We start from the raw sequence: 115343 nt of genomic DNA, 5'->3' as shown, positions 1-115343 counted from the left end.
CTACAACGACCATGACATCGGCTTCTAAAGCGGAAACTAATGACTGGTTTTCTTCAGGGCGTAATGACTTTGGCTGGAACACGGGAATATCATGAGCCAGAGCCAGCGTTTTTACCGGGCTTGCAGTCAGCTTATTACCACGGCCGGCCGGGCGGTCGGGTTGGGTGAATACACCCACAACCTGATGTTCTGATGACAACAGCGCGTCAAGATGACGCGCTGCGAAGTCTGGGGTACCGGCAAATATGATCCGCAAAGCAGTGTCCTGTGTGACTCGAATATTAGTCAGGCCGTGCGTTCAGCTTGGCCATTTTTTCCATTTTCTGGCGAATACGCTGACGTTTAAGTGGCGACAAGTAATCCACGAACAATTTACCCACAAGATGATCCATTTCATGTTGGATGCAAATCGCCAGTAAGTCATCAGCTTCCAGTTCGAAGGTTTTACCCTCACGATCCAGAGCGCGGACTTTCACTTTCTCAGCACGTGGCACCAGTGCCCGTTGGTCTGGGATCGACAGACAGCCTTCTTCAATACCGGTTTCGCCGCTTTTTTCCAGCAGTTCCGGATTGATGAGCACCAGGCGTTCGTCGCGATTTTCAGAGACATCGATAACGATAATACGTTGATGAATGTCTACCTGAGTTGCAGCCAGGCCAATGCCTTCTTCTGCATACATGGTTTCAAACATATCATCCACGATCTGCTGAATTTCGGCGTTAACTTCTTTGACCGGTTTTGCAGTAATGCGAAGCCGCTCGTCTGGGAAATGTAATATCTGTAATACGGACATATTTTTCTGGATCTTTATTCAATTGATTGAAGATATATAGAGTCTATTCTAGACATTTCCTGCTCCGATTGACAGCATCCTCTGCCAATTGAATCCTTCGTCGAAAGGTATTGAACAGGGGCAGTATAATGACATTACAGGAAGTATGGATACGTTTATCGGCCGTAAGACGCCTTGATGCTGGCCGCGCCGAAGGCATTATTCGGACACTATTCTGCCACGGGCAATATCGCCCTTCAGAACTATCCTCGTGCGGACTCACCGCTGAGCAAATAGAAGATTTCAGGAATATCAATCAGCAATGGTTATCCGCGTCACTGAACTGGCTGGAAGGGGATAACAGGCATCTGGTTACATTTGACAGCGTACTTTACCCGCCTTTGTTAGCGCAGATTCCGTCGCCGCCTTTGATTTTGTTCGTTGAGGGAACCCCGGATTTACTGTTATCTCCTCAAATAGCGATGGTGGGAAGCCGTCATTACACCCATTACGGTGAGCAATATGCACAGGTTTTTGCCGCAGGGTTAGTGCACAGTGGCTTTACAGTCACCAGCGGGCTTGCGATGGGAATCGATGGAATAAGCCATAAAGCCACTCTGGAGGCTCATGGCAAAACTATCGCTGTTCTCGGCAGCGGACTGATGAAGCGTTATCCATCCCGTCATTCGATGTTAGCTGACAGTATTATTGAACACGGCGGGGCTCTGGTTTCAGAGCATCTGGTGACTGCGCCTCCAATTGCGGCGAATTTCCCGCGACGGAACCGGATTATCAGTGGGCTCAGCGCGGGAGTGGTGGTGGTTGAGGCAACATTGCGCAGCGGTTCGTTGATAACCGCCCGTTACGCACTGGAACAGGGAAGAGAGGTTTTCGCTCTGCCCGGGCCGCTTGGCAGCCAGACGTCAGAAGGTACCCACTGGCTTATCCAGCAAGGTGCTTATCTGGTCACTGAGCCTAACGATATTGCCGAGCATATTGGCAGCGGATTGACCTGGTTTCCTAATATACGCGTCTCAGAATCGCTAAAAGTCCCCCGTGGTAAGCCACTAAAGGCGTCAGAGGCGATTATTTGTGCACAAGAATGCGAAGTTGAATTGCCATTTGCTGATGTGTTGGCTAACGTAGAATATGAGGTGACATCTGTTGACGTCGTCGCCGAACGTGCCGGCCAACCTGTGCCAGAAGTGGTAGGTAAACTACTCGAGCTGGAGTTAGCAGGATGGATCGCAGCTGTATCCGGCGGCTATGTCCGAATTAAGAGGGCAAGCCATGTTCGACGTACTAATGTACTTATTTGAAACTTACATTCACAACGAAGCGGAGATGAATGTTGACGAGGATAGGTTAACGGATGACTTGACCGAGGCTGGTTTTCACCGGGCCGATATTCACAATGCGCTGAATTGGCTTGAAAAACTTGCGGATATGCAAGAGGGTGGAACCCCATCTTATATGCTGGACTCAGATCCTTCAGCATTACGTGTTTACACCGACGAGGAAACGAGCCGGTTAGATAGCAGTTGTCGTGGCTTTTTGTTGTTTCTGGAACAGATTAAGGTTTTAAACTTCGATACCCGGGAAATGGTTATCGATCGTGTTATGGCTCTGGACACTGAAGAATTCGATCTTGAGGATCTGAAGTGGGTAGTGCTGATGGTTCTCTTTAATATTCCCGGATATGAAAGTGCATATCAGCAAATGGAAGAGCTGTTGTTTGAAGTTAATGAAGGTTATCTGCATTAAGAGATAACAGGTAAAACGTAACATATGACAAAAGCAGCACTTTTTGCTGAGAAGCAAAATGAATCCTGTCCGGAATGCGGGGCCGATCTGGTGATCCGTAGTGGTCGCCACGGCCCTTTTCTCAGTTGTTCATCTTATCCACAGTGCGAATATATTCGGCCTCTGAAAGCGCAGGCCGATGGTCATATTGTGAAAATTCTGGATGGGCAGTTATGCCCTAAATGTGGTGCCACGCTCGTGCTGCGTCAGGGGCGTTATGGAATGTTCATCGGATGCAGCGATTATCCGGAATGTGACCATATTGAGGTCATCGATAAACCAGAAGAAACTAACCTCGGCTGCCCGCAGTGCGGTAAAGGCCATCTGCTGCAGCGTAAGTCTCGTTTTGGTAAAGTTTTTCACGCCTGTGATCGTTACCCTGATTGTCAGTTTGCCATCAATAATAAGCCCGTCGCTGGCGAGTGTGTGAACTGCCATTATCCTCTATTGATGGAAAAGAAAACGGTGCAAGGTATGAAACTATTCTGTGCCAGTAAACTGTGCGGCAAAGCCGTAGAAATAAAAGATAACGAAGAAAATGAATAAAGAAGCAGAAAACTCACTTCCAAAAGTACTTGAAGCGTTACATCAACAGCAGGTTATCGCTTATCCGACAGAGGCCGTATTCGGGCTAGGTTGTGATCCTGACAGCGAGCAGGCCGTTGAGTCTCTTCTGGTGCTTAAAAAACGCCCGAAAGATAAGGGGCTGATTTTAATCGCCGATAATTATCAGCAACTTCTCCCTTATATTGATGATTCATCGTTAACCCGGCAGCAGCTCGAGCATATCTTGTCTTTTTGGCCTGGGCCGGTGACATGGGTGATGCCCGCAAAACTATCGACGCCTCACTGGCTAACCGGACGGTTCTCGTCGCTGGCGGTTCGAGTTACTGACCACCCGCTGGTCAAAGAACTCTGCCAGCAATTCGGAAAACCGTTGGTTTCTACCAGCGCCAATCTGAATGGTCAGGAACCTTGTCGCTTTGCTGATGAAGTCCGGCTCCAGTTTGGTGAAGATTTCCCTGTGCTCAATGGCAAGGTCGGGGGAAGAGAAAACCCATCTGAAATCCGGGATGCCCTCACCGGCGATCTCATCCGTCAAGGTTAAGGAACGAAAGCCATGCCATCTTTCGCGGTATTTGGTAATCCAATCAGTCACAGCAAATCCCCCCGTATTCACGCACTGTTTGCTCGCCAGACAGGGATTGAACACAGTTATGGAACGGTGCTGGCACCGAATGAAGAGTTTGAAGAAACGCTGCGATCCTTTTTTGAAGAAGGTGCTCGTGGGGCAAACATTACCGTGCCTTTCAAAGAGCGGGCATTTGCTGAGTCGGATGAACTGACCGACCGCGCGGCGATGTCAGGCGCTGTGAATACCCTCAAAAAGCTTGAAGACGGAAGATTGCTCGGGGATAACACCGACGGCATAGGGATGTTGAGTGATCTGGAACGCCTGGCGCTTATCCAGCCCGGCGATCGGGTTTTGCTGGTGGGTGCTGGCGGAGCTGCGCGGGGAGTTATTCTTCCGCTTTTATCCTATGGGTGTTCTGTTGTCGTCACCAACCGTACTTTTGAACGTGCACAACATCTCAGTCATATATTCGAGAGCAAAGGCGATATCCGGGCTCTTGCGTTCAGCGATCTGGCCAGCGAGAAATTCGATCTGATCATCAATGCTACGGCATCAGGTATTAATGGTGAAATCCCGGCTATATCTGAGCAGGTTTTCACTGCACAGACGCGGGTTTACGATATGTATTATCAGGCCGGAGTGACACCTTTTCTTTGCTGGGCCAAAGGTAACGGTGTGACGCATTATGCTGATGGGTTGGGAATGTTGGTGGGACAGGCCGCTCACGCCTTCTATTTATGGCACGGTGTCATGCCGGAAATAGAACCCGTGTTGGTGCAGTTAAAACAAGATTTATTGGGCTAACTGAAAGAGCCTGAACAGCCTTGTTGCATACGCTGTCCAGGCTCGTTAACTATTTACTCGTCAGATAGATATCTTTCCATGTGACATAGTTATTTGCAGAGTAGGTCAGCCCGGTGAGTTCGTCGGATGTCAGTTCGCGGATTTGCTTAACCGGACTTCCTAAATAGAGATAGCCACTTTCGAGCCGCTTTCCGGGAGGAACCAGACTTCCGGCGCCAATCATCACATCATCTTCTATGATTGCCCCATCCAGCAGTATTGATCCCATTCCGACCAAAACCCGGTTTCCGATCGTACAACCATGCAGCATTGCTTTATGCCCGACCGTGACATCTTCTCCAATAATAAGAGGATGCCCTTCAGGATTCTGGCGCGACTGATGAGTCACATGTAGCACGCTGCCATCCTGCACATTCGTTCTGCAGCCCACCGAGACACTATTTACATCACCCCGAATGATAACCAGCGGCCAGATACTGACATCATCCGCGAGATCGACATCACCAATCACAACGCTGGAAGGATCCACCATCACCCTTTCGCCCAATGTTGGCGTTAATCCCTGATAAGACCGCAAAGCCTGAGACATAGGTAAGTACCTCATAATTGAGTTTTAACCTTGGCAATATAGTCCTGGCTGGCGGAAATACCAATTCAGGGGGGATAAGATCGGTGTCAAAACCAGCGGATCGGACGAGATCTCCGCGAAAGGGTCGAAAAATACGCAGTCGATCCTTTTATTCGAAAAAAGGCTTGTGCAAAAAATTCGGATCCCTATAATGCCGCTCCATCGACAGGGAACAACGTGAACAACATCACGAAGTGACCGGGTCGGAAAAGATTTAAAGCAGCGGCAACCGGATGAAATAAACGGTTGACACTGAACGAGGAAAGCGTAATATACGCCACCTCGAGTTAGCAAGCGAAAGCGCGTAACTCACTGCTCTTTAACAATTTATCAGACAATCTGTGTGGGCACTCACAAGACGATATCAGCCACCTCGGTGGCAAAAAATATCAAGTCTTAAAGAGTGACCAAGCAGTAATTCATTTAGTGAATTATTACGAAAGTTAATTTTTGAGCACCGCTTAACTTGTTTAAGCAAATCGAACTTTTAATTGAAGAGTTTGATCATGGCTCAGATTGAACGCTGGCGGCAGGCCTAACACATGCAAGTCGAGCGGTAGCACAGGAGAGCTTGCTCTCTGGGTGACGAGCGGCGGACGGGTGAGTAATGTCTGGGAAACTGCCTGATGGAGGGGATAACTACTGGAAACGGTAGCTAATACCGCATGACGTCGCAAGACCAAAGTGGGGGACCTTCGGGCCTCACGCCATCGGATGTGCCCAGATGGGATTAGCTAGTAGGTGAGGTAATGGCTCACCTAGGCGACGATCCCTAGCTGGTCTGAGAGGATGACCAGCCACACTGGAACTGAGACACGGTCCAGACTCCTACGGGAGGCAGCAGTGGGGAATATTGCACAATGGGCGCAAGCCTGATGCAGCCATGCCGCGTGTGTGAAGAAGGCCTTAGGGTTGTAAAGCACTTTCAGCGAGGAGGAAGGGTAATGTGTTAATAGCACATTGCATTGACGTTACTCGCAGAAGAAGCACCGGCTAACTCCGTGCCAGCAGCCGCGGTAATACGGAGGGTGCAAGCGTTAATCGGAATTACTGGGCGTAAAGCGCACGCAGGCGGTTTGTTAAGTCAGATGTGAAATCCCCGAGCTTAACTTGGGAACTGCATTTGAAACTGGCAAGCTAGAGTCTTGTAGAGGGGGTAGAATTCCAGGTGTAGCGGTGAAATGCGTAGAGATCTGGAGGAATACCGGTGGCGAAGGCGGCCCCCTGGACAAAGACTGACGCTCAGGTGCGAAAGCGTGGGGAGCAAACAGGATTAGATACCCTGGTAGTCCACGCTGTAAACGATGTCGACTTGGAGGTTGTGCCCTTGAGGCGTGGCTTCCGGAGCTAACGCGTTAAGTCGACCGCCTGGGGAGTACGGCCGCAAGGTTAAAACTCAAATGAATTGACGGGGGCCCGCACAAGCGGTGGAGCATGTGGTTTAATTCGATGCAACGCGAAGAACCTTACCTACTCTTGACATCCAGAGAATTCGCTAGAGATAGCTTAGTGCCTTCGGGAACTCTGAGACAGGTGCTGCATGGCTGTCGTCAGCTCGTGTTGTGAAATGTTGGGTTAAGTCCCGCAACGAGCGCAACCCTTATCCTTTGTTGCCAGCGAGTAATGTCGGGAACTCAAAGGAGACTGCCGGTGATAAACCGGAGGAAGGTGGGGATGACGTCAAGTCATCATGGCCCTTACGAGTAGGGCTACACACGTGCTACAATGGCATATACAAAGAGAAGCGAACTCGCGAGAGCAAGCGGACCTCATAAAGTATGTCGTAGTCCGGATTGGAGTCTGCAACTCGACTCCATGAAGTCGGAATCGCTAGTAATCGTAGATCAGAATGCTACGGTGAATACGTTCCCGGGCCTTGTACACACCGCCCGTCACACCATGGGAGTGGGTTGCAAAAGAAGTAGGTAGCTTAACCTTCGGGAGGGCGCTTACCACTTTGTGATTCATGACTGGGGTGAAGTCGTAACAAGGTAACCGTAGGGGAACCTGCGGTTGGATCACCTCCTTACCTCAAGATACGCATTGTGCAGTGTCCACACAGATTGTCTGATAGAAATTAATGAGCAAGAGCACCTGTTGATGCCGTAAGGGAGACCTTACGCTGATGCGAAAAGTGCCATACCGTTATACGGTCTGGTACGGATTTTTCGTGTCCCCATCGTCTAGAGGCCTAGGACACTGCCCTTTCACGGCTGTAACAGGGGTTCGAATCCCCTTGGGGACGCCAATCCGATAATGTGTGAAAGACATTATCAACCGTTCTTAATGAACGATAAAAAATCTTAAAGATGACTTTAACGAGTCGTGTTTAAGATATTGCTCTTTAACAATCTGGAACAAGCTGAAAATTGAAAGTTTACAGCTGAACATCACTCTCCGTAGAAGTACTGAGTGGTGATTAGTCTGTAACAGAGTCTCTCAAATAATCGCAATGCGATGGTGGAAACACCTTCGGGTTGTGAGGTTAAGCGACTAAGCGTACACGGTGGATGCCTAGGCAGTCAGAGGCGATGAAGGGCGTGCTAATCTGCGAAAAGCGTCGGTAAGGTGATATGAACCGTAATAACCGACGATACCCGAATGGGGAAACCCAGTGTGTTTCGACACATTATCATTACATGAATACATAGTGTAATGAGGCGAACCGGGGGAACTGAAACATCTAAGTACCCCGAGGAAAAGAAATCAACCGAGATTCCCCCAGTAGCGGCGAGCGAACGGGGAAGAGCCCAGAACCAGCATCAGTTTGTGTGTTAGTGGAAGCGTCTGGAAAGTCGCACAGTATAGGGTGATAGTCCCGTACACAAAAATGCACAGATTGTGAGTTCGATGAGTAGGGCGGGACACGTGACATCCTGTCTGAATATGGGGGACCATCCTCCAAGGCTAAATACTCCTGACTGACCGATAGTGAACCAGTACCGTGAGGGAAAGGCGAAAAGAACCCCGGCGAGGGGAGTGAAATAGAACCTGAAACCGTGTACGTACAAGCAGTGGGAGCCTCTTTTATGGGGTGACTGCGTACCTTTTGTATAATGGGTCAGCGACTTATATTTTGTAGCAAGGTTAACCGTATAGGGGAGCCGTAGGGAAACCGAGTCTTAACTGGGCGTCAAGTTGCAAGGTATAGACCCGAAACCCGGTGATCTAGCCATGGGCAGGTTGAAGGTTGGGTAACACTAACTGGAGGACCGAACCGACTAATGTTGAAAAATTAGCGGATGACTTGTGGCTGGGGGTGAAAGGCCAATCAAACCGGGAGATAGCTGGTTCTCCCCGAAAGCTATTTAGGTAGCGCCTCGTGAACTCATCTTCGGGGTAGAGCACTGTTTCGACTAGGGGGCCATCCCGGCTTACCAACTCGATGCAAACTACGAATACCGAAGAATGTTATCACGGGAGACACACGGCGGGTGCTAACGTCCGTCGTGAAGAGGGAAACAACCCAGACCGCCAGCTAAGGTCCCAAAGTCATGGTTAAGTGGGAAACGATGTGGGAAGGCATAGACAGCCAGGATGTTGGCTTAGAAGCAGCCATCATTTAAAGAAAGCGTAATAGCTCACTGGTCGAGTCGGCCTGCGCGGAAGATGTAACGGGGCTAAACCATGCACCGAAGCTGCGGCAGCGACGCTTATGCGTTGTTGGGTAGGGGAGCGTTCTGTAAGCCGTCGAAGGTGAACTGTGAGGTTTGCTGGAGGTATCAGAAGTGCGAATGCTGACATAAGTAACGATAATGCGGGTGAAAAACCCGCACGCCGGAAGACCAAGGGTTCCTGTCCAACGTTAATCGGGGCAGGGTGAGTCGACCCCTAAGGCGAGGCTGAAAAGCGTAGTCGATGGGAAGCTGGTTAATATTCCAGCACTTGGTGTTACTGCGAAGGGGGACGGAGAAGGCTAGGCTAGCCGGGCGACGGTTGTCCCGGTTCAAGCGTGTAGGGGGAAGAGTTGGTAAATCCGCTCTTTTGTATAACCCTGAGGCGTGATAACGAGCCACTACGGTGGTAAAGTAGTTGATGCCATGCTTCCAGGAAAAGCCTCTAAGCTCCAGGTAACACGAAATCGTACCCCAAACCGACACAGGTGGTCAGGTAGAGAATACTCAGGCGCTTGAGAGAACTCGGGTGAAGGAACTAGGCAAAATGGTGCCGTAACTTCGGGAGAAGGCACGCTGGCGCGTAGGTGAAGGGACTTGCTCCCGGAGCTGAATCCAGTCGAAGATACCAGCTGGCTGCAACTGTTTAATAAAAACACAGCACTGTGCAAACACGAAAGTGGACGTATACGGTGTGACGCCTGCCCGGTGCCGGAAGGTTAATTGATGGGGTTAGCAGCAATGCGAAGCTCTTGATCGAAGCCCCGGTAAACGGCGGCCGTAACTATAACGGTCCTAAGGTAGCGAAATTCCTTGTCGGGTAAGTTCCGACCTGCACGAATGGCGTAATGATGGCCAGGCTGTCTCCACCCGAGACTCAGTGAAATTGAACTCGCTGTGAAGATGCAGTGTACCCGCGGCAAGACGGAAAGACCCCGTGAACCTTTACTATAGCTTGACACTGAACATTGAGCCTTGATGTGTAGGATAGGTGGGAGGCTTTGAAGCGAGGACGCCAGTTCTTGTGGAGCCAACCTTGAAATACCACCCTTTAATGTTTGATGTTCTAACTCGGCCCCGTAATCCGGGGTGAGGACAGTGTCTGGTGGGTAGTTTGACTGGGGCGGTCTCCTCCTAAAGAGTAACGGAGGAGCACGAAGGTTAGCTAATCACGGTCGGACATCGTGAGGTTAGTGCAATGGCATAAGCTAGCTTGACTGCGAGAGTGACGGCTCGAGCAGGTACGAAAGTAGGTCATAGTGATCCGGTGGTTCTGAATGGAAGGGCCATCGCTCAACGGATAAAAGGTACTCCGGGGATAACAGGCTGATACCGCCCAAGAGTTCATATCGACGGCGGTGTTTGGCACCTCGATGTCGGCTCATCACATCCTGGGGCTGAAGTAGGTCCCAAGGGTACGGCTGTTCGCCGTTTAAAGTGGTACGCGAGCTGGGTTTAGAACGTCGTGAGACAGTTCGGTCCCTATCTGCCGTGGGCGTTGGAAGATTGAGAGGGGCTGCTCCTAGTACGAGAGGACCGGAGTGGACGCATCACTGGTGTTCGGGTTGTCATGCCAATGGCATTGCCCGGTAGCTAAATGCGGAAAAGATAAGCGCTGAAAGCATCTAAGCGCGAAACTTGCCTCGAGATGAGTCTTCCCTGTGGCTTTAAGCCACCTGAAGGGACGTTTAAGACTAAGACGTTGATAGGCTGGGTGTGTAAGTGCAGCGATGCATTGAGCTAACCAGTACTAATGACCCGAGAGGCTTAACCTTACAACACCAAAGGTGTTTTTAGAGATTCTGTGCAGATACTTTGATTTTCAGCTGATGTTCCGAGATTGGTTCGTAGTGCAAGCCTGAGACAGGGTAAGCGTTATGGATGAAACAGAATTTGCCTGGCGGCAGTAGCGCGGTGGTCCCACCTGACCCCATGCCGAACTCAGAAGTGAAACGCCGTAGCGCCGATGGTAGTGTGGGGTCTCCCCATGCGAGAGTAGGGAACTGCCAGGCATTAAATTAGTAAAGTTTGCTATTAAGCAGGCTGTTATAAGAATAAGCGTGCTGATATGGCTCAGTTGGTAGAGCGCACCCTTGGTAAGGGTGAGGTCCCCAGTTCGACTCTGGGTATCAGCACCAGTAATAAGCGTAGAGTTCGGTAAATTACAGAATTTGCCTGGCGGCAACAGCGCGGTGGTCCCACCTGACCCCATGCCGAACTCAGAAGTGAAACGCCGTAGCGCCGATGGTAGTGTGGGGTCTCCCCATGCGAGAGTAGGGAACTGCCAGGCATCAAACAAGTGGAAAGCCCTGTACTGACGTACAGGGCTTTTTGCTATGCAGAATTTGAGAGGCAAATAGGTCAAAAACTGGCTTACTGCTCTGATTTTCCGGTTATTAAACATAAGGCCAACTTCCCGGATGGCCTTATTTGCTTTTGTTTACGTAAAAACTCAGTGATTTGAACTCTGCGATATCCCAATCCCGGTTTGAGAGCGAACAAACTGAGGATAAAAACGCTCTCTCTCTTTTTGCCCTTCAACCGAGTTGTCTGTAACTGAGAAGAACCAGGTTCCCGCAAAGGCAACAATCATCGAGAATAGCGCCGGATACTCGTAAGGATAGATCGGCTTGGCGTGCCCTAAAATCTGTACCCATATTGTTGGGCCCAGAATCATCAGTATGACTGCCGTCAGTAACCCCAGCCATCCACCGATCATCGCACCGCGTGTCGTCAATTTAGCCCAATACATCGACAAAATAATAATCGGGAAATTACAGCTTGCCGCGATGGAGAATGCCAGTCCAACCATGAATGCAATATTCTGCTTGTCAAACAAAATACCCAACGCGATAGCCACGATACCGAGAATGATGACAGTAATTTTTGAGACCCTAAGTTCATCGCGTTCTGTTGCCTTACCGTCTTTAATGACGCTTGCGTACAGGTCATGAGATACCGCCGAGGCTCCAGCCAGAGTTAATCCGGCAACGACGGCTAATATAGTGGCGAAGGCCACAGCAGAGATGAAACCAAGGAAGAAGCTCCCGCCTACCGCATCGGCCAGATGTACCGCTGCCATATTATTGCCGCCGAGTAAAACGCCGCTGGCATCTTTAAATGCAGGGTTAGAACTGACCAGCACGATAGCGCCGAATCCGATAATGAACGTCAGTATATAGAAGTACCCAATGAAACCGGTGGCGTAAAATACGCTTTTACGGGCTTCCTTGGCATCGTTAACGGTGAAGAAGCGCATAAGAATATGCGGCAAACCTGCGGTGCCAAACATCAACGCGAGCCCGAGCGATAGTGCAGATATCGGGTCGGAAACCAATCCTCCAGGGCTCATGATCGCGATACCTTTTGAATGTACGGCAACAGCCTGAGCAAAGAGGGTATTGAAGTTGAAACCGACGGATTTCATGACCATTATTGCCATGAACGTTGCACCTGCGAGCAACAGGACGGCCTTGATGATTTGTACCCACGTTGTTGCCAGCATGCCGCCGAACAACACGTAAAGCACCATCAGGATCCCAACGAGAATGACTGCGACGTGATAGTTCAGGCCGAAAAGCAGTTGGATTAACTTACCGGCACCCACCATCTGTGCAATAAGATAAAGCGCGACAACCACCAGCGAACCACAGGCCGAAAGCACACGGATTGGTTTTTGTTTCAACCGATATGAGGCGACGTCGGCGAAGGTGTATTTCCCCAGATTGCGCAGACGTTCTGCTATAAGGAACAGTATGATCGGCCAGCCAATAAGAAAGCCGATTGAATAGATCAGGCCATCGTAACCTGACGTATACACCAGCGCGGAGATCCCAAGGAAAGACGCCGCTGACATGAAATCACCGGCAATGGCCATCCCGTTTTGCAGCCCGGTAATTCGGCCACCCGCCGTGTAATAATCCTGACGGGAGCGTGTCCGCTTGGCGGCCCAGTAGGTGATGTAAAGTGTCGCGCCGACAAACAAAACGAACATCACGATCGCTTCGATATTAAGAGGCTGACGTTTTACCTCGCCTGCAATCCCTTCTGCTGCAAAAATGCTGAAAGGGAAAGTCAGAGATAACATCAGGAAGAGAAGGGAGCTGCGGCGCGCAATCATGGCTGCACCTCACGGATAATATCAGCCGTCAACTGATCAAACTCACTGTTTGCGCGTATCACATAGATGCCGGTGAGCAAGAAAGAAATCACGATTAGACCGACGCCTACCGGAATGCCCCGCGTGATTGTGGCACCTTCATACAGCGGTGTTCCCAGCCATTTTGGGTCGAACGCAATCAGTAATATAAAAGCGACATACAATACCAGCGTAATGCCCGACAAAAGCCAGGCAAAACGGCTGCGTTTTTGCACCAGTTCCCTGAAGCGCGGATTACTTACAACTCTCTGATAAATGAGATCATTCATCTCAGTGACTCCTGTGAGGCATTGATAGAGTTCACCGCGCCAGGGCGGTGAAAATTATGACGGCACTTTCATTGATTGTTTTTCTTCCAACAATTTTTCGACTACGCCCGGATCCGCAAGCGTTGAGGTATCTCCCAAATTACTGGTGTCACCGGCAGCAATTTTGCGCAGAATGCGGCGCATAATTTTGCCTGAACGGGTTTTGGGTAATGAATCGGTCCAGTGAAGAACATCCGGTGTGGCAATGGACCCTATCTCTTTACGCACCCAGTTGCGCACTTCGGTATAGAGCTCCGGCGACGGTTCTTCGCCATGATTCAGAGTGATGTAAGCATAAATAGCCTGACCTTTAATGTTATGCGGAATCCCAACAACGGCGGCTTCTGCAATTTTCGGATGTGATACCAGTGCGGATTCAATTTCAGCTGTTCCCAGACGGTGGCCGGAGATATTCAGGACATCATCCACGCGGCCAGTGATCCAGTAATAGCCATCTTCGTCACGGCGCGCGCCGTCACCGCTGAAGTACATATTTTTGAAGGTGGAGAAATAGGTTTGCTCAAAGCGGTCATGGTCCCCAAACAATGTACGCGCCTGTCCCGGCCATGAGTCGGTGATGACAAGATTGCCTTCACAGGCGCCTTCCTGCGGAACGCCCTCATTATCGACCAGTGCGGGTTGCACGCCGAAGAAAGGGCGTGTCGCAGAACCGGCTTTCAGCTCTGTTGCGCCCGGCAACGGTGTGATCATGAAACCACCGGTTTCGGTCTGCCACCAGGTATCGACGATCGGGCACTGGCTGTTACCGATCGTTTTGAAGTACCACTCCCAGGCTTCGGGGTTAATCGGTTCACCGACGGAACCCATGATCCGCAGCGAGGCACGGCTGGTACCCTCGACCGCCTTATCCCCTTCCGCCATCAATGCACGAATAGCGGTAGGCGCCGTATAAAGAATATTTACTTTATGCTTATCAATAACCTGAGCCATACGTGCTGGTGTTGGATAATTGGGTACACCTTCGAACATCAGGCTGATTGCGCCACAAGCCAGCGGGCCGTAAAGCAGATAGCTGTGGCCAGTTACCCAGCCGACGTCAGCTGTACACCAGTAGATATCCCCGTCATGGTAATCAAAGGTGTATTTGAAGGTCAGCGCTGCATAAACCAGATATCCGCCAGTGGTATGCAAAACGCCTTTAGGTTTACCGGTGGAGCCGGAGGTATAGAGGATAAACAACGGATCTTCCGCTTTCATTTCTTCGGGCGGGCAATCCGTCGACACGTCTTTTATTGCGTCATGCCACCAGATATCGCGGCCTTCTTTCCATTCACCCTGTTTCCCGGTGCGTTTGAAGATAATAGAGTGCGTAACGCTGGTGACTGCCGGATTTTTCAGTGCATCGTCCACATTCTGTTTAAGCGGGATGCTGCGACCTGCGCGCAAACCTTCATCGGCGGTGATCACGACCTTGGCGTTGCAATCAATGATTCGGCCGGAAACGGCTTCCGGTGAGAAACCGGCAAAAATGACGGAGTGTACTGCGCCGATACGGGCACACGCCAGCATCGCCACGGCGGCTTCGGGCACCATGGGCATATAAATGGCGACAACATCGCCTTTCTTAACGCCGAGTCCTTTTAATACGTTAGAGAATTGGCAGACATCGTGGTGAAGCTGTTTATAAGTGACATGCTTATTTTCGGCATGCGGGTCATCGCCCTCCCAAATAAGCGCAGTCTGATCGCCTTTCTCTGCTAAATGCCGGTCAAGGCAGTTAGCGGCCAGATTGAGCGTACCATCCTCAAACCAGCGGATATTGATATTTCCCGGCGCAAATGAGGTGTTCTTCACCTTTGTGAACGGCTTAATCCAGTCGAGTACCTTCGCCTGTTCTCCCCAAAATGCATCGGGGTCTTCCACAGATTGCTGATAATACTGCTGATATTTTTCAGGTGTGATCAGGGCGCGTTCTGCCACGGAGGCAGGAATAGAATGCTTATGAATTTGGCTCATGTTTTTTCTCCTTTATTTTGTTAAATATATGTCAATCAAAAGTTAAGTGTAGTTTGCGTTAGGGCTTTGTTTGCTTTCTGGGGGGCAGATCACGCAAGCGGAGAAAAAACAGCAAGATATCTGCAACAGTGGTGCGGGACAGGCCACTAAAGCCAGGATGCAGTCAGAAGTTATGAATGCACGAGCCAAAAAAGATACGGAATCTGTCCTTTCTCAATGAACGCACGTCGGTTTGAGAAAAAGGAAGCACTGAAAATGATCTGAAGGCAGATCCGGGCGGGCTGCACGCGGTAGGATCTTTTGATCTGAATGCAGAGTTTTATCGCTGCTGTCAGAGAAAATGTATCTATAACCCTGAAAACGTAAATTTTAGTTAAACAAAAAGTAAATTATTAGTTAATTAAAGCTTAGCTTTCAACTTAACAAGAATGATTTTTATTCAGGCAGGAACATATAATGTTAAATATTTTAACCTTTAAGTTAATTTCCTTTCATAAAGGTGATGTTTAAAGATTAATCTGAGATTAAAACTCTTAATATTTGCAATTGGCAATTTATTATAACGTTAAATTAAAAATATCAGTATATTGATCTGGCAAGAGAGGGGTGCTCTCTTCGGTACAGCGAAAAATATCGCCCGTGTGCGTATTGATCACTTAATAGCTACCGTTAAATCTCAAGGACTTACTATGTTTAACGCTAAGAAAAAGACACTGGTTATTGCTTTATCCGTTTTAATTTCCGCTTCAGCGTTTGCTGACGACACGACACCTCCGACCGGAGCTGATCAGGGTTCAGGCCGTATTCATTTCACCGGTACCGTTATTAATGCGCCTTGCTCTATTGCAGCCGGCGATGAAGACATTAATGTCGACATGGGTCAGGTGGCGAATAAGGTGCTGGCAACCGGCAATAAATATTCTCAAAACGTTAACTACACCATCCATCTGCAAGACTGCGATTTGACCGCGCAAACTGCGGGCACCGTTGAATATCCGGCGATGTCTAAAGTTGCCGTATCCTTCGCGGGTACGCCGGACAGCAGCGCCACTGAATTGCTGGCGAACACCGGTAGCGCAAAAGGTGCAGGCATCCGTCTCATTGACGCTAACGGTGATTTGCTGAAAGTTGGCGATACATCAAAAGACATTAATCTGGTGACAGGTAATAACGAGCTGGTATTTGCTGCGCGCGTAGAAGCCAACACTCAGCCAGTGTCCACCGGTACTATCGTTTCTCAGGCGACTTACGCCCTGAACTACAAATAAATATTGCTGTTATTTAGGGGAGTTATCTCCCCTTTATTTTCCGGATGCACCGGTATTCCGTGCTGGATTTATAAAAATAAAAAAGTGATTTTATTATGTTATTTGCGATGGACAGAACATCGACAAGGATGAGAATAACAACAGGGGTTATTATTTTCTTGTCGGGATGCTTTATTTCATTCAAAAGTCTGGCTGTAGAGTTTAACGTTAACTTTATAGATTCTGCCGATCGCAATAATGTAGACCTTTCACGTTTTCAGGTGGCGAATTACATCGCGCCCGGTGAATATCTGCTGGATATCGTGCTCAATGGCCGCACACTGGGCGATCAGAGCCTGATTAAATATATTCCGACTGAGAATAATAAAAACAGTCGCTTGTGCGTGCCGCCTTCACTGGTGGATAAATTCGATCTGACCAAAGCCGCGCAGGAGCAACTTACGCTTTGGCATCACGGAGAATGTACTTCTCTGGATCGTCAGAAAGAAGTCACCGCCCGTTACGATCAGGAAAAGCAGACGCTGAATATCAGTATCCCGCAGGCCTGGCTGACGTTTCACGATGAAAACTGGGTGCCACCGTCACAGTGGGATAATGGCGTTAATGGCGCATTGCTTGATTACAACCTGCTGGGCAGTCAATACATGCCGCAGCACGGCGACAGCTCCACCAGCTTCAGCAGCTACGGTACCACCGGATTTAATCTGGGGCGTGGCGTGCCCGTGCGGATTATCAGTATTCCGCCGCCCGGACGTCAGGATCGCCGGCGAACGATAAATTTACCTGGACGCAAACCTATCTGTTTCGTGCATTACCTTCCATCGGCGCGCGTCTGACCGGCGGACAAACCTATTTCAGTTCAGACATTTTTGATTCTTTCCGCTTTGTCGGCGTTTCCGTCAACAGTGATCAGAGGATGTTGCCACCTTCGCTGCGCGGTTATGCGCCTCAGGTGACGGGTATCGCCAAAACCAACGCCAGAGTGAGTATCAGCCAGAACGGCCGCGTGATTTATCAGACTAACGTTTCCCCCGGGCCGTTCGTCGTTCAGGATCTGACGGAAGCCGTACAGGGGGCGCTGGACGTGAAAATTGAAGAAGAAAACGGCAGCGTAACAACCTATCAGGTGACCACAGCGACGATCCCCTTTCTGACCCGTAAAGGGCAGGTGCGTTTCAAAACAGCGATGGGGAAACCGACCACTGGCAGCAGCAATCGTGTCTTGCAACCGGGTTTTTACAGTGGAGAAATGTCGTGGGGCGCGCTGAACGACTTCTCATTATATGGCGGGCTGATTGCCACCACCGGGAACTATCAGGCTCAGGCGCTCGGTGTCGGGCAGAACTTACAGAAACTGGGCGCCGTATCTTTTGATGTCACGCGTTCTTCCGCGACGGTCCCTGTGGCGGGTAAACAAACGGGTTTCAGCTATCGCGGCAACTATTCCAAACGGTTTGATTCCACTGGAAGCCAGATCACTTTTGCCGGTTATCGTTTCTCGGAAAAAACCTTTATGTCGTTCAACCAGTATCTCGACAAGGTGAACGGAGACGGGTATTCCCGCGACGATAAACAAACTTATACCGTAACGGCAAACCAGTTTCTGCCGTGGCCGGCGATCACGTTATACCTCTCGGCGACGCACAAGGTGTACTGGAATGAAAACCCCAGCAATAACTACAGCGTTTCCGTCAGCAAGATATTTGATATCGGGCGGTTCACCGGGATTTCCGGAACGTTATCTGCCAGCAAACTGAGATATCGCGATACCGATGAAAACCAGATGTTCCTGTCATTCAGTTTGCCGCTTTCTTCCGGGCAGCAAATCAGCTATGACGCGCAGCAGGATTCCCAGAGCGGCTTTTCGCAAACCGCGTCTTACTACAACAGCCAGGATCCGAATAACAGCTGGCGCGTGGGCGCAGGCGGAAGCAGCCCGGATCTGCAAAAAGGCGACGGTGTTTTCCGCGCTAACTACCAGCATATGTCGCCGTACGGTCAGTTAGGTGTGAATGGCAGCGTGAAAAATAACGATTACCGCTCGGTGAACGCCAACTGGTACGGCTCGTTTACGGCGACCGCCACTGGAGCCGCATTGCACCAGAGCAGCTCGGGCAGCGAACCGCGCATGATGGTGTCAGCCGGTGTGAAGGGCATTCCGATCAGCGAGGGCGCGTCGGTAACGAATGATTACGGCATCGCCGTCGTGAACGGCGTCTCCAGCTATCAGACTTCTGATATCCGTGTTGACGTCAATCATCTGCCTGATGATGTGGAAGTCTACAGCTCGGTTGTCAGCAAAACCCTGACGGAGGGAGCAATAGGATTCCGTAAAATCCGCGCGATTAAAGGCGAGCGCCTGATGGCAGTGATTCGTCTCGCTGACGGCAGTTTTCCGCCATTAGGTTCGTCGGTGACGGACAACAGTTCCGGGTTTGAAGCTGGTCTCATTGGGGATGGCGGTCTGGCGTATCTGGCGGGCGTCTCCGGCGAGAAATCGCTGACTGTCCGCTGGGGCGATGGCCAGCAATGCCGGGTTCAGGTGCCTTCGCAGCCCGTGACCAATACAGGTCAGGTGTTATTACCGTGCAGCTGAAAATTAACAAAGTGAATCAGGAAAGGAAGAGTCCGATGAAGAAGCAGATTTTACAGACTGGCATGGTGTTACTGATGATGGCCGGCGTCGCCTGCCCGGCCATTGCGGCGATTAACCTTGACCGGACGCGCATTATTTTTAATGCCAATGACAAATCAGTCAGCGTCATGCTGGAGAACCAGAGTAAGGGGTTGCCTTATCTGGCACAGGTCTGGCTGGAGAACGCACAGGGTGAAAAAATTACATCTCCGCTGGTGGCACTACCGCCTATGCAGCGAATTGACGCGGGCCAGAAAAGCCAGATCCGCGTACTTCAGTTACCGGAAACCGCCGCGCTGCCGAAGGATCGCGAATCCTTATTTTATTTCAATGTGCGGGAAGTGCCGCCAAAAAGTGACATAGCCAACGTCATGCAGGTTGCAATACAGAGCCGCGTGAAACTCTTCTTCCGTCCGGCCGAACTGCGCAAGTTGTTGAAGGGAAACTGGCAGGAACAGCTTCAGGTCGGCCGCCTTCAGGACGGATTGAAACTGACAAATCCGACGCCCTTCTATATCACCGTGGGTTATCTGGGTAAAGACCACAAAGGCAACGTGCCGGGTTTTGACAGCGTCATGCTGGCACCGTTTATGACGGAATCCCTGACCGGTAGCCAGTACGTCAGCGACCGGTACAGTCTGGGATATATGGATGACTACGGTGGTTTGCAGGTGAATGAGTACCAGTGCCAGGCGACCGAGTGTCAGCGCATCAGCAAAGAAGGTAAGCGCTAACGTCTGTGTAAACGCCCGTATTTGAACCTGTTTATCTCATCGATAAGGGATTGTTATGCCTGATTTTTACCGGTTATCCGCTGGCAGGATGATACTGATTGTTTTGTTGTTCTGTTTTTCCCGCAGCGCGCTGGCGCTCGACTGTGTGGAAAAAGGGACGGGGATCGTAGATAAACCTGCGATCCCGGTCGGGCAACTGGCTATACCGTCGAATGTGCCGGCGGGTACCAAAGTCTGGGAATCCAATGACATCAACGTGACGGCATACTGCGATAACGTTTTGGGGTCGATCATTGATGTGGTGCATTTTTACTTCAACCCAAAATCACAATCGATTGGCGAGGGTTTACTGCTGGGCGTGAGCTATAACGGGCAGGATCTTGAGCAGAATGAGCAGCGGTTGAGCACCAACAGTTCGCCCATCAAAAAGGGTCAAAACGTCACGGTCAACGTCACTTTCCGTCTGTATATCAAAGTCAGCGGGAATGCGCCTTCCAGCGGCAATTATCAGGGGGCAGATCAGTTCACGGTATTCCAGCTGGATGGCAGCCGGGGCATCAACAAGTCTCCGGGTGCCAAAAACCTGAAGTACAACCTGTCGGGCTTACAGGGGATTCGCTTCCTGGCCTGTGGCTCCGATTTGAAAGTCTATCCGGAATCTCAGATTGTCGATTTTGGCCCGATTCAGAGCGCCATTCTGTCACGTTCTTCCGGCATTTCCCTGCCGTTTGCCATTAAAGCCGTGAAACAGGGGTGTCTGGACAATTTCTCCCTGCAGGCCGAGTTTTCCACCGCCAGTCCGTTGCTGGATAACACGGCTATCGACCTCTCCAATGGCGCCAAATTAATGCTCTACAACGATAAAGATCAGGCGATTACGTTCAATCGTTACGATGATTTTGCTGAACTCAACAACGTGAATGAAGTGACGAAAAACTTCACGGCGAAAGTGAGTGCGATCCCGGGGAGAGCACTTTCTCTCGGGCAATTTGATGCGTCAGTGATCGTCAAGATTAACTACTACTGACCGCGTCTGAAAGAGAGGGAGAACGACATGCTAAGAACGGCTAAATTACGGGCTCAGGCACTTGAAGAACCGGTTTATTCTGCGCAGGCTCCGGAGCGCATTGCTGAGACAGAAATTCATGCGTTGCTGCAAACTTTACGCGAAGATGCCGGATTGAATAAAACCGAACTGGCCCGGCGCCTTGGGATCACACCACCGGCCATCACCCGTCTGGAAAAGCGCCCTGCACAAGCCAGTTTCAGCACGCTGGCCCGTTACGCACAAGCCTGCGGATTTCAGTTGTATCTGTATTATAAATAGATAAAAGAAGTCACTGTCGGGGCCGGGTCTCACAAGCTCGTATTGAAGACGCACAACGTAAACGGTGACTGATTGTTTCCGATGAGCAGGGCGTTATCGCCAAATTTCTTTAAGACCAGCGTATCTGTGTGGCCCGTCAGGAAAAAACTGTTCATCAGTAAAAGGGAGGAAATACGCCAGTCAAAATCATCTACGCTGTCGATATTGATCTGACTGCTGGTCAGCGAGTAGGTCTCCGTCGCTTTACTTTCCTGGACAGAGTCATAATAGATATTCCGCAGCAGCGTCTTTTTCTCAATGACGACATTTTTGTTGTTATACAAATATCCTGTCCCGCTCAGAGAAATCAAAATTTTATTCTTCCCCAGAAAACTAAAGTAAAGTGATGTCACCATTCTGGCTCTTTCATTATCATATTGTGCTTCAATGATCATGTTTCCCCGGCAGGGGATGTTAACCGGAAATGCCTCTTTATTTTTTCTTAAAAAAATCTCGCAAGAAATAATTATCAGCAAAACGATAATTGGAAGTAAGGATAAAAAAAGTATTTTCTTAACTGAGGGTAAGTTTTTATTATAATTTGTCATGCGTGGTCCTGTCATTTGTATAATAGCTTATGCAAATGTTCATTTTGTGATTGTCATCTGTATTACATTGCGTCATGAAGTCTCGCACGGAACCCGTATTTATCGGGAGAGAAAAATGCTCACTTTGAAATATTAAAATCCCCCCGGCTTGCAGGAAATATTGTTTTTTCGCTGGTATATTTCGGCCAGACGTGTGAACTCCTCTTTCCGTGATGGCGTAACGGGGGCAGTTGAATACAAATCGCAGGTACCTATTTTCGTAATCTGCAAATGTGCCTTCGGGTCACTCAGGTTATGATAAAGGATGAACCCCCCCAGGAGGGTGAACGCGGTGGTGACTAAAATACTCATAAAAATAGAGTGTTTAGCTTCCCAATGGCGGCGCAGTTGAGGAACAGGTTCAGGTTTAACCGGAACAGCCATAACCTCTGCAGAAGGTTTTTCTTCACTGACGGGCTGAATTATCTCTGGGATTTCGATGACAGTATTACGCGCTTCGTTACTTTCTTTTGGAAGCGCGATTTGTTCGAAGCTCACTTCAATGGAGATCTCTTTTTTGATGAAGAAACCGACCTTAGGAACGGTGACAATGAATTCATCGGAATAACCCAGCAGTGAAATCACCTTGCGTAATTTGCTGATGCAGTGATTAAGGTTATTATTGCTGGCAGTCAGGCCATAGTCATCCCATACTTTTTTAAAAAATGTTTCACGATGAACAACAACGCCATGCTGTTCAATCAGTAATAATAAAATCCTCCGTGCAGGATTGGATACAGCGACCTTACTCTCAGCATCGCTCAGCAAAGAAAGTGAGTTATCCTCTGGATTGAACACTATGTCATTTTCAATCAGATAAATCATTTGCATCCTTCCTCTCCCTGTTAAAAATATCCTGTTGCACATTCATTTTCAGATAACGAGTACACTGTTACCCTATCAGAATTTTACTTTTAAATACTGTCGTAAAAGAGCAGTCAGTATAAACCGTACTATTTAAAAGTCAGATTGTTGTCAGAAATATTTACAGGATGGCGATGTGCCGCCTTATCAGGGAATGAAGAAGGGATTTCAGAGGGAAGCGATATAAATCACGTACGGAATTTTAGTAGTACGTGATTTATACGGTGGTCATAACAGGTACTGGCCGGTAATGTGAACCTGCTGACGGTCAAAATCGACAGCGATATCAACCCCCAGCGGCAGGGTGAGCATCGGGTGGGTATGGCAGCAATCAAAACCGTCGACCAGCGGTATATCCTGGCCGTTAAGGACTTCCAGAAGCACATCAACAGGTTGCCTTCCGGTTCCGGCATCATCGAACAATTCATGTTTTCCGAGCAAGATTGCGCTCACGCGATCGAAAACGCCGTTGAGTTTCAACATGGAAAAAGAACGCTCGACGGTGGCGATATTCAGCAGGCTATCCTCGATAAATAAAATGTCGCCCTGGCGGATTTCAGGCATATAAGGACTCCCCAGATACCCGAAAGGGTATTCAAATTGCCCCCAATGACGCGCCCTTCAATACGCCCTTTGCCCAGAAAACGACAGCTATTGGCATACAAATGCTTGGCCCGCACTGGTGTGAAATCATTCCAGTTAAGCCTTTCGTCCGTCCAGTGTGAGGGCAGGGAATAACGATACGGTGCGTCGTGGCGGGTCATCAGAACGTCAGCGAAAGAGGCAAATGTCTCTTCAACCAGCGGAGGGAATTCACCGAAAGAGGCGACCAGCGCAGGGCCGTAAAAGGTGACCAGCCCGGTTTGCGCGTAAATCCCTGCCAGCAGCGCCGTAGTGTCTGAATAACCGATAATAACTTTCGGGTCAGCGCGCAGCGCGTCGTAATCCAGATAAGGCAGCAGCGAGTTGGTGTTATTGCCCCCGATAGTGGACATCACACAGCGCACCTGCGGATCTCGAAACAGCTGATTTAATTCTTCTGCACGCCGGGCAACAGATCCTGAACGGTAATGGTCTGATTCACCGGTCAGCAATCCCGGTTTGAGCCTAAAACCTTTCTCCCGCAGGAATTCCTTCCCGCGCGCAAAGCGGTTTGGTGCTGTTGCGGTAACCGGTGAAGAGGCGGAGAAGAAACCAATAGTGTCACCGGTTTTCAATGCCGGCGGGAATAGCGGAGTTCCGGACGAAGGCATTTCTATATCCTATAAATTTGCTCAATGTTCAACCTGCAATGTATCAGCTCAGTTACAGGTTGAACACGGAAAATCAAAGGATTAATGTCCATAATGAAGCCTTCTGGCCTAACGTTTAAACAATATTGAACGGGAGTTTTGTGCAAATGAATCAAGGGATGAGAAGTCAGTCACGAAAGGAGAGTATGAAAAATTTTTGGAATAGCAGAAAGCAAAAAACCAGCCGTTAGGCTGGTTTCTTTAAAGTTGGTGCCCGGACTCGGAATCGAACCAAGGACACAGGGATTTTCAATCCCTTGCTCTACCGACTGAGCTATCCGGGCAACGGGGCGCATTAAACCGTATTGGGCATGTGCCGTCAACGGCTTTGTCATCTAAAACACATAAAAGACGTTCGTTTGCTGTCTTTTCATTCAAAAATGACGATTTGGTCTGTCTGGCATCAGGGAAACTCAGGAAAGCGCGCCATGCTCGCGGCAGCGGGCGATATTCAGCACATCCTCCGCCAGACGCCGAGCCACTTCCACATCGATGAGCTGACGTTTCACCAGCAACTTACTCAGGCAACCTTCAAGGATGAGTTCCATCTGCTGCGCCACCATTTCTGCGTCATCGGAACCCATTTCCTGGAGCAAAGACAGCGTGTAGTCGTAGGACGCCCGTTTCTGATTTTCAGCCAGTTGGTGAATGGGTGCGTCGCTCTCAGGGAAAAACGAACAGGCTGCAATAAAGAGGCAACCCGGATAACGCTGCTGGCGCACCTGCTCATCGAGCACTTTATACCGTGCCAGCAATTTCTGCGGCGGGGTGAGCGTGTCATCCAGCATCAGCTGACGCCGCCAGATTTCAATTTGCTCGCCGTGATAGCGCAGGCTGTCGTAGAGCAGCGCTTCGGCGTCGGGCCAGAAACGGCGCAGTTCATTAAGCGGAACGTCGACGAGTTCTGCGACTTTTTCCAGTGACAATGTTGCAAGGCCACGTTGTTCCAAGAGATTAAGGGTTTGATCGAGAACCTGTTCACGTAGCACGTTTGCCTCCTCACAATTCGCGTACTTCAAAATGTAGTGTCGGTTAAGGGCGGGTTTTCTGCAAATGCGCACTGAACTCTGTGGCATCCATAAAACCGGTCACCCGCGACTGCGGCAATTCATGGCCGTCGGGGCCGAAGAATAAAATCGTGGGCAAGCCCAGCACTTCAAGACGCTTTAACAACGCCTTCTGCTCCGGTGAGTTTTGCGTGACATCGGCCTGAAGCAACAAGGCGTCCGCCAGTTCATTCTGCACCTCTGGCGCGGAAAACGTATATTTTTCGAACTCTTTACACGCTACACACCAGTCTGCGTACAAATCCAGCATGACGCGTTTGCCCTGCGCGCCCTGCAAGGCGGTGTTCAGTTCATCAACATTATGGATTTTCTGGAAGTTCAGCGCGTGCTGTGGTGCAGATTCGCTGCTGGCGGGCGCAAAGGCCCAATCCTGCAACGGACGGCTGACGATAAGCGCAGCGGCCAGGAAAATCAGTTGCAGAACACGCACGATACCACGCTGGCTTCTGAGACTCAGCACTAACGCCCAGCCGAAAAATGCAATACCCAGCAGGCTCCACAGGCGTAATCCCCAGGTATCGCCAATCACGCGTTCAAGCAGAAAAACCGGCAGCGCCAGAATGACAAAACCAAATCCTTCTTTGACGTATTGCATCCACGGGCCGCTGCGTGGCAGGAGTTTATTCCCGAACATCGTGACGATAATCAGCGGGATCCCCATCCCCAGGGCATACAGATAAAGCGTGCCGGCACCGGCAAGCAGATTTCCGCTCTGGGCGATGTAGAGCAAAATGGCGCTCAGCGGGGCGGTGGTGCAGGGCGAGCAAATCAGGCCAGCCAGTGCGCCCATAATAAAGACGCCCGGCAGCGAACCGCCTTTTTGTTCATTGCTCCACAACGCCAGCCGGGTCTGAACGGAGGACGGAAGTTGCAGACTGAAAGCCCCAAACATCGATAACGCCAGCGCGATAAACATCACGGATAAAACGATCAGCACCCACGGGCTTTGTAATGCGGCCTGGAACTGCAAGCCCGCGGCGGCGACCACCATGCCCAGCAGCGTATACGTCAGGGCCATTCCCTGCACGTAGACCAGCGACAGCAGGAAGATTCGCTTCATGCTGTGCGGACGCTGACGCCCGAGAATAATGCCGGAAATCAGCGGATACATGGGCAGCACGCACGGCGTGAACGCGATGCCGATACCAATCAGCAACGCCCAAAGCGGCGAGAAAGGCAGCGGCGCGGATCCCTTCGCAGGTGTGGCTTCGACCGGCTGAGAAGCGGATTCAGTGATGACTGCGCTGGCTATGACGGGCTCTGAAACCACGCTGACCGGCACGTCGCGGGTTTCCGGCGGGTAGCAGAAACCGGCGGCGGCGCATCCCTGATAAGTCACACGGACGGTCGCATCGGCGCTGGCCTGCCGTATCGGCACCGTGAGGCGGAGCGCATTTTCGAAGACTTCACTGTCACCGAAAAACTCATCGTGATGTTCGCGTCCTTTCGGCAGGATAAACGCTGCCAGCCGGGCATTCTTCGGTTCAATCTCAATTTTGCTGCGATATAAATAGTAACCGTCGCGGATCTGCCAGTTCAGTTTGAGGTCATGACCTTGTTGCTGAAAATCAAAGCTGAAAGCCTGATCAACAGGGACAAACTGCCGGGTGGCCGGTTTATCAAACAATGAGGCGTGAGCCTGCAAAGGCAACATAAACAGGCTGCACAGCAGGAAGAGAATTCGAAGAGTGCGGTGATCCATGCGGAGTAAAGTTCTCTTTGTCGCGGCAAATGAACGGCCACTGGGTGATTCGACAGAAGATGCGGACGGCTTCATGCCGCAGCGCGTTAATGAGATGTGAGTATACCCCGTGCGAACGCGACGCAGAAAGCCTTGCAGGTACTTTACAAAAGAGTGAAGCGGGAGAACGCAGAAAAGGCGGGGGCCGCAGCCCCCGGAAAAACTGTCAGAGAATAATACTGCCGACGGCGAAGCCGAAAAGAACCGACAAAAATACGCCGATCGTGCCCGGTATAAAGAACGGATGGTTAAAGACGAACCGGCCAATTCGGGTGGTGCCGGTGTCATCCATCTGCACGGCGGCCACCAGCGTCGGATACGTCGGCAAAATGAACAGCCCGGAAACTGCCGCGAAAGAGCCCACCGCCGTCAGCGGGGAAACGCTCAACGCCAGCGCCATAGGCAACAGGGCTTTCGTCGTCGCGGCCTGCGAATACAACAGAGCCGAACTGAAGAAGAAAATCACGGCCAGCAGCCACGGATGCGCCTGAATAATGGTGCCTGCCGTTTCCTTAATCCAGCCCAGATTCGCCTGTACAAACGTGTCACCGAGCCAGGCAACGCCGAGGATACAAATGCAGGCGCTCATGCCAGATTTGAACGTGCTGGATGTCAGAATCGAGTCGGTCTCAATGCGGCACAACAGGGTGATTAACGTCGCAACGCTGAGCATGATAATCAGAATCGCGCTGTTGGTGGTCATCACTGGTTGAGCGACCCAGCCAAGGCTCGGGCTGTTAATCACGGCGTAGCCAACCACCGAAAAAACGCCCAGCAGGAACAGCAAAACGGAGAGTTTCGCGCCCCGTTTGATTTCCACTTTCTTATCGCCACGCAGCTCAATCAGGCCTTCTTCATAACGCTTGAGGTAAACCGGATCGTTGGAGAGCTTCGAGTCAAAGCACCAGCTGATAATCAGCGACATCAAAATCACTGCCGCCAGCGTCGAAGGAATCATCACCATCAGCAGATGCAAATAACTGACGCCGTGGTTTTCCATTGTCGACGCCATATAGACCACCGCGGCGGAAATTGGCGAGGCGGTAATGGCAATTTGCGCGGCAACGACAGCCGTCGAAAGCGGACGGCAGGGTTTAATCCCTTGCTCTTTTGCCACTTCAGAAATCACTGGCAGCGCTGAAAGCGAAATGTTGCCCGTTCCTGCGAGGATAGTCAGGAAGTACGTCACGATGGGCGCGAGAATAGTGATGTGTTTCGGGTTGCGGCGCAGTAGTTTCTCGGTTTGCTGCACCAGATAATCCATCCCGCCTGCGACCTGCATGGTCGAGATGGCGGCAATCACGGCCATGATGATGGAGATGACGTCAAAAGGAATAGAGCCTGGTTTCACGCCGATTAAAGCAAGTACCAGAACGCCCAATCCGCCAGCGAAACCAATTCCGATGCCGCCTAAGCGGGCACCCAGAAAAATCGCGGCCAGTACAATAATAAGTTCGATGATTAACATGGCTGTCCGTCCATATATCCAGCAATCCTTAAGGAATTGAAAAATAATTGTTATGTAATTGTTTTTTGATACAAAGTAAAAAGGCCCGCTGTTCCGCAGAACAACGAGCCTTTAAAAGGTCAATAATACAGTCTGTTACTGTTCATTTTCATCGGTATAGCGTTTCGCTTTGTAGGCCGGGTGCTTCAGGTTCTCGATAGAGAAAATGTCGTCCAGTTCAGCTTCCGTCAGCAGACCGCGCTCAAGCACGACTTCACGGACGCTCTTGCCGGTTTCCGCACAAATCTTCCCGACGATATCGCCATTATGGTGGCCGATGAACGGGTTCAGATAGGTCACGATACCAATGGAGTTGAAGACGTAGAACTCGCACACTTCTTTGTTAGCCGTAATGCCGTTGATACATTTTTCCAGCAGGTTATAGCAGGCGTTGGTCAGGATATGCACGGATTCAAACATGGCCTGGCCGATCACCGGTTCCATGACGTTCAGTTGTAACTGACCCGCTTCGGCGGCCATCGTGACGCACACGTCGTTGCCGATGACTTTAAAGCAAACCTGATTCACCACTTCCGGGATCACCGGGTTAACTTTGGCTGGCATGATGGAAGAACCGGCCTGCAATTCTGGCAGGTTGATCTCATTGAGCCCGGCGCGCGGGCCGGAAGAGAGCAGGCGCAGGTCGTTACAGATTTTGGAAAGCTTAACCGCCAGGCGTTTCAGGGAGCTGTGAACCATCACGTAAGCGCCACAGTCTGACGTCGCTTCAATCAGGTCTTCCGCCGGAACGCAGGCCAGATTGCTCACTTCCGCCAGTTTCTGTACGGCCAGTTGCTGATAGCCTTCCGGCGTATTCAGACGCGTACCGATTGCCGTTGCCCCAAGGTTCACCTCCAGCAGCAATTCGCCGGTGCGGATCAGGTTGCGGGTTTCTTCTTTGAGCAGCACGTTGAATGCGTGGAATTCCTGGCCCAGCGTCATCGGTACCGCGTCCTGCAACTGCGTGCGGCCCATTTTGATGATGTTTTCGAACTCAACGGCTTTACGCTCGAAGCCATCACCCAACTGAGAAATCGCATCAACCAGTTTCAGCAGAGAGGCATAGACCGCGATACGAAAACCGGTCGGGTAGGCGTCATTGGTGGACTGGCATTTGTTGAGGTGATCGTTAGGATTCAGGAACTGGTAATCGCCTTTCTGGTGGCCCATCAGCTCAAGGCCGATGTTCGCCAGCACTTCATTCGTGTTCATATTTACCGAGGTTCCCGCGCCGCCCTGATAGACGTCGATGGGGAACTGGTCCATGCATTTACCGTTATCAAGCACTTCGTCGCACGCCTGAATGATGATGTCCGCAATATGGCGTGGAATGGTGCGCAACTCTTTGTTAGCCAGAGCCGCTGCTTTCTTCACCATCACCATGCCACGAACAAACTCAGGCACATCGCTGATCTTGGTGTTGCTGATATAGAAGTTTTCAATCGCCCGCAGGGTATGAATGCCGTAATAAGCTTCTGCCGGTACTTCGCGCGTGCCCAGCAGGTCTTCCTCGATACGAATGGTGTTTGACATGAGAACCTTCTCTTCGGTACTGAATGTGTTATGCGATGTTTAAAATTATGTTACTAGCCGTAGTAAATTTAAAACGATCAACCGTTGTTGCCACAACGAAGGCGATCATATGCTGCTTCAGGCGAATTGCACGTACTAAGATCACTATCCTGCCCTATGATTGTGCAAGATTTTAGTATCTGTGAGAATTCTCACAATTCATTTACCTGCTCAATTAAATCAGGTCTGGCGCTTGAAATCTCCGGAACACAGCACCATTTCAGTGTAGTAAGCCTGCATTTCTTTGATGGCAAAGATCTGAAGCAGGCACTTATTCAAGGTTTCGAACGTTTCTGAAGAAGAATTTCGGGGCCAAATCACAAGGAGAATGCGGTGCGCTGGATACCGTTACTACTGTTATTTCTGCTGGCTTACATTGAAATCACCTTATTTATCAAGGTGGCTGCGGTCGTTGGCGTCGCCACGACGTTATTGCTGGTGGTATTCACCTCCTGCGTGGGCGTTTCTCTGGTCAAAAATCAGGGAATGAAAACCTTCATGCAGCTTCAGCAGAAGTTGGCGGTCGGTGAAAGCCCGGCGGCTGAGATGGTCAAGAGTGTTTCACTGGTAATTGCCGGTTTCCTGCTGCTGGTGCCGGGCTTCTTTACCGATTTCCTCGGGTTGCTGCTCTTGCTGCCACCGGTTCAGAAGAGACTGACGCTTAAGCTTATGCCGCATCTGAATATTGTCCGGTCTGGCGGAAACTGGGGTAACAGCGCACCTACCGGGAATACCTTTGATGGTGAGTTCCAGCGGACAGATGAAACGCATGAACGCCTGGTGTCACCGAAAAAAGATGACGACACAGAGCACCGCGATCGCTAATCTCTGTGGCCTTGATTGTTAATACATTGTTGGGAAGCCTGTTTCAGGTCGATTTTGGGATCCCCTGAAAGTTGAAAGAAAAAGCGAAATTTTTTCTGTTCTTCCCCTTGAAGGGCTGTGTATCGCCCCCATTAAACAAACCACGAGGCCGGGCAGCATTTGTCAGGCATTCAACCCTAAAAATAGATATGGACCCGCTCACAGGAGAGTTATCAATGAAAATTCGTCCATTGCATGACCGCGTTATCGTCAAGCGTAAAGAAGTAGAATCTAAATCCGCTGGCGGCATCGTTCTGACTGGCTCAGCTGCTGGTAAATCTACCCGCGGTGAAATCCTGGCTGTCGGCCATGGTCGCATTCTGGAAAACGGTGAAGTTAAAGCGCTGGACGTGAAAGTTGGCGACATCGTCATCTTCAACGACGGCTACGGCGTGAAAGCTGAAAAAATCGACAATGAAGAAGTGTTGATTATGTCTGAGAGCGACATCCTGGCAATCGTAGAAGCCTGATCGTCCTCCGACCCACTTTTTTCTGAACTGAATGAATTGAAGGGAAATGAACAATGGCAGCTAAAGAAGTAAAATTCGGTAACGACGCCCGTGTGAAAATGCTGCGTGGCGTAAACATCCTTGCTGATGCAGTAAAAGTGACCCTGGGCCCTAAAGGCCGCAACGTGGTTTTGGACAAATCTTTCGGTGCTCCAACCATCACTAAAGACGGCGTGTCCGTTGCGCGTGAAATCGAACTGGAAGACAAGTTCGAAAACATGGGCGCACAGATGGTGAAAGAAGTGGCGTCCAAAGCGAACGATGCAGCGGGTGACGGTACCACTACCGCAACCGTTCTGGCACAAGCCATCATCACTGAAGGCCTGAAAGCCGTTGCCGCTGGCATGAACCCAATGGATCTGAAACGCGGGATCGACAAAGCGGTCATCCACGCTGTTGAAGAGCTGAAAAAACTGTCTGTCCCTTGCTCTGATTCTAAAGCGATTGCGCAGGTAGGGACCATCTCTGCTAACTCCGATGAAACCGTCGGTAAACTCATCGCTGAAGCGATGGAAAAAGTGGGCAAAGAAGGCGTCATCACCGTTGAAGAAGGCACCGGTCTGCAAGACGAGCTGGACGTTGTTGAAGGTATGCAGTTCGATCGCGGTTACCTGTCTCCATACTTCATCAACAAACCAGAAACCGGTTCAATCGAACTGGAAAGCCCGTTCATTCTGCTGGCTGACAAAAAGATTTCTAACATCCGTGAAATGCTGCCAGTACTGGAAGCCGTTGCGAAAGCCGGTAAACCACTGCTGATTATTGCTGAAGACGTTGAAGGCGAAGCCCTGGCGACTCTGGTTGTGAACACCATGCGTGGCATCGTGAAAGTGGCTGCAGTTAAAGCTCCTGGCTTCGGCGACCGTCGTAAAGCCATGTTGCAAGACATCGCAACCCTGACTGGCGGTACCGTAATCTCTGAAGAGATCGGTCTGGAGTTGGAAAAAGCGACGCTGGAAGATATGGGTCAGGCTAAACGTGTTGTTATCAACAAAGACACCACCATCATCATCGATGGCGTTGGCGAAGAAGCGACTATTCAGGGCCGTGTTTCTCAGATCCGTCAACAGATCGAAGAAGCGACGTCTGATTACGACCGCGAAAAACTGCAAGAGCGTGTCGCTAAACTGGCAGGCGGCGTAGCCGTTCTGAAAGTTGGCGCAGCGACTGAAGTTGAAATGAAAGAGAAAAAAGCCCGTGTTGAAGATGCCCTGCACGCAACACGTGCTGCGGTTGAAGAAGGCGTGGTTGCCGGTGGTGGTGTTGCGCTGATCCGCGTTGCTCACACTCTGGCTGGCCTGAAAGGTGACAACGAAGACCAGAACGTCGGTATCCGCGTTGCTCTGCGTGCGATGGAATCTCCACTGCGTCAGATCGTGGTTAACGCAGGTGAAGAAGCTTCTGTTATCGCGAACAAAGTGAAAGCAGGCGAAGGCAGCTTCGGCTACAACGCTTACACTGAAGAATACGGCGACATGATCGCAATGGGTATCCTGGATCCAACTAAAGTGACCCGTTCTGCTCTGCAGTATGCGTCTTCTGTCGCTGGCCTGATGATCACCACTGAGTGCATGATCACTGACCTGCCTAAAGATGATAAAGGCGATATGGGCGGTGCTGGCGGTATGGGTGGCATGGGCGGTATGGGCGGCATGATGTAATCATCATCCCCCTGCGTTCATCCGCAGGTACGGCAAATCAGCGGCAGTTCTGTCGCCTGAGTTAACGTACTGAAGAAACCCGGTCTGAAAAGGCCGGTTTTTTTTATTTGACCATTTTTTATCGTGTTCAGTAAGATAAGTCTCAATGTCTTCCAGGTTTACCGTGTAGACTCATTTCTGCGTGGTTTTCGGGTATGCGCCCATCACGCGGAACCTTGGGTATGCGTGGCAACGGATGCCTAAGAGAGCCAGGTGTTTTCTGATAGGCTTTATGTGATTACAAAAACAAATGGGGAAAGTGATGCGGATTAAAATGTTACTGGGCCTGTCAGCTATCGCGCTGCTTGCCGGGTGCAGTACCACTCATCAACTGGATACAGCGGGCCAGCAGGTGAAATTCACGGACGACAAACCAGGCGCAAATTGTCAGCTCCTCGGTGCCGTCACTGGTGCCCAAAGCAACTGGCTCTCAGGTACCGGCGGCGACGGCAGCTCAATGCGTGGTGCGGCCAACGACCTGCGTAACAAGGCAGCAGCGATGGGCGGCAATACCATTTATGGTGCCAACAGCCCGTCTCAAAATTTCCTGTCCAGCTTTGCACCGGTTGACAGCAAAATGGTCGGCCAGGTTTATAAGTGCCCATAATCGGGCTGTTCACGCTTTAGCCGCGTGAACCTGCATAGACCTTCATAGAAATACTAAAGGGATGCCCGTTGGCATCCCTTTTTGCATTTCAAATTTTCATTTTGCAATTCACGGCTACGACTGCTTAAGCCGCAAATCCAAAATAGTTTTACTCGGCTCGCCGCCAATCTCGCGGGTCAGCTTCGGCACCATATAACCGGAAACTTTGCTCATCAGCCCTTTCATAATGATGCGCGCTTCATCGTCGCTCACCATGAAATGCGCCGCGCCCTGAACTTTATCCAGTACGTGGATGTAGTAAGGCAAAATTCCTGTATCAAACAGCGCATTACTGAGCGCGGCCAGGACATCCGCAGAATCATTCACGTCACGCAACAGGACGCTCTGGTTAAGCAACGTGACGCCATGACGTTTCAGTTTGGCCATGCTGGCGCGTAAAGCATCATCGATTTCATTCGCGTGATTGATGTGCGTCACCATCAGCACCTGCAAACGCGACTGTTCAAGGCGCTGGCAGAGCGTATCCGTGATACGCGCTGGGATCACCACCGGTAAACGGGTATGGATACGCAGGCGTTTGATGTGCGCGATCCCTTCCAGTTCACCGATCAACCAGTCGAGTTCGTGATCTTTCGCCATCAGCGGATCACCGCCGGAGAAAATAATTTCATCGAGTTCGGGCTGTGTACGGATATAATCCAGCGCCTGAACCCAGTTGGTCTTATTTCCCTGGTTGTCCTGATACGGAAAATGGCGGCGGAAGCAGTAACGGCAATTCACTGCACAGCCGCCTTTCACCAGCAGCAGGGCACGATTGCTATACTTGTGTAACAGGCCGGGAACAATGCTGCGTTGTTCATCAAGCGGGTCAGTAGTAAAGCCCGGCGCGGCGATAAATTCTTCGCGTGCGGTCAGTACCTGGAGCAACAAAGGATCCCGCGGATCGCCGTGCTGCATACGTGCTACAAAAGCGCGGGGCACGCGAAGCGGGAACAAACGACGGGCTTCATGGCCACTTTGCAGATCTGCATTGTCGTTAAGTGCCAGAAGAGTAAGCAGTTCATTCGGGTCAGTGATAACATCGCCGAGTTGATACAACCAATCTTCTCTAAATGGCGTGTTTAGGGTTACAATGTTTGCCATTTTTTTGGCTAATACCAGTTTAAAATTAGAGGGCCATCATGGCGACTTATTCTAGCAACGATTTCCGTCCGGGTCTTAAAATCATGTTCGAGGGCGAGCCTTTCGCAATCGAAGACAGCGTGTTCGTAAAACCAGGCAAAGGTCAGGCTTTCGCACGTGTGAAAATGCGCCGTCTGCTGACCGGCTCACGTGTAGAGAAAACCTTCAAATCTACTGACTCTTGCGAAGGCGCAGACGTTGTAGATACCAACATGACTTACCTGTACAACGACGGTGAGTTCTACCACTTCATGCACCCTGAGACTTTCGAGCAGCACGGTGTTGAAGCTAAAACTGTGTCTGAAGCCTCTAAATGGCTGCAAGATAACGCTGAATGTATCGTGACTCTGTGGGACGGTCGTCCTATCGCTGTCCAGCCACCGAACTTCATCGAAGCAGAAGTTGTTGAAACCGACCCAGGCCTGAAAGGTGATACCGCAGGTACCGGCGGCAAACCAGCAACGCTGAGCACCGGCGCTGTGGTTAAAGTGCCATTATTCGTGCAGATTGGCGAAATCGTCCGTTGTGACACCCGCTCTGGCGAATACGTTTCCCGCGTTAAATAAGCGACTTATTACGTTGGATGAAAGCTGCCACAGGGTAATGCCTGTCGCAGCTTTCCGGCTCAACCTGTTGAATGGGATTGTGTTTACCATGTTGAAGAAGATGATGTTTATCGTGGTTTCAGTCATGTTGCTGGCTTCGTTAACCGGTTGCAACACGGTTCATGGTTTCGGTGAAGACATCCAGCACCTGGGTGGCGCGATTTCCAAAGCAGGCTGATCCCTTCAGCCTTGTTTTACCCACTTTCCTAAAATCCTTCCTGTTTCCCGTCACATCCGGAAAATTAGCTACACTTAGTGTGTCGTACTTTACATTCTCTTATAGGAAGGAATTTTATATGTTGAAGAAAAGTATCCTCGCAATTCTGTCTGTTCTTATCTTGTCTTCTGCGTTAACTGCCTGCAATACCACGCGTGGCGTGGGTGAGGACGTCTCTGCAGGTGGTCAGGCGATTCAGAAAAGCGCTCAGTAACGGGCGTGCGAGTTGAAGTAAGCTGAAGTCTGCCTGCACATTGATGCAGGCAGTGTTGTTTTTGTGGGGCAGAAAATTAAGGCTGTTTCACCCATACCAGTTTGCTGGTATCAAAGCCGTAGCCTTGCGCGGTTTTCAGCAGTTGCTGTTTTACGCCATCCTCCAGCGCGGGTGTCCGCGAGAGGATCCACAGATAGCTTTTATCCGGCCCGCAGACCAGCGCATAGCGGTAATCCTTATCCAGCTCGATGACGTTATAGCCGCCATAGAACGGGCCAAAGAAAGAGACTTTAAGCGCAGCCCGCGACGTTGGGCCGGTGAAATACCCTTTGCCTTCACTTTCCTGCCATTTGTTTTTCTCAGGATTAAAGCCACGGTTAATGACTTTCACGCCGCCATCATCGCGCAGGCTGTAATTGGCCGTTACGCGTTCAAGACCGCTTTCAAAGCTGTGATCCAGCCTGGCCACTTCATACCAGGTTCCCAGATAGCGATTAAGCTCGAAATTACTGACGACTTTGACGTCTTTGGGCGGTGTCACGCTACAGGCGACCGATAAAAGTGCCGTGGCAATTACACCCAGTTTTGACCAGATACGCATAAATGTTCCTTCCTTAGGTAATCCACTAAGTTTAGGTAACAATTGAGGAAAAGAGAAAAGGTAAATGCAGGAGGAAAATCAGCGGCCACAGGAATGACCGCTGAAGAGAGGATCTTCTCAGATCAGAGGCGGATCAACACGATAAGTGTCACCACACTCAAGATCATCGCCAGACCGTAGAACACCCATTTCCCGGCAGGCACGTGGATCTTCAGGTCATGCATAGCGTGGTGGATCCTGTGCAGACCGCACCACAACGGCAGGATGATCATCAGCAGCAGAAACAGGCGGCCAATCCAGCTTTGTGCGAACGCCAGTACGCGCGGATAGCTCAGTGCGTCACCGGGGAAGAACCCGAGCGGCAGCAGGAAGCACACCAGCAGGATCATCACCGGTGCAAAAATTGCACTCCACATACCGCCCGCGCCAAACAGCCCCAGAACACCGGTTCGTCTGAACGTTTAGGAAGAGTATTTTTCATATCGCCTCCTTAAAGAAACAGCGCGATGGCAAGGATCACCAGCGTCACAACGGCTGTCACGCACCAGAAACCAGTAATTATCGGTTCAGGCCCCATTTTCTTGCCTTTCACAATCACGATGGAAGCTTTCGGTGCCAGTTCAAACCAGGTTTTGGTATGAAGCAGGGCCGCAAGCAGTGCGATCAGGTTGATCAACATCACCACCGGGTTTTGCAGGAAGTGAACATATCCCGCCCAGCTTTCCGTACCGTTGCGTAAGGCGAAAATACCGGCCAGCAGCAAAATACTGAACCAGACTGCCGGAACGGATGTGCCCTCGCGCAGCATATAGAAACGATAGAAAGGTGAACGTTGCCACCAGCTTGCGGGCATTTCGCGCACGTAAGGTTTACGTTTGCTGCCCGGGGTCTGAGTTCGAGTCGTCATATTTTCCTCCCTCATTGCGGTCTCAGCCTCGCTATCATGAAGTCTTTCGAGCTTTCGACTTTGCCCTGCTGAATGGCAGCGGCCGGATCGACGTGTTTCGGACAAACTTCAGAACAGTAGCCGACAAACGTACAGCTCCAGACGCCGTTCTGGCCGTTAAGCTGCGGCATACGCTGTGCTTTGCCGTGATCCCGGTTGTCCAGGTTGTAACGGTGCGCCAGCGTAATGGCGGCCGGGCCGATGAATTCGGGATTCAGGCCGAATTGCGGGCAGGCGGCGTAACACAAACCGCAGTTGATACAACCGGAGAACTGATGATATTTCTCCATTTGTGCGGGCGTTTGTTTGCCAGGGCCTTCCGCGAGCGTCCGGGTATTGCCAATGATGTACGGCTTAACGGCCTCAAGGCTTTCGATAAAGTGCGTCATATCGACCACTAAATCGCGCTCGACCGGGAAGTTAGCCAGCGCTTCGATCCGCATCCCTTCGGGATATTCACGCAGGAACGTTTTGCAGGCCAGCTTTGGCACACGGTTAACCATCATGCCGCAGGAGCCACAAATGGCCATACGGCATGACCAGCGGTAGGAAAGATCGGCGGCGAGATAGTCTTTGATATAGCCCAGCGCGTCGAGCAGCGACGTTGTTTCGTCGAAAGGTACGTCATACACCACCGGATGCGGCGCGTTGTCCGTCTCCGGGTTATAGCGCATGATTTCAACCTTCAGGCTTCGCATTTTAGCCACGTGATTGCTCCTTATTTTTTTTATCGTGATTCTCAGCTTCCCCGCCATACATACGTTTTGCCGGTGGCAATGTGGTGATTTTTACATCGCCATATTCAAGACGTGGCGCGGAATCTGGCTGATAAAAGGCCAGCGTATGCTTAAGGAAATTGACGTCATCGCGTTCGGTACAGCCTTCATCCAGACGCTGGTGTGCGCCGCGAGATTCCCGGCGATGCAAGGCGGAATGCGCCATACATTCGGCGACTTCCAGCCCGTGGCCCAGCTCGATGGTATAAAGCAAATCAGTGTTGAAAACGCTGGAGGTATCTTTGATCTTGACGCGTTTGAAGCGCTCTTTCAGCTCAGTGAGCTTGTCGATGGTTTTTTGCATCAGCTCGGTGGTGCGGTAAATCCCGCAGCCTTCTTCCATCGCCAGCCCCATTTCGTCGCGGATGGCCGCCCAGCTTTCATCGCCTTCCTGCTTCATCAGCGCGTTAACGCGGTTTTCGATATCACGAACCTGCGCGTCGAGAGCTTCAGTATTGCCGTAGTCTTTGGCTTGCGCGGCGCGTTCTGCCGCTTTTTCACCGGCCATGCGGCCAAACACCACCAGCTCTGCCAGTGAGTTGGATCCCAGACGGTTTGCGCCGTGCAGGCCAACCGATGAACACTCACCGACGGCAAACAGGCCTTTGATGCGGGTTTCGCACTGCGCGTCCGTTTCGATACCGCCCATGGTGTAGTGCGCGGTAGGGCGTACGGGGATCGGATCGGTGATCGGATCGACGCCGACGTAGGCTTTGGCCAGTTCACAGATAAACGGTAAACGCTCACGCAATTTTTTCTCGCCGAGGTGACGTAAATCCAGATACACCACATCGCCACGCGGGGTGGAAATGGTGCGTCCGGCGCGCCATTCGTGCCAGAACGCCTGCGACACTTTGTCGCGCGGGCCGAGTTCCATGTACTTGTTTTTCGGTTCGCCAAGCGGGGTTTCCGGCCCCATGCCGTAATCCTGCAAATAACGGTAACCGTCTTTATTGACCAGAATACCGCCTTCACCACGGCAACCTTCAGTCATCAGAATACCGGAGCCGGGCAGGCCGGTCGGGTGATATTGCACGAACTCCATATCACGCAGCGGAATGCCATGACGGAACGCCATGCCCATGCCGTCGCCGGTGACAATCCCGCCGTTGGTGTTGTAACGGTAAACACGGCCCGCGCCGCCGGTCGCCATCACCACGGCGTTCGCCCGGATTTGTACGCGGGTGCCTTCCATCATATTGATGGCGACGACGCCGCGAACCTGGCCGTCATCGACCAGAATATCGAGAACGAAATGCTCGTCGAATCGTTTGATTTGCGGGTATTTCAGCGAGGTCTGGAACAGGGTATGCAGCATATGGAAGCCGGTTTTATCTGCGGCAAACCAGGTGCGTTCGATCTTCATCCCGCCAAAACGACGGACGTTGACTGAACCATCCTCTTTACGGCTCCACGGACAACCCCACAGCTCAAGCTGTGCCATTTCAGTCGGGCATTGATGAACGAAATGGTCCACTACGTCCTGCTCACACAGCCAGTCGCCCCCGGAAACGGTATCCTGGAAGTGAAAATCAAAGCTGTCGTGATCTTGCGTCACTGCGGCAGACCCGCCTTCGGCGGCCACCGTGTGACTGCGCATAGGGTACACTTTCGAAATCAACGCGATATTCAGGTTGGGATTGGCTTCCGCTGCGGCTATTGCTGCGCGTAAACCCGCCCCACCTGCACCTATAATTGCAATGTCGGCGTTAAAGGTTTGCACTGCATTCCTCCACTATCATCAATGAGATCGGGTTTGAAACACCCGCGAAAAAGGTTTTTGAATCTGAGGCTTAACCACCGCTGATGACAGTCAGGCGCTGTCTCAGTGGCTAATATTCTTATTATTTGTAAGGGAATTATTATACCTAATGAGGAGTAGTGGTAATTTGATGTGAATGCAGGTTTAGGCTTTCTCTGTATTTTGCTTCGCAAAATGAGATATTTGTTTGCCCTGAGGGTTGCAGGTAGACTGCATGACTTTTCTGAATTTGGAGTAAATCACCATGAGCGAAACGGCAAGCTGGCAACCCAGTGCTCCTGTCGCCAATTTGTTGAAGCGTGCGGCTATTCTCGCTGAGATTCGACGTTTCTTTGCCGATCGCGGCGTGCTGGAAGTGGAAACGCCGGCGATGAGCCAGGCCACGGTGACCGACATCCATCTGGTACCTTTTGAAACGCGTTTTGTCGGGCCAGGTGCGGCTGACGGCATGACGTTGTATCTGATGACCAGCCCGGAATATCACATGAAACGCCTGCTGGCGGCGGGCAGCGGGCCGATTTATCAGATGGGCCGCAGTTTCCGTAATGAAGAAGCGGGTATTCATCACAATCCTGAATTCACCATGCTGGAATGGTATCGTCCACGTTATGACATGTACCGTCTGATGAATGAAGTGGACGATTTACTGCAACAGGTGCTCGATTGCGATACGGCAGAAACCCTGTCTTATCAGCAGGCGTTTACGCGCCATCTGGGCGTAGATCCGTTATCTGCGGATAAAACCGAATTGCGTGAAGTTGCCGCGAAGCTGGATTTATCGAACATTGCCGATACCGAAGAAGACCGCGACACCTTATTGCAGTTGCTGTTTACGATGGGCGTTGAGCCGCACATTGGCCGCGACAAGCCGACTTTCGTGTATCACTTCCCGGCGACGCAGGCGTCTCTGGCCGAAATCAGCACTGAAGATCACCGCGTTGCTGAGCGTTTTGAGGTGTATTACAAAGGCATCGAACTGGCAAACGGTTTCCGTGAGCTGACCGATGGTCGCGAACAGCGCCAGCGTTTCGAACAGGATAACCGCAAACGTGCTGCACGCGGTTTAACTCAGCATCCTATCGATAACAATTTGCTGGATGCCTTAGAGCACGGTATGCCGGAGTGCTCCGGTGTAGCGCTGGGCGTTGATCGTCTGATTATGATTGCGCTGCGCGCAACCAGTCTGAGCCAGGTGCTGGCCTTCCCGGTCACTCGCGCCTGATTTCTGCCCCGTCGGTCAGGGTTTTCTTTCTCTTCCTCCCGCCGGAGGGGTTAAAAGTCACTGATTACCGATTTGGGGCAGAGAAAATCTGCCCCGATTCTTTTAATAAAAAGCCGTTGTTACAAATCACCCGGCGAACGCGAACTGTTACCGCTGCGGCCACTGCCGCTGCTGCTGGTAAACGTCGCATTACTGCCATTCTGCGCCCGGTGCAGCGTTTCCATACGCACCTGGAACGGCGGGAACGGCAGCGTAATGCCGTGCTCGCGGAATCCGGCCAGAATCAGCTGATGGATTTCGTGGCGAAGCGGCATACGGTGCGCCATTTCAGCGGCATGCATACGCAGCTCGAAGATCTGAATCCCCTGTTGTAAATCCACCAGATACGCTTCCGGCGCAGGCATATCCAGCACCAGCGAACAGCGGTGCGCGGCGTTAAGCAGGATTTGCGTCACTTCTTCACTGTTGGCTTCCGATGGCGCCGGAACCGTCAGCACAACACGCGTGACCGAATCGGAAAGCGACCAGTTAATAAACTGCTCGGTGATAAAGGCTTTGTTCGGAACAATAATTTCTTTGCGGTCCCAGTCGGCAATCGTCGTGGCGCGCGTATTGATTTTCGTGATGCTGCCGGTCAGGTTGCGGATGGTGACGGTATCACCGATACGGATCGGTTTTTCGAACAAAATGATCAGGCCGGAAATAAAGTTGGCGAATATTTCCTGCAACCCAAAGCCCAGTCCGACGCCCAGTGCGGCGACCAGCCATTGCAGTTTTGCCCATTCGATCCCGATAAGCGAAAAGCCCACCAGCCCGCCAATCAGCAGCAAAACGTATTTGGTGATGGTCAGCACGGCGTAACCGGTGCCCGGCGTCAGATCCAGATGCTGCAGTAGCGCCAGTTCCAGCAGGGCCGGCAAATTGCGTACCAGCTGCGTGGTAATGATCAGCACCAGAATGGCGATCAACACCGATCCCAGCGTGATCGGCTGCATACTTTCCACGCCCTGAACGGTCGAGGAAACCTGCCACAGATGAATATTTTCCAGGAAGGAAAATGCCGAATGGATTTCCGACCAGAGGAAGATCACCGAGATCAGCGCGATCAACGTCAGCAGGGATCGTACCAGCCGCAATGACTGCGCGGAGATCGCATCCAGATCGACCACCGGCTCTTCGATTTCCACCGTGCCTTCGTTACTGCTGCTGGTGTGATGTCCGTCTTCTTCGCCGCGTGCGCGCTGGTTCAGCATTTCAGCACGGCGCTGTTTAGCACGTTCGAAGGCGATACGGCGGCGCTGAATTAACATCCAGCGGCGGATAATGTGGTAAATCACCAGCAGTACAAACCAGATAGCGACCGAGGTTTCCAGACGCGCCAGCAGCGCCTGTGATGTGGCGAGGAAGCCCATCAGCGAAGCCAGTGCAGCCACGAGCGGTGCGCCCAGCAGCATCCACCACAGCGTGTTATTGAGGACGTTCTCGCTGTTGCCGTGTTTATCGTGGTAAAGCGGAATGCCCGCGCGTTTCAGGCTGTGTGTGACCAGCGCGACCACCAGACAGAGAATGACGAAACACAGGCGGCCAAGCGTATTGGAGAATTCGCGGTCATTCAGATTATCGAAAGTAATCAGCGCCATAATCAGCGGCACCATCACCCAGATGGACAGGGCGTAATAGCGCAACGCCCGCGAGACGGCACGCTGCGGCCACCCAAAGTGCGCCACAAACAGCCCCTGAGGATTAGCCAGCGCGGCGCTGACCATAAACGCCCAGAGAATTGGCAGCGTTGCGGTTACACCATCGCCTATGGCGACGGCAATCGGATAAGGCCATGCACTTTGCAGCCCGAAACCCAGCGCCGCCCAAAGCACCGGCAACGGCATGGCCACCAGAATTGACCAGAAAACCGTGCGCATCGTCAGTGAAAAATGGTCTTGTGTGACTTTGCCGACCTTGCTGCTGGCACGCGCCAGAAAGGCGTAATAGTGTTTGCGGGAACTGATGCTGATAATCACCAGAATCAGTGCACCAAACAGCGGTAACAACGTTTCTTTGCTGGTGACCATCATCATGGATGCGCCGCCCAGTTGGCTCAGTGAATCGAGCGACACCAGACGTTTCAGATCATGCGCGACCTGCACCGGATAGGAGAAACCAATCGGGCTGACGTCGGCGACCCAGAACAGATAGCGGTGCGCGGCGTCATGCACGTCATTCAGCGCTTCCACCAACTGGCTGTTGGCGACTTTCAGTTTGGTCAGTTCAAGAATTTGCGTATCGCAGCCGGAGAGCAGCGAATTGAGTAAATCACGCTGAGTCCGCAACTGAGCATCCAGAATTTTCTGCTGCGCTGCCGTCAGCGGTTGGCCGTCGTCCTGACGCCCCTGACGGTAAATCGCCTGCTTATCGAGTAAATCTTCATAGTGCAGACGCTGGACGCGTAACTGCGCCATATCGCGGTCAAGCTGTTGCGGTTTCGGCATGTCGGGCAGACGTGCAACCTGCGCCCTGAGCGTTTCGCCCAGCAGATTTGATGCACCCAGCCACTGCGCCTGTTCGCGGATTGTGTTGATCGCCTGACGAACCTGCTGTGTCTGCGCGGCGGCCTGACGCTGCTGCGAGGAAATCAGATCCATGCGCTGCGCCTGCTGATTCAGGGCCAGCGATAACTCACGGTTCGACTGCAACTGCTGGCTGATGGAATGCGGAAGTTCACCACTTTGCTCGGCTAACAGCTCGGTTTTTTCCAGTGCCTGTTCCGCTTCACGCTGGCGCTGGTTATTGAGCATGTTGCGTAAAGCCTGCAACTGCTGATCCAGAAAATCGGCGCGCTTTTTGTAGAGATCGGCACGAAGTCGTGAAAGTTCCTGCCGGTTATTGGCAGAAAGCTGCGCCAGCTCCAGTTCATCGACCTTGGCTTTGCGCGCCGCCGATTCTGCCTGAAGCGCACTGAGCTGCGCCTGCGCCAGCGGGGAAGATGCCGCCGCTGCCATGGCCGCCTGCATGCGCTGCTCAATATCGCTGAGCGCATTCCGGGCTTCGGTTTGTTGTTGGGGGATCTGGCTGACCGAATCGCTGATATCGCGGAAGCGATCTTGTTCCTGACGCAGCTGGCGGGTTTCTTCCAGTTGTTGGCTGCTGACCTGCAAAATCTGCTGCTCAAGCTGCGCGGCCGGAATACTGTCATCAACGGCTGGCGGCTTCTCAGGCTGGTTTTGCAGCTCAAGGCGCAATGCCTGCGTAAGTTTTGGAAAATCATCAATGACCGTCTGGTATTGCGCTGTGCGCCCGGCCGACACATTCATCTCATTCAGCCAGTTGAGCGCACTTTGCAACGCCTCAACCACCTGCGTCTGATTGGCCATTTCTTTATTGGCTTCCGCCTGTTTCAGCTCTTGCTTAAGCTGATCTTCGGTCGGGGTTGCTGTCGCCGCCAGAGGCAGGGCCAGCAAGAAACTCATCAGCAGGGCGGGGATCAGGCGCACTTGGTCACATCCTTTTCTTTATGTCAGTTCAGTCTGAACTCAATAGTCTTTGGGTGCTTGTGGTTCAGATGTGGCCACACCTGCCGGCGTTTCTTTGATGACGGGTGCTTCTGGAGTGACAAGTGCTTCTGGTACCGCAGGTTCTGCCGCTGCAGTTGCCGGTGTGCGCAGCGCTTCGGCGAACGGTTCGCCCATACGGGTGACGGTGCCGTTGCTCAGTTGTGGCATGAAGCGGATCTGGTTTGCAGCAAACAGGTTGATCACGGTTGAGCCCAGTTTGAAACGTCCCATTTCCTGGCCTTTTTCCAGCGCAATCGCGCCTTCTTCGCCAGCGGCCGGGTACGTCCAGCGTTTGATGATTCCTTCGCGTGGCGGCGTGACGCAGCCTGCCCACACGGTTTCGATGCTGCCGACGATGGTCGCGCCGACCAGAATCTGTACCATCGGGCCAAATTCAGTATCAAATACGCAGATGACGCGCTCGTTACGGGCAAACAGGTTCGGGACGTTGGCCGCCGTCAGCGGATTCACGGAAAACAAATCGCCGGGGACATAAATCATTTCGCGCAGCATACCGCCGCACGGCATATGCACGCGGTGGTAGTCGCGTGGTGCCAGATAAATCGTGGCGAACTGGCCTTCTTTGAATTTTTCAGCCAGCAGATAATTCCCGGCCAGCAACGCTTCGAGGCTATAGAAATGGCCTTTTGCCTGGAACAGTTTGCCGTCGGTAATCGCGCCTAACTGGCTGACAGCGCCATCGGCGGGCAGGCAAAGCATGTCCAGACCACTGACCACCGGACGCGCGCCATCACGCAGAGGGCGGACGAAGAATTCATTGAAGGTCGCGTATGACTTGAGATCCGGGTTCTGCGCTTCTCTCATGTCCACGCTGTAAAAACGGGCGAAAGCTTTGATGACCCAATGCGTCAGCGTGGCCGCGCGCTTATCTGCGCCCCAGCCTGCCAGACGGGTTAATCCTTGTTTAGGAAGTAAATATTGGAGTTTGATTTTGATACTGTCCAGCACGGGGAAACCTCTTGGATGGTATGAATGACCGGTTTGAACCGGCCATTTTGCAGGAGGCCGTCTTTATGACGGCCCCACAGTGTTTTTAGGCGGGGGATTGTAACGGGGTGAAATCATCGGTTCAACTTCCGTTAACTTCACCCGTTTGTCCTTAACCTTTTAGCTCAATGGCTTAACATTAAAGCGCGTCGAAGTTTTTACGCGTTTTTACGTCTTCCATACTTTCCAGAATGCGGTGGTAGTTGTCGAAACGCTCTTCGGCGATTTCACCACGGTTTACGGCATCGCGGATTGCACAGCCCGGATCGCTGCCGTGTTTGCAGTCACGGAATTTGCAATAGCCGAGGAAAGGACGGAATTCGACAAAGCCTTGTGTGATTTGCTCTGGCGCGAGATGCCACAGGCCAAATTCACGCACCCCAGGGGAATCGATAACATCGCCGCCGTGCTGGAAGTGATAAAGACGCGCCGCTGTGGTGGTGTGCTGGCCCAGACCTGAGTTGTCTGAGACTTGGTTCACCACGATCTGTTTTTCATCCGGTGGCAGCAGGGCATTCAGCAGGCTGGATTTCCCTACGCCAGACTGGCCGGCAAATATACTGATGCGGTCCGTCAGCGCTGTTTCAAACGCCGGCATGCCTTCGCCGGTCTGGCTCGAAACTTCAAGCACGCGGTAATTAATCTTGCGGTAGATGTCCATCATGCCTTCGACGAATTTACGGCCTTCGTCGTCGAGCAGGTCAATTTTGTTGAGCACAATCAGCGGCTCAACTTCGACGGTTTCGCAGGCCACCAGATAGCGGTCGATAATGTTCAGGGACAGCTCCGGCAGGATGGCGGAAACAATCACGATCTGGTCGATATTGGCGGCGATAGGTTTCACGCCGTCGTAGAAATCAGGACGCGTCAGGACGGACGTGCGTTCATGTACCGCCTCAACGATACCTTTAACGCTTTCGTTTTCGCCTTTGCGCCAGACGACGCGGTCACCGGTGACCAGTGAACGGATGGTACGGCGGATGTTGCAACGGTGCTGGCTGCCGTCGGCCGCTTCAACGTCCGCATGCATCCCGAAACGGCTGATGACGACGCCGTCTTGCGGTTCGCCGTGCAGAGAATCGTCCAGCTCTTTCCGTTTGTCGGTCTGTGTCAGACGACGCTGGTGGTTAGTCTGAACGCGACGTTGTTGCCCTTTAGACAGTTTTGACTTAGTCACTGCGCCTCACTTGACTGGCTTTAATCGCTCGGTGCGACCAAAACGTCTATGATACCAGCTATATCTCTTTCATTGTAATAGGACACATCATGGCTGCAAATGACTCGAATTTGATTTGGATCGACCTGGAGATGACCGGTCTGGATCCTGAGCGCGATCGCATTATTGAGATTGCGACGCTGGTGACTGACGCGCACCTGAATATTCTGGCGGAAGGTCCGGTCATGGCCGTTCATCAGTCTGACGCGCAACTGGCGCTGATGGACGACTGGAATGTCCGCACGCATACCGGCAGTGGTCTGGTTGATCGTGTGAAAGCCAGCCCGTTTGACGATAATGCTGCGCAGCAAAAAACGATTGAGTTCCTGCGCGAGTGGGTGCCGGAAGGCAAATCGCCAATCTGCGGCAACAGCGTCGGACAGGATCGCCGTTTCCTGTTTAAATACATGCCGGAGCTCGAGACGTACTTCCATTACCGTTATCTGGATGTCAGCACCCTGAAAGAACTGGCGCGTCGCTGGAAGCCGGAAGTGCTGAGCGGATTCAAGAAACAAAATACCCATCAGGCGCTGGACGATATTCGTGAATCCGTCGCCGAACTGGCGTATTACCGCGAGCATTTTATTAATCTCTAATCTCCCTCATCCTTCAAGTTGCAGATGCGTTGGCTGCACTCCCTCACCCGAATCACTGACCGATGTCAGCTCATCGGGATTCGAGAATTTGCCGCCTTCCTGCAACTCGAATGATTTAGGCGATTTATTTAAAAAATCTTTATAAAAGCGCGCGGAACACGAAATCACCGTGTTTCGCTGCTTAAATCGCCGCTTTGCTGTTTTAATCGGCACTTGAACAAAAAAATCATTTTTTTGCTTTCAGGGGCTTGCGGCTAAAAGGATTTCTCGTATAATGCGCACCCCGTACCGATGAAGAATTTCGTTGAGTGCGCAGAGCGGGAATAGCTCAGTTGGTAGAGCACGACCTTGCCAAGGTCGGGGTCGCGAGTTCGAGTCTCGTTTCCCGCTCCAAATTTTTAAGTGTTTGTTTTAAGTGTTTTAGATTTACAATGTAAAACATGCAGTACCATGCGACGCGGGAATAGCTCAGTTGGTAGAGCACGACCTTGCCAAGGTCGGGGTCGCGAGTTCGAGTCTCGTTTCCCGCTCCAAAATTTCAAAGGCTGTAAATTTACAGCGGATGCAATCAGCATCTCAATGCGGGAATAGCTCAGTTGGTAGAGCACGACCTTGCCAAGGTCGGGGTCGCGAGTTCGAGTCTCGTTTCCCGCTCCAATTTTCTTCTTCGGTTTACTTTCATATCTCAGCAGCGTTTTCATGCATATTTCGTGCGTGATTCAAACGATCATTACACGATTTGTAGTAATTTCTTAAACAGACTTATCCACAGGTTTAGCTGTTTTTTTAGACTGCACGTTTTTTGACCTCTCCATATTGCCAATTTATAATTATCTGATTTTATTATAAATAAATTAATAACAAAACGTTATGACGATCACTTGCTCTTTTTTTTGCAATTGATTGGCAAAGCATTTTTATTTTTATGCACAGAAAATATCGCATTTCTAATAATGTGCTTTGGGATGGGTTATGCGTCTCTCGGCAGACCTTTTTCAACAGCGCGAATCAGCCGTTTCTGCTGCGAAGTTTGCACTTCAATACGATGTTCATTTCTTCTTTCGGTTTGTTGCCGGATTGCCCATTCAATATGTTCATCCAGCAGCGGATGTTCGCCTGCACGCGAATTCAGCGCGTCCAGCACCTCTTGCGACCAGGGCGCATTGCCCAGCGCCACCGAAATATTCCGCAACCAGCGCAGATGGCCGATGCGGCGTATTGGCGAACCTTCGGTGATGCGCAGAAACTTCTCTTCCGTCCAGCCAAACAACGCGATCAGCTCCGGTGAATGTAACGCGGCGCGCGGGCTGAAATCCTCTTCATCCGTCAGTTGCGAATAACGGTTCCACGGGCAAATCAGCTGGCAATCGTCACAGCCATAAATGCGGTTACCCATCATTGGCCGGAATTCTTCCGGTATCGCGCCTTCCAGTTCAATCGTCAGGTAAGAAATGCAGCGACGCGCATCAACGGTATAGGGTGCGACAATCGCGCCGGTCGGGCAGGTGGTGATGCAGGCCACGCATTTGCCGCATTTTTCTTCCTGTGGCTGATCGACCGGCAACGGCAGATCAATCAACAGTTCGCCAAGAAAGAACCAGGAACCGGATTCACGGTTAAGAATAAGTGAGTGTTTACCAACCCAGCCAAGTCCGGCTTTCGCTGCCAGAGGGCGTTCCATAACCGGAGCCGAATCGACAAATGGCCGGAACGTGACGTTTTGGTCGGGCTGCTGTTCGGTGCAATACGCCTGAATCATATCGCCGAGCTTTTTCAGCCGCTGACGCAACACTTTGTGATAGTCGCGCCCGAGCGCATACCGGCTGACATACCCGAGCTGTGGATTATTCAGGGTTTTGGCAAAGGCGGCTTTGGCGGGCAGGTAGTTCATGCGAACGCTGATCACCCGCAATGTGCCGGGCAAAAGCTCGTGAGGGCGTGCGCGTAACATGCCGTGGCGCGCCATCCATTCCATCTCGCCATGATATTGTTTATCAAGCCAGTCCTGGAGTCTGGGCTCTTCAGCAGATAAGTCTGTATCGCAGATACCGACCTGCTGGAAGCCTAGCGATTGGCCCCATTGCTTGATATGTTGAGCCAGTTGAACGAGATCGAGAGGGAGTGTCATGACGAACCAACGTGAAAAACGAAACGAGGCGAGTTTACCACATTCCGTGTTTTCTGCAGACTGGCTGCGACAAGCTGAGCGTCAGGCGGCGCAGGAAACAGGGGTTTCTCTGTTTACCCTGATGCAGCGCGCGGCCAAAGCGGCTTTTCTGCTGGCCCAACGTCAGTTTCCTGACGCGCGTCACTGGCTGATATTTTGCGGGCACGGCAATAACGGCGGCGATGGTTATGAAGTTGCCCGACTGGCGAAACTGGCCGGGATCCGTGTGACATTGCTGGCGGTCTGCAGCGACAAACCGCTGCCCGATGAAGCGGAGTCCGCGTGTCTGGGCTGGCAGAAAGCGGGCGGAGAAATCGGCGCGGCTGATGCGGCATGGCCGCAGGATGCTGATCTTATTATCGATGGTTTGCTGGGCACTGGCCTGACGTCCGCGCCGCGCGCGCCTTACGACGCATTGATCGGCAAAATTAACGCAACGCCGGTGCCTGTTCTCTCTTTAGATATTCCCTCCGGTCTGGATGCTCAAACCGGGCAGGCTGCCGGACTGGCGGTTCATGCCACGCACACGCTCACCTTTATTGCCCTGAAACCCGGTCTGCTGACCGGGCAGGCTCGTGATTATGTCGGGAAATTGCATTGTGATCCGCTCGGGCTGCAAAGCTGGCTGGGCGGGCATCTGCCGCATCTGCAACGGCTGGACGCCACACAGCTCGCGCAATGGCTGCATCCGCGCCGCCCTTGTTCGCACAAAGGCGATCACGGGCGTTTGCTGGTGGTTGGCGGCGATACGGGTTTTGCCGGGGCGATCCGTATGGCGTCGGAAGCCGCGTTGCGCAGCGGTGCTGGGTTGGTGCGAGTGCTCACTCACATTGAGAATGCCGGGCCATTGCTCACGGCAAGACCTGAGCTGATGGTGCAGGCACTCACGGCGGAAGCCCTGGAAGAAGGGCTGAAATGGGCGGACGTTCTGGTCATCGGTCCGGGACTCGGACAACGTGACTGGGGCAAACAGGCCGTAGAACAGGCTGAAAAATCCGATAAACCGGCGTTATGGGACGCGGATGCGCTTAACCTGCTGGCAATCAATCCCGGGAAACGGCAAAATCGCGTACTGACACCGCACCCCGGCGAAGCCGCCCGTTTACTCGGCTGCAGTGTGAGGGACATTGAGAGTGATCGCTTACTTTCAGCCAGGAAACTCACTGAACGCTACGGCGGTGTGGTCGTCCTCAAAGGCGCAGGCACGCTGATTGCCAGTGAATGCGGCGAGCTCGCTGTTGCCGACGTCGGTAATGCCGGAATGGCATCGGGCGGCATGGGCGACGTACTTTCTGGTATTATCGGCGGATTACTGGCTCAAAAACTTGATGTATATGATGCGGCCTGCGCGGGCACAGTGGTTCATGGCGCAGCTGCGGACGAAATCGCCCACCGGCAGGGAACGCGCGGTATGCTGGCGACCGATCTTTTAGCGGTGATTCCCCCGTTAGTTAATCCAGACCTGAAGAAATAGATATCTGAATGAATCAACTTAATATCTCTTTACCCGACGAAGCAGCGACGCTGCAATTAGGTGCTTCACTGGCGAAAGCCTGTGAAGGCTCTGCGGTTATCCATCTTTATGGTGATCTGGGTGCCGGTAAAACCACCTTTAGCCGGGGTTTTCTTCAGGCATTAGGGCATCAGGGCAATGTAAAAAGCCCGACTTATACGCTGGTTGAACCCTATCAGCTGGGTAATATTGCTGTGTATCATTTTGATTTATATCGCCTTGCCGATCCTGAAGAACTGGAATTTATGGGGATCCGCGATTATTTTGCGCAGGATTCCATTTGTCTGGTGGAATGGCCGCAAAAAGGCGCAGGGTTTTTACCCGAACCGGATATTGAACTGACACTGGATTATGCCTCGCAGGCGCAGCCTCTGGCGCGCACGGCGAAGCTGATCGCAGTGTCTGAAGCCGGAATTCAGTTGTTGCATCGTGTTCAACAGCAAGGATGACTGCGCGATGAACTCACGCTTTAGCTCTCTTTTCCATTCCGCGGCGACATTTCTGTTGGCGCTGATGCTTTTAGTTGTTTTGATTCCTTCCGCAGCGTTTGCGGCAGGCATGAAAAACATCAATGTTTCCAATGGCGCAACGCAGTCGACGGTGACCATTACCTTTGACGGATCACCGGATTATTCTTTTTTCCCGCTGCATAACCCTGAACGCGTCGTCATGGATATCCGTCAGGACGGTCTGATGAAAGGGCTGCCGCTGACGTTTAATGGCCAGAATCTGGTGACCCGCGTGCGCGCCAGTACGCCGCCGAATGCGCAAAGTCAGCGTCTGGTTTTTGAACTGAATCAGAAAGTCAGAACCAACGCGACGAAACAAAAAGACGGCAGCCAGTACACCGTGGTGCTGACCATGAATGCGTCTGCTGCGCCGCGCCGGAATACGCCGGTTTCCACGGTAACGAATACGCCGTCGCCGAACGCCGTCGCCACGCCTGCCGCATCGGAAAAATCGAATCCATTTACCAACGACCAGACGAAAGTTGTCTCCACGTCCGTGGCACCGGACAACTCACGATCTTCCACCATTTCCACCAGCGACAGTCAAATTATTGTCGCGATCGACGCCGGTCATGGCGGGCAGGATCCGGGTGCCATTGGTGGCGGTGGTTTAAAAGAAAAAAATGTCACGATTGCCATCGCCCGTAAGCTTCAGACGTTGCTCAACGCCGACCCGATGTTTAAACCGGTGCTCACGCGCGATGGCGACTATTTTATTTCCGTCATGGGGCGTTCTGACGTCGCCCGCAAGAAGAATGCGAATGTGCTGGTTTCTATTCACGCCGATGCCGCGCCAAGCCGCAGCGCGCGCGGGGCGTCAGTCTGGGTTCTGTCAAACCGTCGCGCCAACAGTGAAATGGGTAACTGGCTGGAGCAGCACGAGAAACAATCCGAATTGCTCGGCGGCGCAGGCGATGTGCTGGCGAATACCGCGTCTGACCCTTATCTGAGTCAGGCGGTGCTGGATTTACAGTTCGGCCATTCCCAGCGCGTAGGTTATGACGTGGCGACCCGCGTCTTACGCGAACTTCGCTCGGTCGGCTCGCTGCACAAAGCTAAACCGGAGCACGCCAGCTTAGGCGTGCTCCGTTCGCCGGACATTCCGTCTTTGCTGGTAGAAACGGGCTTCATCAGTAACTCAACCGAGGAGCGGCTGCTGGGCAGCAGCGCGTACCAGGATAAAATTGCACGAGCCATTCACGTTGGCCTGCGTAATTATTTCCAGTCGCATCCGATACAAAACGGCCCAAAGGTCGAAAACCGTCCGCTGCTGGCATCAGCATCGGCGGCAAGCGATAGTGCAACGGCAAGTGCATCTGCCCGTTCTTCCGTCAGCCAGCCCGGCCCGATTGAAGCCACAGCCGCTTCCGGCGGGGCGACGCAGATCCACAAAGTCACCCGTGGCGAAACGCTGACAGGTATTGCCAACAGTTACGGAACGACCAATGCGGCGTTGCGTGACCTCAATAAATTGAAAAAAGAGGGCGTCTGGGTCGGCCAGAGATTGAAAGTTCCTGCCGGCACCCGCACTTCTACTTCATCTGCATCGCGCGCTGCCGCCACAGCGGCGAAGAAACCGGCGAAACATACGGTGAAGCGCGGCGATACGCTTTCCGCGATTGCGAGCAAATACGGTGTCAGTATGAATGACATCAAAACGGCGAATCACATGAAGTCTGGCGAGGTACAGCTCGGCCAAACCTTAACGATTCCACAGTCATAACGGCGGTCTGCAGCCGCCAGCCACAGGAGCCGATATGCCGATCAAGGTATTGCCGCCGCAGCTTGCTAATCAGATAGCGGCCGGTGAAGTTGTCGAAAGACCGGCTTCCGTGGTGAAAGAATTGGTGGAAAACAGCCTGGACGCTGGCGCGACGCGCATCGATATCGATATCGATCGCGGGGGTGCCAAGCTTATCCGTATACGTGACAACGGTTGCGGGATTAGCAAAGACGATCTGGCCCTTGCGCTGGCACGTCACGCCACTAGTAAAATCACCTGCCTCGACGATCTGGAGGCGATTCTCAGCCTCGGTTTTCGAGGCGAAGCGCTGGCCAGTATCAGTTCCGTATCGCGTCTGATTCTGACGTCGCGCACCGCAGAACAAAATGAAGCCTGGCAGGCATACGCCGAAGGCCGCGACATGGCGGTGACCGTCAAACCGGCCGCGCACCCGCAGGGTTCTACCGTTGAAGTGCTGGATCTGTTTTACAATACGCCAGCCCGGCGCAAATTTATGCGCACCGAAAAGACAGAATTTACCCATATTGATGAAGTCGTCCGTCGCATTGCGCTGGCGCGTTTTGACGTTTCCGTCAATCTCAGCCACAACGGCAAACTGATCCGGCAATACCGTGCGGTAAAAGATCCGTCTCAGGCTTCCCGCCGTCTGGCCAGTATTTGCAGCCCGACGTTCGTTGAACATGCGCTGGAAGTTGAGTGGAGTCATGGCGACCTGGGGATCCGCGGTTGGGTTGCGGACCCGGCGGGTTCGCGCAGCCTGACTGACATGCAATATTGCTATGTGAACAACCGCATGATGAAGGATCGTCTGATTAATCATGCGATCCGTCAGGCATATCAGGATCAGTTGAAAGACGATCAGCAGCCCGCGTATGTGTTGTATCTGGACGTGGATCCGCATCAGGTGGATGTCAATGTGCATCCGGCCAAACACGAAGTGCGTTTCCACCAGTCGCGGCTGGTTCATGATTTCATCTATCAGGCCGTGATGTCTGTTTTGCAACAGGCGCGTAATCCGGTGCTTGAAGAACCACAGTTGCAGGAAGAAACGCCGCGCTGGCAGCCGGAAAACCGGCAGGCGGCGGGGGGGAATCATTTCTCACGGCCCGCTGATAAAAAACCGGCTCAGCCCGCACGGGAAAATGTATTTCCTGAAACGTCCCGAAGCAGCGCGCCGCGCGAACCGGTATTTCGCAGTGCTGAACCGGCGTACAACCGCAGTGAAGCGAAGCCCTATCAGCAGCTTTTACAGCCTGCCGCCGGGGATTTCTCATTGCAGGAATCGCCCCCTGTCGTGGCACAGGCCGCTAAACCTGCTACATCCGCGGCCCGTACACTGGCTGAACCGGCACTCGAAGCGCACAGTCAAAGTTTCGGGCGCGTACTGACGGTCTGTGCGGCGGAATACGCGTTGCTGGAGCGCGGAAAACAACTGGTACTTTTATCTTTACCGGTGGCCGATCGCTGGCTGAAATGGGCGCAACTGACGCCGCCGGAAGAAGGGCTCCGTCCGCAGCCTTTGCTTATCCCGCTAAAACTGACATTAAGCAAAGAAGAAGCCGCCGTGTTGGCGAAAAACGCCTTGTTATTACAGCATTTTGGTTTAGAAATGCTCAGCGAGTCACAACGTGTGACGGTTCGCGCAGTACCTTTACCATTACGCCAACAAAATTTACAAAAGTTGATACCCGATCTGTTAGGTTACCTTGCTGTTCAGCAGGAGGTGACTTCTGATGCGGTAGCTATGTGGTTTGCCCGCCACTGCGGCTGCGAGCACGAGGTCTGGACGATTTCACAAGCCATACAATTACTCACGGACGTTGAGCGACTTTGCCCACATCTGGTTAAAGCGCCTCCCTCCGGACTTCTGCAACCTCTTGATTTACAGTCCGCGCTGGCGGCTTTTAAGCATGACTGATTCTGAAAAAAACGCCGCTCCCCCGGCAATCTTTATCATGGGGCCGACCGCATCCGGTAAAACGGCACTGGCGATGTCGCTGATGAAACATCTTCCCGTTGAGTTAATCAGTGTGGATTCCGCACTGATCTACCGTGGAATGGATATCGGCACCGCGAAACCGACGGCAGAAGAACTGGCGCAAGCACCACATCGTCTGATTGATATTCTGGACCCGACCCGCGCTTATTCTGCCGCAGACTTTCGCGCTGACGCATTACGCGAGATGGCAGAAATAACCTCACGCAATAAGATCCCGTTATTGGTGGGTGGGACTATGCTTTATTTCAAGGCATTGCTCGAAGGTCTTTCACCGTTGCCCCCGGCCGATCCGGCTGTGCGTGAGCGCATTGAAAAACAGGCCGCAGAGCAGGGTTGGGAAGCACTTCATGGCCAGTTGAACGAGATAGATCCCGTCGCGGCTATGCGAATTCATCCGAATGATCCGCAGAGACTGTCCAGAGCACTGGAAGTTTTTTATATTTCGGGTAAAACTTTAACGGAACTGACTAAAATTTCGGGTGAAACGCTGCCTTATCACGTTCATCAGTTTGCGATTGCCCCGACCCGTCGTGAAACATTACATGCGCGGATCGAGGAACGTTTTAGTCAGATGTTGTCCAATGGTTTTGAAGACGAAGTCAGAACGCTGATAGCTCGGGGCGATTTGCATACGGATTTGCCTTCCATTCGTTGCGTCGGATACCGCCAGATGTGGTCATATTTATCGGGTGAATTCGATTACGATGAAATGGTTTTTCGTGGTGTTTGCGCGACACGACAACTGGCCAAGCGTCAGATGACCTGGTTGCGGGGTTGGGAGGGTGTCCAATGGCTTGATTCTGAGAAGCCGGAAGAGGCCTTAAACCGTGTAATTCAGGTTCTTAGTGCATAGGTTGGATGATTGTGTACAATTGATCAGTACTCAGCGCGCAAATTTTTTATGTGATTTATTTTCGAGCCGATAGGCTCAAAGTTACAAACAACAAACTAATAAGGAAAAGATAGAATGGCTAAGGGGCAATCTTTGCAAGATCCGTTCCTGAACGCATTGCGTCGTGAACGTGTTCCGGTTTCTATTTACTTGGTGAATGGTATTAAGCTGCAAGGCCAGATTGAGTCTTTTGACCAGTTTGTCATTCTGTTAAAAAATACGGTAAGCCAGATGGTGTATAAACACGCTATCTCCACCGTAGTGCCTTCCCGCCCGGTGTCACATCATAGCAATAATCCAGGTACGGGCAGCACCAGCAACTATCATCAAGGCAGTACTCCGTCTGCGCAGCAACAGCCGCAGCAGGAAAACGATGACGCTGAATAAAGCGCAACGTTGGTCAACCACGAAGGGGTTCATAAGTATTCCGATTATGCTTATGTACCCCCGGCTGGCGAATTTTTCCCAAATGAGAGGTCGCAAGCTTGTTTGACCGTTATGAAGGCGGCGAACAGGCCGTTCTGGTTCATATCTATTTCTCGAGAGACAAAGACACGGAAGACCTGAGCGAATTCGAATCGCTGGTTTCTTCTGCCGGTGTAGAGGCGCTGCAAGTCGTCACCGGGAGCCGCAAGGCACCGCACCCGAAATACTTTGTCGGCGAAGGCAAAGCCCAGGAAATTGCAGACGCCGTCAAAGCAACGGGCGCTTCTGTCATCCTGTTTGATCACTCGCTTTCTCCTGCTCAGGAACGAAACCTGGAAGCCTTGTGCGAGTGTCGCGTTGTCGATCGCACAGGATTAATTTTAGATATCTTTGCCCAGCGGGCACGAACACACGAAGGTAAGCTACAAGTAGAACTGGCGCAATTACGCCACATTGCTACCCGACTGGTTCGTGGCTGGACACACCTTGAGCGTCAGGGCGGCGGCATTGGTGCGCGTGGTCCGGGCGAAACCCAGCTCGAAACGGACCGCCGTTTACTGCGGGACAGAATTACGCTAATCCTCAGCCGTCTTGAAAAAGTAGCTAAGCAGCGCGAAACAGGTCGTCGTTCGCGCGTCCGTGCGGATATTCCAACGGTGTCTTTGGTCGGTTATACCAACGCCGGAAAATCCACACTCTTTAACCGTATCACTCAGGCCGATGTTTACGTGGCCAATCAGTTGTTTGCTACGCTGGATCCTACACTGCGACGCATTATGGTTGCGGATGTCGGGGAGACAGTTTTGGCGGACACCGTAGGGTTTATTCGTCACCTGCCCCATGATTTAGTTGCCGCCTTTAAAGCAACACTGCAGGAAACCCAACAGGCATCTCTGTTACTCCATGTTATTGATGCAGCGGACATCCGTGTTGAAGAAAACATTGACGCGGTGAATACGGTGCTGGCAGAGATTGAAGCAGATGAAATTCCTGCGCTGTTAGTGATGAACAAAATAGACATGCTGGATGATTTTGTCCCGCGTATCGATCGCAACGAGGAGAATTTGCCGGTCAGGGTCTGGCTCTCAGCCGTGACAGGTGAAGGTATTCCGTTGCTCTTTCAGGCGTTATCGGAGCGGTTATCTGGCGAAATTGCGCAGCATGAATTGTGCCTGCCGCCGGAAGCAGGCCGCCTTCGTAGCCGTTTTTACCAGCTTCAGGCCATTGAAAAAGAATGGATTGAAGAGGATGGCAGTATTGGTCTGATGGTGCGAATGCCCATTGTTGACTGGCGCCGCCTCTGCAAACAAGAGCAGGAACTGGCCAGCTATGTCCGCAACCAGAGCCTGTCTGATTTGGCCTGAAGAACACCAATCATAGAATAATGGAGCTATAACATGGCGTGGAATCAGCCCGGTAATAACGGACAGGACCGCGACCCCTGGGGCAGCAGCAATAATAATAGCGGCAACTCTGGTGGAAATTCTGGTGGTAATAATGACAACAAGGGCGGCCGCAATCAGGGGCCACCTGACCTGGATGATATCTTCCGTAAACTTAGCAAGAAGCTGGGTGGATTCGGCGGAAAAGGTTCAGGCAACAACAATAACAACGGTACGCCAACCGGTTCTGGTCATGGAATGAGTGGCACCCGAATTGCGGGCATCGCGGTTGCCGCGGTGGTTGTGATTTGGGCGGCGACGGGCTTCTATACCATTAAAGAAGCGGAGCGTGGCGTGGTCACCCGTTTTGGTAAGTTCAGCCACCTGGTTGAGCCGGGCCTGAACTGGAAACCGACCTTCATCGATCAGGTTCGCGCAGTGAACGTCGAAGCCGTACGTGAACTGGCAGCGTCTGGTGTGATGCTGACATCTGATGAGAACGTGGTACGCGTTGAAATGAACGTGCAGTACCGTGTGACCAACCCTGAAGCGTACCTGTTCAGCGTCGCCAACCCTGACGACAGCCTGAGTCAGGCGACGGACAGCGCACTACGTGGCGTTATCGGCAAATACACGATGGATAAAATCCTGACGGAAGGCCGTACCACCGTGCGTAGTGATACTCAGCGTGTACTGGAAGAAACTATCCGTCCGTACAAAATGGGTATTACCATTCAGGACGTCAACTTCCAGACCGCGCGTCCGCCGGAAGAAGTGAAAGCTTCCTTCGATAACGCGATTGCCGCCCGTGAAAGAGAGCAACAGTCTATTCGTGAAGCAGAAGCTTACGCGAACCAGATCCAGCCTCTGGCAAACGGTGAAGCACAACGCTTACTGGAAGACGCGAAAGCGTATAAAGACCGTACCGTTCTGGAAGCGCAGGGTGAAGTGGCCCGGTTCTCCAAACTGTTACCGGAATATAAAGCAGCACCGGAAATTACCCGTGAGCGTCTTTATATCGAAACCATGGAAAAAGTCCTCAGTCACACCCGTAAAGTTTTGGTGAGTGATAAAGGAAATAACCTGATGGTATTGCCTCTGGATCAGATGCTGCGCGGTAATAACGCCGCAGCGAACGACACCAGCAAAAATGATGAAGCAGGTTTGTTGCCTTCTGTACCGGGTTTAACCAGCAGTAATGGCAAAAGCAATGCCGATAACAGCAGTTCCCGTTCGTCTGGCAGTGTCATGGACCAGCGCCGTGCTAATGCACAGCGTGACGATACACTTCGCGTAGGGAGAGAATAACAATGCGTAAGTCATTTTTACTTATCGTCGTTGTGGTGCTGGTGGCGCTTTATGCTTCACTGTTTGTGGTTCAGGAAGGTCAGCGCGGTATTGTGCTGCGTTTCGGCAAAGTTCTGCGCGACAGCGATAACAAGCCTCTGGTGTATGCGCCGGGTCTGCATTTTAAGGTTCCGTTTGTGGAATCGATCAAAATGCTCGACGCGCGTATCCAGACGATGGATAACCAGGCTGACCGTTTCGTGACCAGCGAGAAGAAAGACTTAATCGTCGATTCTTACCTGAAATGGCGTATCAGCGATTTCAGCCGCTATTATCTGGCCACGGGCGGCGGTGACGTCTCTCAGGCTGAGATCCTGCTGAAACGTAAATTCAGTGACCGTCTGCGTTCTGAAATTGGTCGTCTGGATGTGAAAGACATCGTGACCGATTCCCGTGGTCGTCTGACATTGGACGTACGTGATGCGCTCAATACCGGCAGCGTAGGTGATGAGCCTGAAGCAACGACCGAAGCGGATGATGCAATTGCGTCTGCGGCTAAACGTGTTGAGCAGGAAACCAAAGGCAAACAGCCTGCAGTGAACCCGAACAGCATGGCAGCGCTGGGTATTGAAGTGGTTGACGTTCGTCTGAAACAAATCAACTTGCCGGAAGAAGTGTCCAGCGCGATTTACGACCGTATGCGCGCTGAGCGTAATGCGGTGGCATTGCGTCACATTTCTCAGGGTAAAGAAGAGGCGACTAAAATTCAGGCCGCAGCAGATTACGAAAGAACCCGTACTGTCGCTGAAGCAGAACGTACCGCCCGTATTACGCGCGGTGAAGGCGATGCAGAAGCGGCGAAACTGTTTGCTGATGCCTTCAGCCAGGATCCTGACTTCTACGCATTCATCCGCAGCCTGCGTGCTTATGAGGCCAGCTTCAAGAGCGGTAACGACGTCATGGTGTTAAGCCCTGACAGCGATTTCTTCCGCTTCATGAAGTCACCTGAAAAAAATAAATAATTGCTGATGCAATTTCTAAAAGGCCCTTTGTGGGCCTTTTGTCATTTCTGAAACACCCTTTTCTATTTGAAGGGAATCACTGAGACGCATTCACCATGAATTCGACAATCTGGCTGGCGCTGGCATTAGTTTTGGTTCTGGAAGGCCTGGGGCCGATGCTTTATCCAAAATCCTGGAGAAAAATGATCCTCACGCTGGCGAATCTTCCCGATCACATTTTGCGCCGTTTTGGTGGGGGTCTTGTGGTTGCGGGCTTCGTAATTTACTACATGTTGCGTGGTCGTCTGGGTGGTTGAGGTTTTGTTACGTTCAGCGTGTCACGTCCTGTTGAGACCGGTAGCACGCAATTAAAATTTTTCCCGCAAACGTGTGCTAAAAGTACTGGAAAGCACAGAATGAGATGTTAGAATCCTTTTTTAAGCAACCTGGTGATTCTTGAGATGGGTAAGAACGTCGTCGTACTCGGCACACAATGGGGTGATGAAGGGAAAGGCAAGGTCGTAGACCTGCTTACTGAACGGGCTAAATATGTTGTGCGCTATCAGGGCGGTCACAACGCCGGTCACACTCTGGTTATCAACGGTGAAAAAACCGTTCTTCATTTAATTCCGTCTGGCATTTTGCGTGAGAACGTGATCAGCATCATCGGCAACGGTGTTGTTCTGGCACCTGACGCTTTAATGAAAGAAATGGGTGAACTTGAAGCTCGTGGCATCCCTGTACGCGAACGTCTGTTACTCTCTGAAGCTTGCCCGCTGATCCTGCCATACCATGTTGCACTGGACATGGCGCGCGAAAAAGCGCGTGGCGATAAAGCAATCGGCACCACCGGTCGCGGCATCGGCCCGGCTTATGAAGATAAAGTTGCCCGTCGCGGTCTGCGCGTTGGCGATCTCTTCAACAAAGAAACTTTCGCTATCAAGCTGAAAGAAATCATCGATTATCATAACTTCCAGCTGGTTAACTACTACAAAGTAGAAGCCGTTGATTTCCAGAAAACGTTGGATGATGTCATGGCTATTGCCGACATCCTGACCGCTATGGTTGTTGACGTGTCTGAGCTGCTGGATGGCGCGCGTAAGCGCGGCGATCTGATCATGTTCGAAGGCGCACAAGGTACGCTTCTGGACATCGACCACGGGACTTATCCGTACGTAACGTCTTCCAACACCACAGCAGGCGGCGTCGCTACCGGTTCGGGTATTGGTCCACGTTATGTTGATTACGTTCTGGGTATCGTAAAAGCCTATTCCACCCGCGTAGGTGCAGGTCCGTTCCCGACTGAACTGTTCGACGAAACCGGTGAATTCCTGCGTAAGCAAGGTAACGAGTTTGGTGCGACTACCGGTCGTAGCCGTCGTTGCGGCTGGCTGGACATCGTAGCTGTTCGTCGTTCTGTGCAGATCAACTCGCTGTCTGGTTTCTGTCTGACCAAACTGGACGTGCTGGACGGTCTGAAAGAAGTGAAACTGTGTATTGGCTACCGCATGCCTGATGGCCGCGAAATGACGACGACCCCGCTGGCAGCAGAAGGCTGGGAAGGCATCGAGCCAATCTACGAAATCATGCCAGGCTGGAGTGAAACCACCTTTGGTGTGAAAGAAGTCGAAAATCTGCCACAGGCAGCACTGAACTACATCAAGCGTATCGAAGAGCTGACTGAAGTTCCGATTGATATCATTTCGACTGGCCCGGATCGTAGCGAAACCATGATCCTGCGCGACCCGTTTGACGCTTAACAGCCTGAGCTGATTGCGTAAAACGTCATAACCGGGCAAATTTGCCCGGTTTATTTTTTTCTGACCGTCCACGCTTGTTTACTTCCCGCGAAGCATCCACTATCTAAATGATTAGCTGCAAAGTTCGCGGCTGGTTTATCATCAAAGTGTCATAATAAACAATCATCTTCACCCTGTTGCCATTGCTGACGTGGAAAGACCGGGTAAACAACTACCCAGAGGTATGTGTGCAGTTAACGAGTTTTACTGATTATGGTTTGAGAGCGTTGATTTATATGGCATCGCTGCCAGGCGATCAGATGACCAACATTTCACAGGTCACCGAAGTTTATGGTGTATCGCGAAATCACATGGTGAAAATCATTAATCAGTTGAGCCGCGCGGGCCTGGTCACCGCTGTCCGTGGCAAAAACGGGGGCATTAAACTGGGGAAACCCGCGGAGACAATCCGCATTGGCGATGTGGTTCGCGAACTCGAACCGCTGTCACTGGTCAATTGCGACAGTGATTTTTGCCATATCACGCCCGCTTGCCGGCTAAAACTCGTCCTGCACACTGCTGTAGAACATTTTCTTGATGAGCTGAATCAGTACACTCTGGCCGATATGGTCAAAGACAATTCACCGCTCTACAAATTATTGCTTGTTGAATGAAAGACTTTCAACAAACTGCTGATGACAACGGAGGAATCGCTATGTCACAAGATCCATTCCTGGAACGAGAAGCAGAAAAATACGAATCACCTATTCCCAGCCGTGAATTTATTCTGGAACATCTCGGCAAACGTGAAACGCCCGCCAGCCGGGAAGAGATTGGGAATGAGCTGAATATTTCCGGAGAAGACGCGCTGGAAGCCCTGCGCCGTCGTCTGCGTGCGATGGAGCGTGACGGGCAACTGGTCTTCACCCGCCGTCAGTGCTACGCGCTGCCGGAGCGTCTGGACTTACTGAAAGGCACCGTCATTGGCCATCGCGATGGCTATGGTTTCCTGCGCCTTGAAGGCGTAAAAAAAGACGACGTGTATCTTTCTGCTGAACAAATGAAAATGTGCATCCACGGCGACGTGGTGCTTGCACAACCGGTCGGCACCGACCGTAAAGGCCGCCGTGAAGCGCGTATCGTGCGTGTCCTGGTGCCAAAAACCAGCCAGATTGTCGGTCGTTACTTTACCGATGCCGGTGCAGGTTTTGTGGTGCCAGACGACAGCCGCCTGAGCTTTGATATCCTGATCCCGGCCGATGCCATTAACGGCGCGCGCATGGGGTACATGGTGGTGGTTGAGCTGACACAGCGTCCGACCCGCCGTACCAAAGCTGTCGGTAAAATCGTTGAAGTGCTGGGCGATAAAATGGGCACCAACATGGCGGTGGATATCGCACTGCGTACGCACGAAATCCCACACGTCTGGCCGCCACAGGTTCTGAAACAGGTCGAAGACCTGAGCGAACAGGTGCCGGAAGAAGCCAAAAAAGGCCGTGTTGATTTACGCAGTCTGCCGTTAGTCACCATCGATGGTGAAGACGCACGGGACTTCGATGACGCCGTATATTGCGAGAAAAAACGCGGTGGTGGCTGGCGCTTGTGGGTGGCTATCGCTGACGTCAGTTATTACGTCCGTCATGGCACCGCGCTGGACGACGAAGCACGCAGCCGCGCGACATCCGTTTACTTCCCGTCGCAAGTTGTCCCGATGCTGCCGGAAGTGCTGTCGAATGGCCTGTGCTCCCTGAACCCTCAGGTTGACCGTCTCTGTATGGTCTGTGAGATGACTATCTCCGCGCAGGGCAAGCTGACCAGTTCTAAATTCTACGAAGCGGTGATGAGCTCCCACGCCCGTCTGACCTACAATAAAGTCTGGCGCGTCATCGAAGGTGACCCGGAGCTGCGCGAACAGTACAGCCCGCTGGTTAAGCATCTGCTTGAACTGCACACCATGTACAAAGTGTTGGATCAGGCGCGTGCAGAACGCGGCGGTATCGCGTTTGAAACGGAAGAAGCGAAATTCATCTTCAACGCCGAGCGCCGTATCGAACGCGTCGAACCGACCGTCCGTAACGATGCGCACAAACTGATTGAAGAGTGCATGATCCTCGCGAACATCGCGGCGGCGCGTTTTGTTGAAAAACATAATGAACCGGCGCTGTTCCGTGTTCACGACCGTCCAAGCGACGACCATATCTCCGCGCTGCGCAGCGTGCTGGGTGAGTTGGGTTTGGTCATGGGCGGCGGTCTGAAACCTGAGCCGAAAGATTATGCTCAGATTATGGATGAACTGGCGGATCGCCCTGACCGCGAAATGCTGCAAACGATGTTGCTGCGTTCGATGAAACAGGCGATTTATGACCCGGAAAACCGTGGCCACTTTGGTCTGGCGTTGCAGTCCTACGGGCACTTCACGTCCCCAATCCGTCGTTATCCGGATCTGGCATTGCACCGCGCCATCAAATATCTTCTGGCGAAAGAGCACGGCACGCTGAAAGACCGCTGGACGCCAACCGGTGGCTGGCACAGCGATTATGAAGATATGTTGCAGCTTGGCGAGCATTGTTCCATGGCTGAACGTCGTGCGGACGAAGCCACCCGGAACGTAGCTGACTGGCTGAAATGCGACTTCATGCAGGATCACGTCGGCGAAGTCTTTACCGGTATTATCGCCAGCGTCACCGGCTTCGGTTTCTTCGTTCGCCTGAACGATTTGTTCATAGACGGCTTAGTGCATGTGTCCTCGCTGGACAACGATTACTACCGTTACGACAACATCGGGCAGCGCCTGGTGGGTGAATCTTCAGGCGCGGTTTACCGCCTGGGTGATACGGTAGAAATCCGCGTTGAAGCTGTACATATGGACGAGCGTAAAATCGACTTCGCTCTGGTTTCCAGCACCCGTAAAGCACGCGGTGAAGGTAAAACAGCACGCGATCGTGCCAAAAAAGGCGGCGAACGTTCCATGCGTTCCACCGCGCCTGCCAATGCAGGGCGTCGCCGTACTGGCAAGAAAAACGTGAACTTTGAGCCGGACAGCACCTTCCGTAAAGACGACGCAAAACCGGCTAAACCGAAGAAAGAGAAAACGGTTGGCGAAGTGGGTAAAGACGGTAAACCGAAGAAAGCTAAAAAGCCTTCTGACAAAACGACGAAAATTGCATCGGCCACCAAAGCCAAGCGCGCGAAGAAAAAGTCGACCGACAGCTAACCCTTCCCGGCGATTCGTCTATGGTAGAATCGCCCGTAACCTTATTAAATTGCGGACAGCATGCTGTCCGCAATTCTATTTTAAAGAGCATCATGAGCGAAATTATCTACGGTATTCATTCCGTTAAAGCCTTACTCGACAACGATCCGCAGCGCTTTCTGGAAGTCTTCATCCTGAAAGGCCGTGACGACAAACGTCTGAAACCATTGATCGACGAGCTGGAAGCGGGCGGCATTGTTATCCAGGTGGCGAGCCGACAGTGGCTGGATGAGAAATCCGAAGGTGCCGTGCATCAGGGGATTATTGCCCGCGTGCGTGAAGGCCGCCAGTATCAGGAAAACGATCTGCCTGCGCTGCTTGAAAGCCTCGATTGCCCGTTCCTGCTGGTGCTGGACGGCGTAACCGACCCGCACAATCTGGGCGCATGTTTGCGTACTGCTGATGCGGCGGGTGTTCATGCCGTTATCGTTCCGCGTGACCGTTCTGCAAAACTGAACGCGACAGCCAAAAAAGTCGCCAGCGGCGCGGCAGAAAACGTACCGTTGATTAACGTGACCAATCTGGCGCGTACTTTACGCGTATTGCAGGAACATAATGTCTGGATCGTCGGCACGGCAGGCGAAGCGGATCATGATCTGTTCCAGAGCAAGATGACCGGCCCGATGGCGCTGGTGATGGGCGCAGAAGGCGAAGGTATGCGCCGTCTGACCCGCGAACATTGCGACGAACTGATCAGCATCCCGATGTCAGGCAGCGTGTCTTCCCTCAACGTCTCTGTCGCGACCGGCGTTTGCCTGTTCGAGGCGGTACGTCAGCGTGGTCTGAAGAAAAGCTGATTTCAGATTTCTGACGTCATGCCATAAAACGGGAGCCTTCGGGCTCCCGTTTGCATTTCTGCCTTTGTGATCTGCGCGCCTGTTAATTCTCCGATTTTTACCATACTGATACCTCATCCTTATGAAAGGGAGCAGGCGATGAACTGGGAAACACATCGGGTTTTCAATCAGCCCAAGCCGCTGAGTAACAGCAATTTATTCCTCTCTGATACGCCGCTGCGCGAAGCCGTTGCCCGCCAGCAGGCGGGCTGGGACAGTGACGTGCTGGCTTCTTTAGGACAACAGCTGGGCTCTGCCGAATCGCTGGAACTCGGACGGCTGGCGAATGCGAATCCGCCCGATCTTCTGCGCTATGACACCACCGGTGAACGGCTCGACGATGTCCGGTTTCACCCGGCCTGGCATTTGCTGATGCAGGGGCTGATTGCTAATCGGGTGCATAATTTGCCGTGGCAGGAAGATGCGCGTATTGGTTCTGCCGTGGCGCGTGCCGCGCGCTTTATTCTGCATGCTCAGGTTGAAGCCGGAACACTTTGCCCTGTAACGATGACTTTCGGCTCGATTCCTCTTTTACAACATTATCTGCCTGCGGAATTTCGCAGCTGGCTCAGACCGCTGCTTTCTGACCGTTACGATCCGCATTTGCAGCCCGGCGATCAGAAGAAAGGTGTGCTGATTGGTATGGGCATGACCGAAAAGCAGGGTGGTTCTGACGTGCTCAGCAACACCACGCGGGCGGTTGCGCTGGAAGGCCGTGGCAGCGGAAAACCGTATCATCTGACCGGCCACAAATGGTTTTTCTCGGTACCGCAAAGCGATGCGCATCTGGTGCTGGCGCAGGCCGACGGCGGGCTGTCCTGCTTCTTTTTGCCCAGGGTTCTGCCGGACGGCTCGCGAAATGCCATCCGTATTGAACGCCTGAAAGATAAACTCGGTAACCGCTCGAACGCCAGCAGTGAAGTGGAGTTTCAGGATGCGACGGGCTGGCTGCTGGGCGAAGAGGGAGAAGGGATCCGCCATATCCTGAAAATGGGCGGACATACGCGTTTTGACTGCGCGCTGGGCAGCCACGCCATGATGCGCCGGGCTTTATCCGTGGCCTTGTATCACGCCTTCCAGCGGCAGGTGTTCGGCAAACCGCTGATTGAACAGCCACTGATGCGCCAGACGCTGAGCCGGATGGCCCTGCATCTGGAAGGGCAAACGATGCTGCTGATGCGCCTGGGCGCGGCGACCGGCGCATGCGATAACCCGGATGAACAGATTTTGTGCCGCCTGCTGACGCCCGCCGCGAAGTTTGAAGTCTGCCGTCAGGGCATGCCTTTTGTGGCGGAAGCGATGGAGGCATTAGGCGGGATCGGGTACTGCGAAGACAGCGAGTTGCCGCGTTTGTATCGTGAAATGCCGGTGAACAGTATCTGGGAAGGCTCGGGGAATGTGATGTGTCTCGATGTGCTGAGAACACTCAAAAAGCTGCCCGCCAGCGGAGAAATGCTGCAACACCTGTTGCATCAGTCGCGCGGGCAAAACCGGATTTTTGACCGCGCTTCACGCCAGTTCCAGCAACGTCTGCATGCACCGGAAGAAGCGCAGGGGCGCTGGCTGACCGGACAACTGTTTAACCTGCTGGCGGCCACGCAGATGCTGGAATTTGCTTCGCCGCCCATGGCCGACGCGTGGTGCAGGATGGTACTGGATCCGCGCGGAGAAACGCTGTTGCCTGAACGCCTGTGTCAGTTGCTGATCAACCGCGCAATCGGAGCCGAATGATCAGCGGTAAAGCGTGGCCTGAGAGTACCAGCGACCGGGGATAATGGTTTCGCTGTTAAACATGATGACGTAATAACGTGCGCCCGCTGCATTGGCTTTGCGCTGGATTTCCGCTTCGACGTCCATCGGGCTGCCAAGGGCTTCGGCGGTAATACTGCCGATTTTGGTCAGCGTTGATGTCTGGGCGCGAGTAATTTCCTGCGCTTTTGCCGTCGGTGCGGGCGGTGGAACGGGCGTAGTCTGCATGACATTGCTGCAACCGCTGAGCGCAGCCAGTAACAGCAGCGCGGCGGAGATTTGGAGGGTTTTCATCGTGATATCCGGAAAAAGGGCGATACTCTGAGTGTAGCCCTTTCACCGCTAAGCTGGCGAGTCTGCGCGGTGTTTATTACCGCGCGACTCACGTCTTATCTTTCGGAAATTTTAAATACGCTCACCAGTTGAGAAAGGTGACGCCCCTGTTCGCTAAGCGCCGCCGCAGTTTGTCTTGAATTTTCCACCAGCGTGGCGTTCTCGTGCGTCGCTTTACCAATCTGCATGATGGCAATATTGACTTGCGAAATCCCCGAAGACTGCTCATGTGAAGCCACATCGATGTCGCTCATCAGCACTTTCACCTGACGGATCCCGCTAAGAATACCGCTCATATTCGCCTGCGTTTTGGCCGCGCTCTGATGACCGTCTTCGACTTTGCTCAGGGAGTCGGCGACCAGATTTTCAATCTCTTTCACCGCATTTGAACTGCGTTGCGCCAGCGCCCGGACTTCGGCAGCCACCACTGCAAATCCGCGACCGTGTTCACCGGCTCTGGCGGCTTCCACCGCGGCGTTCAGCGCCAGAATATTGGTCTGGAAGGCGATGCCTTCGATGACCGTGGTGATATCTGCGATGCGCGTCGAGGCATGTTTGATGGCTTCCATGCTTTCGACGGACTGATTCACCGCGTCCGCGCCCACCGTGGCGGCCTTATCGGTTTGCAGCACCAGTTGCGTTGCCTGCGTGGCGTTGTCCGCCGTGTTCTGCACGGTGGCAGTGATTTGCTCCATGCTGGCCGAGGTTTCTTCCAGACTGCTCGCCTGCGTGCCAATCTGCTGATTGATTTGATCGCTGTCGTGCGCCAGCCCGTGCGTATTGGTCATAATTTCAGAAGACACCTGACGCACTTCGCCGACAATTTTCTCCAGCCCGTGGCCGATGCCGTCAATGGCGTGCATCAGGGAACCAATCTCATCGACGCGCTGCGTCTGCGCGCGGGCACGCAAATCCCCGCTGGCGTATTGCTGGGCAATCAGCACCACGTCGCTGAGCGGGCGGCTGACCAGTTTTCGCGTCAGCCCGATAAACAGCGCCGCGAACAACGCCAGTGCCATAAGGCTGATCATCAGGAAGCGGTTACGCGTGTTGTTAACCTGTTCCATCAGACTGTCTTTGTCGGTACTGCCCACGACGACCCAATGCCACGCCGGGACATTGGCATAGACAATAAATTGCTGATGCTGGCTGGCAGGGTCGGTGTACTCGCGCTCTCCGTGCGATTGTGACATCACCTGCTGCAACTCACCGTCTGGCCACGCCGGGGTTTTGCCTTCATGCGTGGAATGCACCAGATACTTGCCGAGACCTTTCCCCGGTGCGCTGTTGAGCACAAAGAAATAGCCTTTCTCACCAATGCGTTTGGACAAAATTTTTGAGCGCATATCCGCGTATTCCTGCGTGATATCGACCCCGACAAACAGAATGCCGATCACGCTGCCCTGTGCGTCGCGCACCGGCTGATATTTAGTGATGTATTTTTTGCCGAATAACGTCGCGAGACCGCTAAAGGATTGTCCGGCCATAATTTGTGCATATGCCGGGCTGGCGCTGTCGAGCAACGTCCCGATAGCGCGCGTGCCATCCTGCTTTTTCAGTGAAGTGGTCACACGGATAAAGTCGTCGCCACGGCGTGCGAAAACGGTAGAAATGGCACCGGTGCGTGCCAGAAAATCATCGGGGATCCGCGTATCAAGATTCAGGGGATTACCGCCGGCTTTAATAACAGGCGCAGACTCACTGCCGACCATCACCGGGCTGGCGGTATCCAGCTCGAAATTCTCTGGCAGGAAGTTGCTGAATAAACGCGTGTAGCTGTCAACTTCCGCATTCAGGCTGGCGTTATACATCTCAATCATGTCAACGACGCCGGTCACCTGTTCTGAAATGGCGTTAATGGCCAGCTCATTAACCTGTCTGCCGGCAGAATGCGTCAGAGACAAAGTGAAAATAATAAACAGGGTGCCGACCAGCAGAGATGCAATACTGGCCAGTTTTGCGCCTATGCTCCAGCGGCGAAATGCACGTTTTGATGCCGTTTTCATGGGTTTTTTCCGTTTGCTTATGTAAGCGCACTAACGGCGGCAAACGGGAAAGGATTAATGATCAACTGTAACCAGTTATTTCATTAAAAATTGATTTGAATCAATGAAATTATTCTAAATGTGTGAATTTGAATTAGGCAAAAATCACTGATTTTACTTTCACTTCAATAAATGGTTATAAATCATGCGAAAAAGGTTGTGGCCGGCCGGCGTCGGGCCGGTAAACTGAAAAACAGACTGAAGCCAAACTCGTTTGCCAAAAGGCGTAAAGGGAGTATCAGATGGTTGAGATGTATGAAGAAAATATTGAAGGGATCCAGGTGATCCACGCCGTTCCTGCCGGACAATATCCGCAGCAGCTCCCGACGATATTTTTCTATCACGGCTTTACGTCGTCGAAGGAAATTTACTCCTATTTTGGCTACACACTGGCGAAAGCCGGTTTTCGCGTTATTTTGCCTGATGCCCGGCTCCATGGTGCGCGTGCTGATGGCGACGAAGCCCGGTTGCTGGCCAATTTTTGGGGCATTTTGCAGGGCAATATAGAAGAGTTAGCGGTGCTGAAAGATCACTTTGTCGGCAACGGCCTGGCCAGTTCGGAGAGATTAGGCGTCGGCGGTGTGTCTATGGGTGGCATGACGACGATGGCGGCGCTGGTCAAATTCCCCTGGGTGAAAGTGGCGGCAAATCTGATGGGCTCCGGCTATTTTTCACATTTATCGCACCGTCTTTTTCCGGCTTACGATGTGGAAGACTCCGCGCAACGCAACGCGTTTGAACGTGAATTTGCACCGTTATTGAGCCTGGATATCAGCGGGAAAACGGCCTTAATCGCCGGTAAACCGTTGTTTGTCTGGCACGGTGAACAGGATGATGTCGTCCCGTTCGGCGAAAGTCAGCGCCTGAGGCAGGAGCTTGCGGAAAATGGCGCGGATGCCAATCTGACGTTCATTTCTGAAGCCGATGCGAAGCATAAAGTGTCGGTAAACGCGCTGGCGGCAAGCACCGAATTTTTCGCCGCCAGGCTGTAGAGAAATTAATCTACCTTTCTCCTTGAGTTTCCCACAGGCTGTACATATAATTGCGCGTCATTTTTTCGACCGCACAACAAACACGTTCCTTGCTTCCATGGGCCGCGGTTGACCCTGACAGGAGGCTGAATAATCCGTAAGGAGCAATTCTATGCGTCATTACGAAATCGTATTTATGGTTCACCCTGACCAAAGCGAACAGGTTCCGGGCATGATCGAGCGTTACAGTGCAGTAATCACTAACGCTGCTGGTCAGATTCACCGTCTGGAAGACTGGGGCCGCCGTCAACTGGCTTACCCGATCAACAAACTGCACAAAGCTCACTACGTTCTGCTGAACGTTGAAGCTCCGCAGGAAGCGATCGATGAGCTGGAAACAAACTTCCGCTTCAACGACGCCGTTATCCGTAGCATGGTTATGCGTACTAAACACGCGGTAACTGAAGCATCTCCAATGGTTAAAGCAAAAGACGAACGTCGTGATCGCCGTGAAGACTTTGCTGAAGCTAATGATGATGCCGAAGCTGGGGATTCTGAAGAGTAATTGCCGTGATGGCGAATCGTCTGGTGTTGTCAGGCACTGTGTGCAAGACCCCCATTCGTAAAGTCAGTCCTTCGGGTATTCCTCACTGCCAGTTTGTGCTTGAGCACCGCTCGCAGCAGCAGGAAGCCGGATTTAGCCGACAAGCGTGGTGCAGAATGCCCATCGTTGTCAGCGGACAAGCGTCACAAGCATTAACTCACAGTATAACGGTCGGCACGCAACTCACTGTTACCGGATTCATTAGTTGCCATCAAGGGCGCAATGGACTGAATAAAGTGGTGTTACATGCCGAGCAGATTGATTTGATAGATTCTGGAGACTAGCCTAATGGCACGTTATTTCCGTCGTCGCAAGTTCTGCCGTTTCACCGCGGAAGGCGTTGTAGAGATTGATTATAAAGATATCGCTACGCTGAAAAACTACGTTACCGAAAGTGGTAAAATTGTCCCGAGCCGTATTACCGGTACTCGTGCAAAATACCAGCGTCAGCTCGCTCGTTGTATCAAGCGCGCACGCTATCTTTCTCTGTTGCCATACACTGATCGTCATCAGTAATCGGCAACTGTCAATTAACGACTCTGAGAGGATTAGGTAATGCAAGTTATTCTGCTTGATAAAGTAGCAAACCTGGGCAGCCTGGGTGATCAAGTTAACGTTAAAGCGGGCTACGCTCGTAACTTCCTGGTACCACAGGGCAAAGCTGTTCCTGCTACCAAGAAAAACGTTGAATTTTTCGAAGCACGCCGTGCAGAACTGGAAGCTAAATTGGCTGACGTTCTGTCCGCTGCTGAAGCTCGCGCAACTAAAATCAACGAACTGGGTTCAGTAACCATCGCGTCTAAATCAGGCGACGAAGGCAAACTGTTCGGCTCTATCGGTACTCGCGATATCGCTGATGCAGTAACTGCTGCTGGTGTTGAAGTTGCTAAAAGCGAAGTTCGTTTGCCGAACGGCGTCCTGCGTACTACGGGTGACCACGAAGTGGAATTCCAGGTACACAGCGATGTGTTCGCTAAACTGAACGTGATCGTGGTTGCTGAAGCGTAATAACGCTGAAGTTAACCTGTAAAACGCCGGCCTTGTGCCGGCGTTTTGCTTTTCTGCGTCCGGGAATTTTCATCCCGGGAGAAATAAGAACGAGTGGCTTTTTTTGACGATTAGTTTCCGCGCTGGAAGCTGCCATCCGGCTGACGTGTAAACGTCACCGTCACATTTTGCTCCGTGGTCACCTGTAACGCCGTGACTATACCCTGCGCATCCCGCTGAATTTTCACCTGCTGACCCGTTTTGAGCGTGCTCAGGGGCTTATCTGCGCCCTCAACGCGCGCCATCGCGAACACATCATTCACAGCCATATTATTGTCGCGGAATAGCTGCGCCAGTGTCTGACCCGACTGAACCTGATAATTGCGCCAGGTGCCGGCACTGTCATTTACCTGCGGCTGTACCGGATCCGCCATCTGCGTGGTCCGGCCCTGATCGTTACGTAAATCGGCCTGCATCGGGATACTGGCCGGTTGTTGTGGCTGTGAAGGCGCGTAGGTATTTTCCGGCGTGTAAGGCCAAAGCAGTGCCAGAAGGATCACCAGCACACTAATAATGATGCCACGACGGTGCGTGTAAGGCAGGGGCGACATCCAGTGGAAATCGTCGCTCATATGCCAGATTTTGCTCAGCAGCGTTTTGCTTTTCGTCACTGCAGAAGAAGTGCGACCGGTTTGTGCGGCAATCTCTTCCTCTTCGTTTTCATTTTGCGCTGTCGTGTCTTGCATTGGCCTTTTCATAATCGCAATCCAGGATCTCAACATCGGTTGATAAATACGGACGGCTTTCCTTCTCCTGGGCGGGATTCTGCCCATGACAACCTCTCTTTTTCACTGTCACAATTTCGACTGCCTGTTGCTGCCTAGTATAGCCGCTTAACTGCTTGATGCGGAAAGGGGCAAAGCATAAATATCACCCAAACGATGTGTTAAATAGCGGCAAATACGAAAAATTCATCGAAAAGTGGAAGGAACTGCGTCAGCCGTCAAGTTGCCTCACAGAGAATTTTACCCAAAAGCGTTGCGCTGCTATGCTGCGCGTTCGACATTTTTAAGAGCTAAGGAAAATTCATGACTACCCCTTCATTTGACAGCGTAGAAGCGCAGGCAAGTTACGGTATCGGCCTGCAGGTCGGTCAACAGTTGCAGGAATCAGGTTTGGAGGGCTTAGAGCCTGACGCACTGCTGGCAGGCTTACGTGATGCGCTGGAAGGGAATACGCCAGCCGTTCCTGTTGATGTGGTTCACCGCGCACTGCGTGAAGTCCACGAACGTGCTGATGCTGTTCGTCGTGAACGTCAGGAAGCACTGGCCGTTCAGGGCCAGGAATTCCTGGCTGCAAATGCACAGCGCGAAGGCGTAAGCAGCACCGAATCCGGTCTGCAATTCTCTGTGATTACTCAGGGCGAAGGCACTATCCCGGGCCGTCAGGACCGCGTACGTGTTCACTACACCGGTAAACTGATCGACGGTACGGTGTTCGACAGTTCCGTACAGCGTGGCGAGCCAGCTGAATTCCCGGTTAACGGCGTGATTGCGGGCTGGATTGAGGCACTGACTCTGATGCCAGTCGGTTCGAAGTGGGAACTGTACATCCCTCACAACCTGGCTTACGGCGAACGTGGTGCGGGTGCTTCCATCCCTCCTTACAGCGCGCTGGTCTTCGAAGTTGAGCTGTTAGAAATTCTGTAATTCCTCACGGATATCAGCAACGAAAGGGCGCATTTGCGCCCTTTTTTCATCTTTGTCATTTATAGACAATCGCTGCGGACAGCGGAATTACTCGCCGCGTAATGCCCGCGGGAACAGCAAGTTATTTTCCAGATGGATATGTTCCATCAGGTCGGTGATGAATTCGTTAATCCCGGCATACAGCGCACGCCAGGTCACACAGGCACCTTCCGGCGGCGTCACGTTATTGGTCAGCCGTTTGATCTCTTCCAGAATATCGCCCGCATCATCATGCTCACGTTCCATCACTGAAATCGGCCCGGCGGCCTGACGGCCCATTCCGCCACGGATCATCGGGAACAGGATCTGTTCTTCTTTCATCATATGCTGGGTCAGTTCGTCGAGGATCAGTTGCAGCTGAACCGCCAGACCGTGCGGGCAGGGCAGTTTGTCACCGTGAACGCGTTCAACTTTATCCGCCATCAGCACCAGCTCAGGCAATTCCTGACGGTGACGATCGTGGTAGCGCGGAATAATGAAATCGATGATCTCCGCCAGCGGCGCGGTTTTCCAGTCGGTGGAAGAATTCGGTTGCTGCGCAATTTCAGCCAGTTGCTGTTCGATGAGATCGATATCCAGATCTTTTTTCGTTACGGCGCGCAACAGGGTTTGTTTGCCCCCGCAGCAGAAATCCAGATCGTACTGACGAAACAGGCGGGTTGCGCGCGGAATGGCAACAGCCAGAGCGCCAAGGGGTTGGTCGCGATAGTCCATGATGAAGCCTCGTTAAATGAAGGTGTTTATAACATGCATTGTAAATGCATCTTTAAGGCAGGGCTATAGCTCAAAGGAAGTACAGAAAGAAAAAACGCTCCCGGAGGAGCGTTGAGTGGGGGGCTATTTCTGCAAATCGACCTGATAAACCTCAAAGCCAATATCATCCGCGCCTTTGGCGGTGATCGGATATTGCGCGTGAGATTTTATGAAGGCAGCGGCTTTGTCGCCCGGTGACGTCTCGAAGCGGATATCCAGCGGCTGCGGCGCTTTAATCGTCGCCAGCTTCCAGTTATTGTCCGCCGTTGGCGTTACCGCACCGTGCTTTTTGGTTTCTGCGCTGATGTATGCGGCAACCACAGAACGGTTTTCATCCGGTGACGCGAAGGCAATATGCGTATCGCCGGTGCCCGCAAATTTTCCGCCGTATGCACGGTAATTGTTTGTGGCGACCAGGAACGTTGCTTTCAGATCGATAGGCTTACCGTTAAACGTCAGATTTTTAATACGTTCTGCATCTTTGTTGATGACCGTACATTCGCCGTCATATTTTGCCGGCTGGCTGACATCAATCTGATAATTCACGCCATCGATCACGTCGAAGTTGTAGGTACGGAAACCCTCCCAGTTAATCAGCGACTGCGGTTTGGTGCTGTTCACGTCAATCTGATTAAACTGCCCGGCGGAGCATTCCAGCCAGTCTTTCACTTCCTGCCCGGTGACTTTCATCACCACCAGCGTATTCGGATAAAGATACAAATCCGCTGCATTACGGAAAGTCAGTTCGCCTTTTTCCACTTCGACATAACTGGCCGGATCGTTTTTACGTCCGCCCACTTTGAACGGTGCGGCAGCGGATAATACCGGCAGATTGGCTAAATCAGGATCGCCCTGAATGAAGTGTTCGGTATAGGCTTTCTGCGCATTGTTGACGATTTGCACCGTCGGATCGTCCTGCACCAGCGCCAGATAGCTGTACATATTGTCGTTCGATTTACCGATGGGCTTGCTGACAAATTCGCGTGTTGCATCATGCGAAGACGCGAGGACTTTCACCAGACCCTGGTCTTCGGCGGCGAGCGATTTCTTCTGGGCTTTATCATAAATCGGACGTGCTTCGGCTTTCGCGGTTTCGACTTTCCAGCCGTTGCCGTCGTTGTTTAACACCATATCGACCACGCCCAGATGGTCGCCCCACATGCCCGGCATTACCGCTGGAATGCCATTGAGCGTCCCCTGTTTGATATCTGCGCCTTTGATATTGGCAAATTCTTCGCTAGGGAATACGGCATGCGCGTGGCCGAACATAATGGCGTCGATGCCTTTCACTTGGCTGAGGTAATACACCGAGTTTTCGGCCAGAGTTTTGTACGGATCGCCGGACAGGCCGGAGTGAGGGATGGCGACAATAATGTCCGCGCCCTGTTTACGCATCTCCGGGATCCATTTTTTGGCGGTCTCGGTAATATCCGCGACGGTGACTTTGCCCTGCAAATTTGCTTTGTCCCAGACCATGATTTGCGGCGGGACAAAACCGATATAACCGATACGCAGATTATGCGTTTTGCCGTCGCGATCTTTCACCGCGTTGTCGGTAATGAGGAAAGGCGTGAACAGCGGCTTACCGGTTTTGTCGTCAATGACGTTGGCGTTCACGTAAGGAAATTTCGCCCCGGCCAGCGCTTTTTTCAGGTAATCCAGACCGTAGTTGAACTCGTGATTCCCCAGGTTGCCGACCGCGTAATCCAGCGTGTTCATGGCCAGATAAACGGGATGAACATCGCCCTGTTTCAGCCCTTTTGCTGCCATGTAGTCGCCCAGCGGGCTGCCCTGAATGATGTCGCCGTTATCGACTAACACAGAGTTCGTTACTTCGTTTCGCGCGGCGTGGATCAGGCTGGCGGTACGCACCAGACCAAATTTGTCCGTCGGTTTATCTTTGTAGTAATCGAAGTCCATCATGTTGCTGTGCAGGTCCGTGGTTTCCATGATGCGCAGATCCACCTGTGCCGCACCCGCAGATGTTGCGACCAGCGTAGCCAACAGGGATAACGTCAGATGACGCTTGTTCATTGCCTTGCCTCCAGAGAACGGGCGACGCCCGGAAAAGAAAAACCGGATATATATCTCAAAATTTGCTGAGAATGTAATCAGTTGTCATAAGTAAATGTGAGTTGTAACAACTTTATGAAGCGTTTAAACCGTCAATACGCTGGCCTGATAACATTACGGGATGGCTATTCGCGGTAAAAAAAACTAGGCTTGAGAAATGAGAATCAAAGCATTGAGGTAAACGATGTTAGAGCAAATTTGTCAGTTAGCGCGCGAGGCGGGCGACGCCATTATGGCGGTCTATGACGGCGAGCAGCCGCTCGATGCGCGTCATAAAAAAGACGATTCACCCGTCACGGCGGCCGACATTGCGGCGCATAACGTGATTAAGGCCGGTCTGCAAAAGCTGGATCCGCAAACGCCGATGTTGTCCGAAGAAGATCCGCAAAACTGGAGCGAACGTCAGACATGGACGCGTTACTGGCTGGTCGATCCGCTGGACGGCACCAAAGAATTCCTGAAGCGTAACGGCGAATTTACCGTCAATATCGCGCTGATCGAAGACGGTGTTCCGGTGCTGGGCGTGGTGTATGTGCCGGTGACCCAGGTGATGTACAGCGCGGCAGAAGGTAAGGCGTGGAAAGAAGATCAGGGCGGGCGTCAGCAGATTCAGGTGCTTGATGCGCATCCGCCGCTGGTGGTCGTCAGCCGGTCACATTTCAGCAATGACCCGGAATTGCAGGATTATCTGGCACAACTGGGTGAACATCAGACCGTCGCCATCGGCTCATCGCTGAAATTCTGTCTGGTGGCCGAAGGTTCTGCGCAGCTTTATCCGCGCTTCGGGCCGACCAATATCTGGGATACCGGTGCCGGACACGCTGTGGCGCTGGCCGCCGGTGCGCAGGTGCATGACTGGAAAGGGCAGACGCTGACGTATACACCGCGCGAGTCTTTCCTGAATCCGGGCTTCCGGGTTTCTCTCTTCTGATACTAAAACCCCGGTTTCACGCCGGGGTTTTCTTCATTACTCTTTCACCAGCTGATCCACCAGCGTAATCACCTGCTGCACTTCCTGCGACGTCAGTTCGCCGTCTTTGGCAAACTTAATCACGCCATTTTTATCCAGCACGATGACCGCCGAACTTTCCGGTTGCAGTTCCCATGCTTTTTTCACCACACCGCTACTGTCGACAATTACCTGCGACCACGGGAATTCACGTTTGCCACTTTCAATGCTTTTACGCACGAACATGCCTGTGCCGATGATCGCGTCGTCAGTGTTAACGATGGTGGTGGTCTGGTAGCGGTCGTGCGGCAAGTTTGCGGCGCGGATGGAGGTGATCAGCGGCTCGTTCAACGCCTTGGCGCTGCTTCTGCCCGCCATGTGCTGCACGATGCGGACTTTGCCTGGTAGTTTCGCGCTGTTCCATTTGCTGTAGCTGAACTGATCGTTGACGTCGTTGAGCTCGCCTTTATCGTCTACGCCGACGGCTGCAACGCGTTGCCCGACCGTGAAGTTATGGGCGGATGCAAAAAGTGAAAATGTCATAAAAGTGATAATAAAAAGACTTCTTAAAAGCATAGATTCTCCAGGGCGCAAAAGAACAGTCCACTCCATCATAGGATCGCCCAAGTGGTCTGTCCTGTTGGGTTGTTAAAATTGTGTTGCGCGTTACAAAATTGCGACATAAAGCAGGGTTATACTGCTATTTAACGTCAAGGCTTAAGACAATACTGAAAAGCAATGTAAAAGCAGTTAAATATACTGGCAATACCTGACTGCGCTGCTATGTTATAGGTCTCTTCACTGCAATCGACCTTTTTCTGCTCCAGTATCTGTCGCCTTGCGACGTGGCTGGTGCATGCAGTGATTTAACGGAGAAAAGTAGAAAAATGAGAATCTTCCAGCGTTACAATCCGATGAAAGTCGCAAAGTACGTCAAGACACTGTTCCGTGGGCGTTTGTATATTAAAGACGTCGGCGCTTTTGAGTTTGACCAAGGCAAGATCCTGTTGCCAAAGGTTCGTGATAAGCGCCATTTCAGCGTGATGTCTGAAGTTAACCGCCAGGTGACACACCTGCAGGCGGAAATGGGCTGACAGCCCTGCGCGTCGTCGCTGCCGCCTTGTGCGCGCAGCTTGCGCAAACAGTAACGGCCCCTTTTGGGGCCGTTTGTCTTTTCGGAGAACGAAGGGCAGAGGGGCTTATGCCTGTGCTTTCTTCTCGTCTTTAATCTCCTGCGGCGTTTTTGGCAGCAGCGGCGCAGCAGGCTGATCGATAATCCGGGTTACCAGCAGTTGATCGATTTTGTAGCTGTCGATATCCACGACTTCGAATTTATAACCGGCGAATTTCACAAAATCCGTACGCTTTGGAATTTTACGCAGCATGAACATCATGAAGCCGCCGATGGTTTCATAGTTGCCGGACTGCGGGAATTCTTCGATATGCAGCACGCGCATGACGTCTTCAATTGGCGTACCGCCTTCAATCAGCCATGAATGCTCGTCACGGGCCACAATCTGTTCTTCCATGCCCTGACCGACAAGGTCGCCCATCAGCGTCGTCATCACGTCATTGAGGGTGATAATACCCACCACCAGCGCGTATTCATTGAGGATCACCGCGAAATCTTCGCCCGCCGCTTTGAAGCTTTCCAGCGCTTCGGAAAGCGTCAGGGTATCCGGCACAATCAGCGCATTACGGATTTGCACACCGCTGCTCAGCATCAGGCTCTGATTGCCCAGCACACGGTTCAGTAAATCTTTGGAATCGACGTAGCCGACGACCTGATCGATATGACCATCGCAGACCAGGAACTTGGAATGCGGGTGCGTGGCGATTTTCTCTTTAATGCTTTCTTCGCTTTCGCGCAGGTCAAAATAGATCACGCTTTCACGCGAAGTCATTGAAGAAGGAACGGTGCGTGATTCAAGCTCAAACACGTTTTCAATCAGCTCATGTTCCTGTTTACGCAGCACGCCAGCCAGCGCGCCGGCCTCAAACACGGCATAAATGTCGTCGGTGGTAATGTCGTCATTACGCACCATCGGCAGCTTGAACAGACGGAAAATCATGTTTGCCATGCCGTTAAAGAACCAGACCATCGGGCGGCAAATCATCAGACAGAAACGCATCGGGTTGACTATACGGACGGCAACCGACTCAGGTGAAATCATACCGATGCGCTTCGGCGTCAGGTCAGCAAACAGAATAAACAGGCTGGTGACCAGTGCGAATGAGCAGATGAAACTGATTTGATCCGCCAGTTCTGGCGACATGAAGCGAACAAAGAATGACTGGAATGCGGGGGAGAACGCGGCATCGCCGACGATACCACCGAGGATGGCGACGGCATTCAGGCCGATCTGAACCACCGTAAAGAACAGGCCTGGAGTTTCCTGTAATTTCATTACGCGTGCGGCATTGACGTCTCCTTCGTCTGCCAACTGTTTAAGTTTGATTTTGCGGGAAGCCGCCAGCGATATCTCTGACAGCGAGAAGAATGCACTGATCGCGATGAGTAAAAGAATCAGTAAAATACTGTTTAACATAATCTATCCGTTTAACACCGGAGTGAACCGGCAGGGAAAGGCTCTCATTATTTTTGTTGCTTAAAAGAACATCTTTTTAAATGAAGCCATAAAAAGCAGTCCATAAGAAAAAAGCGTAAGGATGAAAAACAAAGATAATTGCCAGAAATAGTTTTAAAGGGCCACATTTGTGACCCGCATAGTATAGCAGCAGCACTGAGACTGCCGCCAGCGCTTAAAAATCCCGCATTATTGCGGCGGTGAACAGACCCCGATACCGCCTAATCCGCAATAGCCTTCCGGGTTTTTATACAGATATTGCTGATGATCGTCTTCTGCATAATAAAACGGCAGGGCTTCGGTAATTTCCGTGGTGATGGCGCGCTTATCGTTCGCCTCATCCATTGCCTGCTGGAAACTTGCCAGGCTGGCCAGCGCCAGATCCTGTTGGTCTGCGCTCAGGACGTATAATGCAGAGCGATATTGTGTACCGATATCGCCGCCCTGACGCATTCCCTGAGCCGGATCGTGATTCTCCCAGAAAATTTGCAGCAATTTCGCATAGCTGATGACGGCCGGATCAAACACCACGCGGACGACTTCTGCGTGGCCGGTCTGGCCGGTACACACTTCGCGGTAAGTCGGGTTCGGTGTGAAACCGCCGCTGTAACCGGAGGCGGTGCTGTAAACCCCTTCCTGCTGCCAGAATAAACGCTCAACGCCCCAGAAGCAGCCCATCCCAAGGATAGCGACGTCCATATTGTCAGGAACATGCGTCATGGAATGGCCGTTGACTGCATGCGTCGTTGCAACCGGCATCGGGGTTGTACGGCCAGGTAAGGCATCGTCATGACGGACAGGCTGCGTTTTATCGGAAAGTTGCACCACGGGAAACTCCAACTGTTGCTTTAATGAACAAGGTTTGTAACAAACGTTCTGAGTGAATAACAGTGACTAACAGGCCACTCTTAGTTGTATCTGATTGCGTCTTTGCACACAATACGGGGAACGTTGCTTCGTCGTTGAACATTTTCAGAGGATTAGCACTAAACTGCTGTCATCTGACTTTGGAAAGATGAATCTGCCAGAAACGAGCAGAACTACCCCGATGGGTAACGAATTTTTTAACAGGAAAGCAAAAATCAGCAGGAGTGCGTGTGCCACGATATCGTGAACTGGGTTTGTTATGTGTGCTGCTGGCCCCCTCACTCTCCATGGCAGCGAAAGTGCGTTTGCAACTGGAAGGCCTGGATGGCGATTTGGAAAGGAACGTTCGCGTTCGCTTATCTTCAATTCAAAGTGATGAAGTGGGCGCTAATGGACGGTTTCGCGCGCGTGTCAGCGCCGCCATTGAGCAGGGTTTGCGGCCATTAGGCTATTATTCGCCAACCATCGATTTCGATTACCGCGAAACCCCTCCGCCGGGACGCCCGGTATTGATTGCCAAAGTGACGCCGGGCACGCCGGTCAAAATTGCCGGTACGAATGTCGTTATTGAAGGCCAGGCGGCCAAAGATGATGAGTTTGAGAAGCTGAAGAAGGCGCAGGTTCCTGCGATTGGCACCATTCTCAATCACGGCACTTACGACAGCTTTAAAAGTTCTCTGACGGGTGAGGCGCTGCGCAAAGGTTACTTCGATGCCAACATGCGCAAAAGCCAGCTGGGCGTGATAGAAGATGAACACAAAGCGTTCTGGGATATCCAGTTCGACAGCGGTGACCGCTATCGCTTTGGTGACGTTCATTATCAGGGCTCGCAGATCCGCGATGAATATCTGCAAAATCTGGTGCCATTTAAGCCGGGCGATTATTACACGTCTGCGCAACTGGCTGAGCTTAACCGCCGCCTGTCCGCTACCGGGTGGTTTAACTCGGTCGTTGTGTCACCAGATTTTACTGATGCCAAAACCACAAAAACGCTGCCGCTGAATGCGCTGGTGTCGCCGCGTACTGAAAACACGATTGAAACCGGTGTCGGTTATTCGACTGACATTGGCCCACGTCTGACGGCCAACTGGAAGAAACCCTGGGTTAACGATCGTGGTCAGAGCTTTGAAACGTCCACGACGCTTTCCGGCCCTGAACAATCGCTGGATCTCAGCTATAAAATCCCGCTGCTGAAATCTCCGCTCGAACAATATTATCTGGTGCAGGGCGGCTTCAAACGCGAAGACCTAAATGACACCAACTCCGATTCCACCACGGTGAATCTGGCCCGTTACTGGGATCTGTCCAGCGGCTGGCAGCATGCGGTTAACCTGCGCTGGAGCCTCGATCACTTTACGCAAGGTAGCGTCACTAACACGACGATGCTGATTTATCCGGGGGTTAGCCTGAACCGCACGCGCCAGCGCGGCGGCCTGATGCCCACCTGGGGCGATTCCCAACGCTACTCTCTGGATGTCTCCGATACCACCTGGGGCTCTGATGTCGATTTCGCCGTTGTTCAGGCGCAGAACGTTTGGATCCGCACGCTGGCGGAAAAACATCGATTTGTTTTCCGTGGCAATCTGGGCTGGATTGAAACCAATGACTTCGAGCGCGTGCCGCCTTCCCTGCGATTCTTCGCCGGTGGTGACCGCAGCATTCGTGGCTACAAATACAAATCCATTTCCCCGCGCGACGATGACGGCAAGCTGACCGGCGCATCCTATCTGGGCACCGGTTCGGTGGAATATCAGTACAACGTGACCGGAAAATGGTGGGGCGCGGTGTTTGTCGATTCCGGTGAAGCGGTGAACGACATCACGCAAAACGATTTCAAAACCGGCGCGGGTGTAGGTGTGCGTTGGGCTTCACCGATCGGTCCGGTGAAATTAGACGTTGCCGCCCCCGTTGGCGACAAAGATGAGCATGGATTGCAGTTCTACATCGGTTTGGGTCCGGAATTATGAGTTTATTTAAGAAAATCTGCCTGGGTTTCCTGATCTTCCTGCTGCTGATCATCAGCCTGGTGGCGTTTTTAGTCGGAACACAAACCGGCCTGCATCTGATGATCAACGGCGCAAACCGTTTTGTACCGGGGCTGAATATCGCCAGCACCGAAGGCGGATGGCGTGACCTCACCCTTAAAGGTGTGCATTACGAAATGCCGGGCGTTGACGTAAAAGCAGGAGAATTCCATCTTTCGCTGGATTTCTCGTGCCTGAAAAACAGCGCGTTATGCGTCAACGCGCTCCGCGTAAAAGACGTCAATGTCGTGGTGAGCACCAAAGACATGACGCCCGCGGCTGAACAGCCGCAGCCCGAAAACAATGAACCGCTGACCAATCTCAGCACGCCGTACCCGATTACGCTGCGTGTGCTGACGCTCGATAATATCAACGTAACGCTCGATGACCGGGCGATTTCTCTGGCGTCATTCCGCACCGGCGCACACTGGGAAGGGCGGGCGATTCAGCTGATGCCAACCCATATCGGCGGACTGCTGATTGCCTTGCCAAAAACGCCGGTGAATCCGTTGCCGGAAGTCGTGCAGGCGGCGCAGGACAAAGCGGTCGAAAAAGCCACCGGAAAACCGGCTGAACCGGCCGTTGTCGTACCTGAAAAGCCACTCGGTGAAACCTTACAGGAAATGTTCGCCAAACCGCTGTTGCCTGAATTACCGGATTTCCGTCTGCCGGTAGATCTGGATATTCAGCAAATTCTCGGTGAAAACCTGCGTCTGACCGGTGACACCGATGTGCTTATCACCCGTTTCGAACTGAAAGCCAGTACGCAAAATCAAATCGTTAAGCTCGATAAGTTGCAGGTGCGTTCGCCGCAAGGTTCGCTGGACGGTATCGGGCAGGCGACGCTGAATCAAAACTGGCCGGTGGACATGACGGTCAACACCGCCGTCAATCTCGAACCGCTTAAAGGCGAGAAAATCAAACTCAAAATCGCCGGGGGTCTGCGCGATAAGCTCGATGTGGGGCTCAACCTTTCCGGCCCGGTGCGTGCTCAGCTGGCGTTGCAGACTCAGCTGGCGGAAGCCGGACTGCCGCTGGATTTGAAACTCAGCAGCGATGCATTGCAGTGGCCGCTGACCGGCACACCGCAGTATCAGGTGAAAGGTTTTAAACTGAATTTCAGCGGTAAGGCGACGGATTATGCGCTTTCGCTGCGTTCTGATTTCAAAGGCGAACAGATCCCACCCGCCACGCTGACCGTCGACGGTAAAGGGAACGTGGAGCAATTCAAACTCACGTTGCTGCGTCTGGCTGCGCTCGAAGGGAATACGGATCTGACCGGCGTGGTCGACTGGAGCAAAGCAATAAGCTGGAACAGCGAACTGAAACTGACGGGGATTAACACCGCCAGACAGTGGCCGGACTGGCCTGCGAAGTTGCAGGGTAAAATTACCACGCGCGGCAGCCTGTACGGCGGCACATGGCAGATGCAGGTTCCGGTGCTGGATCTGACCGGTAACGTCAAACAAAACGCCGTCAGGGCGCAGGGCAACGTGCGCGGAAACAGCTACGGACAGTGGGATATTCCGCAACTGCATCTTGAACTGGGGCGCAATAATCTGGATGTGAAAGGCAAGCTCAGCGACACCTGGAATCTGGACGCCAAAGTGGATGCCCCGCATTTGGACGGCGCATTGCCGGGGCTGGGCGGTGTGGCGAAAGGGATGCTGCAACTGCGCGGCGACCTGAAAGCACCGAAGCTGCTGGCCGATCTGACTGCCACCGGCCTGAAATGGCAGGCGCTGACGGTGCGTCGCGTGGATGTGAAGGGCGACGTCAGTTCCACCGATCAGATTCAGGGCAATCTCGCCGTGCGCGTCCAGCAGCTTAAACAGGATGCGCTGGATATTTCGGATATTAATCTGGACGCCAAAGGCAACGAAAAGCAGCATCAGCTGACGCTGAAAGTGGAGGGCAAACCAGTCTCCGGGCGTCTGGCGCTGACCGGCAGCTTTGACCGCGCAACCGAAGAATGGAAAGGCAATATCAACAATACGTCGTTTGATACGCCGGTCGGGCAATGGCGTCTGAACCGTTCTATCGCGCTGGATTATTTCAATAAAGAGCAGCGGATCACCGTCGGGCCGCACTGCTGGCAGAACCCGAACGCGGATCTATGCGTGCCGAAAACCATTGATGCCGGTGCCAGCGGGCAGGCCAGTGTGGTGCTGAACCGCTTTGATCTGGCAATGATCAAACCTTTCCTCACCGATGATACGCAACTGAGCGGGACGTTCAGCGGCAAAGCCGACGTAAGCTGGAAAGCGGAAGGCGGTTTGCCGCAGGCGAGTGTTTCGCTGGTGGGCAAGGGCGTGAAAGTGCAGCAACTGGTGCAGGGTAATCCGCTGCCAGTGGCGTTCGATACGCTGAACCTGAATGCCGGGCTGAACAATGGCCGTGCCAGTCTCGACTGGCTGATCAAAATTACCCACAACGGGCAGCTTGACGGTAACATCCAGATTGCCGATCCGCAGGGGAAACGCAATCTCAGCGGTAACGTGAATATCACGCGTATTTCCATGGCGCTGCTGCAACCCGCGCTGATGGATGGCGAGAAAGCCTCAGGTATCCTGAATGCGAATCTGCGGCTGGGCGGCGATGCGCAGAAACCGCAGGTCTTCGGCAAAATGGCGCTGACCGGCGTGGATTTCGACGGGCAATTTATGCCGTTTGATATCAAGGATGCCAATATCAGCATCAACTTCAATGGCATGTCGTCGATTATGGAAGGCGTCATCAAAACTGCTCAGGGCCAGCTGGAACTGAACGGTAACGCCGACTGGAGCGAAATCAACGCGTGGCGCGCCCGTATTGCCGCGCGCGGAAATAAAGTCCGCGTTTCCGTGCCGCCAATGGTGCGGCTGGATGTGTCGCCGGATCTGGTGTTTGACGCCACGCCGCAATTATTCTCCCTCAACGGCACCGTCGATATTCCGTGGGCACGCATTACCGTTCAGGAATTACCGGAAAGCGCCGTGGGCGTTTCGTCGGATGAAGTGATGCTTAACGACCAGCGTCAGCCGATCGCCCCGGCTTCGGCTTCGATTCCTATCAACAGTAATCTGATGGTGAATATCGGCCCGGACGTGCGCCTTGATGCGTTTGGCCTGAAAGCCCGTCTTGAAGGTGCGCTGAAGGTGGCACAGGACAGCCACGGGTTGGGTCTGAACGGGCAAATTAATATTCCGTCCGGGCGTTTCCATGCGTACGGTCAGGATTTAATAGTGCGCAAAGGGCAGCTTTTATTCTCCGGTCCGGCGGATCAGCCTTTGCTTAATCTGGAAGCTATCCGTAACCCGGATGCGACAGAAAATGACGTTGTTGCTGGTTTACGCGTGACCGGCGAGGCCGATGCACCTAAACTTGAAATATTCTCAGATCCGGCGATGTCGCAGCAGGAAGCCTTGTCCTACCTGCTTCGCGGGCAAGGATTAGACAATTCCGGCGGCGACAGTGGCGCAATGACCTCAGCTCTTATCGGGTTAGGGGTTGCGCAAAGTGGTAAACTTGTGGGTAAAATCGGCGAGGCGTTTGGTGTCAGCAATCTGGCGCTGGATACTCAGGGCGTGGGAGACAGTTCTCAGGTCGTGGTCAGTGGCTATGTTTTACCGGGTTTACAGGTGAAATATGGTGTCGGGATATTCGACTCGCTGGCAACCCTGACATTGCGCTATCGGTTGATGCCGAAGCTTTATCTGCAGGCTGTATCGGGCATCGATCAGGCATTGGATTTGCTCTATCAGTTTGAGTTTTAACTCATGTGACTTTTACTATACGAATATAAACATGCGAATAATTGTTTACGGTAGTCTGCGACGCAAGCAAGGCAACAGTCATTGGATGACGAATGCTCAATGGTTGGGTGACCATGAGCTGGAAGGGTATGCGCTTTATAATCTGGGGCACTATCCGGCTGTTATTCCAGGGGAGGGAAAAGTCTATTGCGAAGTTTACCGCATTAACTCGTCAATCATGGCTGAGTTGGATGAGCTGAAAAGTAATACGAAAGATTATCGTCGCGAGCTGATTTCGACGCCTTACGGCAGTGCCTGGATTTACCTCTACATTCGCTCACTGGATGGTGTGCCGAGAATTGAGGGTGGCGATTGGGTGAAGCGTAACGAACCGGTCAGCGAGTAATCTGAGCAAGGTCGTCAGAAATAGTTGTTAATTTACAACGAAGTATAAAAAAAACACCGTCCAATGGACGGTGTTTTTTTTCGTGTCGCAGAAAACAATTACTTGTTTTTAGCGCGCTCGAAGGAGCTCACGATTTCAGCTTTTGCAGCAGCGGCATCAGCCCAACCTTCAACTTTCACCCATTTGCCTTTTTCCAGCGCTTTGTATTGCTCGAAGAAGTGAGTGATCTGGCCACGCAGCAGTTCTGGCAGGTCGTTCACATCTTTGATGTGATCGTATTCTTTGCTCAGCTTGGTGTGCGGAACCGCAACAACTTTCGCATCTTCACCCGATTCGTCAGTCATTTTCAGAACGCCAACCGGACGGCAGCGGATCACAGAACCTGGTTGCAGCGGGTATGGCGTGGGAACCAGTACGTCAACCGGGTCACCGTCCAGAGACAGCGTGTGGTTGATGTAACCGTAGTTCGCAGGGTAGAACATTGCGGTAGACATGAAACGGTCTACGAACAGTGCGCCGGTGTCTTTATCAACTTCGTATTTGATAGGGTCCGCGTTTGCCGGAATTTCGATAACTACGTAGATATCTTCTGGCAGATCTTTGCCTGCCGGCACGTTCAGTAAGCTCATTGTTGGTTTCCTTTATTGAACCAGGAATAGAGTGCCGAACATTATAGCCAACTCTCCCGTGATTTCCCGCCCTTTTCGTCTTATCGCCTTCGCCTATTTTCCGGCATGACCTGCTGTTGAAGATCGGCAAAATCTTCAGAATCGGCAGTAAAGTTTACGCATGCGCCTCTTTGCCGTGTAACTGCCTGTTTTTGCTTTTCTTATCAAGAGATTCAGTGGATTGCCGATAACAATATTCATACAAAAAAGTCAGGCAAACCTGACCCCTACTTCATTCGCAGTTTCTCCTTTTCACCTGAATAGCTGGATAACACCGTATGTTGAATAAGTTGAGCGTAAAAGCCGGTCTGATTGGCTTACTGGTCGTGATGACGTTGATTTTGTTGCTGGTGAGTGTCCTTGGCGCCAATGCCATCCGGCAAAGTGCGACTTCATTACAGAAAATTAACCAACTTCAGGGGGACGAACTGGGGTCGCTGGCGGACAATTACAGTTTCTCACTGCGGACCCGTGTTGCCAGCGGCGTTGCCGTGCGTCAGCTCGAAATCGGCATGATGGATGACGCTAAATCCACCACCGACCGGATTGCCGGGTATATCAAACAGGCAGACACGGACATGACAAAATTCGTCAACATTCTGGATGACACGCAGCGCGGAAGGGATTTATCGGATGCAGTGAAAAAAACCTACGATGCGTACAAAACTCATGGTCTGGTACCGCTCCTGGCGGCTCTTCAGGCGCAAAGTGCCGACGGTTATTACGACGTGCTGGAAAACAAGATCACGCCTTACAGCAATGCCTACGACAAAGCGCTGACAGATTTCCGAGCATACGCAACGGATAACACCCGCCAGAGAATCGAACAGGCGCGCACCAATGCCCATATCCAGGTGACAGTGATTGTGGTCGGTTTCCTTGTCGCTTTGGCTATCGCGCTGATCGCCTGGTTTGCCCTGCAAAAAATTATTATGCATCCGCTTAATTTCTCGATTGCGCAGCTGGAACACATCGCGAAGGGCGATCTGACCCATGAAATTGATGACTCACGCAATAATGAAATGGGGCGCCTGCTGAAGGCCATGAAACAAATGCAGGACTCGCTGGTGCTTTCAGTCGGGCGCGTCCGCGATGCCGGGAATCAGATTGACGTCGGTTCACGCGAACTGGCCGCCGGTAACGTCCATCTGGCGCAGCGCACGGAAGAATCCGCCGCTTCTCTTGAAGAAACCGCCGCCAGTATGGAACAGCTGACGTCAACGGTACGCATGAACGCGGCGAACTCCGAACAGGCCAACCAACTGGCGCAAAGCGTATCTGTGATTGCGGACAAAGGCAGCGAAGTTGTTCATCAGGTGATGGATAAAATGCAGGGCATCACTGACAGTTCGAAGCGTATCGGCGACATCATCAGTGTCATTGACGGCATTGCGTTCCAGACCAATATTCTGGCGCTGAACGCCGCAGTAGAAGCCGCCCGCGCCGGTGAGCAGGGGCGTGGTTTTGCCGTTGTTGCCGGTGAAGTTCGCAGCCTGGCGCAGCGCAGTGCGCAATCAGCCCGTGAGATCAAAGAGCTGATCGGTGATTCAGATAACCGTGTTTCGGAAGGTTCGGCGATGGTGAAATCAGCGGCGGAAACGATGGTCGAGATTTCCAGCGAAGTGATGCGTGTCACCAGCCTGATGCGCGAGATTTCTATCGCGACGACTGAGCAGACGCACGGCATCGAGCAGGTTAACGTGGCGATTACGCAGATGGATCAGGTTGCACAGCAGAATGCGGCGCTGGTCGAACAGGCCACTGCGGCGACACGCTCTCTGGAAGAGCAGGCGCAATTGCTGGCGGAAAGCATGGCGGTGTTTAAGCTGAACCGTACTGAGCATTACTAAATACGTTGAGTCTGAGAGTAATAAAAAAGGTGGCCATAAAAAGCCACCTTTTTGCCTTTGAGAAACGCTAAGTTACAGAGGTATCACGTTCATTCTTTGATGATTTTTGTGTCGGGTACTGATTTATTCATCAGGGAATTGGGCGATAAAGCGTTCTGCATCTTCAACCATTGAGCTGTTACCGACGAAGAACGGTGCGCGTTCGTGCAGTTTTTGCGGAATGATATCCAGAATGCGGTTTTTGCCGTCACTGGCTTTACCGCCAGCCTGTTCAGCCAGGAACGCCATCGGGTTGCATTCATACAGCAAACGCAGTTTTCCGGTCGGATGACTGGCCGTGCTTGGGTAAATATAAATGCCGCCTTTCAGCAGGTTACGGTGGAAATCTGCAACCAGTGAACCGATGTAACGTGAGGTATAAGGGCGTTGCGTCGCTTCATCCTGCTCCTGGCAATACTTGATGTATTTTTTAACGCCGAGAGGGAATTTGATGTAGTTGCCTTCATTGATAGAGTACATGTTGCCCTTTGCAGGGAAACGGACTTTTTCGTGAGAGAGGCAGAAGACACCGAGTGAAGGATCGTAAGTAAAGGCATGAACGCCTGCGCCGGTGGTGTAAACCAGCATGGTGGAAGAACCGTAGACCACGTAACCTGCGGCAACCTGACGGTTCCCCGGTTGCAGGAAGTCTGCTTCCGTCACGGGCTGCCCGAGCGGAGATGTCCGGCGGTAAATCGAGAAGATTGTCCCGACTGACACGTTAACGTCGATGTTTGAAGAGCCGTCCAGCGGATCCATCAAAATCACGTATTTTGCATTTTCAGCGCGTTCGCCATCGAAAATGACAATCTCATCTTCTTCTTCAGACGCGATACCGGCAATTTCCCCCCGCGCTTTCATCGCCGCTTTCAATTTTTCATTCGCGTACAGATCGAGTTTCATCTGCACTTCACCCTGCACATTTTCCACACCGCTGGTGCCGAGAATGTCAACCAGACCCGCTTTATTGATATCGCGGTGAATGATTTTAGCGCCGAGTTTTATTGCTGACAGCAAGGCGGTGAGCTCACCGGTTGCATGAGGAAAGTCTTGCTGTTTTTCAACAATAAATTCGCCTAACGTTTTCATAACACGTTCCCTGAATCTAGGATGGATAACGGTTCGTTAATAAAACCTTCACAAGAGCATGGGCAGTTTAGCCCAAATATATGGACGAATCATAGGCAAATCCATTTCTTCTGGGTGATTCTGAGCGGTAGAATAGCGGCTGACTTAAAGGCATTAATGGAAAATATATGCGCATTCATATTCTTGGGATTTGCGGCACGTTTATGGGCGGGCTGGCGATGCTGGCACGAGCACAAGGGCATCAGGTAACCGGTTCGGACGACAACGTTTATCCACCGATGAGTACGCTGCTGGAAAACCAGGGGATCGACCTGATCCAGGGTTACGATCCTGCTCAGTTAGATCCTCAGCCGGATCTGGTGATTATTGGCAACGCGATGACGCGCGGGAATCCGTGCGTCGAAGCCGTGCTCGAACAGGGGATCCCGTATGTCTCCGGCCCACAGTGGCTGCACGATCACGTTCTGCCGGGGCGCTGGGTCATTGCCGTAGCGGGGACGCACGGTAAAACGACGACCGCCGGGATGGTGACATGGATCCTCGAAGCCTGTGGCTATGAGCCTGGCTATGTCATTGGCGGCGTGCCGGGTAATTTCGATGTTTCTGCACGTCTCGGAAACAGCCCGTTTATGGTGCTGGAAGCTGACGAGTACGACTGTGCGTTCTTTGATAAACGCTCTAAATTCGTTCACTACAGCCCACGCACACTGATCCTCAACAATCTCGAGTTCGATCACGCGGATATTTTTGATGATCTGAAAGCGATCCAGAAACAGTTCCACCATCTGGTGCGGTTGGTGCCGGGGAAAGGCAAAATTATCCTTCCTGAGCATGACACGCCGCTCAAGCAAGTGATGGCGATGGGCTGCTGGAGTGAACAGGAATTTGCCGGTGAAACGGAAAATTGTGCCTGGGATGCCAAAAAACTGACGCCGGATGCCAGCTCTTTCGACGTTTATCTGCATGGCGACGTGGTCGGGCAGGTGAACTGGAATCTGGTCGGTGAACACAATATGCATAACGCGCTGATGGCGATTGCCGCTGCGCGTCATGTTGGCGTGAAACCTGAAGATGCGTGTAAGGCGCTGGGTGATTTTATCAATGCCCGTCGTCGTCTTGAACTGCGTGGCGTGGAAAATGGCGTCAGCGTGTATGACGATTTTGCGCATCACCCGACGGCTATTCTGGCAACGCTCTCTGCATTACGCAGCAAAGTAGGCGGCACGGCACGCATTCTGGCGGTTCTTGAACCGCGCTCAAACACCATGAAAATGGGCATGAGCAAAAACGAGCTGGCGCCTTCTCTGGGCCGCGCCGATGAAGTCTTTCTGCTTCAGCCACAGCATATTCCGTGGCAGGTTGCGGAAGTGGCCGAGCGCTGCATTCAGCCTGCGCACTGGAGTGCGGACGTCGATTCACTGGCCGATATGGTGATCAAGGCGTCACTGCCGGGCGATCATATTCTGGTGATGAGTAACGGCGGTTTTGGTGGGATTCACGCGAAGTTGCTGACGGCGCTGGCTGCCAAAGCAGAAGCCGCTCAGCAAAAGTAAAACGGTAAGCGATAAACCGAAAGCACAGCGATGGCTGTGCTTTTTTTTGCCTGTTGTTTGTCAACGTGGCGATTTTCTGACAAAAAAAGGCCCTCAAAAAATTTGAGGGCCAAAGGGTGTCGTCGGACAGGACGACGAGGGTTACGTTAGCAAGAGAGCGGCAGTGGCAGTGTCTTCTCTCTTCCCAGCCTCAACAGCGCATTAATTTTCGCTGGTATGTGGCTGTTGAAACCCGGTAACGCTAATTCAAGTACTCAAACAGTGGCTTCATATCAGGGACTGACTCAGAAATCTTATTGGTAGATTTCTGCGGTGGCGTGATAAGCACCGTCGTTATGCGCTTCGATCACACGATAAGATTTAGCGCCCTTGTTGTCGGCTTTATCGGACAACTCCTGACGAATGTCTGTCGGGACGCCATTGACGCCGCTGACGCTGATAGTGCCCATAGGTTGAAGGTTTTCTGCCTGCTGATTAGAAACCAGCTGTGCGGCAGACGCACCGAAAGAAACAGCAGACAGCAGACTAAGGGCGGCAATAGTGGTCATGATTTTCATGATAATTTCCTAATTCCATAGACGTTGATGCAAAAAATGAGAGAGCAACGTCGGTTGAGATTTGGATTCATCAGTTCTGGAATATCGGCGTCCGGCAGCGCGGGAAGCGTGGGGGAACATTGATGTGGCAGAGACGAATCCGTCTTGATGCGCTTTGCGCGGGCCTGAATCATTCAGGCCCCTTCGCTTCATTTACCCAAACTTATTGGTAAATTTCTGCGGTAGCGTGGTAGTTACCTTCTTCACGCACTTCGATCACACGAAATGCTCTAGCGCCTTTGGCATCCGCTTTGTCAGACAGTGCCTGACGGATATCAGAAGGTGCGCCGGCAACGCCGCTTACGCTTATCATGCCGCGTGACTGGAGATTTGCGGCCTGATCCTGACTAACAGGTTGTGCTGCAAAAGCGCCAAATGAAAGGGCAGAGAGAATGCTTAATGTTGCGATTGTAGTTTTAACGTTCATGATTTTGACCTCGTCTATTTTATTATGTTTCCAACAACGGGTGCTTCACACCACGGAAATGAGTATACATCTAGTCACTCACAATATTAATAGTTTGCTAATAGTTATTTTGGTAGTGATGTGGGGGGTATTTGATTTTTTAATAACAAAAAGGAATAAAAATTGAGTATAAAACGATCTTTTTGTGTTAATTTTTCGTAAAATCAATAGATTGAGTGAATTTGACTATTCGTGCTTAATTTTGCAGTCAATCACACCCTGGAAATCTTTATGTGACGGGAATGTGGTTCGTGTGAATGGAATTAACAGAGGTAATGGCGTAAGGAGGATGTTTACAGCCTGCCGGGAAACGCTAAAGAGGGATAAGGGGAACAGGAGAAAAATTAAAACACTGAGGCCAGAAATTCTTTTCTTCTGACCTCATACACAGAATGGCAGCAGGAAATAGCGCAATATATCGCTGGACTAGAGTTCCTGCTCAAACAAACTGAGGATGGCGTCGTGGAGCTGTCTGACGCTGAAACCCCTTGCTGGCGTGGTGAAAATCGTGTCATCACCGGCAATGGTGCCCAGTATCCCTTCGGATTTACCCAGGGAATCGAGCAGGCGGGCGATCAACTGTGCCGCGCCCGGACTGGTGCGGATAACGACGACTGCGTCGTTGTGGTCTATATCCAATACCAAATTCTTCAGCGGGCTGGTAGTTGTCGGCACACCGATTTCGGCAGGAAGACAGTAAACCATCTCCATTTTCGCGTTGCGGGTTCGCACCGCACCGAATTTTGTCAGCATCCGTGAGACTTTAGACTGATTGATGTTTTCGAAACCGTCTTCCTGAAGTGCGACGACAATTTCGCCCTGAGAACTGAATTTCTCTTCCTTCAACAGTGCTTTGAAGGCTTTGATCAAATCTTCCTGTTTGGCAGGATTACGCATTTTGCACCCTGGTCTCTGTATCATCGTTTCGTTGATTATGCAGATATTTGCATTTTTATGCAACAGAAGGCAAGCAGGTAACCACCAAATTATGCATTCCGACAGGAATATCGGCGCCGGAAAATATAACTGGATGTCATGAATATGCTGAAATTGTGCATTGTAGTGAAGGAATGAGTCAGGATGTTGTTATACCCATGATCTCGATTCAGCTCTCACATTGAATTGAATTTAACCATTTTTTAACCTGGTGTGTTTTGTGGTGCTACTTTTAAGGTGAAGCTTTCCGATAAAAAGTCATAAAAGGCCGGAAAAAAGGCACGAAGAGGTGTTTTTTTACTTTCTTAACGACCAGGCTCAGTTTTCCAGCAGTTGAGCGATTGTTTTTAGCTGTATAAGTGATTATGGTCACACCCAAAATAATCCCACGATACTTATAAGTTAGTGATTAAAAAGGAGTATAGGATGAAAGTTGCAGTTCTAGGTGCAGCGGGCGGTATCGGTCAGGCCCTCGCACTTCTGCTCAAGACCCAGCTACCTTCCGGTTCTGAACTGTCATTATATGATATCGCGCCTGTTACTCCGGGTGTCGCCGTCGATCTGAGCCATATCCCTACAGCCGTCAAAATCAAAGGTTTTTGTGGCGAAGATGCAACACCAGCTCTGGAAGGTGCGGATATTGTTTTGATCTCAGCGGGCGTGGCGCGCAAACCGGGTATGGATCGCTCCGACCTCTTTAATGTTAACGCCGGCATTGTCCGTAATCTGATTCAGCAAGTTGCGACAACATGCCCGCAAGCGTTAATCGGCATTATCACCAACCCGGTCAACACCACGGTCGCCATTGCTGCCGAAGTGCTGAAAAATGCGGGCGTGTATGACAAAAATAAACTGTTCGGCGTGACGACACTCGATGCAATCCGGTCAAACACGTTTGTAGCTGAGCTTAAAGGTAAGCATCCTGAAGACATTGATGTGCCCGTGATTGGCGGACACTCTGGTGTGACAATCCTTCCTTTATTGTCTCAGGTGCCTGACGTGGAATTTAGTGACGATGAAATCGTTGCGATGACCAAACGCATTCAAAATGCGGGAACGGAAGTCGTCGAAGCCAAAGCAGGTGGCGGTTCTGCCACCTTGTCTATGGGTCAAGCGGCCGCACGCTTCGGGCTTTCTCTGGTTCGTGCCTTGCAAGGCGAAAGCAACGTGGTTGAATGCGCCTATGTAGAAGGTAACGGCGATTATGCCCGTTTCTTCGCACAGCCTGTTCTGTTGGGTAAAAAAGGGATCATTGAGCTCATTGATATTGGCAAGCTCAGCGCTTTTGAACAGCAATCACTGGATTCCATGCTGGATATCCTGCGTAAAGATATCGAACTGGGTGAACAGTTTATCAATCACTGATGAGCCGCATGTGAAGCCGCTGGGATTTCCGGCGGCTTTCTTCACATCATTTATTCTCATTCGGAATGCGGCACCGGCGCTCAATGATCTTAAAGGTGGTGGCATCGAAGTAGCGGCTTGGCCAGATAATGGAAGGGTGGATGCCCAGCGCGCTGGCGATGAGTAACTCTCCTTTTGGCCAGGGTCTGGAAAGGGCATTAGAAAGCGTTGAAGAGCTCAATCCGGCGGAGCGTGAGACTGCCGCCAATGTCGTCCCTTTTTTTCTCAGTGCTGCGATAATATCAGCCTGATGCCAGTCTTCATTCCTTGTCATCATAGTGTTTTCCTTATTTTTAAATCACTTTTATAAGACTATTTTTTGAAAACATATTTTCAATGATTGTTTAGTCGTTTCCCATTCAATCTCATCAATGTTTCCTAAAAATATTTTCTGCTCTGATTAAGAAAATACATTCTTATTAAAATTAAAACAAACAAGTAAATTCAGTTTGCTTTTTTTCATTTCTATCTGTTTTTGTCGTATATTTTGAATTCATTTAATACGAATGCGTTATTGAAGTGTTGATGTTTTGAACGTATCTATAGATCTCAGTGATTTGAGGGCGAGATATAACGATCTGCACTAATAGATTGCAGAGGTAATACGGGACGATTGTGGCGAAATAGTCATTTTACTCATTGTTTTATAATGATTTAAATCCTTGCTTAATTGGCCGGATAGGAATCTGATTACATAACTTTCTAAAAAATACTTTTATGGGCGATATTCTGTTGTTGATAAACATAATTCATGGAAACAATGTTCTTCAACAGTAGACTCATTCCGAAAAATTGAATATCTTCTTTCTGTTAAATAGGCGTTTTCCTAAATGGTCTGTTTTAATATCTTCTCTAAAATGGGCTTACGGTGAAAAGGGAAAACATCCGCATAATTCTCATGGATTTATAACAGCAACCTTTCTTATTGGATTATATGAGAAAGACAAGGATCGTTATGAAAAAAGAGTGGTTTGCAGCAAAGGAACTGACCGGGAAAGATGGCCTTCCTACATCAACACAAGGCGTGCATGGGATGGCTCGCAGATTATGCTGGATTAAACGGCGACGACGTGGTGTCCAGGGGCGGGCGGTGGAATATCACATAGACAGCCTGCCGGGTAACACCGCCGCCAGTCTGGCAATGAATGAACATTCTGCTGAATATGTTTACACGTCACATCAGGATCCACTGGCGATCTGGATCGAAAGTTATAAGCAACTCAAGGAGCCTGAGCGCGAAACGATCATCTCTTTTATCGTGAGGGAAGGGGTATCGGAAATACTAAACAGGCTGCGTAAGTCTGACGATTCCTAGATTTGCTAAAACTGACGCGCCTGTAAAAGACAGGCACGTCAGGAAAACATCAGAAATCGCGTTTTACGGCCAGATGCGCTAAACCTTCCAGCGCTGAGCGATATTCGGATTCAGGAAGAGCCTGAAGTGCCTGAATCGCTTTATCAGCCTCTTCTTCGGCGCGCTGGCGTGTATAAGCCAGAGAGCCCCACTGGTGCATAGCGGCCAAAACGGGCTCGAGCAAGTGACGCCCGTTGCCTTCTTCGATAGCTTTGCGGATCATCGCCGACTGTTCGGCATCGCCGTGTTGCATCGCATGAAGAAGCGGCAGCGTCGGTTTACCTTCATCCAGGTCGTCACCGGTATTCTTGCCCAGCGTTTCACCGTCTGCGTCATAATCCAGTAAATCGTCAATCAGCTGGAATGCGGTGCCCAAATAGCGCCCATAATCTTGCAACGCTTTAATTTGCTCACTGCTTCCGCCAGCCAGCATGGCAGAAGATTGTGAGGCGGCTTCGAACAGACGGGCGGTTTTACTGTAAATGACCTGCATGTAGCTTTCTTCGGTGATGTCCGGATCATTACAGTTGATGAGCTGCTGCACTTCACCTTCTGCAATCACGTTCACCGCTTTTGCCATCAGGGCCAGAACAGGCATTGATTCCAGATCCGTCATCATCTGGAAAGCACGGGTATAGATAAAATCTCCGACCAGCACGCTTGCCGCGTTACCAAACGCTGCGTTAGCAGTGGCTTTTCCACGGCGCATATCGGACTCATCAACCACGTCATCATGCAGTAATGTGGCGGTATGAATAAACTCAATCAGAGCGGCGACTTTTATGTGTTTATCGCCGTCGTAAGATAGTGCTTTGGCTGCGAGTACTGCTATCATCGGGCGGATACGTTTGCCGCCGCCACTGATGATGTAATATCCCAGCTGATTGATGAGAGAAACCTCTGAATTCAACTGCTCAAGGATGGATGCGTTAACCGCAGCCATGTCATCCTGGGTAAGATCGATAATCTGTTCTAGGTTCATTGTGTTTTTTCGGCTGTTTTTCTCTTCGCCGCAATGAGGTCTGGCTCACATTGGCACATGGCGCTAACTGTAATGGGGATTGTACTTGAAAAACAGTGTAGATAAATGATATCGAAAGAACTGCGCTTTTTTTCTTCTTTTGTCGTCATTGTGCTCTTGTCTTATGCTGATTTTTTGCGTAGAATTCGCGCCCTATTGTGAATATTTATAGCGCCCTCTGGACTATACAAAGTTGAGTGCGCGGAAAGCGGAGTTTTATATGTACGCGGTTTTCCAAAGTGGTGGTAAACAACACCGTGTCAGCGAAGGGCAGACTATTCGCCTTGAGAAGCTGGACGTTGCAACTGGCGAAGCTATCGAGTTCGATCAGGTTCTGATGATTGCAAACGGTGAAGAAATTAACATCGGCCTGCCATTAGTTGCTGGCGGTGTAATCAAAGCTGAAGTCGTTGCTCACGGTCGTGGCGAAAAGGTCAAAATCGTTAAGTTTCGTCGTCGTAAACACTATCGTAAGCAGCAGGGCCACCGTCAGTGGTTCACTGACGTTAAAATCACCGGCATCAGCGCTTAAGATTAGGAGAGCGGAACAATGGCACACAAAAAGGCTGGCGGCTCCACACGTAACGGTCGCGATTCAGAAGCTAAACGTCTGGGCGTAAAACGCTTTGGCGGCGAAGCAGTACTGGCAGGCAGCATCATCGTTCGTCAGCGCGGCACCAAATTCCACGCGGGTATTAACGTGGGTTGCGGCAAGGACCACACTCTGTTTGCTTTGGCTGACGGTAAAGTCAAGTTCGAAGTTAAAGGCCCGAAAAACCGTAAGTACATCAGCATCGAAGCTGAATAAGTTTTTCGCGTCTTAGTAAATAGATGTAAGCCCCGCAATTCGTTGCGGGGCTTTTTACATTCTGGTTAGCCCATTCTGGCGGGATATGGACACGAAATCACAGGCATCTGTTGGTATCCTGTTGGCACTGATTACTGCCGTGAGTTGGGGTTCTTTACCCATCGCCATGAAGCAGGTGCTGGTGGTAATGGATCCTTTTACTGTGGTTTGGTATCGGTTTTCTCTGGCAGCAATTGTGCTGGGGTGCATTCTGGCCGTTAAGCGCAGATTGCCGCCCAGAACGATTTTTAATCGCCCACGCTGGCTGGTTATAGTGTTGATCGCCACGTGCGGATTGCTGGGGAATTTCGTTCTTTTTAGTTCTTCCCTGCAGTTCCTTAGCCCGACAGCCTCGCAGGTTATCGGCCAGCTTTCGCCGGTCGGTATGATGCTGGCAAGTATAATCATCCTGAAAGAAAGGATGCGCATCACGCAGGTCATTGGGGCCAGTATGCTGATTTTCGGGCTGGTATTATTCTTCAATACCAGCTTGATAGAAATTTTTACCCGCCTTACGGATTACACTTTGGGTGTGATCTTTGGTGTCGGGGCAGCCTCGGTTTGGGTGATTTATGGTGTGGCACAGAAAGTATTGCTGCGCCAACTCGCCTCACCGCAGATCCTGTTTTTTCTGTACACTTTATGTTCTATCGCATTGCTCCCGCTGGCCAGCCCGGCGGTGCTTTCACAGCTCAGCGGCTGGCAGTTTGCCTGTCTGTTGTTTTGCGGCGCGAATACCTTAGTAGGATATGGCGCCTTAGCGGAAGCGATGGCGAGATGGCAGGCGGCCCAGGTCAGTGCAATTGTGACGCTGACTCCGCTGTTTACCCTGCTATTTTCAGATTTACTGGCACTTGCCTGGCCTGACTTTTTTGCTGCACCCGTGCTCAATTTTATTGGTTATATCGGGGCAATTGTGGTGGTGGCGGGGGCAATGTTTTCCGCAGTTGGCCATCGCTGGTGGCCACGTCGGACAGAGCAAAACCCGGTAGCTAAACACTAGCTGCCCGGTGAATGATTTACGGAGACGGTACAAATGAAGTTTGTTGATGAAGCCACGATTCTGGTTGTGGCCGGTGATGGCGGTAACGGGTGCGTCAGCTTCCGTCGCGAAAAATATATCCCTCGTGGCGGCCCTGACGGCGGCGACGGCGGTGATGGTGGCGATGTTTACCTGCTTGCAGATGAAAACCTCAATACGTTGATCGATTTCCGCTTCGTGAAATCTTATCGCGCGGAGCGCGGGACTAACGGTCAAAGCAGCGACTGTACGGGTAAACGCGGTAAAGATATCACCATTAAAGTGCCTGTCGGGACACGCGTTCTGGATCAGAGCACGGGTGAAGTGCTGGCCGATATGACCCAAAATGGTCAGATTAATATGGTCGCTAAAGGCGGTTTCCACGGTCTGGGTAACACCCGTTTCAAATCTTCCGTGAACCGCTCACCGCGCCAGAAAACCATGGGTACCAAAGGTGAAGAGCGTGATATCGCTCTTGAGCTGATGCTGTTAGCCGACGTGGGGATGCTGGGCCTGCCAAATGCGGGTAAATCCACATTTATCCGTTCAGTGTCTGCGGCAAAACCGAAAGTGGCTGACTATCCGTTCACCACTTTGGTTCCGAGCCTGGGTGTTGTCCGTATGGATCACGAACAAAGTTTCGTGGTTGCCGACATTCCGGGTTTGATCGAGGGCGCTTCTGAAGGTGCCGGTCTCGGTATCCGCTTCCTTAAGCACCTTGAGCGTTGCCGCGTTCTGTTGCACCTGATTGATATTGCGCCAATCGACGAATCTGATCCGATCGAAAATGCTAAAGTTATTATTAACGAACTGAAGCAATACAACGCGAAGTTGGCTGAAAAACCACGCTGGTTAGTGTTCAACAAAGTTGATCTGATCGAAAAAGAAGAAGCTGAGACGCGTGCTAAAGCGATAGCTGAAGCTTTAGGTTGGGAAGGGAATTACTACCTGATTTCCGCGGCAAATCGTGAAGGCGTTAATGCGCTGTGCTGGGATGTGATGAAATTCATCAATGAAAATCCTAAGCACATGGCCGTTGAAGCGGCTGTGCCAGAGAAAGTTGAATTCATGTGGGATGATTATCACCGTGAACAACTGGCTGAAGTGGAATCTGAAGCAGACGACGACTGGGATGATGACTGGGATGAAGATGACGACGAAGGCGTCGAAATCATTTACGAACGTTAATCCCCCGTCCTGACGTTGTGATTAAAGCGAAAAGGCTGCCTGTTCAGGGCAGTCTTTTTTAATATGTTCTCCTCAGAGAATAGGACGTGTTAATGAGGTTTGTAGGGCCACATCCGGTAACCAGCATTGCGCGCTAAGTCCTTTAGCCGCAGAGCGATTACGAAGCGCCAGGGTTCCACCGTGTAAATTCGCAATACGTATTACAATATTTAAACCTAACCCGCTGCCACCATAGCGCTGATCGCCTCGTTTGAAGGCTTGTGTCAGTTCGCTGGCTTTGGCTTCATCAATACCCGGACCTTCGTCGTTAATCTGTATCAGAAAACCGTTGTTCTGAGGTTCAATCGCGATGGTGATTTCACTGTTCTCCGGCCCGTACCGGTAGGCGTTTTCCACCAGATTTCGCACCATAAGCCGGAGCAGTACCGCATCTCCCTGAATTTCCGCACGAACCGGCGTCTGCACGATCAGTTTTTGCTGACGATCGGTAAGCATTTCACTCAGTTCTTCCCTGAGAGGCCCGACGACGTTATTCACCAGATCGACCTGCTGATATTCGCCTTTTGCAAAATTCTGCCCCGCACGCGAAAGCATCAGCAACTGCTCGATGGTATGCATCAACAGATCGATGCGGTTTATCAGCGTATCGCTGCCATCAACGCCATTCTTTTGCATAATTTCAAGGTGCAACCGCACGCCAGCCAGCGGCGTTCTCAGTTCATGTGCGGCATCGGCGGTGAACAGGCGTTCCTGCTGAATGGTGTTGGAAAGTCGTGAAAACAACTGATTGAGCGTGTTGGTGACTGCCACGATTTCCCGAATTTCACTGTTCAATGGCAGCGGTGTCAGGTTATCAGCGGAGCGGGTTTCCAGGCGTTTTTGCAACTGATTGAGCGGGCTGATAATCCAGCTGATGGCCCAGAAAGATAACACCAGCGTAATCGTCATCATCAGCAAAGAGGGCGCAATCAGTGACGCGATAGCTTCTGCTATCTCTTTCTCTACATGAGCATTGCGGACTTTTGCGGAAAGTGTGTCATTGACCAGCAGATTTATCTGCTCCTGGCTTTCATGCCAAAGCCAGAAAACGCTGGTGAGCTGAGTGACGAAGAGGATCAGCGCCAGCATAACCAGCAGGCGGCGGCGCATACTGGTCATGGTAAAACTTCCAGACGATATCCAATGCCGCGAACTGTCCGGATGAGTTCTTTGCCCAACTTGCGTCGCAAATTGTGTACATGGACTTCCAGCGTATTAGAGCCCAAATCATCCTGCCAGGTGTAGAGATCTTGCTGAAGCAATTCGCGATTGACGGTCTGCCCGGCGCGCATCATCAGGCGGGATAAAATGGCGAATTCTTTGGGGGTGACTTCCACGGGGGAATCGCCCAGATATGCCTGTTGCGACGAAAGATTAATGGTGAGATTCCCGACAGAAATCTGGTTGTCGCTCTGCCCCTGATAGCGGCGGATGAGCGCACGGACGCGGGCCTGCAATTCAACCAGCGCGAAAGGTTTGATCAGATAGTCGTCTGCACCGGCATCCAGACCATCAACGCGGTCTTCCAGAGCATCGCGCGCAGTGAGGATAAGCACGGGGAGGGAAATGCTTTGACGTCGCCACTGACGCAGCAGCGTTGCGCCATCTTTATCAGGCAATCCCAAATCCAGGATCACCAGACTGTACTGGCTGGTTTGAATCAGACTGTGCGCTTCGGCGGCTGTAGAAGCGCAGTCGCAAACATAATTATCACTGGTGAGTGCCAGAGATAATCCCTGCCGTAAAAGTTCATCATCTTCAACTATCAGCAGTTTCATCGTCTGGCACTACTCCGTGGTTAATTATTTTGGTAGATGTCCCTGTAGAGACGGCTCTCAAAGCGTACCAACGGGGCACGACGTGTTCGCTGATCTTCAGGGGGAACCGCGTAACCGGAGAGGAACTGGACAAATGCCATGCGCTGTCCGCTTGCCGTGGTGATAAAGCCCGCCAGGTTATAAACGCCAGCCAGTGAGCCGGTTTTCGCCGACACCTTGCCATCTACGCCCGCTTCATGGAGACCGCCGCGATATTGCAAGGTTCCGTCATGGCCCGCCAATGGCAGCATTGAAATAAAGTCTAACTCTTTATCGTGCTGAGCGATGTATTGCAGGACCTGCATCATGGTGGCCGGCGAGAGTAAGTCATGGCGGGAAAGGCCGGAGCCATCAACCTGAATCGAGTTGCCCAAATCCACGCCGGCTTTTTGACGCAGAATCTGACGAACCGCGTCGGAGCCCGCGCGCCAGGTTCCCGGAACGCCAAAGCGTTGATGACCAATGGTGCGGAAGACAGTATCGGCGATCATGTTGTCGGATTTTTTCAGCATCTGATGCAGCAAATCATGCAACGGAACTGACTGGGTTTGGGCAAGCACCGTGCCGGCAGGCGTCTGCTGAGTCTGGCGTTTTAACGTGCCATCAATCTGAATATCGGCTTGCAGCAACTCGTCTTTGAGAATGGCGCCCGCATAGCTGGCGCCATCCTGAATCGCGAAGGCCAGAGGTAACGGCTCACTGCGCTGAGTCAGACAGCCTGTCAGCGTGTAACGGTTAAACTCGCCCGGTACCACATCCAGCTCGCAGTACTGTGCATCTGGCGAACCTTTAGCCAGGGTGCGAACTTCACTGAACATGTGAACAGGATAATAAGATGCCACGCGGATAAAGGCATTTTCGTCCGGTTTTGGGGCACTGTAGAGGGATACGGAGAAACAGTTTCTGTCGACAATCGCGGCAGCCGGCGGTGCGCTGAAGCACTGAGTGATGTCGTTCCATGGCCAGCCGGGCGCTTTATCGTGGCTGGCAAACACCGAAGTGTTAATAACCACATCGCCACTGATTTCTTTGATGCCCTGTTTTTTTAACACCGCGACCATATTCCGAATATTCTGACGTTTTAGCGTCGGATCGCCGGAAAAACGAGCAACCAGATCACCTTTCAGAACGCCGTCAGTAACGGAACCCGGAGTTTCAAGTGTGGTGGTGAAGCGGAAATCGGGGCCCAGTTGCAACAAAGCCGCCAGCGCCGTCAGAATCTTCATCGTACTGGCAGGCAGTGCCATCTGCGAACCGTGGTAATCAAGCACGGGAGCGGGCGCACCGATTTTCTGTACCAGTACAGCCAGATTCGTGCCATCCGGCAGATATTCTGTGTAATTCTCGATCTGGGCCGCATTTGTATTCAGAACAAACGCGCATGCTAATCCACTGACAATTCGTAAAAAACGCATTATTTTGAGTAAAGGCTCTGGGTAACGGCAGGATAAAGTGGTGCCATACTACGATGCTACGAACCAAGGCGCAACGTGGCTGAAAGTAAACGATGATCCTCAGTGAACTCTACGTTAAAATACGAATCATAATGCAAAATGAATCTTGGCCTGGTGGTAACCCCGGGTGAGGTTTTTTTTGTTTTTCGCCAGAGAGAGTCGGTCACAAGAGCTGGCTTAATTTCTTACCTGATTTAATCAGGACGGTGTTTACCGAAAGGACAAAGTTAGAGGTAATAATATATGAAACCGATTCCGATGACGTTGCGTGGCGCAGAAAGATTACGTGAAGAGCTTGATCATCTGAAGGGCGTCCGTCGCCCGAAAATCATTGCAGATATCGCGACTGCGCGTGAGCACGGTGATTTGAAAGAGAATGCTGAGTACCACGCAGCCCGTGAGCAGCAGGGTTTTTGCGAAGGTCGTATCCAGGAAATCGAAGCCAAGCTTTCAAATGCTCAGGTTATTGATGTCACAAAAATGCCAGTAACAGGTCGTGTCATTTTTGGCGCTACAGTAAAAGTACTGAACCTGGATACTGAAGAAGAGCAGACCTATCGCATTGTGGGTGATGACGAAGCTGATTTTAAGCAGAATCTGATTTCTGTGAACTCTCCGATTGCACGCGGTTTGATTGGTAAAGAACAGGATGATGTGGTTGTTATCAAAACGCCTGGCGGTGATGTAGAGTTTGAAGTCCTGAAGGTTGAGTATCTCTAAAATCTGCATTAAAAAGGGCGAAACGTGTTGTTTCGCCCTGTAAATTTCACATTCATGCAGTGAATTGCTTCACAGTAAATTGAAAACTAAAGTAAAAAGGCCACCTAAGGCCTTTCCCTGAACGTGATTTCGTGGCACCTTTCCGAAAATCTAAAGCGCTTTTCGTTAAACCTTAACGGATTAACGCGGTAAGATAATTTTGCGGTCTTCGGTAGAAGGGCGATAAAGTACCAGCATATTGCCGATGACTTGCACATTACACGCCTTGGTTTCACGCACGATTGCGTCTACGATCAGGGTCTTCGTTTCGCGTTCTTCTGCCGCGACTTTTACCTTGATCAGCTCGTGATGCTGCAGCGCCTGTTCAATTTCGGCCAGCACGCCTTCAGTCAGGCCGTTGTTACCCAGCATGACAACCGGTTTTAGTGGATGTGCCAGACCTTTCAGGTACTGTTTTTGTTTATTGTTAAGATTCATCGTCTTTTTTGCTTAAGTTGGGATTGAAAACGGGTCATTCTACCGCCATCTCATGTATATCACCAACCCGGACTGCTCCGGGAAGTGAATTATACTGACTTAGCCATAGACGTCATGATGCTAACAGCTTGTTCCAAAAGCTCTAACACAGGGTGGTTGGAAAACTATATGGTTACTAAATAATGTCTATTAAAAAGCGTTCTGCAAGTTCCACCCGCTGGCTGCAGGAACACTTTAGCGATAAATATGTGATTCAGGCTCAGAAAAAAGGTCTGCGTTCCCGCGCCTGGTTTAAGCTTGATGAAATACAGCAAAGCGATAAGCTGTTTAAACCTGGGATGACGATTGTGGATTTAGGCGCAGCTCCCGGTGGATGGTCACAGTTTGCCGCAACACTGATAGGTAGCAAAGGGCGCATCATTGCTCTTGACCTTTTACCTATGGATCCTATTGTTGGAGTCGATTTCCTTCAGGGGGATTTTCGTGATGAATTAGTTCTCAAAGCGCTGCTTGAACGCGTGGGAGAAAACAAAGTTCAGGTGGTCATGTCCGATATGGCCCCGAATATGAGCGGTACTCCGGCAGTCGATATTCCAAAATCGATGTATCTGGTTGAATTAGCACTGGATATGTGTCGGGATGTATTAGCACCAGGCGGAAGTTTCCTGGTGAAGGTGTTTCAGGGAGATGGCTTTGATGAATACCTGCGGGAAATTCGCTCCCTGTTTACGAAGGTGAAGATTCGTAAGCCAGACGCTTCCCGAGCACGTTCGCGAGAAGTGTACATCGTAGCGACAGGGCGGAAACTGTAGTTCCCTAACGCTGTTTGTTAACACAGTTGTAATATGAGGTTAATCCCTTGAGTGACATGGCGAAGAACCTGATCCTCTGGTTAGTCATCGCAGTTGTATTGATGTCTGTATTTCAGAGTTTTGGGCCCAGCGAGTCGAATGGCAGTAAGGTGGATTACACGACCTTTACTACCGAAGTGGCCCAAGACCAGGTTCGTGAAGTACGTATCAACGGACGTGCGATTGATGTAATCAAAAAAGACAGCAGCAAGTACACCACTTATATCCCAGTAAATGACCCTAAATTACTGGATACGCTGCTGAGCAAAAACGTGAAAGTTGTTGGCGAACCGCCTGAACAGCAGAGTTTCCTCGCAACTATCTTTATTTCATGGTTCCCGATGCTGCTTCTGATTGGCGTCTGGATATTCTTTATGCGACAAATGCAGGGTGGCGGTGGTAAAGGCGCAATGTCCTTTGGCAAAAGCAAAGCCCGCATGTTGACGGAAGACCAAATCAAAACCACATTCGCGGATGTTGCAGGTTGCGACGAAGCGAAGGAAGAAGTGAGCGAACTGGTAGATTACCTGCGCGAGCCAAGCCGTTTCCAGAAATTGGGCGGTAAAATTCCTAAAGGCGTTCTGATGGTCGGCCCTCCGGGTACCGGTAAAACCTTACTGGCTAAAGCCATTGCAGGGGAAGCAAAAGTTCCGTTCTTTACTATTTCCGGTTCTGACTTCGTCGAAATGTTCGTGGGTGTGGGTGCATCTCGTGTGCGTGACATGTTCGAACAGGCGAAGAAAGCCGCTCCATGTATCATCTTCATCGATGAAATTGACGCCGTTGGCCGTCAGCGTGGTGCAGGTTTAGGCGGTGGTCACGATGAACGTGAACAAACGCTGAACCAGATGTTGGTTGAGATGGATGGCTTCGAAGGTAACGAAGGTATCATTGTTATTGCCGCGACTAACCGTCCGGACGTTCTTGACCCGGCATTGCTGCGTCCAGGTCGTTTCGACCGTCAGGTTGTGGTTGGTCTGCCAGACGTTCGTGGCCGTGAACAGATTCTGAAAGTTCACATGCGTCGCGTTCCTTTAGCGACCGATGTTGAACCTTCTGTTATTGCCCGTGGTACACCTGGTTTCTCCGGTGCGGATCTGGCAAACCTGGTCAATGAAGCCGCGCTGTTCTCCGCGCGTGGTAATAAACGCGTCGTGTCTATGGTTGAGTTTGAAAAAGCCAAAGACAAAATCATGATGGGTGCGGAGCGTCGCTCCATGGTGATGACAGAATCGCAGAAAGAATCGACCGCGTATCATGAAGCTGGCCACGCCATCATTGGCCGTCTGGTTCCTGAACACGATCCTGTGCATAAAGTGACGATTATTCCTCGCGGACGTGCATTGGGTGTCACCTTCTTCCTGCCGGTAGGCGATGCTATCAGTGCAAGCCGTCAGAAACTTGAAAGCCAGATTTCTACCCTTTACGGTGGTCGTCTTGCGGAAGAAATCATCTACGGTGTGGAGAAAGTATCTACCGGTGCTTCTAACGACATCAAAGTTGCAACGTCGATTGCCCGTAACATGGTTACCCAGTGGGGCTTCTCAGAGAAATTAGGTCCGTTGCTGTATGCGGAAGAAGAAGGCGAAGTCTTCCTCGGCCGTTCAGTCGCGAAAGCTAAGCATATGTCTGATGAAACTGCCCGTATCATCGATCAGGAAGTGAAGTCACTGGTTGAACGTAACTATGCGCGTGCACGTACTTTGCTGATGGAAAACATGGATATCCTTCATTCAATGAAAGATGCCCTGATGAAATATGAAACCATCGATGCACCACAAATTGACGACCTGATGAACCGTACAGAAGTTCGCCCGCCAGCGGGCTGGGACGATGTAAATGGTAAAAACGGTAGCGACAATTCTAACGATGGTGGTGCGCCAAAAGCGCCAACGCCAGTTGACGAACCTCGTACGCCAAATCCTGGCAACACGATGTTTGAGCAATTCAGCGGCAAATAAGGCGCTGGTTAGAAAATAATGCACAACTCTCAACCCCGGGCTTGCCCGGGGTTTTTTATGCGTGCATTCTTTCCCCCGGAATTTAGATACTGCTATTACTGATTGACCAGAAGGGACCTGACTTATGCACCTCACAGCCAGAGAGTCGACGCTGGACCTCACTTTTCCCCAGGTCATGGGGATCCTGAATGTTACCCCTGATTCCTTTTCGGACGGCGGACGCCATAACACGCTCGAACTTGCTATCAGACATGCTCAGATGATGGTGGATGCCGGTGCTACTCTGCTCGATATTGGCGGTGAATCAACACGTCCTGGCGCTGCAGAAGTCAGTGAAGACGAAGAACTGGCCCGTGTGGTGCCGGTGGTGGAGGCGATTGCCCGGCGTTTTGATGTCTGGATCTCTGTGGACACCTCAAAGGCCTCGGTGATCCGCGAATCTGCGAATGCGGGTATGCATCTGATTAACGATATTCGCTCGTTACAGGAGCCTGAAGCACTGGCGGCTGCGGCGCAAACCGGTTTGCCGGTCTGTCTGATGCATATGCAGGGTGATCCAAAAACGATGCAGCATGCTCCGCATTACGGCGATGTCGTTGCGGAAGTTGAACGGTATCTTGTCGGGCAAATTGCGCGTTGTGTGAACGCCGGCATTCCTGAAAATAAATTGTTACTCGACCCTGGCTTCGGTTTCGGTAAAAATCTGGAACACAACTACCAGATGCTCGCCAGACTGTCAGAGTTCCATCACCTGGGGTTGCCCCTTCTGGTGGGTATGTCGCGCAAATCCATGGTGGGACAGCTGCTGCATGTGTCTCCTGAAAAGCGGGTTATCGGAAGTGTTGCCTGTGCCGTCATCGCGGCCATGCAAGGCGCTCAGATAATCCGTGTACATGATGTCAAAGAAACCGTTGAAGCGATGCGTATCGTCGAAGCGACACTTTCTGCAAGGGATAAAAAATAATTATGAGCAACCGTAAATACTTTGGGACAGATGGCATCCGCGGGAAAGTTGGTGACAGCCCGATTACACCTGATTTTGTTCTGAAGCTGGGCTGGGCTGCCGGTAAAGTGCTCGCACGACATGGTTCTCGCAAAGTCATTATCGGCAAGGACACCCGCATTTCTGGTTATATGCTGGAATCTGCACTGGAAGCCGGGCTGGCTGCTGCCGGGCTTTCTGCTTCTTTCACCGGGCCGATGCCAACGCCTGCCGTTGCTTACCTCACCAGAACATTCAGGGCTGAAGCGGGGATCGTTATTTCTGCGTCGCATAACCCGTACTACGACAACGGGATCAAGTTCTTCACCATCGACGGGACAAAGCTGCCGGATGACGTGGAAGAAGCGATTGAAGCCGAACTTGAAAAACCGCTGACCTGCGTAGAGTCCGCCGAACTGGGCAAAGCCAGCCGCATTGTGGACGCCGCGGGCCGTTACATTGAGTTCTGCAAAGGCACATTCCCAAGCGAACTGAGCCTGAATAGCCTGAAAATTGTGGTCGACTGTGCCAATGGCGCCACCTACCACATCGCGCCGAGTGTGCTGCGTGAACTGGGCGCTAAAGTGATCGCGATCGGCTGCGAGCCGGACGGCATGAACATCAATGAAGAATGCGGCGCGACAGATGTCCGTCAGTTGCAAAAACGTGTTCTGGCAGAGAAAGCCGATCTCGGTCTGGCATTTGATGGCGACGGTGACCGTTTGATCATGGTCGACCACGAAGGCAATAAGGTTGATGGCGACCAGATCCTCTACATTATCGCACGTGAAGGTTTGCGCCAGGGGCAGCTGAAAGGCGGTGCCGTGGGCACACTGATGAGCAACATGGGGTTGGAGTTGGCACTCAAACAGCTGGGCATTCCTTTCACGCGCGCTAAGGTCGGTGACCGTTACGTGCTGGAAAAAATGCAGGAGAAAGGCTGGCGTATTGGGGCAGAAAACTCAGGCCATATTATCCTGTTGGACAAAACAACCACGGGTGACGGCATCGTGGCAGGTTTGCAAGTGCTCACAGCGATGGTACGTAACCATATGAGCCTTCACGATCTTTGCAGTGGTATGAAATTGCTGCCGCAGATTTTGGTGAATGTCCGCTTTGCCGGTGAACACGATCCGCTTGAATCTGACGATGTCAAAAAAGTGACTGCCGAAGTTGAAAAAGAACTGGGTGGCCGTGGCCGGGTACTGTTGCGTAAGTCAGGTACTGAACCGTTGCTGCGCGTTATGGTAGAAGGCGAAGATGCGGCGCTGGTTGAAAAGCTGGCGAACCGTATCGCTGATACCGTAAAAGCAGTGAAACCGTAAGCTGATAAAAAACAGTAAATTTTCATCTTTTACGCCGCCATTTTTTATCTTGGGGGCGGCGTAAAATGAATCACTTTGGTTGTTTTGATGGATATTTGACGCTTTTTTCCGCAAACGAACAGTCTGATGAAAATTGCCCTTGCACGGTAATACGGCTTTGGTTAGTATTCACACCCGCTTCAGTGGGTCCTTGAGTGACCTGCTAAATTGGTGAGAAGCAATTGGCATGCGGTGAACCCGCGAGGATACAGGTACTACTATGTACGACGCTCTTCTGGTGATTTTCCTTATCGTAGCAATCGGCCTTGTGGCCTTGGTTATGCTGCAACAGGGTAAAGGCGCTGATATGGGAGCCTCTTTCGGAGCAGGTGCTTCTGGCACATTGTTCGGTTCGAGTGGTTCCGGTAACTTCATGACCCGCATGACAGGCATTTTGGCAGCACTGTTCTTTATCATTAGTCTGATTCTCGGGAACATGAGCACCAATAAAGGCCAAAAAGGTAGTGAGTGGGAAAACTTAAGTCAGCCAGCGAAAACTGAGCAGACAACTGCACCGGCCGCTCCAGCAGCGCCTAACAGTGACGTTCCTCACTAAGCAGTAAACTTCTTATCAAAAGAAGCAGAGTTTTAAACAGTGGCTTGTGCTTGGACAGTATAAGCGATTGTGAAAAAAAGAGTGCCGAGGTGGTGGAATTGGTAGACACGCTACCTTGAGGTGGTAGTGCCCGAATGGGCTTACGGGTTCAAGTCCCGTCCTCGGTACCAATCTTTATGATAACTTGCTTTTTAGCGGTTATCGGCGTAGTATTTGCCACGTTTTCGGACGCGGGGTGGAGCAGCCTGGTAGCTCGTCGGGCTCATAACCCGAAGGTCGTCGGTTCAAATCCGGCCCCCGCAACCACTTTCCCTAAGTGTTTATTTCAAATAGACTTTCAGTATCTTCCTGTGATGTTCTGCAGTTCCAATTTGAAAGCTTCAATTTGAAAATAATACTTTGCGAAAGTTGCACCGAAGCCGCCTGTGCGGCAAATAGGGTCCAGTTGCATAAAGCCCCGATTTATCGGGGTTTTTTGTTATTTGGCAACAGAATCACTGGGCTATTTAGCCCTTTTTTTATGTCTTGGGGGTGGGCTTGTCCACATTAGAACAAAAATTAACAGAGCTGATTTCAGCACCAGTCGAGGCACTTGGCTTTGAGCTGGTGGGCATCGAGTTCGTTCGGGCTCGCCAATCGACGTTGCGCATCTATATTGATAGTGACGCCGGGATCAATGTTGATGATTGTGCTGATGTCAGCCACCAGGTGAGCGCTGTGCTGGACGTAGAAGATCCAGTCACCGTCGCCTATAACCTGGAAGTTTCCTCTCCAGGCCTTGATCGTCCTATGTTCACCGCTGAACATTATCAACGTTTCCTCGGTGACGAAGTCAGCATTGTCCTGCGAATGGCTGTGCAGAACCGTCGCAAATGGCAGGGCATTATCAAAGCTGTCGAAGGCGAAATGATCACGGTGACAGTGGAAGGGAAAGATGAAGTGTTCGCACTGAGCAACATCCAGAAAGCGAACCTGGTACCCCACTTTTGAAGAGTTTGGAAGAGGCAACTAGGATGAACAAAGAGATTCTGGCTGTTGTAGAAGCAGTTTCTAATGAAAAATCCCTCCCGCGCGAGAAGATTTTTGAAGCGCTGGAAATTGCATTATCAACAGCGACCAAGAAAAAATACGAACAGGAAATCGAAGTCCGCGTCAGCATTGACCGCAAAACCGGTGACTTTGATACCTTCCGTCGTTGGGTTGCAGTCCACGAAGTGACTCAGCCAACCCGCGAGATCACTCTCGAGGCTGCACAATACGAAGATCCGTCTATTGAACTTGGCGGATACCTCGAAGACCAAATTGAGTCGGTCACTTTCGACCGCATCACCACGCAGACTGCTAAACAAGTTATCGTACAAAAAGTACGTGAAGCAGAACGTGCGATGGTGGTTGAGCAATTCCGCGAACAGCAGGGCGAGATCGTCACTGGTGTCGTTAAAAAAGTTAACCGCGACAGCATCGCACTGGATTTAGGCAGCAACGCTGAAGCCGTTATCCTGCGTGAAGACATGCTTCCGCGTGAAAACTTCCGCTCTGGCGACCGTATTCGTGGCGTGCTGTATGATGTTCGCCCGGAAGCGCGTGGTGCTCAGCTGTTCGTCAGCCGTTCACGTAACGAAATGCTGATCGAACTGTTCCGCATCGAAGTACCAGAAATCGGCGAAGAGCTGATTGAGATTAAAGCGGCAGCCCGTGATCCGGGTTCCCGTGCAAAAATCGCGGTGAAAACTAACGATAAACGTATCGACCCGGTAGGTGCCTGTGTCGGTATGCGTGGCGCACGCGTTCAGGCCGTATCCAGTGAACTGGGCGGTGAACGCATTGATATCATCCTTTGGGATGACAATCCTGCGCAATTCGTGATCAACGCTATGGCGCCGGCAGACGTCGCCTCCATCGTTGTTGATGAAGATAAATGCACCATGGATATCGCCGTTGAAGCCAGCAACCTGGCACAGGCGATCGGCCGTAATGGTCAGAACGTGCGTTTGGCCTCCCAATTGTTGAAACAGCATCGTAGTGATGACAAGTGGGAACTGAACGTGATGACAGCAGACGACCTGCAAGCCAAACATCAGGCTGAGGCACACGCTGCGATTGCTACCTTCACGAAATACCTGGCCATTGATGAAGATTTTGCCACGGTCCTGGTAGAAGAAGGTTTCTCTACGCTTGAAGAACTGGCTTACGTACCAGCCAAAGAACTGCTTGAAATCGACGGCCTGGATGAAGACACCGTGGACGCGCTGCGCGAACGTGCAAAAGAAGCGCTGACCACCATTGCTTTAGCCCAGGAAGAAAGTCTCGGTGATAAAAAGCCTGCTGATGATCTGCTGAACCTGGCGGGTCTGGAACGTAGCATGGCATTTAAACTGGCTGCCCTAGGGGTTTGTACGCTGGAAGATCTTGCCGAGCAGGGTGTCGACGATCTGGCTGATATTGAGGGTCTTACTGACGAGCGGGCTGGTGAACTTATCATGGCTGCGCGCAATATCTGCTGGTTTGGCGACAACGCGTAATAAACTGTAGCAGGAAGGAACAGCATGACAGATGTAACTGTAAAATCGCTGGCGGCAGAGATTCAGACCCCGGTAGATCGCCTGGTACAGCAATTTGCTGATGCAGGGATCTCGAAGTCCGAAGCTGACTCTGTGACCCAGCAAGAAAAAGAAACATTGTTGGCGCATCTGAATGGTGGAAACGCCGGTGCGACAAACAAACTGACGTTACAACGCAAAACGCGTAGTACACTGAATATTCCGAGCACCGGCGGGAAGAGTAAATCGGTGCAAATCGAGGTCCGCAAGAAACGCACTTATGTTAAACGTGATATGACCGAGGCAGAAATTGCCCAGGCCGAAGCGGAAGAGCAGGCGAAGCGTGACGCGGAAGAACAGGCACAGCGTGTAGCAGCAGAGCAAGCCCAGCGCGAAGCTCAGGAAAAAGCCAAACGCGCCGCCGAAGAGCAAGCTAAACGTGAGGCCGCTGATAAAGCTAAACGTGATGCAGCGGAAAAAGATAAAGTGACGAATCAACATACCGACGAAGTAACCAAACCAGCTCAGGCAGAGAAAGCACGCCGTGAAGCTGAAGCCGCAGAG

General features: G+C 51.7%; 103 protein-coding genes, 8 tRNA genes, 4 rRNA genes and 3 pseudogenes (2 of these 118 running past the window's edge). 75 read left to right on the top strand and 43 right to left on the bottom strand.

The annotated features are described in order from the left end of the window. Both fmt and def read right to left on the bottom strand, forming a co-directional pair. Positions 1–280 carry the 5' portion of a methionyl-tRNA formyltransferase gene (fmt, locus tag ACM5QY_RS02635; protein WP_416122807.1) on the bottom strand. It extends 680 nt beyond the left edge of the window, so the window shows 280 of its 960 coding nt (coding positions 1–280); the start codon lies at positions 278–280; its stop codon lies beyond the left edge, outside the window. A 1-nt stretch (position 281) separates the two neighbouring features. Further along, positions 282–794 carry a peptide deformylase gene (gene def / locus ACM5QY_RS02630; protein WP_416119105.1) on the bottom strand — a complete coding sequence of 171 codons (513 nt, stop codon included), beginning with the start codon at positions 792–794 and terminating at the stop codon, positions 282–284. A gap of 128 nt (positions 795–922) precedes the next feature. On the opposite strand from def, the gene dprA reads away from it, so the two are divergent. The 5 genes from dprA to aroE are packed head-to-tail and all read left to right on the top strand — an operon-like array spanning position 923 to position 4515. After that, positions 923–2092: a DNA-protecting protein DprA gene (gene dprA / locus ACM5QY_RS02625; RefSeq protein WP_416119104.1), complete on the top strand. Its 1170-nt coding sequence runs from the start codon at positions 923–925 to the stop codon at positions 2090–2092. After that, positions 2064–2537: a DUF494 family protein gene (locus ACM5QY_RS02620; RefSeq protein ID WP_101080124.1), complete on the top strand. Its 474-nt coding sequence runs from the start codon at positions 2064–2066 to the stop codon at positions 2535–2537. Before dprA ends, ACM5QY_RS02620 begins: the two co-directional genes overlap by 29 nt. 24 nt (positions 2538–2561) lie before the next feature. Beyond that, complete coding sequence (locus ACM5QY_RS02615) at positions 2562–3122, top strand: DNA topoisomerase family protein (RefSeq protein WP_416119103.1); 561 nt, start codon at positions 2562–2564, stop codon at positions 3120–3122. After that, a complete protein-coding gene (gene tsaC / locus ACM5QY_RS02610) occupies positions 3115–3684 on the top strand; it encodes an L-threonylcarbamoyladenylate synthase type 1 TsaC (RefSeq protein WP_416119102.1) in 570 nt (189 codons plus the stop codon). Before ACM5QY_RS02615 ends, tsaC begins: the two co-directional genes overlap by 8 nt. 12 nt (positions 3685–3696) lie before the next feature. Then, positions 3697–4515, top strand: a complete 819-nt coding sequence (aroE, locus tag ACM5QY_RS02605; RefSeq protein ID WP_416119101.1) for a shikimate dehydrogenase — start codon at positions 3697–3699, stop codon at positions 4513–4515. A gap of 49 nt (positions 4516–4564) precedes the next feature. On the opposite strand, the gene ACM5QY_RS02600 is transcribed toward aroE, so the two are convergent. After that, entirely contained in the window at positions 4565–5104 is a 540-nt protein-coding gene (locus ACM5QY_RS02600; RefSeq protein WP_416122806.1) for a gamma carbonic anhydrase family protein, read from the bottom strand. A 527-nt stretch (positions 5105–5631) separates the two neighbouring features. On the opposite strand from ACM5QY_RS02600, the gene ACM5QY_RS02595 reads away from it, so the two are divergent. The 6 genes from ACM5QY_RS02595 to rrf (ACM5QY_RS02570) all read left to right on the top strand — a co-directional run bounded on the left by ACM5QY_RS02595 (position 5632) and on the right by rrf (ACM5QY_RS02570) (position 11047). After that, a 16S ribosomal RNA gene (locus ACM5QY_RS02595) occupies positions 5632–7172 on the top strand. 143 nt (positions 7173–7315) lie between these two features. Then, positions 7316–7391, top strand: a tRNA-Glu gene (locus ACM5QY_RS02590). 235 nt (positions 7392–7626) lie between these two features. After that, positions 7627–10532: ribosomal RNA gene (locus tag ACM5QY_RS02585) — 23S ribosomal RNA — on the top strand. A 121-nt stretch (positions 10533–10653) separates the two neighbouring features. Then, positions 10654–10769, top strand: a 5S ribosomal RNA gene (gene rrf / locus ACM5QY_RS02580). A gap of 50 nt (positions 10770–10819) precedes the next feature. Beyond that, positions 10820–10895 (top strand) — tRNA-Thr (locus ACM5QY_RS02575). Between the two features lie 36 nt (positions 10896–10931). Continuing rightward, a 5S ribosomal RNA gene (rrf, locus tag ACM5QY_RS02570) occupies positions 10932–11047 on the top strand. Together the 16S, 23S and 5S rRNA genes with 2 tRNA genes alongside form the textbook arrangement of a ribosomal RNA operon. Before the next feature lie 162 nt (positions 11048–11209). On the opposite strand, the gene actP is transcribed toward rrf (ACM5QY_RS02570), so the two are convergent. Genes actP through acs form a run of 3 tightly spaced genes read right to left on the bottom strand, consistent with a single transcriptional unit; the run spans position 11210 to position 15201 of the window. Continuing rightward, positions 11210–12844 carry a cation/acetate symporter ActP gene (gene actP / locus ACM5QY_RS02565; protein WP_416122805.1) on the bottom strand — a complete coding sequence of 545 codons (1635 nt, stop codon included), beginning with the start codon at positions 12842–12844 and terminating at the stop codon, positions 11210–11212. 29 nt (positions 12845–12873) lie between these two features. Further along, a complete protein-coding gene (locus tag ACM5QY_RS02560) occupies positions 12874–13185 on the bottom strand; it encodes a DUF485 domain-containing protein (RefSeq protein ID WP_416119100.1) in 312 nt (103 codons plus the stop codon). A gap of 54 nt (positions 13186–13239) precedes the next feature. After that, on the bottom strand, positions 13240–15201 hold the full coding sequence (gene acs / locus ACM5QY_RS02555; protein ID WP_416119099.1) for an acetate--CoA ligase: 1962 nt from the start codon (positions 15199–15201) through the stop codon (positions 13240–13242). Between the two features lie 689 nt (positions 15202–15890). Between acs and ACM5QY_RS02550 the strand changes: the two genes are divergently transcribed. The 7 genes and pseudogenes from ACM5QY_RS02550 (at position 15891) to ACM5QY_RS02520 (ending at position 21165) form a co-directional block, all read left to right on the top strand. Then, a complete protein-coding gene (locus ACM5QY_RS02550) occupies positions 15891–16469 on the top strand; it encodes a fimbrial protein (RefSeq protein ID WP_416119098.1) in 579 nt (192 codons plus the stop codon). Positions 16470–16564: 95 nt separating this feature from the next. Next, complete coding sequence (locus tag ACM5QY_RS02545) at positions 16565–17305, top strand: FimD/PapC N-terminal domain-containing protein (RefSeq protein WP_416119097.1); 741 nt, start codon at positions 16565–16567, stop codon at positions 17303–17305. Next, a pseudogene (locus ACM5QY_RS02540) lies at positions 17236–18744 on the top strand (fimbria/pilus outer membrane usher protein); the annotation flags it as partial. The gene ACM5QY_RS02545 and the pseudogene ACM5QY_RS02540, both read left to right, overlap by 70 nt. An 87-nt stretch (positions 18745–18831) precedes the next feature. Further along, positions 18832–19065 (top strand): FimD/PapC C-terminal domain-containing protein, encoded by a 234-nt coding sequence (locus tag ACM5QY_RS02535; protein WP_416122804.1) that lies wholly within the window; start codon positions 18832–18834, stop codon positions 19063–19065. A 35-nt stretch (positions 19066–19100) separates the two neighbouring features. Continuing rightward, positions 19101–19838: a fimbrial biogenesis chaperone gene (locus ACM5QY_RS02530; RefSeq protein ID WP_416119096.1), complete on the top strand. Its 738-nt coding sequence runs from the start codon at positions 19101–19103 to the stop codon at positions 19836–19838. Between the two features lie 88 nt (positions 19839–19926). Continuing rightward, positions 19927–20865: a fimbrial protein gene (locus ACM5QY_RS02525; protein ID WP_416122803.1), complete on the top strand. Its 939-nt coding sequence runs from the start codon at positions 19927–19929 to the stop codon at positions 20863–20865. A 27-nt stretch (positions 20866–20892) separates the two neighbouring features. Continuing rightward, the gene (locus tag ACM5QY_RS02520; RefSeq protein WP_416119095.1) at positions 20893–21165 is read left to right on the top strand and encodes a helix-turn-helix domain-containing protein; all 273 of its coding nucleotides are present in this window, start codon (positions 20893–20895) and stop codon (positions 21163–21165) included. A 29-nt stretch (positions 21166–21194) separates the two neighbouring features. Here the strand turns inward: ACM5QY_RS02520 and ACM5QY_RS02515 are convergent, their stop codons facing one another. From ACM5QY_RS02515 to aspA, 8 genes and pseudogenes are all read right to left on the bottom strand, one after another. Beyond that, positions 21195–21752 carry a hypothetical protein gene (locus ACM5QY_RS02515; RefSeq protein WP_416119094.1) on the bottom strand — a complete coding sequence of 186 codons (558 nt, stop codon included), beginning with the start codon at positions 21750–21752 and terminating at the stop codon, positions 21195–21197. Between the two features lie 132 nt (positions 21753–21884). After that, positions 21885–22616 (bottom strand): winged helix-turn-helix domain-containing protein, encoded by a 732-nt coding sequence (locus ACM5QY_RS02510; protein ID WP_416119093.1) that lies wholly within the window; start codon positions 22614–22616, stop codon positions 21885–21887. A 267-nt stretch (positions 22617–22883) separates the two neighbouring features. Then, positions 22884–23908, bottom strand: a pseudogene (locus ACM5QY_RS02505) (S66 family peptidase). 247 nt (positions 23909–24155) lie between these two features. Next, positions 24156–24231 (bottom strand) — tRNA-Phe (locus ACM5QY_RS02500). 129 nt (positions 24232–24360) lie between these two features. Beyond that, on the bottom strand, positions 24361–24936 hold the full coding sequence (gene dicD / locus ACM5QY_RS02495) for a division control transcriptional repressor DicD (RefSeq protein WP_416119092.1): 576 nt from the start codon (positions 24934–24936) through the stop codon (positions 24361–24363). Positions 24937–24979: 43 nt separating this feature from the next. Beyond that, entirely contained in the window at positions 24980–26716 is a 1737-nt protein-coding gene (locus ACM5QY_RS02490) for a protein-disulfide reductase DsbD (protein ID WP_416119091.1), read from the bottom strand. A gap of 205 nt (positions 26717–26921) precedes the next feature. Continuing rightward, on the bottom strand, positions 26922–28223 hold the full coding sequence (locus ACM5QY_RS02485) for an anaerobic C4-dicarboxylate transporter (protein WP_416119090.1): 1302 nt from the start codon (positions 28221–28223) through the stop codon (positions 26922–26924). 135 nt (positions 28224–28358) lie between these two features. Further along, entirely contained in the window at positions 28359–29795 is a 1437-nt protein-coding gene (gene aspA, locus ACM5QY_RS02480; RefSeq protein ID WP_104923556.1) for an aspartate ammonia-lyase, read from the bottom strand. 372 nt (positions 29796–30167) lie between these two features. Between aspA and ACM5QY_RS02475 the strand changes: the two genes are divergently transcribed. From ACM5QY_RS02475 to ACM5QY_RS02460, 4 genes are all read left to right on the top strand, one after another. After that, complete coding sequence (locus ACM5QY_RS02475; RefSeq protein WP_416119089.1) at positions 30168–30659, top strand: FxsA family protein; 492 nt, start codon at positions 30168–30170, stop codon at positions 30657–30659. Positions 30660–30874: 215 nt separating this feature from the next. After that, positions 30875–31168, top strand: a complete 294-nt coding sequence (locus tag ACM5QY_RS02470; RefSeq protein ID WP_009636718.1) for a co-chaperone GroES — start codon at positions 30875–30877, stop codon at positions 31166–31168. 53 nt (positions 31169–31221) lie between these two features. After that, entirely contained in the window at positions 31222–32868 is a 1647-nt protein-coding gene (gene groL / locus ACM5QY_RS02465) for a chaperonin GroEL (RefSeq protein WP_104923553.1), read from the top strand. A gap of 301 nt (positions 32869–33169) precedes the next feature. Further along, positions 33170–33514 (top strand): DUF4156 domain-containing protein, encoded by a 345-nt coding sequence (locus ACM5QY_RS02460; protein WP_416119088.1) that lies wholly within the window; start codon positions 33170–33172, stop codon positions 33512–33514. 114 nt (positions 33515–33628) lie between these two features. Here the strand turns inward: ACM5QY_RS02460 and epmB are convergent, their stop codons facing one another. Beyond that, positions 33629–34657, bottom strand: a complete 1029-nt coding sequence (gene epmB, locus ACM5QY_RS02455) for an EF-P beta-lysylation protein EpmB (RefSeq protein WP_416119087.1) — start codon at positions 34655–34657, stop codon at positions 33629–33631. Positions 34658–34695: 38 nt separating this feature from the next. On the opposite strand from epmB, the gene efp reads away from it, so the two are divergent. The 3 genes from efp (at position 34696) to ACM5QY_RS02440 (ending at position 35732) form a co-directional block, all read left to right on the top strand. After that, entirely contained in the window at positions 34696–35262 is a 567-nt protein-coding gene (gene efp, locus ACM5QY_RS02450; RefSeq protein ID WP_120134206.1) for an elongation factor P, read from the top strand. 88 nt (positions 35263–35350) lie between these two features. Then, positions 35351–35479 (top strand): entericidin A/B family lipoprotein, encoded by a 129-nt coding sequence (locus ACM5QY_RS02445; RefSeq protein WP_416119086.1) that lies wholly within the window; start codon positions 35351–35353, stop codon positions 35477–35479. A 118-nt stretch (positions 35480–35597) separates the two neighbouring features. Further along, positions 35598–35732, top strand: a complete 135-nt coding sequence (locus ACM5QY_RS02440) for an entericidin A/B family lipoprotein (protein WP_416119085.1) — start codon at positions 35598–35600, stop codon at positions 35730–35732. Between the two features lie 76 nt (positions 35733–35808). On the opposite strand, the gene blc is transcribed toward ACM5QY_RS02440, so the two are convergent. From blc to frdA, 5 genes and pseudogenes are all read right to left on the bottom strand, one after another. Next, entirely contained in the window at positions 35809–36333 is a 525-nt protein-coding gene (gene blc, locus ACM5QY_RS02435) for an outer membrane lipoprotein Blc (RefSeq protein WP_416119084.1), read from the bottom strand. A 122-nt stretch (positions 36334–36455) separates the two neighbouring features. Continuing rightward, positions 36456–36814, bottom strand: a pseudogene (gene frdD, locus ACM5QY_RS02430) (fumarate reductase subunit FrdD). Between the two features lie 9 nt (positions 36815–36823). Then, positions 36824–37240 (bottom strand): fumarate reductase subunit FrdC, encoded by a 417-nt coding sequence (frdC, locus tag ACM5QY_RS02425; protein WP_416119083.1) that lies wholly within the window; start codon positions 37238–37240, stop codon positions 36824–36826. A gap of 11 nt (positions 37241–37251) precedes the next feature. Beyond that, positions 37252–37986, bottom strand: coding sequence for a succinate dehydrogenase/fumarate reductase iron-sulfur subunit (locus tag ACM5QY_RS02420; RefSeq protein WP_416119082.1), 735 nt, complete (start codon positions 37984–37986; stop codon positions 37252–37254). Continuing rightward, complete coding sequence (gene frdA / locus ACM5QY_RS02415; RefSeq protein WP_416119081.1) at positions 37979–39778, bottom strand: fumarate reductase (quinol) flavoprotein subunit; 1800 nt, start codon at positions 39776–39778, stop codon at positions 37979–37981. The genes ACM5QY_RS02420 and frdA overlap by 8 nt, the downstream gene beginning before the upstream one ends. Before the next feature lie 283 nt (positions 39779–40061). On the opposite strand from frdA, the gene epmA reads away from it, so the two are divergent. Then, on the top strand, positions 40062–41039 hold the full coding sequence (gene epmA, locus ACM5QY_RS02410) for an elongation factor P--(R)-beta-lysine ligase (protein WP_416119080.1): 978 nt from the start codon (positions 40062–40064) through the stop codon (positions 41037–41039). 119 nt (positions 41040–41158) lie between these two features. Here the strand turns inward: epmA and mscM are convergent, their stop codons facing one another. The 3 genes from mscM to rsgA form a co-directional block, all read right to left on the bottom strand. Beyond that, positions 41159–44527, bottom strand: coding sequence for a miniconductance mechanosensitive channel MscM (gene mscM / locus ACM5QY_RS02405; RefSeq protein ID WP_416119079.1), 3369 nt, complete (start codon positions 44525–44527; stop codon positions 41159–41161). A 39-nt stretch (positions 44528–44566) separates the two neighbouring features. Beyond that, positions 44567–45556 carry an archaetidylserine decarboxylase gene (asd, locus tag ACM5QY_RS02400; RefSeq protein ID WP_416119078.1) on the bottom strand — a complete coding sequence of 330 codons (990 nt, stop codon included), beginning with the start codon at positions 45554–45556 and terminating at the stop codon, positions 44567–44569. 178 nt (positions 45557–45734) lie between these two features. Next, complete coding sequence (rsgA, locus tag ACM5QY_RS02395) at positions 45735–46772, bottom strand: small ribosomal subunit biogenesis GTPase RsgA (RefSeq protein ID WP_416119077.1); 1038 nt, start codon at positions 46770–46772, stop codon at positions 45735–45737. Positions 46773–46861: 89 nt separating this feature from the next. On the opposite strand from rsgA, the gene orn reads away from it, so the two are divergent. The 4 genes from orn to ACM5QY_RS02375 all read left to right on the top strand — a co-directional run bounded on the left by orn (position 46862) and on the right by ACM5QY_RS02375 (position 48064). Continuing rightward, the gene (gene orn, locus ACM5QY_RS02390) at positions 46862–47407 is read left to right on the top strand and encodes an oligoribonuclease (protein WP_416119076.1); all 546 of its coding nucleotides are present in this window, start codon (positions 46862–46864) and stop codon (positions 47405–47407) included. Positions 47408–47724: 317 nt separating this feature from the next. Continuing rightward, a tRNA-Gly gene (locus ACM5QY_RS02385) sits at positions 47725–47800 on the top strand. 64 nt (positions 47801–47864) lie between these two features. Beyond that, a tRNA-Gly gene (locus ACM5QY_RS02380) sits at positions 47865–47940 on the top strand. Between the two features lie 48 nt (positions 47941–47988). Next, positions 47989–48064, top strand: a tRNA-Gly gene (locus tag ACM5QY_RS02375). 313 nt (positions 48065–48377) lie between these two features. Here ACM5QY_RS02375 and queG read toward each other — a convergent pair. Continuing rightward, on the bottom strand, positions 48378–49535 hold the full coding sequence (gene queG, locus ACM5QY_RS02370) for a tRNA epoxyqueuosine(34) reductase QueG (protein WP_416119075.1): 1158 nt from the start codon (positions 49533–49535) through the stop codon (positions 48378–48380). On the opposite strand from queG, the gene nnr reads away from it, so the two are divergent. The 15 genes from nnr (at position 49534) to ACM5QY_RS02295 (ending at position 67886) form a co-directional block, all read left to right on the top strand. Next, entirely contained in the window at positions 49534–51048 is a 1515-nt protein-coding gene (gene nnr, locus ACM5QY_RS02365; protein ID WP_416119074.1) for a bifunctional ADP-dependent NAD(P)H-hydrate dehydratase/NAD(P)H-hydrate epimerase, read from the top strand. The two genes, queG and nnr, sit on opposite strands and share 2 nt — an antisense overlap. A gap of 8 nt (positions 51049–51056) precedes the next feature. Next, positions 51057–51536 carry a tRNA (adenosine(37)-N6)-threonylcarbamoyltransferase complex ATPase subunit type 1 TsaE gene (gene tsaE, locus ACM5QY_RS02360; protein ID WP_416119073.1) on the top strand — a complete coding sequence of 160 codons (480 nt, stop codon included), beginning with the start codon at positions 51057–51059 and terminating at the stop codon, positions 51534–51536. Positions 51537–51543: 7 nt separating this feature from the next. Further along, positions 51544–53319, top strand: coding sequence for an N-acetylmuramoyl-L-alanine amidase AmiB (gene amiB / locus ACM5QY_RS02355; RefSeq protein WP_416119072.1), 1776 nt, complete (start codon positions 51544–51546; stop codon positions 53317–53319). Between the two features lie 34 nt (positions 53320–53353). Beyond that, positions 53354–55258: a DNA mismatch repair endonuclease MutL gene (gene mutL / locus ACM5QY_RS02350; RefSeq protein ID WP_416119071.1), complete on the top strand. Its 1905-nt coding sequence runs from the start codon at positions 53354–53356 to the stop codon at positions 55256–55258. After that, positions 55251–56192, top strand: a complete 942-nt coding sequence (gene miaA / locus ACM5QY_RS02345; RefSeq protein WP_416119070.1) for a tRNA (adenosine(37)-N6)-dimethylallyltransferase MiaA — start codon at positions 55251–55253, stop codon at positions 56190–56192. Before mutL ends, miaA begins: the two co-directional genes overlap by 8 nt. Before the next feature lie 114 nt (positions 56193–56306). Continuing rightward, the gene (gene hfq, locus ACM5QY_RS02340) at positions 56307–56618 is read left to right on the top strand and encodes an RNA chaperone Hfq (protein ID WP_416119069.1); all 312 of its coding nucleotides are present in this window, start codon (positions 56307–56309) and stop codon (positions 56616–56618) included. A gap of 98 nt (positions 56619–56716) precedes the next feature. Beyond that, positions 56717–58021 carry a ribosome rescue GTPase HflX gene (gene hflX, locus ACM5QY_RS02335; protein ID WP_416119068.1) on the top strand — a complete coding sequence of 435 codons (1305 nt, stop codon included), beginning with the start codon at positions 56717–56719 and terminating at the stop codon, positions 58019–58021. Positions 58022–58054: 33 nt separating this feature from the next. Beyond that, complete coding sequence (gene hflK, locus ACM5QY_RS02330) at positions 58055–59347, top strand: FtsH protease activity modulator HflK (protein ID WP_416119067.1); 1293 nt, start codon at positions 58055–58057, stop codon at positions 59345–59347. 2 nt (positions 59348–59349) lie between these two features. Next, positions 59350–60348 carry a protease modulator HflC gene (hflC, locus tag ACM5QY_RS02325; protein WP_013573766.1) on the top strand — a complete coding sequence of 333 codons (999 nt, stop codon included), beginning with the start codon at positions 59350–59352 and terminating at the stop codon, positions 60346–60348. 95 nt (positions 60349–60443) lie between these two features. After that, entirely contained in the window at positions 60444–60644 is a 201-nt protein-coding gene (locus ACM5QY_RS02320; RefSeq protein ID WP_416119066.1) for a DUF2065 domain-containing protein, read from the top strand. 144 nt (positions 60645–60788) lie between these two features. Next, entirely contained in the window at positions 60789–62087 is a 1299-nt protein-coding gene (locus tag ACM5QY_RS02315; RefSeq protein ID WP_104923529.1) for an adenylosuccinate synthase, read from the top strand. Positions 62088–62314: 227 nt separating this feature from the next. Continuing rightward, on the top strand, positions 62315–62740 hold the full coding sequence (gene nsrR, locus ACM5QY_RS02310) for a nitric oxide-sensing transcriptional repressor NsrR (RefSeq protein ID WP_416119065.1): 426 nt from the start codon (positions 62315–62317) through the stop codon (positions 62738–62740). Positions 62741–62781: 41 nt separating this feature from the next. Continuing rightward, entirely contained in the window at positions 62782–65280 is a 2499-nt protein-coding gene (rnr, locus tag ACM5QY_RS02305; RefSeq protein WP_416119064.1) for a ribonuclease R, read from the top strand. 92 nt (positions 65281–65372) lie between these two features. Further along, complete coding sequence (gene rlmB, locus ACM5QY_RS02300) at positions 65373–66116, top strand: 23S rRNA (guanosine(2251)-2'-O)-methyltransferase RlmB (RefSeq protein ID WP_416119063.1); 744 nt, start codon at positions 65373–65375, stop codon at positions 66114–66116. 138 nt (positions 66117–66254) lie between these two features. Next, positions 66255–67886 carry an isovaleryl-CoA dehydrogenase gene (locus ACM5QY_RS02295; RefSeq protein WP_416119062.1) on the top strand — a complete coding sequence of 544 codons (1632 nt, stop codon included), beginning with the start codon at positions 66255–66257 and terminating at the stop codon, positions 67884–67886. Here the strand turns inward: ACM5QY_RS02295 and bsmA are convergent, their stop codons facing one another. Beyond that, positions 67887–68198: a biofilm peroxide resistance protein BsmA gene (gene bsmA / locus ACM5QY_RS02290; protein ID WP_416119061.1), complete on the bottom strand. Its 312-nt coding sequence runs from the start codon at positions 68196–68198 to the stop codon at positions 67887–67889. Between the two features lie 95 nt (positions 68199–68293). Next, positions 68294–70243 (bottom strand): methyl-accepting chemotaxis protein, encoded by a 1950-nt coding sequence (locus ACM5QY_RS02285; RefSeq protein ID WP_416119060.1) that lies wholly within the window; start codon positions 70241–70243, stop codon positions 68294–68296. Between the two features lie 281 nt (positions 70244–70524). Between ACM5QY_RS02285 and yjfP the strand changes: the two genes are divergently transcribed. The 5 genes from yjfP to rplI all read left to right on the top strand — a co-directional run bounded on the left by yjfP (position 70525) and on the right by rplI (position 72865). Continuing rightward, positions 70525–71274 carry an esterase gene (yjfP, locus tag ACM5QY_RS02280; protein WP_416119059.1) on the top strand — a complete coding sequence of 250 codons (750 nt, stop codon included), beginning with the start codon at positions 70525–70527 and terminating at the stop codon, positions 71272–71274. A 151-nt stretch (positions 71275–71425) separates the two neighbouring features. Next, on the top strand, positions 71426–71818 hold the full coding sequence (rpsF, locus tag ACM5QY_RS02275) for a 30S ribosomal protein S6 (RefSeq protein ID WP_013573776.1): 393 nt from the start codon (positions 71426–71428) through the stop codon (positions 71816–71818). Positions 71819–71823: 5 nt separating this feature from the next. Continuing rightward, a complete protein-coding gene (gene priB, locus ACM5QY_RS02270) occupies positions 71824–72141 on the top strand; it encodes a primosomal replication protein N (protein ID WP_416119058.1) in 318 nt (105 codons plus the stop codon). Positions 72142–72145: 4 nt separating this feature from the next. Then, positions 72146–72373: a 30S ribosomal protein S18 gene (rpsR, locus tag ACM5QY_RS02265; RefSeq protein ID WP_004392491.1), complete on the top strand. Its 228-nt coding sequence runs from the start codon at positions 72146–72148 to the stop codon at positions 72371–72373. Positions 72374–72412: 39 nt separating this feature from the next. Next, a complete protein-coding gene (rplI, locus tag ACM5QY_RS02260; protein WP_101078290.1) occupies positions 72413–72865 on the top strand; it encodes a 50S ribosomal protein L9 in 453 nt (150 codons plus the stop codon). Between the two features lie 110 nt (positions 72866–72975). On the opposite strand, the gene ACM5QY_RS02255 is transcribed toward rplI, so the two are convergent. Continuing rightward, entirely contained in the window at positions 72976–73677 is a 702-nt protein-coding gene (locus ACM5QY_RS02255) for an OapA family protein (protein ID WP_416119057.1), read from the bottom strand. A 255-nt stretch (positions 73678–73932) separates the two neighbouring features. Between ACM5QY_RS02255 and fklB the strand changes: the two genes are divergently transcribed. Beyond that, positions 73933–74553 (top strand): FKBP-type peptidyl-prolyl cis-trans isomerase, encoded by a 621-nt coding sequence (gene fklB / locus ACM5QY_RS02250; RefSeq protein ID WP_416119056.1) that lies wholly within the window; start codon positions 73933–73935, stop codon positions 74551–74553. A gap of 87 nt (positions 74554–74640) precedes the next feature. On the opposite strand, the gene ytfE is transcribed toward fklB, so the two are convergent. Together ytfE and ACM5QY_RS02240 are read right to left on the bottom strand one after the other, a co-directional pair. Further along, on the bottom strand, positions 74641–75306 hold the full coding sequence (gene ytfE / locus ACM5QY_RS02245) for an iron-sulfur cluster repair protein YtfE (protein WP_416119055.1): 666 nt from the start codon (positions 75304–75306) through the stop codon (positions 74641–74643). A gap of 123 nt (positions 75307–75429) precedes the next feature. Beyond that, positions 75430–77379, bottom strand: a complete 1950-nt coding sequence (locus ACM5QY_RS02240; RefSeq protein ID WP_416119054.1) for a bifunctional 2',3'-cyclic-nucleotide 2'-phosphodiesterase/3'-nucleotidase — start codon at positions 77377–77379, stop codon at positions 75430–75432. 223 nt (positions 77380–77602) lie between these two features. Here ACM5QY_RS02240 and cysQ point away from each other — a divergent pair, with 223 nt between their 5' ends. Next, positions 77603–78349 carry a 3'(2'),5'-bisphosphate nucleotidase CysQ gene (gene cysQ / locus ACM5QY_RS02235; RefSeq protein WP_416119053.1) on the top strand — a complete coding sequence of 249 codons (747 nt, stop codon included), beginning with the start codon at positions 77603–77605 and terminating at the stop codon, positions 78347–78349. 36 nt (positions 78350–78385) lie between these two features. On the opposite strand, the gene ACM5QY_RS02230 is transcribed toward cysQ, so the two are convergent. Then, positions 78386–78943 carry a YtfJ family protein gene (locus ACM5QY_RS02230; protein WP_416119052.1) on the bottom strand — a complete coding sequence of 186 codons (558 nt, stop codon included), beginning with the start codon at positions 78941–78943 and terminating at the stop codon, positions 78386–78388. Between the two features lie 311 nt (positions 78944–79254). Between ACM5QY_RS02230 and ACM5QY_RS02225 the strand changes: the two genes are divergently transcribed. Then, positions 79255–79461, top strand: coding sequence for a DUF1107 domain-containing protein (locus ACM5QY_RS02225; protein WP_013573785.1), 207 nt, complete (start codon positions 79255–79257; stop codon positions 79459–79461). A gap of 105 nt (positions 79462–79566) precedes the next feature. On the opposite strand, the gene paeA is transcribed toward ACM5QY_RS02225, so the two are convergent. Both paeA and msrA read right to left on the bottom strand, forming a co-directional pair. Then, on the bottom strand, positions 79567–80916 hold the full coding sequence (gene paeA / locus ACM5QY_RS02220; RefSeq protein ID WP_416119051.1) for a polyamine export protein PaeA: 1350 nt from the start codon (positions 80914–80916) through the stop codon (positions 79567–79569). Between the two features lie 228 nt (positions 80917–81144). Beyond that, the gene (msrA, locus tag ACM5QY_RS02215) at positions 81145–81783 is read right to left on the bottom strand and encodes a peptide-methionine (S)-S-oxide reductase MsrA (protein WP_416119050.1); all 639 of its coding nucleotides are present in this window, start codon (positions 81781–81783) and stop codon (positions 81145–81147) included. Between the two features lie 269 nt (positions 81784–82052). On the opposite strand from msrA, the gene tamA reads away from it, so the two are divergent. From tamA to ACM5QY_RS02200, 3 genes are read left to right on the top strand one after another with little or no spacing between them, the layout of a single operon-like run. After that, a complete protein-coding gene (gene tamA, locus ACM5QY_RS02210) occupies positions 82053–83789 on the top strand; it encodes an autotransporter assembly complex protein TamA (protein ID WP_416119049.1) in 1737 nt (578 codons plus the stop codon). Further along, entirely contained in the window at positions 83786–87601 is a 3816-nt protein-coding gene (gene tamB / locus ACM5QY_RS02205) for an autotransporter assembly complex protein TamB (protein ID WP_416119048.1), read from the top strand. Before tamA ends, tamB begins: the two co-directional genes overlap by 4 nt. Positions 87602–87632: 31 nt before the next feature. Beyond that, entirely contained in the window at positions 87633–87986 is a 354-nt protein-coding gene (locus ACM5QY_RS02200) for a gamma-glutamylcyclotransferase family protein (protein WP_416119047.1), read from the top strand. Positions 87987–88084: 98 nt separating this feature from the next. Here the strand turns inward: ACM5QY_RS02200 and ppa are convergent, their stop codons facing one another. Further along, entirely contained in the window at positions 88085–88615 is a 531-nt protein-coding gene (gene ppa / locus ACM5QY_RS02195; protein ID WP_416119046.1) for an inorganic diphosphatase, read from the bottom strand. A 317-nt stretch (positions 88616–88932) separates the two neighbouring features. On the opposite strand from ppa, the gene ACM5QY_RS02190 reads away from it, so the two are divergent. Then, positions 88933–90504, top strand: a complete 1572-nt coding sequence (locus ACM5QY_RS02190) for a methyl-accepting chemotaxis protein (RefSeq protein WP_416119045.1) — start codon at positions 88933–88935, stop codon at positions 90502–90504. 123 nt (positions 90505–90627) lie between these two features. On the opposite strand, the gene fbp is transcribed toward ACM5QY_RS02190, so the two are convergent. Next, entirely contained in the window at positions 90628–91632 is a 1005-nt protein-coding gene (fbp, locus tag ACM5QY_RS02185; protein ID WP_104923509.1) for a class 1 fructose-bisphosphatase, read from the bottom strand. Positions 91633–91799: 167 nt separating this feature from the next. Between fbp and mpl the strand changes: the two genes are divergently transcribed. After that, entirely contained in the window at positions 91800–93185 is a 1386-nt protein-coding gene (gene mpl, locus ACM5QY_RS02180) for a UDP-N-acetylmuramate:L-alanyl-gamma-D-glutamyl-meso-diaminopimelate ligase (protein WP_416119044.1), read from the top strand. Positions 93186–93478: 293 nt separating this feature from the next. Here the strand turns inward: mpl and yhcN (ACM5QY_RS02175) are convergent, their stop codons facing one another. From yhcN (ACM5QY_RS02175) to argR, 3 genes are all read right to left on the bottom strand, one after another. Next, the gene (gene yhcN / locus ACM5QY_RS02175; RefSeq protein WP_416119043.1) at positions 93479–93742 is read right to left on the bottom strand and encodes a peroxide/acid stress response protein YhcN; all 264 of its coding nucleotides are present in this window, start codon (positions 93740–93742) and stop codon (positions 93479–93481) included. 202 nt (positions 93743–93944) lie between these two features. Then, on the bottom strand, positions 93945–94208 hold the full coding sequence (gene yhcN / locus ACM5QY_RS02170) for a peroxide/acid stress response protein YhcN (RefSeq protein WP_416119042.1): 264 nt from the start codon (positions 94206–94208) through the stop codon (positions 93945–93947). A gap of 465 nt (positions 94209–94673) precedes the next feature. Further along, positions 94674–95144, bottom strand: coding sequence for a transcriptional regulator ArgR (argR, locus tag ACM5QY_RS02165; RefSeq protein WP_104923506.1), 471 nt, complete (start codon positions 95142–95144; stop codon positions 94674–94676). Positions 95145–95609: 465 nt separating this feature from the next. Here argR and mdh point away from each other — a divergent pair, with 465 nt between their 5' ends. Then, on the top strand, positions 95610–96548 hold the full coding sequence (gene mdh / locus ACM5QY_RS02160; RefSeq protein ID WP_416119041.1) for a malate dehydrogenase: 939 nt from the start codon (positions 95610–95612) through the stop codon (positions 96546–96548). 46 nt (positions 96549–96594) lie between these two features. On the opposite strand, the gene ACM5QY_RS02155 is transcribed toward mdh, so the two are convergent. Then, positions 96595–96864, bottom strand: coding sequence for a helix-turn-helix domain-containing protein (locus ACM5QY_RS02155; protein WP_416119040.1), 270 nt, complete (start codon positions 96862–96864; stop codon positions 96595–96597). 678 nt (positions 96865–97542) lie between these two features. On the opposite strand from ACM5QY_RS02155, the gene ACM5QY_RS02150 reads away from it, so the two are divergent. Then, entirely contained in the window at positions 97543–97902 is a 360-nt protein-coding gene (locus ACM5QY_RS02150) for a DNA-binding protein (protein WP_416119039.1), read from the top strand. Between the two features lie 49 nt (positions 97903–97951). Here the strand turns inward: ACM5QY_RS02150 and ispB are convergent, their stop codons facing one another. Continuing rightward, complete coding sequence (gene ispB / locus ACM5QY_RS02145; RefSeq protein WP_416119038.1) at positions 97952–98923, bottom strand: octaprenyl diphosphate synthase; 972 nt, start codon at positions 98921–98923, stop codon at positions 97952–97954. Positions 98924–99182: 259 nt separating this feature from the next. On the opposite strand from ispB, the gene rplU reads away from it, so the two are divergent. The 4 genes from rplU (at position 99183) to cgtA (ending at position 102018) form a co-directional block, all read left to right on the top strand. Next, positions 99183–99494, top strand: coding sequence for a 50S ribosomal protein L21 (gene rplU / locus ACM5QY_RS02140; RefSeq protein ID WP_013573804.1), 312 nt, complete (start codon positions 99183–99185; stop codon positions 99492–99494). 18 nt (positions 99495–99512) lie between these two features. Beyond that, the gene (rpmA, locus tag ACM5QY_RS02135) at positions 99513–99770 is read left to right on the top strand and encodes a 50S ribosomal protein L27 (protein WP_013573805.1); all 258 of its coding nucleotides are present in this window, start codon (positions 99513–99515) and stop codon (positions 99768–99770) included. Between the two features lie 85 nt (positions 99771–99855). Continuing rightward, positions 99856–100812 (top strand): DMT family transporter, encoded by a 957-nt coding sequence (locus ACM5QY_RS02130; protein ID WP_416119037.1) that lies wholly within the window; start codon positions 99856–99858, stop codon positions 100810–100812. 33 nt (positions 100813–100845) lie between these two features. After that, positions 100846–102018, top strand: a complete 1173-nt coding sequence (gene cgtA / locus ACM5QY_RS02125) for an Obg family GTPase CgtA (protein ID WP_416119036.1) — start codon at positions 100846–100848, stop codon at positions 102016–102018. 72 nt (positions 102019–102090) lie between these two features. On the opposite strand, the gene pmrB is transcribed toward cgtA, so the two are convergent. The 3 genes from pmrB to dacB are packed head-to-tail and all read right to left on the bottom strand — an operon-like array spanning position 102091 to position 105289. After that, on the bottom strand, positions 102091–103176 hold the full coding sequence (gene pmrB / locus ACM5QY_RS02120) for a two-component system sensor histidine kinase PmrB (RefSeq protein ID WP_416119035.1): 1086 nt from the start codon (positions 103174–103176) through the stop codon (positions 102091–102093). Continuing rightward, positions 103173–103835: a two-component system response regulator PmrA gene (pmrA, locus tag ACM5QY_RS02115; RefSeq protein ID WP_416119034.1), complete on the bottom strand. Its 663-nt coding sequence runs from the start codon at positions 103833–103835 to the stop codon at positions 103173–103175. The genes pmrB and pmrA overlap by 4 nt, the downstream gene beginning before the upstream one ends. Before the next feature lie 20 nt (positions 103836–103855). Further along, positions 103856–105289, bottom strand: coding sequence for a serine-type D-Ala-D-Ala carboxypeptidase (gene dacB, locus ACM5QY_RS02110; protein WP_416119033.1), 1434 nt, complete (start codon positions 105287–105289; stop codon positions 103856–103858). Positions 105290–105571: 282 nt separating this feature from the next. Between dacB and greA the strand changes: the two genes are divergently transcribed. Continuing rightward, positions 105572–106048: a transcription elongation factor GreA gene (gene greA / locus ACM5QY_RS02105; protein ID WP_416119032.1), complete on the top strand. Its 477-nt coding sequence runs from the start codon at positions 105572–105574 to the stop codon at positions 106046–106048. A 180-nt stretch (positions 106049–106228) separates the two neighbouring features. On the opposite strand, the gene yhbY is transcribed toward greA, so the two are convergent. Then, positions 106229–106525: a ribosome assembly RNA-binding protein YhbY gene (yhbY, locus tag ACM5QY_RS02100; RefSeq protein ID WP_095923662.1), complete on the bottom strand. Its 297-nt coding sequence runs from the start codon at positions 106523–106525 to the stop codon at positions 106229–106231. Between the two features lie 182 nt (positions 106526–106707). On the opposite strand from yhbY, the gene rlmE reads away from it, so the two are divergent. The 10 genes from rlmE to infB all read left to right on the top strand — a co-directional run. Beyond that, positions 106708–107337 carry a 23S rRNA (uridine(2552)-2'-O)-methyltransferase RlmE gene (gene rlmE / locus ACM5QY_RS02095; protein WP_104923494.1) on the top strand — a complete coding sequence of 210 codons (630 nt, stop codon included), beginning with the start codon at positions 106708–106710 and terminating at the stop codon, positions 107335–107337. Positions 107338–107393: 56 nt separating this feature from the next. After that, positions 107394–109337: an ATP-dependent zinc metalloprotease FtsH gene (gene ftsH / locus ACM5QY_RS02090; protein ID WP_416122802.1), complete on the top strand. Its 1944-nt coding sequence runs from the start codon at positions 107394–107396 to the stop codon at positions 109335–109337. Between the two features lie 124 nt (positions 109338–109461). Then, a complete protein-coding gene (gene folP, locus ACM5QY_RS02085; protein WP_416119031.1) occupies positions 109462–110301 on the top strand; it encodes a dihydropteroate synthase in 840 nt (279 codons plus the stop codon). Between the two features lie 2 nt (positions 110302–110303). After that, positions 110304–111644: a phosphoglucosamine mutase gene (glmM, locus tag ACM5QY_RS02080; RefSeq protein WP_416119030.1), complete on the top strand. Its 1341-nt coding sequence runs from the start codon at positions 110304–110306 to the stop codon at positions 111642–111644. Positions 111645–111903: 259 nt separating this feature from the next. After that, complete coding sequence (gene secG, locus ACM5QY_RS02075) at positions 111904–112239, top strand: preprotein translocase subunit SecG (RefSeq protein WP_014333700.1); 336 nt, start codon at positions 111904–111906, stop codon at positions 112237–112239. An 83-nt stretch (positions 112240–112322) separates the two neighbouring features. Continuing rightward, positions 112323–112409: transfer RNA gene (locus ACM5QY_RS02070), tRNA-Leu, on the top strand. A gap of 59 nt (positions 112410–112468) precedes the next feature. Then, positions 112469–112545 (top strand) — tRNA-Met (locus tag ACM5QY_RS02065). A gap of 231 nt (positions 112546–112776) precedes the next feature. Further along, positions 112777–113229 carry a ribosome maturation factor RimP gene (gene rimP, locus ACM5QY_RS02060; protein ID WP_157825410.1) on the top strand — a complete coding sequence of 151 codons (453 nt, stop codon included), beginning with the start codon at positions 112777–112779 and terminating at the stop codon, positions 113227–113229. Positions 113230–113252: 23 nt separating this feature from the next. Continuing rightward, complete coding sequence (gene nusA / locus ACM5QY_RS02055) at positions 113253–114761, top strand: transcription termination factor NusA (protein ID WP_416119029.1); 1509 nt, start codon at positions 113253–113255, stop codon at positions 114759–114761. 24 nt (positions 114762–114785) lie between these two features. Beyond that, a protein-coding gene (gene infB, locus ACM5QY_RS02050; protein WP_416119028.1) for a translation initiation factor IF-2 crosses the window boundary here: on the top strand, positions 114786–115343 show its 5' portion. Its footprint extends 2136 nt past the window's final position; 558 of the gene's 2694 nt are visible here — the first part of the coding sequence; its start codon is at positions 114786–114788; its stop codon lies off the right edge, out of view.

It is taken from the genome of Rahnella sp. PCH160 (genome assembly GCF_047784855.1).
Taxonomy (GTDB): domain Bacteria; phylum Pseudomonadota; class Gammaproteobacteria; order Enterobacterales; family Enterobacteriaceae; genus Rahnella.
The sequence above is the reverse complement of the archived record's forward strand: the minus strand, read 5'-3'. Positions and strand labels throughout refer to the sequence as shown.

Bases quoted from the DNA above. Each gene is read 5' to 3' on its own strand.
- def (WP_416119105.1), bottom strand. From the start codon at position 794: ATGTCCGTATTACAGATATTACATTTCCCAGACGAGCGGCTTCGCATT.
- dprA (WP_416119104.1), top strand. From the start codon at position 923: ATGACATTACAGGAAGTATGGATACGTTTATCGGCCGTAAGACGCCTT.
- ACM5QY_RS02620 (WP_101080124.1), top strand. From the start codon at position 2,064: ATGTTCGACGTACTAATGTACTTATTTGAAACTTACATTCACAACGAA.
- ACM5QY_RS02615 (WP_416119103.1), top strand. From the start codon at position 2,562: ATGACAAAAGCAGCACTTTTTGCTGAGAAGCAAAATGAATCCTGTCCG.
- tsaC (WP_416119102.1), top strand. From the start codon at position 3,115: ATGAATAAAGAAGCAGAAAACTCACTTCCAAAAGTACTTGAAGCGTTA.
- aroE (WP_416119101.1), top strand. From the start codon at position 3,697: ATGCCATCTTTCGCGGTATTTGGTAATCCAATCAGTCACAGCAAATCC.
- ACM5QY_RS02600 (WP_416122806.1), bottom strand. From the start codon at position 5,104: ATGTCTCAGGCTTTGCGGTCTTATCAGGGATTAACGCCAACATTGGGC.
- actP (WP_416122805.1), bottom strand. From the start codon at position 12,844: ATGTTATCTCTGACTTTCCCTTTCAGCATTTTTGCAGCAGAAGGGATT.
- ACM5QY_RS02560 (WP_416119100.1), bottom strand. From the start codon at position 13,185: ATGAATGATCTCATTTATCAGAGAGTTGTAAGTAATCCGCGCTTCAGG.
- acs (WP_416119099.1), bottom strand. From the start codon at position 15,201: ATGAGCCAAATTCATAAGCATTCTATTCCTGCCTCCGTGGCAGAACGC.
- ACM5QY_RS02550 (WP_416119098.1), top strand. From the start codon at position 15,891: ATGTTTAACGCTAAGAAAAAGACACTGGTTATTGCTTTATCCGTTTTA.
- ACM5QY_RS02545 (WP_416119097.1), top strand. From the start codon at position 16,565: ATGTTATTTGCGATGGACAGAACATCGACAAGGATGAGAATAACAACA.
- ACM5QY_RS02535 (WP_416122804.1), top strand. From the start codon at position 18,832: ATGGCAGTGATTCGTCTCGCTGACGGCAGTTTTCCGCCATTAGGTTCG.
- ACM5QY_RS02530 (WP_416119096.1), top strand. From the start codon at position 19,101: ATGAAGAAGCAGATTTTACAGACTGGCATGGTGTTACTGATGATGGCC.
- ACM5QY_RS02525 (WP_416122803.1), top strand. From the start codon at position 19,927: ATGATACTGATTGTTTTGTTGTTCTGTTTTTCCCGCAGCGCGCTGGCG.
- ACM5QY_RS02520 (WP_416119095.1), top strand. From the start codon at position 20,893: ATGCTAAGAACGGCTAAATTACGGGCTCAGGCACTTGAAGAACCGGTT.
- ACM5QY_RS02515 (WP_416119094.1), bottom strand. From the start codon at position 21,752: ATGACAAATTATAATAAAAACTTACCCTCAGTTAAGAAAATACTTTTT.
- ACM5QY_RS02510 (WP_416119093.1), bottom strand. From the start codon at position 22,616: ATGATTTATCTGATTGAAAATGACATAGTGTTCAATCCAGAGGATAAC.
- ACM5QY_RS02490 (WP_416119091.1), bottom strand. From the start codon at position 26,716: ATGGATCACCGCACTCTTCGAATTCTCTTCCTGCTGTGCAGCCTGTTT.
- ACM5QY_RS02485 (WP_416119090.1), bottom strand. From the start codon at position 28,223: ATGTTAATCATCGAACTTATTATTGTACTGGCCGCGATTTTTCTGGGT.
- aspA (WP_104923556.1), bottom strand. From the start codon at position 29,795: ATGTCAAACACCATTCGTATCGAGGAAGACCTGCTGGGCACGCGCGAA.
- ACM5QY_RS02470 (WP_009636718.1), top strand. From the start codon at position 30,875: ATGAAAATTCGTCCATTGCATGACCGCGTTATCGTCAAGCGTAAAGAA.
- groL (WP_104923553.1), top strand. From the start codon at position 31,222: ATGGCAGCTAAAGAAGTAAAATTCGGTAACGACGCCCGTGTGAAAATG.
- ACM5QY_RS02460 (WP_416119088.1), top strand. From the start codon at position 33,170: ATGCGGATTAAAATGTTACTGGGCCTGTCAGCTATCGCGCTGCTTGCC.
- epmB (WP_416119087.1), bottom strand. From the start codon at position 34,657: ATGGCAAACATTGTAACCCTAAACACGCCATTTAGAGAAGATTGGTTG.
- efp (WP_120134206.1), top strand. From the start codon at position 34,696: ATGGCGACTTATTCTAGCAACGATTTCCGTCCGGGTCTTAAAATCATG.
- ACM5QY_RS02445 (WP_416119086.1), top strand. From the start codon at position 35,351: ATGTTGAAGAAGATGATGTTTATCGTGGTTTCAGTCATGTTGCTGGCT.
- ACM5QY_RS02440 (WP_416119085.1), top strand. From the start codon at position 35,598: ATGTTGAAGAAAAGTATCCTCGCAATTCTGTCTGTTCTTATCTTGTCT.
- blc (WP_416119084.1), bottom strand. From the start codon at position 36,333: ATGCGTATCTGGTCAAAACTGGGTGTAATTGCCACGGCACTTTTATCG.
- frdC (WP_416119083.1), bottom strand. From the start codon at position 37,240: ATGACGACTCGAACTCAGACCCCGGGCAGCAAACGTAAACCTTACGTG.
- epmA (WP_416119080.1), top strand. From the start codon at position 40,062: ATGAGCGAAACGGCAAGCTGGCAACCCAGTGCTCCTGTCGCCAATTTG.
- orn (WP_416119076.1), top strand. From the start codon at position 46,862: ATGGCTGCAAATGACTCGAATTTGATTTGGATCGACCTGGAGATGACC.
- nnr (WP_416119074.1), top strand. From the start codon at position 49,534: ATGACGAACCAACGTGAAAAACGAAACGAGGCGAGTTTACCACATTCC.
- queG (WP_416119075.1), bottom strand. From the start codon at position 49,535: ATGACACTCCCTCTCGATCTCGTTCAACTGGCTCAACATATCAAGCAA.
- tsaE (WP_416119073.1), top strand. From the start codon at position 51,057: ATGAATCAACTTAATATCTCTTTACCCGACGAAGCAGCGACGCTGCAA.
- amiB (WP_416119072.1), top strand. From the start codon at position 51,544: ATGAACTCACGCTTTAGCTCTCTTTTCCATTCCGCGGCGACATTTCTG.
- mutL (WP_416119071.1), top strand. From the start codon at position 53,354: ATGCCGATCAAGGTATTGCCGCCGCAGCTTGCTAATCAGATAGCGGCC.
- miaA (WP_416119070.1), top strand. From the start codon at position 55,251: ATGACTGATTCTGAAAAAAACGCCGCTCCCCCGGCAATCTTTATCATG.
- hfq (WP_416119069.1), top strand. From the start codon at position 56,307: ATGGCTAAGGGGCAATCTTTGCAAGATCCGTTCCTGAACGCATTGCGT.
- hflK (WP_416119067.1), top strand. From the start codon at position 58,055: ATGGCGTGGAATCAGCCCGGTAATAACGGACAGGACCGCGACCCCTGG.
- hflC (WP_013573766.1), top strand. From the start codon at position 59,350: ATGCGTAAGTCATTTTTACTTATCGTCGTTGTGGTGCTGGTGGCGCTT.
- ACM5QY_RS02320 (WP_416119066.1), top strand. From the start codon at position 60,444: ATGAATTCGACAATCTGGCTGGCGCTGGCATTAGTTTTGGTTCTGGAA.
- ACM5QY_RS02315 (WP_104923529.1), top strand. From the start codon at position 60,789: ATGGGTAAGAACGTCGTCGTACTCGGCACACAATGGGGTGATGAAGGG.
- rnr (WP_416119064.1), top strand. From the start codon at position 62,782: ATGTCACAAGATCCATTCCTGGAACGAGAAGCAGAAAAATACGAATCA.
- rlmB (WP_416119063.1), top strand. From the start codon at position 65,373: ATGAGCGAAATTATCTACGGTATTCATTCCGTTAAAGCCTTACTCGAC.
- ACM5QY_RS02295 (WP_416119062.1), top strand. From the start codon at position 66,255: ATGAACTGGGAAACACATCGGGTTTTCAATCAGCCCAAGCCGCTGAGT.
- bsmA (WP_416119061.1), bottom strand. From the start codon at position 68,198: ATGAAAACCCTCCAAATCTCCGCCGCGCTGCTGTTACTGGCTGCGCTC.
- ACM5QY_RS02285 (WP_416119060.1), bottom strand. From the start codon at position 70,243: ATGAAAACGGCATCAAAACGTGCATTTCGCCGCTGGAGCATAGGCGCA.
- yjfP (WP_416119059.1), top strand. From the start codon at position 70,525: ATGGTTGAGATGTATGAAGAAAATATTGAAGGGATCCAGGTGATCCAC.
- rpsF (WP_013573776.1), top strand. From the start codon at position 71,426: ATGCGTCATTACGAAATCGTATTTATGGTTCACCCTGACCAAAGCGAA.
- rpsR (WP_004392491.1), top strand. From the start codon at position 72,146: ATGGCACGTTATTTCCGTCGTCGCAAGTTCTGCCGTTTCACCGCGGAA.
- rplI (WP_101078290.1), top strand. From the start codon at position 72,413: ATGCAAGTTATTCTGCTTGATAAAGTAGCAAACCTGGGCAGCCTGGGT.
- ACM5QY_RS02255 (WP_416119057.1), bottom strand. From the start codon at position 73,677: ATGGGCAGAATCCCGCCCAGGAGAAGGAAAGCCGTCCGTATTTATCAA.
- fklB (WP_416119056.1), top strand. From the start codon at position 73,933: ATGACTACCCCTTCATTTGACAGCGTAGAAGCGCAGGCAAGTTACGGT.
- ytfE (WP_416119055.1), bottom strand. From the start codon at position 75,306: ATGGACTATCGCGACCAACCCCTTGGCGCTCTGGCTGTTGCCATTCCG.
- ACM5QY_RS02240 (WP_416119054.1), bottom strand. From the start codon at position 77,379: ATGAACAAGCGTCATCTGACGTTATCCCTGTTGGCTACGCTGGTCGCA.
- cysQ (WP_416119053.1), top strand. From the start codon at position 77,603: ATGTTAGAGCAAATTTGTCAGTTAGCGCGCGAGGCGGGCGACGCCATT.
- ACM5QY_RS02230 (WP_416119052.1), bottom strand. From the start codon at position 78,943: ATGCTTTTAAGAAGTCTTTTTATTATCACTTTTATGACATTTTCACTT.
- ACM5QY_RS02225 (WP_013573785.1), top strand. From the start codon at position 79,255: ATGAGAATCTTCCAGCGTTACAATCCGATGAAAGTCGCAAAGTACGTC.
- paeA (WP_416119051.1), bottom strand. From the start codon at position 80,916: ATGTTAAACAGTATTTTACTGATTCTTTTACTCATCGCGATCAGTGCA.
- tamB (WP_416119048.1), top strand. From the start codon at position 83,786: ATGAGTTTATTTAAGAAAATCTGCCTGGGTTTCCTGATCTTCCTGCTG.
- ACM5QY_RS02200 (WP_416119047.1), top strand. From the start codon at position 87,633: ATGCGAATAATTGTTTACGGTAGTCTGCGACGCAAGCAAGGCAACAGT.
- ppa (WP_416119046.1), bottom strand. From the start codon at position 88,615: ATGAGCTTACTGAACGTGCCGGCAGGCAAAGATCTGCCAGAAGATATC.
- ACM5QY_RS02190 (WP_416119045.1), top strand. From the start codon at position 88,933: ATGTTGAATAAGTTGAGCGTAAAAGCCGGTCTGATTGGCTTACTGGTC.
- fbp (WP_104923509.1), bottom strand. From the start codon at position 91,632: ATGAAAACGTTAGGCGAATTTATTGTTGAAAAACAGCAAGACTTTCCT.
- mpl (WP_416119044.1), top strand. From the start codon at position 91,800: ATGCGCATTCATATTCTTGGGATTTGCGGCACGTTTATGGGCGGGCTG.
- yhcN (WP_416119043.1), bottom strand. From the start codon at position 93,742: ATGAAAATCATGACCACTATTGCCGCCCTTAGTCTGCTGTCTGCTGTT.
- yhcN (WP_416119042.1), bottom strand. From the start codon at position 94,208: ATGAACGTTAAAACTACAATCGCAACATTAAGCATTCTCTCTGCCCTT.
- argR (WP_104923506.1), bottom strand. From the start codon at position 95,144: ATGCGTAATCCTGCCAAACAGGAAGATTTGATCAAAGCCTTCAAAGCA.
- mdh (WP_416119041.1), top strand. From the start codon at position 95,610: ATGAAAGTTGCAGTTCTAGGTGCAGCGGGCGGTATCGGTCAGGCCCTC.
- ACM5QY_RS02155 (WP_416119040.1), bottom strand. From the start codon at position 96,864: ATGATGACAAGGAATGAAGACTGGCATCAGGCTGATATTATCGCAGCA.
- ACM5QY_RS02150 (WP_416119039.1), top strand. From the start codon at position 97,543: ATGAAAAAAGAGTGGTTTGCAGCAAAGGAACTGACCGGGAAAGATGGC.
- ispB (WP_416119038.1), bottom strand. From the start codon at position 98,923: ATGAACCTAGAACAGATTATCGATCTTACCCAGGATGACATGGCTGCG.
- rplU (WP_013573804.1), top strand. From the start codon at position 99,183: ATGTACGCGGTTTTCCAAAGTGGTGGTAAACAACACCGTGTCAGCGAA.
- rpmA (WP_013573805.1), top strand. From the start codon at position 99,513: ATGGCACACAAAAAGGCTGGCGGCTCCACACGTAACGGTCGCGATTCA.
- ACM5QY_RS02130 (WP_416119037.1), top strand. From the start codon at position 99,856: ATGGACACGAAATCACAGGCATCTGTTGGTATCCTGTTGGCACTGATT.
- cgtA (WP_416119036.1), top strand. From the start codon at position 100,846: ATGAAGTTTGTTGATGAAGCCACGATTCTGGTTGTGGCCGGTGATGGC.
- pmrB (WP_416119035.1), bottom strand. From the start codon at position 103,176: ATGACCAGTATGCGCCGCCGCCTGCTGGTTATGCTGGCGCTGATCCTC.
- pmrA (WP_416119034.1), bottom strand. From the start codon at position 103,835: ATGAAACTGCTGATAGTTGAAGATGATGAACTTTTACGGCAGGGATTA.
- dacB (WP_416119033.1), bottom strand. From the start codon at position 105,289: ATGCGTTTTTTACGAATTGTCAGTGGATTAGCATGCGCGTTTGTTCTG.
- greA (WP_416119032.1), top strand. From the start codon at position 105,572: ATGAAACCGATTCCGATGACGTTGCGTGGCGCAGAAAGATTACGTGAA.
- yhbY (WP_095923662.1), bottom strand. From the start codon at position 106,525: ATGAATCTTAACAATAAACAAAAACAGTACCTGAAAGGTCTGGCACAT.
- rlmE (WP_104923494.1), top strand. From the start codon at position 106,708: ATGTCTATTAAAAAGCGTTCTGCAAGTTCCACCCGCTGGCTGCAGGAA.
- ftsH (WP_416122802.1), top strand. From the start codon at position 107,394: ATGGCGAAGAACCTGATCCTCTGGTTAGTCATCGCAGTTGTATTGATG.
- folP (WP_416119031.1), top strand. From the start codon at position 109,462: ATGCACCTCACAGCCAGAGAGTCGACGCTGGACCTCACTTTTCCCCAG.
- glmM (WP_416119030.1), top strand. From the start codon at position 110,304: ATGAGCAACCGTAAATACTTTGGGACAGATGGCATCCGCGGGAAAGTT.
- secG (WP_014333700.1), top strand. From the start codon at position 111,904: ATGTACGACGCTCTTCTGGTGATTTTCCTTATCGTAGCAATCGGCCTT.
- nusA (WP_416119029.1), top strand. From the start codon at position 113,253: ATGAACAAAGAGATTCTGGCTGTTGTAGAAGCAGTTTCTAATGAAAAA.